General features: G+C 71.4%; 106 protein-coding genes and 1 pseudogene (2 of these 107 cut by a window edge). 64 read left to right on the plus strand and 43 right to left on the minus strand.

Features of this window, described 5'->3' with window-relative positions; all coding sequences use genetic code 11:
* The 7 genes from AB0C01_RS26605 to AB0C01_RS26635 form a co-directional block, all read left to right on the plus strand.
* Positions 1–435, plus strand: the 3' portion of a protein-coding gene (locus AB0C01_RS26605) for a hemerythrin domain-containing protein (RefSeq protein WP_357572426.1). Its footprint begins 72 nt before the window's first position; only the last 435 of its 507 coding nucleotides appear in the window; its start codon lies off the left edge, out of view; its stop codon occupies positions 433–435.
* A gap of 54 nt (positions 436–489) precedes the next feature.
* Positions 490–1,734, plus strand: a complete 1,245-nt coding sequence (locus AB0C01_RS26610) for a histidine kinase (protein ID WP_357572427.1) — start codon at positions 490–492, stop codon at positions 1,732–1,734.
* The gene (locus AB0C01_RS26615) at positions 1,731–2,381 is read left to right on the plus strand and encodes a response regulator transcription factor (protein ID WP_357242084.1); all 651 of its coding nucleotides are present in this window, start codon (positions 1,731–1,733) and stop codon (positions 2,379–2,381) included. The genes AB0C01_RS26610 and AB0C01_RS26615 overlap by 4 nt, the downstream gene beginning before the upstream one ends.
* Positions 2,382–2,457: 76 nt before the next feature.
* Positions 2,458–3,525, plus strand: a complete 1,068-nt coding sequence (locus AB0C01_RS26620; RefSeq protein ID WP_357242087.1) for a hypothetical protein — start codon at positions 2,458–2,460, stop codon at positions 3,523–3,525.
* 56 nt (positions 3,526–3,581) lie between these two features.
* A complete protein-coding gene (locus tag AB0C01_RS26625) occupies positions 3,582–5,042 on the plus strand; it encodes a sigma 54-interacting transcriptional regulator (RefSeq protein ID WP_357242090.1) in 1,461 nt (486 codons plus the stop codon).
* 2 nt (positions 5,043–5,044) lie between these two features.
* The gene (locus tag AB0C01_RS26630; protein WP_357242093.1) at positions 5,045–6,997 is read left to right on the plus strand and encodes a VWA domain-containing protein; all 1,953 of its coding nucleotides are present in this window, start codon (positions 5,045–5,047) and stop codon (positions 6,995–6,997) included.
* A gap of 28 nt (positions 6,998–7,025) precedes the next feature.
* Positions 7,026–7,490 carry a hypothetical protein gene (locus AB0C01_RS26635; protein ID WP_357242096.1) on the plus strand — a complete coding sequence of 155 codons (465 nt, stop codon included), beginning with the start codon at positions 7,026–7,028 and terminating at the stop codon, positions 7,488–7,490.
* A 248-nt stretch (positions 7,491–7,738) separates the two neighbouring features.
* On the opposite strand, the gene AB0C01_RS26640 is transcribed toward AB0C01_RS26635, so the two are convergent.
* Positions 7,739–8,746 carry a DJ-1/PfpI family protein gene (locus AB0C01_RS26640; protein WP_357242099.1) on the minus strand — a complete coding sequence of 336 codons (1,008 nt, stop codon included), beginning with the start codon at positions 8,744–8,746 and terminating at the stop codon, positions 7,739–7,741.
* Positions 8,747–8,798: 52 nt separating this feature from the next.
* Between AB0C01_RS26640 and AB0C01_RS26645 the strand changes: the two genes are divergently transcribed.
* Complete coding sequence (locus tag AB0C01_RS26645) at positions 8,799–10,103, plus strand: MFS transporter (protein WP_357572428.1); 1,305 nt, start codon at positions 8,799–8,801, stop codon at positions 10,101–10,103.
* 19 nt (positions 10,104–10,122) lie between these two features.
* Here the strand turns inward: AB0C01_RS26645 and AB0C01_RS26650 are convergent, their stop codons facing one another.
* Both AB0C01_RS26650 and AB0C01_RS26655 read right to left on the minus strand, forming a co-directional pair.
* Positions 10,123–10,803, minus strand: coding sequence for an RICIN domain-containing protein (locus tag AB0C01_RS26650; protein WP_357242106.1), 681 nt, complete (start codon positions 10,801–10,803; stop codon positions 10,123–10,125).
* Positions 10,804–10,876: 73 nt separating this feature from the next.
* Entirely contained in the window at positions 10,877–11,347 is a 471-nt protein-coding gene (locus AB0C01_RS26655; protein WP_357242109.1) for a YbaK/EbsC family protein, read from the minus strand.
* A 93-nt stretch (positions 11,348–11,440) separates the two neighbouring features.
* On the opposite strand from AB0C01_RS26655, the gene AB0C01_RS26660 reads away from it, so the two are divergent.
* From AB0C01_RS26660 to AB0C01_RS26700, 9 genes are all read left to right on the plus strand, one after another.
* On the plus strand, positions 11,441–12,838 hold the full coding sequence (locus tag AB0C01_RS26660) for an FAD-binding oxidoreductase (protein WP_357572429.1): 1,398 nt from the start codon (positions 11,441–11,443) through the stop codon (positions 12,836–12,838).
* Complete coding sequence (locus tag AB0C01_RS26665; protein ID WP_357242114.1) at positions 12,835–14,178, plus strand: class I SAM-dependent methyltransferase; 1,344 nt, start codon at positions 12,835–12,837, stop codon at positions 14,176–14,178. Before AB0C01_RS26660 ends, AB0C01_RS26665 begins: the two co-directional genes overlap by 4 nt.
* A 101-nt stretch (positions 14,179–14,279) precedes the next feature.
* Positions 14,280–14,837 carry a helix-turn-helix domain-containing protein gene (locus tag AB0C01_RS26670; RefSeq protein WP_030490876.1) on the plus strand — a complete coding sequence of 186 codons (558 nt, stop codon included), beginning with the start codon at positions 14,280–14,282 and terminating at the stop codon, positions 14,835–14,837.
* Complete coding sequence (locus AB0C01_RS26675) at positions 14,830–15,699, plus strand: SRPBCC family protein (protein ID WP_357572430.1); 870 nt, start codon at positions 14,830–14,832, stop codon at positions 15,697–15,699. The genes AB0C01_RS26670 and AB0C01_RS26675 overlap by 8 nt, the downstream gene beginning before the upstream one ends.
* 170 nt (positions 15,700–15,869) lie before the next feature.
* Positions 15,870–16,103, plus strand: coding sequence for a zinc-ribbon domain-containing protein (locus AB0C01_RS26680; protein ID WP_357242120.1), 234 nt, complete (start codon positions 15,870–15,872; stop codon positions 16,101–16,103).
* Between the two features lie 6 nt (positions 16,104–16,109).
* Positions 16,110–16,286: a hypothetical protein gene (locus tag AB0C01_RS26685; RefSeq protein WP_357376429.1), complete on the plus strand. Its 177-nt coding sequence runs from the start codon at positions 16,110–16,112 to the stop codon at positions 16,284–16,286.
* 247 nt (positions 16,287–16,533) lie between these two features.
* Complete coding sequence (locus AB0C01_RS26690) at positions 16,534–18,789, plus strand: EAL domain-containing protein (RefSeq protein WP_357242126.1); 2,256 nt, start codon at positions 16,534–16,536, stop codon at positions 18,787–18,789.
* Positions 18,790–18,839: 50 nt separating this feature from the next.
* Positions 18,840–19,598 carry a MerR family transcriptional regulator gene (locus AB0C01_RS26695; RefSeq protein ID WP_357242129.1) on the plus strand — a complete coding sequence of 253 codons (759 nt, stop codon included), beginning with the start codon at positions 18,840–18,842 and terminating at the stop codon, positions 19,596–19,598.
* A gap of 72 nt (positions 19,599–19,670) precedes the next feature.
* Positions 19,671–20,444, plus strand: a complete 774-nt coding sequence (locus tag AB0C01_RS26700; RefSeq protein ID WP_357572431.1) for a hypothetical protein — start codon at positions 19,671–19,673, stop codon at positions 20,442–20,444.
* Positions 20,445–20,451: 7 nt separating this feature from the next.
* Here the strand turns inward: AB0C01_RS26700 and AB0C01_RS26705 are convergent, their stop codons facing one another.
* Positions 20,452–21,804, minus strand: a complete 1,353-nt coding sequence (locus AB0C01_RS26705) for a serine hydrolase (RefSeq protein WP_357572432.1) — start codon at positions 21,802–21,804, stop codon at positions 20,452–20,454.
* A gap of 155 nt (positions 21,805–21,959) precedes the next feature.
* Here AB0C01_RS26705 and AB0C01_RS26710 point away from each other — a divergent pair, with 155 nt between their 5' ends.
* Positions 21,960–22,244 carry an antibiotic biosynthesis monooxygenase gene (locus AB0C01_RS26710; protein ID WP_357242137.1) on the plus strand — a complete coding sequence of 95 codons (285 nt, stop codon included), beginning with the start codon at positions 21,960–21,962 and terminating at the stop codon, positions 22,242–22,244.
* 24 nt (positions 22,245–22,268) lie between these two features.
* Here the strand turns inward: AB0C01_RS26710 and AB0C01_RS26715 are convergent, their stop codons facing one another.
* Positions 22,269–23,822, minus strand: a complete 1,554-nt coding sequence (locus tag AB0C01_RS26715) for a gluconokinase (protein WP_357242140.1) — start codon at positions 23,820–23,822, stop codon at positions 22,269–22,271.
* A 246-nt stretch (positions 23,823–24,068) separates the two neighbouring features.
* On the opposite strand from AB0C01_RS26715, the gene AB0C01_RS26720 reads away from it, so the two are divergent.
* The 8 genes from AB0C01_RS26720 (at position 24,069) to AB0C01_RS26755 (ending at position 32,281) form a co-directional block, all read left to right on the plus strand.
* A complete protein-coding gene (locus AB0C01_RS26720; RefSeq protein ID WP_357242143.1) occupies positions 24,069–25,208 on the plus strand; it encodes a hypothetical protein in 1,140 nt (379 codons plus the stop codon).
* Between the two features lie 45 nt (positions 25,209–25,253).
* Positions 25,254–25,793 (plus strand): hypothetical protein, encoded by a 540-nt coding sequence (locus AB0C01_RS26725; RefSeq protein WP_357242146.1) that lies wholly within the window; start codon positions 25,254–25,256, stop codon positions 25,791–25,793.
* Positions 25,794–25,851: 58 nt separating this feature from the next.
* Positions 25,852–27,126 carry an RNA polymerase sigma factor gene (locus AB0C01_RS26730; RefSeq protein WP_357242149.1) on the plus strand — a complete coding sequence of 425 codons (1,275 nt, stop codon included), beginning with the start codon at positions 25,852–25,854 and terminating at the stop codon, positions 27,124–27,126.
* A gap of 115 nt (positions 27,127–27,241) precedes the next feature.
* Positions 27,242–27,916, plus strand: a complete 675-nt coding sequence (locus tag AB0C01_RS26735; protein ID WP_357242152.1) for a DUF998 domain-containing protein — start codon at positions 27,242–27,244, stop codon at positions 27,914–27,916.
* A gap of 34 nt (positions 27,917–27,950) precedes the next feature.
* Complete coding sequence (locus AB0C01_RS26740) at positions 27,951–28,331, plus strand: YciI family protein (protein WP_357572433.1); 381 nt, start codon at positions 27,951–27,953, stop codon at positions 28,329–28,331.
* 204 nt (positions 28,332–28,535) lie between these two features.
* Positions 28,536–29,672 (plus strand): epoxide hydrolase family protein, encoded by a 1,137-nt coding sequence (locus tag AB0C01_RS26745; RefSeq protein ID WP_357242158.1) that lies wholly within the window; start codon positions 28,536–28,538, stop codon positions 29,670–29,672.
* A gap of 110 nt (positions 29,673–29,782) precedes the next feature.
* Complete coding sequence (locus AB0C01_RS26750) at positions 29,783–30,925, plus strand: VOC family protein (protein ID WP_357572434.1); 1,143 nt, start codon at positions 29,783–29,785, stop codon at positions 30,923–30,925.
* A gap of 90 nt (positions 30,926–31,015) precedes the next feature.
* A complete protein-coding gene (locus AB0C01_RS26755; protein WP_357572435.1) occupies positions 31,016–32,281 on the plus strand; it encodes a hypothetical protein in 1,266 nt (421 codons plus the stop codon).
* 21 nt (positions 32,282–32,302) lie between these two features.
* Here AB0C01_RS26755 and AB0C01_RS26760 read toward each other — a convergent pair whose 3' ends face one another.
* A complete protein-coding gene (locus AB0C01_RS26760) occupies positions 32,303–32,740 on the minus strand; it encodes a VOC family protein (RefSeq protein ID WP_357242170.1) in 438 nt (145 codons plus the stop codon).
* Between the two features lie 277 nt (positions 32,741–33,017).
* On the opposite strand from AB0C01_RS26760, the gene AB0C01_RS26765 reads away from it, so the two are divergent.
* The 4 genes from AB0C01_RS26765 (at position 33,018) to AB0C01_RS26780 (ending at position 39,471) form a co-directional block, all read left to right on the plus strand.
* Positions 33,018–34,130, plus strand: coding sequence for a ricin-type beta-trefoil lectin domain protein (locus AB0C01_RS26765; protein ID WP_357242172.1), 1,113 nt, complete (start codon positions 33,018–33,020; stop codon positions 34,128–34,130).
* On the plus strand, positions 34,127–35,380 hold the full coding sequence (locus tag AB0C01_RS26770; RefSeq protein WP_357242175.1) for a cellulose binding domain-containing protein: 1,254 nt from the start codon (positions 34,127–34,129) through the stop codon (positions 35,378–35,380). The genes AB0C01_RS26765 and AB0C01_RS26770 overlap by 4 nt, the downstream gene beginning before the upstream one ends.
* A gap of 243 nt (positions 35,381–35,623) precedes the next feature.
* Positions 35,624–36,979, plus strand: a complete 1,356-nt coding sequence (locus AB0C01_RS26775) for a hypothetical protein (protein ID WP_357572436.1) — start codon at positions 35,624–35,626, stop codon at positions 36,977–36,979.
* 392 nt (positions 36,980–37,371) lie between these two features.
* Positions 37,372–39,471, plus strand: coding sequence for an MMPL family transporter (locus AB0C01_RS26780; RefSeq protein WP_357242181.1), 2,100 nt, complete (start codon positions 37,372–37,374; stop codon positions 39,469–39,471).
* Between the two features lie 232 nt (positions 39,472–39,703).
* Here the strand turns inward: AB0C01_RS26780 and AB0C01_RS26785 are convergent, their stop codons facing one another.
* The 5 genes from AB0C01_RS26785 to AB0C01_RS26805 form a co-directional block, all read right to left on the minus strand.
* Positions 39,704–42,790 carry a DUF3427 domain-containing protein gene (locus tag AB0C01_RS26785; protein ID WP_357242184.1) on the minus strand — a complete coding sequence of 1,029 codons (3,087 nt, stop codon included), beginning with the start codon at positions 42,788–42,790 and terminating at the stop codon, positions 39,704–39,706.
* Positions 42,790–43,317, minus strand: coding sequence for a macro domain-containing protein (locus AB0C01_RS26790; protein WP_357242187.1), 528 nt, complete (start codon positions 43,315–43,317; stop codon positions 42,790–42,792). Before AB0C01_RS26790 ends, AB0C01_RS26785 begins: the two co-directional genes overlap by 1 nt.
* Before the next feature lie 153 nt (positions 43,318–43,470).
* On the minus strand, positions 43,471–44,031 hold the full coding sequence (locus tag AB0C01_RS26795; RefSeq protein ID WP_357242190.1) for a GNAT family N-acetyltransferase: 561 nt from the start codon (positions 44,029–44,031) through the stop codon (positions 43,471–43,473).
* Positions 44,028–45,437 (minus strand): hypothetical protein, encoded by a 1,410-nt coding sequence (locus AB0C01_RS26800; protein ID WP_357572437.1) that lies wholly within the window; start codon positions 45,435–45,437, stop codon positions 44,028–44,030. The genes AB0C01_RS26795 and AB0C01_RS26800 overlap by 4 nt, the downstream gene beginning before the upstream one ends.
* Before the next feature lie 223 nt (positions 45,438–45,660).
* Positions 45,661–46,179, minus strand: a complete 519-nt coding sequence (locus tag AB0C01_RS26805; RefSeq protein WP_357242196.1) for a flavoprotein — start codon at positions 46,177–46,179, stop codon at positions 45,661–45,663.
* A gap of 218 nt (positions 46,180–46,397) precedes the next feature.
* On the opposite strand from AB0C01_RS26805, the gene AB0C01_RS26810 reads away from it, so the two are divergent.
* The 4 genes from AB0C01_RS26810 (at position 46,398) to AB0C01_RS26825 (ending at position 49,368) form a co-directional block, all read left to right on the plus strand.
* On the plus strand, positions 46,398–47,501 hold the full coding sequence (locus tag AB0C01_RS26810) for an FAD-binding oxidoreductase (RefSeq protein WP_357572438.1): 1,104 nt from the start codon (positions 46,398–46,400) through the stop codon (positions 47,499–47,501).
* A gap of 144 nt (positions 47,502–47,645) precedes the next feature.
* Positions 47,646–47,921 (plus strand): hypothetical protein, encoded by a 276-nt coding sequence (locus AB0C01_RS26815; protein WP_357572439.1) that lies wholly within the window; start codon positions 47,646–47,648, stop codon positions 47,919–47,921.
* Positions 47,914–48,528 (plus strand): DUF6879 family protein, encoded by a 615-nt coding sequence (locus tag AB0C01_RS26820; protein WP_357572440.1) that lies wholly within the window; start codon positions 47,914–47,916, stop codon positions 48,526–48,528. Before AB0C01_RS26815 ends, AB0C01_RS26820 begins: the two co-directional genes overlap by 8 nt.
* 48 nt (positions 48,529–48,576) lie before the next feature.
* Positions 48,577–49,368 (plus strand): DUF6082 family protein, encoded by a 792-nt coding sequence (locus tag AB0C01_RS26825; protein WP_357572441.1) that lies wholly within the window; start codon positions 48,577–48,579, stop codon positions 49,366–49,368.
* A gap of 132 nt (positions 49,369–49,500) precedes the next feature.
* On the opposite strand, the gene AB0C01_RS26830 is transcribed toward AB0C01_RS26825, so the two are convergent.
* Complete coding sequence (locus AB0C01_RS26830) at positions 49,501–50,385, minus strand: cellulose binding domain-containing protein (RefSeq protein ID WP_357572442.1); 885 nt, start codon at positions 50,383–50,385, stop codon at positions 49,501–49,503.
* A 173-nt stretch (positions 50,386–50,558) separates the two neighbouring features.
* On the opposite strand from AB0C01_RS26830, the gene AB0C01_RS26835 reads away from it, so the two are divergent.
* Entirely contained in the window at positions 50,559–51,056 is a 498-nt protein-coding gene (locus AB0C01_RS26835) for a peptidase inhibitor family I36 protein (protein ID WP_357572443.1), read from the plus strand.
* Positions 51,057–51,058: 2 nt separating this feature from the next.
* Here AB0C01_RS26835 and AB0C01_RS26840 read toward each other — a convergent pair whose 3' ends face one another.
* Positions 51,059–53,539 carry a hypothetical protein gene (locus AB0C01_RS26840; protein WP_357572444.1) on the minus strand — a complete coding sequence of 827 codons (2,481 nt, stop codon included), beginning with the start codon at positions 53,537–53,539 and terminating at the stop codon, positions 51,059–51,061.
* A 363-nt stretch (positions 53,540–53,902) separates the two neighbouring features.
* Between AB0C01_RS26840 and AB0C01_RS26845 the strand changes: the two genes are divergently transcribed.
* Positions 53,903–54,793 carry a hypothetical protein gene (locus tag AB0C01_RS26845; protein ID WP_357242214.1) on the plus strand — a complete coding sequence of 297 codons (891 nt, stop codon included), beginning with the start codon at positions 53,903–53,905 and terminating at the stop codon, positions 54,791–54,793.
* Between the two features lie 359 nt (positions 54,794–55,152).
* Here AB0C01_RS26845 and AB0C01_RS26850 read toward each other — a convergent pair whose 3' ends face one another.
* Positions 55,153–55,989 carry a hypothetical protein gene (locus AB0C01_RS26850; protein WP_357242216.1) on the minus strand — a complete coding sequence of 279 codons (837 nt, stop codon included), beginning with the start codon at positions 55,987–55,989 and terminating at the stop codon, positions 55,153–55,155.
* A 185-nt stretch (positions 55,990–56,174) separates the two neighbouring features.
* On the opposite strand from AB0C01_RS26850, the gene AB0C01_RS26855 reads away from it, so the two are divergent.
* Positions 56,175–56,804, plus strand: coding sequence for a hypothetical protein (locus AB0C01_RS26855; protein ID WP_357572445.1), 630 nt, complete (start codon positions 56,175–56,177; stop codon positions 56,802–56,804).
* 5 nt (positions 56,805–56,809) lie between these two features.
* On the opposite strand, the gene AB0C01_RS26860 is transcribed toward AB0C01_RS26855, so the two are convergent.
* Positions 56,810–57,178 carry a DUF4180 domain-containing protein gene (locus AB0C01_RS26860; RefSeq protein ID WP_357572446.1) on the minus strand — a complete coding sequence of 123 codons (369 nt, stop codon included), beginning with the start codon at positions 57,176–57,178 and terminating at the stop codon, positions 56,810–56,812.
* The gene (locus AB0C01_RS26865) at positions 57,171–57,617 is read right to left on the minus strand and encodes a helix-turn-helix domain-containing protein (protein ID WP_357572447.1); all 447 of its coding nucleotides are present in this window, start codon (positions 57,615–57,617) and stop codon (positions 57,171–57,173) included. Before AB0C01_RS26865 ends, AB0C01_RS26860 begins: the two co-directional genes overlap by 8 nt.
* 166 nt (positions 57,618–57,783) lie before the next feature.
* Here AB0C01_RS26865 and AB0C01_RS26870 point away from each other — a divergent pair, with 166 nt between their 5' ends.
* On the plus strand, positions 57,784–61,167 hold the full coding sequence (locus AB0C01_RS26870; protein WP_357572448.1) for an AAA family ATPase: 3,384 nt from the start codon (positions 57,784–57,786) through the stop codon (positions 61,165–61,167).
* 48 nt (positions 61,168–61,215) lie between these two features.
* Here the strand turns inward: AB0C01_RS26870 and AB0C01_RS26875 are convergent, their stop codons facing one another.
* Positions 61,216–62,073: an ABC transporter permease gene (locus AB0C01_RS26875; RefSeq protein WP_357572449.1), complete on the minus strand. Its 858-nt coding sequence runs from the start codon at positions 62,071–62,073 to the stop codon at positions 61,216–61,218.
* On the minus strand, positions 62,070–63,083 hold the full coding sequence (locus AB0C01_RS26880; protein WP_357242234.1) for an ATP-binding cassette domain-containing protein: 1,014 nt from the start codon (positions 63,081–63,083) through the stop codon (positions 62,070–62,072). The genes AB0C01_RS26875 and AB0C01_RS26880 overlap by 4 nt, the downstream gene beginning before the upstream one ends.
* A 154-nt stretch (positions 63,084–63,237) precedes the next feature.
* Between AB0C01_RS26880 and AB0C01_RS26885 the strand changes: the two genes are divergently transcribed.
* The gene (locus tag AB0C01_RS26885) at positions 63,238–63,753 is read left to right on the plus strand and encodes a GNAT family N-acetyltransferase (RefSeq protein ID WP_357572450.1); all 516 of its coding nucleotides are present in this window, start codon (positions 63,238–63,240) and stop codon (positions 63,751–63,753) included.
* Positions 63,754–63,778: 25 nt separating this feature from the next.
* Here the strand turns inward: AB0C01_RS26885 and AB0C01_RS26890 are convergent, their stop codons facing one another.
* Positions 63,779–64,765 carry an aldo/keto reductase gene (locus AB0C01_RS26890; protein ID WP_357572451.1) on the minus strand — a complete coding sequence of 329 codons (987 nt, stop codon included), beginning with the start codon at positions 64,763–64,765 and terminating at the stop codon, positions 63,779–63,781.
* 83 nt (positions 64,766–64,848) lie between these two features.
* Positions 64,849–65,601, minus strand: a complete 753-nt coding sequence (locus AB0C01_RS26895; protein ID WP_357572452.1) for an SDR family oxidoreductase — start codon at positions 65,599–65,601, stop codon at positions 64,849–64,851.
* A gap of 102 nt (positions 65,602–65,703) precedes the next feature.
* Between AB0C01_RS26895 and AB0C01_RS26900 the strand changes: the two genes are divergently transcribed.
* Positions 65,704–66,546 carry a helix-turn-helix transcriptional regulator gene (locus tag AB0C01_RS26900; protein WP_357242245.1) on the plus strand — a complete coding sequence of 281 codons (843 nt, stop codon included), beginning with the start codon at positions 65,704–65,706 and terminating at the stop codon, positions 66,544–66,546.
* Positions 66,547–66,615: 69 nt separating this feature from the next.
* On the opposite strand, the gene AB0C01_RS26905 is transcribed toward AB0C01_RS26900, so the two are convergent.
* Positions 66,616–67,467, minus strand: coding sequence for an aldo/keto reductase (locus AB0C01_RS26905; RefSeq protein WP_357242248.1), 852 nt, complete (start codon positions 67,465–67,467; stop codon positions 66,616–66,618).
* Between the two features lie 99 nt (positions 67,468–67,566).
* The gene (locus AB0C01_RS26910) at positions 67,567–68,526 is read right to left on the minus strand and encodes a LysR family transcriptional regulator (protein ID WP_357242251.1); all 960 of its coding nucleotides are present in this window, start codon (positions 68,524–68,526) and stop codon (positions 67,567–67,569) included.
* Between the two features lie 51 nt (positions 68,527–68,577).
* Here AB0C01_RS26910 and AB0C01_RS26915 point away from each other — a divergent pair, with 51 nt between their 5' ends.
* Both AB0C01_RS26915 and AB0C01_RS26920 read left to right on the plus strand, forming a co-directional pair.
* Positions 68,578–69,516, plus strand: coding sequence for a serine hydrolase (locus AB0C01_RS26915; RefSeq protein ID WP_357242254.1), 939 nt, complete (start codon positions 68,578–68,580; stop codon positions 69,514–69,516).
* A gap of 154 nt (positions 69,517–69,670) precedes the next feature.
* Positions 69,671–70,648 (plus strand): MBL fold metallo-hydrolase, encoded by a 978-nt coding sequence (locus AB0C01_RS26920; protein WP_357572453.1) that lies wholly within the window; start codon positions 69,671–69,673, stop codon positions 70,646–70,648.
* Positions 70,649–70,680: 32 nt separating this feature from the next.
* On the opposite strand, the gene AB0C01_RS26925 is transcribed toward AB0C01_RS26920, so the two are convergent.
* From AB0C01_RS26925 to AB0C01_RS26935, 3 genes are read right to left on the minus strand one after another with little or no spacing between them, the layout of a single operon-like run.
* A complete protein-coding gene (locus AB0C01_RS26925) occupies positions 70,681–71,220 on the minus strand; it encodes a DUF1697 domain-containing protein (protein WP_357242260.1) in 540 nt (179 codons plus the stop codon).
* 31 nt (positions 71,221–71,251) lie between these two features.
* Complete coding sequence (locus tag AB0C01_RS26930) at positions 71,252–71,920, minus strand: response regulator transcription factor (RefSeq protein WP_357242263.1); 669 nt, start codon at positions 71,918–71,920, stop codon at positions 71,252–71,254.
* The gene (locus tag AB0C01_RS26935; RefSeq protein WP_357242266.1) at positions 71,917–73,074 is read right to left on the minus strand and encodes a sensor histidine kinase; all 1,158 of its coding nucleotides are present in this window, start codon (positions 73,072–73,074) and stop codon (positions 71,917–71,919) included. The genes AB0C01_RS26930 and AB0C01_RS26935 overlap by 4 nt, the downstream gene beginning before the upstream one ends.
* 169 nt (positions 73,075–73,243) lie before the next feature.
* Between AB0C01_RS26935 and AB0C01_RS26940 the strand changes: the two genes are divergently transcribed.
* From AB0C01_RS26940 to AB0C01_RS26950, 3 genes are read left to right on the plus strand one after another with little or no spacing between them, the layout of a single operon-like run.
* Positions 73,244–74,005, plus strand: coding sequence for an ABC transporter ATP-binding protein (locus AB0C01_RS26940; RefSeq protein ID WP_357242269.1), 762 nt, complete (start codon positions 73,244–73,246; stop codon positions 74,003–74,005).
* A complete protein-coding gene (locus AB0C01_RS26945; RefSeq protein WP_357572454.1) occupies positions 73,999–76,428 on the plus strand; it encodes an ABC transporter permease in 2,430 nt (809 codons plus the stop codon). The genes AB0C01_RS26940 and AB0C01_RS26945 overlap by 7 nt, the downstream gene beginning before the upstream one ends.
* Before the next feature lie 48 nt (positions 76,429–76,476).
* A complete protein-coding gene (locus AB0C01_RS26950; RefSeq protein ID WP_357572455.1) occupies positions 76,477–77,454 on the plus strand; it encodes a hypothetical protein in 978 nt (325 codons plus the stop codon).
* A 41-nt stretch (positions 77,455–77,495) separates the two neighbouring features.
* Here AB0C01_RS26950 and AB0C01_RS26955 read toward each other — a convergent pair whose 3' ends face one another.
* The 4 genes from AB0C01_RS26955 to AB0C01_RS26970 are packed head-to-tail and all read right to left on the minus strand — an operon-like array spanning position 77,496 to position 80,534.
* Positions 77,496–78,059: a heme-binding protein gene (locus AB0C01_RS26955; RefSeq protein WP_357242278.1), complete on the minus strand. Its 564-nt coding sequence runs from the start codon at positions 78,057–78,059 to the stop codon at positions 77,496–77,498.
* Positions 78,060–78,091: 32 nt separating this feature from the next.
* Entirely contained in the window at positions 78,092–78,841 is a 750-nt protein-coding gene (locus AB0C01_RS26960; protein WP_357572456.1) for a hypothetical protein, read from the minus strand.
* A 2-nt stretch (positions 78,842–78,843) separates the two neighbouring features.
* Complete coding sequence (locus tag AB0C01_RS26965; RefSeq protein ID WP_357242283.1) at positions 78,844–79,641, minus strand: ABC transporter permease; 798 nt, start codon at positions 79,639–79,641, stop codon at positions 78,844–78,846.
* Positions 79,638–80,534 carry an ATP-binding cassette domain-containing protein gene (locus AB0C01_RS26970; RefSeq protein ID WP_357572457.1) on the minus strand — a complete coding sequence of 299 codons (897 nt, stop codon included), beginning with the start codon at positions 80,532–80,534 and terminating at the stop codon, positions 79,638–79,640. Before AB0C01_RS26970 ends, AB0C01_RS26965 begins: the two co-directional genes overlap by 4 nt.
* Before the next feature lie 132 nt (positions 80,535–80,666).
* Here AB0C01_RS26970 and AB0C01_RS26975 point away from each other — a divergent pair, with 132 nt between their 5' ends.
* From AB0C01_RS26975 to AB0C01_RS26990, 4 genes are all read left to right on the plus strand, one after another.
* Positions 80,667–81,920: a histidine kinase gene (locus AB0C01_RS26975; RefSeq protein ID WP_357572458.1), complete on the plus strand. Its 1,254-nt coding sequence runs from the start codon at positions 80,667–80,669 to the stop codon at positions 81,918–81,920.
* A complete protein-coding gene (locus AB0C01_RS26980; RefSeq protein ID WP_357572479.1) occupies positions 81,899–82,681 on the plus strand; it encodes a response regulator transcription factor in 783 nt (260 codons plus the stop codon). The genes AB0C01_RS26975 and AB0C01_RS26980 overlap by 22 nt, the downstream gene beginning before the upstream one ends.
* A gap of 105 nt (positions 82,682–82,786) precedes the next feature.
* Positions 82,787–84,211 (plus strand): DUF234 domain-containing protein, encoded by a 1,425-nt coding sequence (locus tag AB0C01_RS26985; protein WP_357242291.1) that lies wholly within the window; start codon positions 82,787–82,789, stop codon positions 84,209–84,211.
* 145 nt (positions 84,212–84,356) lie between these two features.
* Positions 84,357–84,710: a hypothetical protein gene (locus AB0C01_RS26990; protein WP_357242294.1), complete on the plus strand. Its 354-nt coding sequence runs from the start codon at positions 84,357–84,359 to the stop codon at positions 84,708–84,710.
* 86 nt (positions 84,711–84,796) lie between these two features.
* Here the strand turns inward: AB0C01_RS26990 and AB0C01_RS26995 are convergent, their stop codons facing one another.
* The gene (locus AB0C01_RS26995) at positions 84,797–85,576 is read right to left on the minus strand and encodes a D-Ala-D-Ala carboxypeptidase family metallohydrolase (RefSeq protein WP_357242297.1); all 780 of its coding nucleotides are present in this window, start codon (positions 85,574–85,576) and stop codon (positions 84,797–84,799) included.
* A gap of 313 nt (positions 85,577–85,889) precedes the next feature.
* Here AB0C01_RS26995 and AB0C01_RS27000 point away from each other — a divergent pair, with 313 nt between their 5' ends.
* Positions 85,890–86,522 carry a hypothetical protein gene (locus AB0C01_RS27000; protein ID WP_357242300.1) on the plus strand — a complete coding sequence of 211 codons (633 nt, stop codon included), beginning with the start codon at positions 85,890–85,892 and terminating at the stop codon, positions 86,520–86,522.
* 34 nt (positions 86,523–86,556) lie between these two features.
* Positions 86,557–87,021 carry a PPOX class F420-dependent oxidoreductase gene (locus AB0C01_RS27005; protein WP_357242303.1) on the plus strand — a complete coding sequence of 155 codons (465 nt, stop codon included), beginning with the start codon at positions 86,557–86,559 and terminating at the stop codon, positions 87,019–87,021.
* A gap of 19 nt (positions 87,022–87,040) precedes the next feature.
* On the opposite strand, the gene AB0C01_RS27010 is transcribed toward AB0C01_RS27005, so the two are convergent.
* Positions 87,041–88,273: a serine hydrolase domain-containing protein gene (locus tag AB0C01_RS27010; RefSeq protein WP_357572459.1), complete on the minus strand. Its 1,233-nt coding sequence runs from the start codon at positions 88,271–88,273 to the stop codon at positions 87,041–87,043.
* Positions 88,274–88,371: 98 nt separating this feature from the next.
* Here AB0C01_RS27010 and AB0C01_RS27015 point away from each other — a divergent pair, with 98 nt between their 5' ends.
* From AB0C01_RS27015 to AB0C01_RS27025, 3 genes are all read left to right on the plus strand, one after another.
* Positions 88,372–88,965, plus strand: a complete 594-nt coding sequence (locus tag AB0C01_RS27015; RefSeq protein ID WP_357572460.1) for a pentapeptide repeat-containing protein — start codon at positions 88,372–88,374, stop codon at positions 88,963–88,965.
* 199 nt (positions 88,966–89,164) lie between these two features.
* Positions 89,165–90,079 carry a hypothetical protein gene (locus tag AB0C01_RS27020; RefSeq protein ID WP_357242312.1) on the plus strand — a complete coding sequence of 305 codons (915 nt, stop codon included), beginning with the start codon at positions 89,165–89,167 and terminating at the stop codon, positions 90,077–90,079.
* Positions 90,080–90,181: 102 nt separating this feature from the next.
* The gene (locus AB0C01_RS27025) at positions 90,182–90,511 is read left to right on the plus strand and encodes a hypothetical protein (RefSeq protein WP_357242315.1); all 330 of its coding nucleotides are present in this window, start codon (positions 90,182–90,184) and stop codon (positions 90,509–90,511) included.
* 45 nt (positions 90,512–90,556) lie between these two features.
* Here the strand turns inward: AB0C01_RS27025 and dacB are convergent, their stop codons facing one another.
* A complete protein-coding gene (gene dacB / locus AB0C01_RS27030) occupies positions 90,557–92,143 on the minus strand; it encodes a D-alanyl-D-alanine carboxypeptidase/D-alanyl-D-alanine-endopeptidase (protein ID WP_357242318.1) in 1,587 nt (528 codons plus the stop codon).
* A gap of 67 nt (positions 92,144–92,210) precedes the next feature.
* Positions 92,211–92,927 (minus strand): aquaporin, encoded by a 717-nt coding sequence (locus AB0C01_RS27035; protein WP_357242321.1) that lies wholly within the window; start codon positions 92,925–92,927, stop codon positions 92,211–92,213.
* 314 nt (positions 92,928–93,241) lie between these two features.
* Here AB0C01_RS27035 and AB0C01_RS27040 point away from each other — a divergent pair, with 314 nt between their 5' ends.
* From AB0C01_RS27040 to AB0C01_RS27055, 4 genes are all read left to right on the plus strand, one after another.
* Positions 93,242–93,523: an adhesin gene (locus AB0C01_RS27040; RefSeq protein WP_355032899.1), complete on the plus strand. Its 282-nt coding sequence runs from the start codon at positions 93,242–93,244 to the stop codon at positions 93,521–93,523.
* 62 nt (positions 93,524–93,585) lie between these two features.
* Positions 93,586–94,473: a sulfotransferase domain-containing protein gene (locus tag AB0C01_RS27045; protein WP_357572461.1), complete on the plus strand. Its 888-nt coding sequence runs from the start codon at positions 93,586–93,588 to the stop codon at positions 94,471–94,473.
* Positions 94,474–94,750: 277 nt separating this feature from the next.
* Positions 94,751–95,143: a cupin domain-containing protein gene (locus tag AB0C01_RS27050; protein WP_357242327.1), complete on the plus strand. Its 393-nt coding sequence runs from the start codon at positions 94,751–94,753 to the stop codon at positions 95,141–95,143.
* Between the two features lie 48 nt (positions 95,144–95,191).
* The gene (locus tag AB0C01_RS27055; protein ID WP_357572462.1) at positions 95,192–96,991 is read left to right on the plus strand and encodes a glycoside hydrolase family 15 protein; all 1,800 of its coding nucleotides are present in this window, start codon (positions 95,192–95,194) and stop codon (positions 96,989–96,991) included.
* A gap of 1 nt (position 96,992) precedes the next feature.
* On the opposite strand, the gene AB0C01_RS27060 is transcribed toward AB0C01_RS27055, so the two are convergent.
* From AB0C01_RS27060 to AB0C01_RS27070, 3 genes and pseudogenes are all read right to left on the minus strand, one after another.
* Positions 96,993–98,183, minus strand: a complete 1,191-nt coding sequence (locus tag AB0C01_RS27060; protein ID WP_357572480.1) for a threonine synthase — start codon at positions 98,181–98,183, stop codon at positions 96,993–96,995.
* A 16-nt stretch (positions 98,184–98,199) separates the two neighbouring features.
* A complete protein-coding gene (locus AB0C01_RS27065; RefSeq protein ID WP_357572481.1) occupies positions 98,200–98,808 on the minus strand; it encodes a hypothetical protein in 609 nt (202 codons plus the stop codon).
* 84 nt (positions 98,809–98,892) lie between these two features.
* Positions 98,893–99,344: pseudogene (locus AB0C01_RS27070) on the minus strand (DNA polymerase ligase N-terminal domain-containing protein); the annotation flags it as partial.
* Here AB0C01_RS27070 and AB0C01_RS27075 point away from each other — a divergent pair.
* Positions 99,343–100,131 (plus strand): aldo/keto reductase, encoded by a 789-nt coding sequence (locus tag AB0C01_RS27075; RefSeq protein WP_357572463.1) that lies wholly within the window; start codon positions 99,343–99,345, stop codon positions 100,129–100,131. The pseudogene AB0C01_RS27070 and the gene AB0C01_RS27075 overlap by 2 nt on opposite strands.
* Positions 100,132–100,236: 105 nt before the next feature.
* Here AB0C01_RS27075 and AB0C01_RS27080 read toward each other — a convergent pair whose 3' ends face one another.
* Together AB0C01_RS27080 and AB0C01_RS27085 are read right to left on the minus strand one after the other, a co-directional pair.
* Positions 100,237–100,554: a helix-turn-helix transcriptional regulator gene (locus AB0C01_RS27080; protein ID WP_357256022.1), complete on the minus strand. Its 318-nt coding sequence runs from the start codon at positions 100,552–100,554 to the stop codon at positions 100,237–100,239.
* A complete protein-coding gene (locus AB0C01_RS27085) occupies positions 100,551–100,916 on the minus strand; it encodes a type II toxin-antitoxin system RelE/ParE family toxin (RefSeq protein WP_357256020.1) in 366 nt (121 codons plus the stop codon). Before AB0C01_RS27085 ends, AB0C01_RS27080 begins: the two co-directional genes overlap by 4 nt.
* Positions 100,917–101,151: 235 nt before the next feature.
* Here AB0C01_RS27085 and AB0C01_RS27090 point away from each other — a divergent pair, with 235 nt between their 5' ends.
* From AB0C01_RS27090 to AB0C01_RS27100, 3 genes are all read left to right on the plus strand, one after another.
* Positions 101,152–101,304, plus strand: coding sequence for a hypothetical protein (locus AB0C01_RS27090; protein WP_357572464.1), 153 nt, complete (start codon positions 101,152–101,154; stop codon positions 101,302–101,304).
* A complete protein-coding gene (locus AB0C01_RS27095) occupies positions 101,304–102,269 on the plus strand; it encodes an N-acetylmuramoyl-L-alanine amidase (RefSeq protein ID WP_357572465.1) in 966 nt (321 codons plus the stop codon). The genes AB0C01_RS27090 and AB0C01_RS27095 overlap by 1 nt, the downstream gene beginning before the upstream one ends.
* Before the next feature lie 179 nt (positions 102,270–102,448).
* Positions 102,449–103,039 (plus strand): hypothetical protein, encoded by a 591-nt coding sequence (locus AB0C01_RS27100; protein ID WP_357572466.1) that lies wholly within the window; start codon positions 102,449–102,451, stop codon positions 103,037–103,039.
* A 71-nt stretch (positions 103,040–103,110) separates the two neighbouring features.
* Here AB0C01_RS27100 and AB0C01_RS27105 read toward each other — a convergent pair whose 3' ends face one another.
* Positions 103,111–104,223, minus strand: coding sequence for a cellulose binding domain-containing protein (locus tag AB0C01_RS27105; protein ID WP_357256012.1), 1,113 nt, complete (start codon positions 104,221–104,223; stop codon positions 103,111–103,113).
* Positions 104,224–104,523: 300 nt separating this feature from the next.
* Here AB0C01_RS27105 and AB0C01_RS27110 point away from each other — a divergent pair, with 300 nt between their 5' ends.
* The gene (locus tag AB0C01_RS27110; RefSeq protein ID WP_357572467.1) at positions 104,524–105,630 is read left to right on the plus strand and encodes an FAD-dependent monooxygenase; all 1,107 of its coding nucleotides are present in this window, start codon (positions 104,524–104,526) and stop codon (positions 105,628–105,630) included.
* Between the two features lie 130 nt (positions 105,631–105,760).
* Positions 105,761–107,518 (plus strand): cytochrome c oxidase subunit I, encoded by a 1,758-nt coding sequence (gene ctaD, locus AB0C01_RS27115; RefSeq protein ID WP_357256008.1) that lies wholly within the window; start codon positions 105,761–105,763, stop codon positions 107,516–107,518.
* Positions 107,519–107,923: 405 nt separating this feature from the next.
* Here the strand turns inward: ctaD and AB0C01_RS27120 are convergent, their stop codons facing one another.
* The 4 genes in view from AB0C01_RS27120 to AB0C01_RS27135 are tightly spaced (at most 49 nt apart) and all read right to left on the minus strand, a layout consistent with a single transcriptional unit that may run on beyond the window.
* Positions 107,924–109,171 carry an MFS transporter gene (locus AB0C01_RS27120; RefSeq protein WP_357572468.1) on the minus strand — a complete coding sequence of 416 codons (1,248 nt, stop codon included), beginning with the start codon at positions 109,169–109,171 and terminating at the stop codon, positions 107,924–107,926.
* 40 nt (positions 109,172–109,211) lie between these two features.
* Positions 109,212–109,793 (minus strand): isochorismatase family protein, encoded by a 582-nt coding sequence (locus AB0C01_RS27125; protein WP_357256004.1) that lies wholly within the window; start codon positions 109,791–109,793, stop codon positions 109,212–109,214.
* 49 nt (positions 109,794–109,842) lie between these two features.
* Positions 109,843–111,129: a nicotinate phosphoribosyltransferase gene (locus AB0C01_RS27130; RefSeq protein ID WP_357256002.1), complete on the minus strand. Its 1,287-nt coding sequence runs from the start codon at positions 111,127–111,129 to the stop codon at positions 109,843–109,845.
* Positions 111,130–111,145: 16 nt separating this feature from the next.
* Positions 111,146–112,502: the 3' portion of a LuxR C-terminal-related transcriptional regulator gene (locus AB0C01_RS27135; RefSeq protein ID WP_357572469.1), read on the minus strand. Its footprint extends 1,322 nt past the window's final position; the window shows 1,357 of its 2,679 coding nt (coding positions 1,323–2,679); the start codon falls outside the window, past its right edge — the gene reads right to left on this strand; the stop codon is at positions 111,146–111,148.

Here is a 112,502-nt window from a genome sequence, read left to right on the forward strand (position 1 = left end):
CTCGACGACGCCCGCGACGAGCAGGAGATGCTCGCCATCTGGGAGGCTCTCGCCCTGCACCTGGACATCCACGCCGAGGCGGAGGAGGCGATCCTCTACCCGCATCTGGTCAAGCACGGCGACGACGGCGAGGACGAGACCGCCGACGCGATCGGCGACCACAACAAGATCCGCGACGCCGTCGCCGAGGCGAAACTGCACCCGGTCGGCTCGGACCAGTGGTGGGAGGCGGTCGGCACGGCCCGCCGGGAGAACAGCGAGCACCTCGCCGAGGAGGAGGACGAGGCGCTGCCCGACTTCCGCCGGCACGCCAGCACGGAACTCCGCGCCGAGCTGGGCCAACGCTGGCTGACCTTCTACGGCGAGCACAAGAACGGCCGCAATCTGCCGTTCCGCGACAAGGACCCCCAGCAGTACGTGGCCGACCACCGCTGAGATCTCCCCGGCGCGGGGGAGTCGCCGAGCCGGCCCCGGCAGCAGAATGACGGAGTGAATCCCCGAACGGCGCTGGCCCCGCTGGTCGCCGGCACCACCTGGCGACGCGGCGTGTTCCTGCTGCTCGGTGGCGTGCTGGCGCTGCCGTACGGGCTGCTCGTGGTGACCTTCGTCGAACTGTTCGCCGACTCGGCGGTCCCCCGCTCGCTGACGTACGCGCTGCTGGTGGTCGCGGTGCTGATCGCCGTGGTGCCGCTGCTGTTGGACGGCAGCCGGGCTCTGGAGATCGCCGCCGTGCGGAGTCTGCTCGGCGTCGACCTGCCCGAGCCGGCGCTGGGGCATCGCGGCGATCGGGAGACCAGGCTGCGCAGCGCGCTCTGGATCGCCACCCACCTCATCGTCGGCGCGCTGGTGATGACCGCGCTGTTCGGCGCCCTGCCGTTGGCGTTGGCCTTCATCGCCCAGCAGTTCGGCGTCGGCACCGAGTTGACCAGCGAGGGGCAGTTCGGGCCGCTGGACGGGCGGGACAGCGGCTGGCTGACCCTGAGCGGGGTGGCGCTGCTGGTCGGCCTCGGCTACGCCGTCGCCGGGCTCGGCGCGCTCGCCGGTCTGATGGCGCCGGTGCTGCTCGGCCCCGCCCAGGCGGAGCGGATCGCCGCCCTGGAGGCGCAGGCCACCCGGCTCGCCGAACGCAACCGACTGGCCCGGGAGCTGCACGACTCGATCGGCCACGCGCTGACCGTGGCCACCCTGCAGGCCGGAGCGGCCCGCGAGGTCCTCGACACCGACCGGGAGTTCGTCCGGCGGGCGCTCACCGCCATCGAGGAGACCGGACGGACCGCGATGGACGAGCTGGACCATGTGCTCGGGCTGCTCCGGGAGGCCGGCACCGGCCGGCCCGTGGTGGCGCCGCAGCGTACCCTCGCCGACCTGGACCGGTTGGTCACCGACGCCCGCGCAGCCGGGCTGGCGGTGCACGCACACCGCGTCGGCGACCCGGCGCGGGTGCCCGCGGCGGTCTCCCGGGAGGGCTACCGGATCGTCCAGGAAGGCCTGACCAACGCTGCCCGCTACGGCGCGGGGCCGGTGACGCTGCGGCTGGACCTGCACCCGGGGGTACTGGAGTTGGAGCTGGTCAACGAGGTGCGGCGCCCCGACCGGGCGCATCCGGGACGCGGCGGTCGGGGCCTGGACGGCATGCGGGAGCGGGTGCTGCTGCTCGGCGGCGGGATCACCGTGGGGCCGGACGGCGACCGTTGGCTGATCCGGGCCCGTCTGCCCTACGAGGAGGCGACATGACCACCGGGGTGCTGATCGTCGACGACGACGAGTTGATCCGGGTGGGGCTGCGCGCCATCATCGACGCCCAACCCGACCTGCGGGTGCTCGCCGAAGCCGCCGACGGCGCCGAGGTGCCGCCGCTGGTCGCCCGGCACCGGCCGGACGTGGTGCTGATGGATGTGCGGATGCCCAGCATCGACGGCATTCAGGCCACCCGGCACCTGCTGGCCACCTCCGCCAACCCGCCCCGGGTACTGGTGGTCACCACGTTCGCCAACGACGAGTACGTCTACGAGGCGCTGCGCGCGGGCGCGTCCGGCTTCCTGCTCAAACGGGCCCGGCCCGCCGAGGTGGTGGAGGCCGTCCGGGTCGTCGCGGCGGGGGAGTCGCTGCTCTTCCCGGCGGCGATCCGTCAGCTCGTCGGGGCGTACGGGCCGGCCGGCGGCGACCAGCTGCGCGCCGCCCGACTCACCGAGCGGGAGGCCGAGGTGCTGCGGTTGATGACCACCGGCCGGTCCAACCCGGAGATCGCCGCCCACCTGGTGGTCGGGGTGGAGACGGTCAAGACACACGTCGGCAACGTGCTGGCCAAGCTGGGCGCCCGCGACCGCACCCAGGCGGTCATCGCCGCCTACGAGTCCGGCTTCGTCACCCCGTCCGGCTGATCGGTCCCTCCAGCGGGGGAGCGGCTTCACCGCCGGCCGGGAGGGAACCGGCCGGACATCGGTCGAGGCTGTGCGTATGACGACGATCACCGCCTCCCCGCCCCGATCCGACTCCCGCTGGCCCGACCGGTTCGCCCCACTGGCCGCCGGTTGGCTGGGCCTGTGGGGCGTACTCGCCCTGATCAGCGTGCTCACCGGCGCCGGCTACCCGCTCGGCGCGAACGAACCGCGCGGCGGTGACGACAACCTGCTGCACCTGGTGCCGGTGGAGCTGGCCACCTCGCTCTTCGCCGGCGTACTCCTGACCGCGGCCGTGGTCGCGCTGGCCATGACCCGGTCGGCCGGCCGCCCACCCGGCCCGCTGCGGGCGCTGCTTCTCGGTTACGGCTGGGTCGTGGCGGTCCTCCTCGCCCTGGTCGTCCCGGACACGCGTGTGTTGACCATCCTCGGGTACCTGCCGATCCTGATCGTCGGTGCGCCGTTCGGGTGGCCGCCGGTGGACTACTCCGACGTCTTCACCTGGGCACTGTTCGTCCGGTTCGCCGCGATGGTCGGCGGGCTGCTGCTGGCCGGTGCGGTGCTCACCTGGCAGCGCCGCACCGCGGCCGCCTGCGTCGGCTGCGGTCGCGGTGACACCGGCCGGGGGTGGACCGCCCCGGCCGCCGCCGCGCGCTGGGGCCGGTGGGCCACCGGCATCGCCGTGGTCATCCCGCTGACGTACGCGGTGACCCGGTTCGCCTGGGCGGTCGGTATCCCGCTGGGCATCACCCGGGAGTTCCTGACCGACATGCAGGACACCGGGCTGGTCTGGGCCGGGCTCGGGCTGGGCGCGTTCGCCACCGTCGGCGCGATCCTCACCCTCGGGCTGGTGCAGCGCTGGGGCGAGCGGTTTCCGCGCTGGATGATCGGGCTCGCCGGCCGGCGGGTGCCGGTGAAGCTGGCCGTGGTGCCGGCCACCCTGGTCGCCATCGCGGTGACCGCGGCCAGCCTGGGGCTGCTCGGTCAACCCGAGTTCTGGCAGGAGATCGACGTGGCCGGAGGCCCGGCGCGGCTCTGGCCGCTGTGGGGCGTGGCGCTCGGCGCGGCCACCTACGCGTACCACCTGCGCCGGCGCGGAGCCTGCCGGCGCTGCGGCCGGGGCTGAAGGTGGGAGTGGGGGTGCCCCTGATGCCCGGGGCGCCCCTGCGAATGTGAGCTAGCGTGGGTCGGGTGACTGCGCCTAACCCGGTAATCCCGGTTCCACCGGCCGACCTGCCCGGCACGCTCGGCGCGCTGCGGGCGGCCGGTCACCAGTACCGCACCGTCAAGCAGGAACTCCGCGACAACCTCCTCGCCCGGATGCGCTCCGGCGAGGCCCGCTTTCCCGGCATCGTCGGCTACGACGACAGCGTGCTGCCCGAGGTCGAGCGGGCACTGCTCGCCGGGCACGACATGGTGTTGCTCGGTGAGCGCGGCCAGGGCAAGACCCGACTGATCCGCTCGCTCGGCGCGCTGCTCGACGAGTGGACCCCGGTCATCGTGGGCTCGGTGCTCAACGAGCACCCGATGCACCCGCTCACCCCCGCGTCCCGCGCCCAGGTCGCCGAGGCCGGCGACGACCTGCCGATCGGCTGGCTGCACCGCTCGATGCGGTACGGCGAGAAGTTGGCCACCCCGGACACCAGCGTCGGCGACCTGATCGGTGACGTCGACCCGATCCGAATCGCCCAGGGCCGCACTCTCGGCGACCCGGAGACCATCCACTTCGGGCTGGTGCCGCGCACCAACCGGGGCATCTTCGCCGTCAACGAGCTGCCCGACCTGGCCGAGCGCATCCAGGTGGCCCTGCTCAACGTCCTGGAGGAACGGGACATCCAGGTCCGTGGCTACCAGCTGCGACTGCCGCTGGACCTGCTCCTGGTGGCCAGCGCCAACCCGGACGACTACACCAACCGGGGCCGGATCATCACTCCGCTGAAGGACCGGTTCGGCGCGGAGATCCGTACCCACTACCCGGTCGACCTGGAGTTGGAGCTGGCGCTGATCCGGCAGGAGGCCGACCTGGTCGCCGCCGTTCCGGAACACGTCCTGGAGGTGCTGGCCCGCTTCGCCCGCGCGGTACGGGAGTCACCGTCGGTGGACCCGCGCTCGGGTGTCTCCGCCCGGTTCGCCATCGCCGCCGCCGAGACGGTCGCCGGTGCCGCGCTGCGCCGCGCCGGCCTGCTCGCCGCCACCGGCACCCCGGAGGGCCGCCCCGAGGCGGCGGTGGCCCGGGTCGGCGACGCCGTCTCGGTGACCAGCACGCTGCGCGGCAAGGTGGAGTTCGAGTCCGGCGAGGAGGGGCGGGAGATCGAGGTCCTCGCCCACCTGCTGCGGACCGCGACCGCCGAGACGTTCCGGGCGCACCTGGCCGGGCTGGACCTGTCCGGGTTCACGGCACTTGTCGAGGACGGCGCGGCGATCGAGACCGGCGAGCTGGTCAGCGCGACGGAGCTGCTGCGCCAGGTCGGCACCGTACCCGGGCTGGCGAAGGTTCTCGACCGGCTCGGCCTGGGCGACGCGCCCACCCCGGAGGAGGCCGCCGCCGCCGTCGAGTTCGTGCTCGAAGGGCTGCATCTGACCCGCCGGCTGGGCAAGGACGTCACCGACTCGGGGCGCACCGTCTACGGCGGTCGGGGCTGACCATGGCCGGCAACCGGTTCCGGTACGGGCAGTGGACCGGCGGGCCCGACCCGCTGGCCCCCCCGTACGACGTACGCGAAGCTGTCGACGAGGTCGGCGCCGAGGTGCTGGCCGGCGGCAGCCTGCGGGAGGCGCTGCGGGACCTGCTGCGCCGTGGCCCGCAGGGGCGGGGCGGGCTGGACGACCTGGCCGCCCGCGCCCGGCGGCTCCGCCGGGAGGCGCTCCGCCGAGGCGACCTGGACGGCGCGGTGACCAGGGCACAGGCACTGCTCGACCAGGCCCTCGCCGCCGAGCGGGACGAGCTGCGCGGCCGCGACGACGACGGCGCGCGGTTCGCCGAGTCGGTGCTGGACAATCTGCCCCGCTCGACCGCGCGGGCGGTGGAGGAGCTGTCCGGCTACCAGTGGGCCAGCGAGGACGCCCGCCGGTCGTACCAGCAGATCCTCGACCAGCTCCGGGACGACGTGCTCGGTCAGCGCTTCGCCGGGTTGCGCGACGCGGTGCGGGCGTCCGCTGACCCGGCCGCCCAGCAGCGGCTGGCCGAGATGATGGGCGACCTGAACGACCTGCTGGAACGGCACGGCCGCGCGGAGGACACCACCGACGCGTTCGCCGAGTTCATGCGCCGACACGGCGACTTCTTCCCGGAGCAGCCGGAGACGGTCGACGAGCTGATCGACGTGCTGGCCCGCCGCTCGGCGGCCGGTCAGCGGCTGATGAACTCGCTCTCCGACCGGCAGCGCGCCGAGCTGGCCGGCCTGATGCAGCAGTCGCTCGGCGACCGCCTCGCGGGGGAGTTGTCCGCGCTGGACGCCAACCTGCGGGCGCTGCGCCCGGATCTGCGCTGGGGGCGCGGTGAGCGGGTCCGGGGCGATCAGCCGCTGGACTACGCCGACGCGGCGGGTGCGCTGGGTGAGATCGGCGAGTTGGACGACCTGCTGGACCAGCTCGACCAGGACCACCCGGGCGCCACGCTTGACGACGTGGACGTCGACGCGGTCGCCCGCACGCTGGGCCGGGAGGCGGCCGACGACGTGCGCCGGCTGCGGGATCTGGAGCGGGAGCTTCGTCGGCAGGGTTGGGTGAGCCGGGACGCGGAGGGGCTCACGCTGAGCCCGAAGGCGCTGCGCCGGCTCGGCGGGACGGCGCTGCGACGGGTCTTCGCCGACCTGACGGCCGGGCCGCGCGGGCAGCACGACCTGCGTTCGGCGGGGGCCGCCGGCGAGGTCAGCGGTGGGTCCAGACCCTGGGAGTACGGCGACGAGCAACCCCTGGACGTGGTCCGGACGCTGACCCGGGCGGTCCGCCGGGCCGGGCCGACGGTTCCGGTGCAGCTCGCGGTGGACGACTTCGAGGTGGTGGAGACCGAGAGGCGGGCCTCGGCGGCGGTGGTGCTCTGCGTCGACCTGTCGTACTCGATGATCTCGCAGGGTCGTTGGGGGCCGATGAAGCAGACGGCGCTGGCGCTGGCGCACCTCATGGAGACGCGTTTCCCGCAGGACGCCCTGCAGATCGTGGGCTTCGGCCGGGAGGCGATGGCGCTGACGCAGCAGGAGTTGGCCGCCGTCGAGCCGGACGGGGAGCAGGGCACCAACCTCCAGCACGCGCTGCGGCTGGCCGGTCGGCACCTGCGCCGGCACCCGGACGCCGAGCCGGTGGTCCTGGTGGTCACCGACGGCGAGCCGACCGCCCACCTGGACCCGGACGACGGGGAGGCGCTGTTCCACTGGCCGCCGCTGCCGGAGACGATCGAGGCGACGGTCCGTGAGGTGGACCGGCTGAGCCGCTACGGCGCCACGCTCAACCTGTTCATGCTCGGCGACGACCCGGGCCTGCGGCGCTTCGTCGACGCGGTGGCCCGCCGCAGCCGTGGCCGCATGTTCACCCCCGACACCGATGACCTCGGCGAGTACGTGGTCAGCGACTACCTCCGCTCCCGCCAATCCCGCCGCTAACGTCCCTCCGGGCAGGTTGACTGGGGGGATGGAGAGTGGAGGGCTGCGGCGGGCCTATGACGGGGTGTTCGTCGAGCTTGACGCGGGGGAGTTCGGTCCGGCTCCGGAGGGGCAGCTCAGCGCCGAGCAGATCGTCGCGCACCTGGTCGCCAACGACGAGCTGATGATCCAGGCCACCGAGGCGTTGCTGGCCGGGTCGCCGTTCGCCTACTACGAGCTGGAGGACGACATCCACCGTCCGCAGCTCGACGCGTTGGCCGCCGAGCAGGGCGGTCTGCGGGGGCTGACCGCTCTGCTGCACGGCACCAGCGACCGGCTGTGCGGGCTCGTCGACCGGCTCGGCCTGGCGGCGGAGACCCCGGTCGAGACCCACCTGCGCGAGGGCTTCGACCTCATCGTGGACGAGTCACTGCCCTGGTCGCGCACCCTCGACCTGCACACAAGGGTCCACCTGCCCAAACACCAGGCCCAACTGCACCTGCTCCGCTCCTGAGCGACGCCGGATCGGCCGGTCAGGGTGGCAGCTCCTTGCCCCATTGAGGGTGATGCCTGTGAGTCATCACGATGACTCACAGGCATCACCCTCGCACCAGTGCTGCCCACCCCGCCCCGAGCTCTGCGCCGATCTTGCACTTTCTGTCCCGACAAAAGTGGCGCAAAGTGGCAATTCGGCGACAGAAAGTGCAAGATCGCGGGGCGCGGGGCGCGGGCGCGCGGGGCGCGGGCGCGCGGGGCGCGGGGTCAGGGTTGGGTTAGGGCTGGGCGGGGGTGGAAGGTGCGGCGGTAGGTGGAGGGCGCCACGCCGATGCGCTGGTGGAGTTGCTGGCGCAGGGCGGCGGTGGTGCCGAAACCCGTGCGGTGCGCGATCTGGTCGACGGTGAGATCGGTCGTCTCCAGCAGCAGTCGCGCGTGGTCGGTGCGCTGTTGCAGCAGCCACTGCGCCGGGCTCAGGCCGGTCTCGGAGCGGAAGCGCCGGGTGAAGGTACGCACGCTCATCCGCGCCTGCTCGGCCAGGTCCCGCAGGGCGATCGGCTCGTGCAGCCGCTGCCGCGCCCACTCCCGGGCGCCCGCGGTGCTTGAGTCGGTGACCTTCGGCACCGGCCGCTCGATGTACTGCGCCTGGCCGCCGTCCCGCCACGGTGGCATCACGCAGCGGCGGGCCGCCCGGTTGGCCACCTCGCTGCCGTGGTCGAGGCGGATCACGTGCAGGCAGAGGTCGATGCCGGCGGCGACTCCGGCCGAGGTGAGCACCCGGTCGTCGACGATGAAGAGCACACCCGGGTCGAGGTCCACCTCGCCGTGCAGGCGACGGAACTGCTCCGTGTACGCCCAGTGGGTGGTCGCCCGACGACCGTCGAGCAGCCCGGCGGCGGCCAGCACGAACGCCCCGGTGCAGATCGACATGATCCGGGCGCCCCGCTGGTACGCCGCCCGGAGCGCCTCGGCCGCCGCCGGCTCGACGGTGCCCGCGGTCAACGCGGTGCCGGCGTGGATGCCGGGGACGATCACGGTGTCGGCGGTGTCGAGCAACTCCAGACCGTGGTCGGGGAGCACCTGGAAACCGGCCGTGCTGCGGACCGGCCGCCCGCCCGGGGTGCACACCCGTACGTCGTACAGGTGCGTGTCCTCGGCGGTCCGGGCGGTGCTGAAGACCTGCGACGGGGTGCCGAGGTCCAGGCCGACCACCTGGTCCAGGGCGAGTACGGCGATCCGGTGCGGGCGAGGCGTCATGGCCCGATTATTGCGCATGATGGCTTTCCGGCCACTCGTCGCGGTGCGCGGCCCCGCCCAGACTGGTCGCGTGACCAAGAACCGCCGTCTGCATCCCGCCTGGCTGGTCGCCGCCGTCGCCTTCGTGGCGCTGGTCGGCGCGGCCGGCTTCCGCGCCACCCCGTCGGTGCTGCTGCACCCGCTGCACGAGGAGTTCGGCTGGCCACTGGCCACCATCTCCGCCGCCGTGTCGGTGAACCTGCTGCTCTACGGGCTCACCGCGCCGTTCGCCGCCGCCCTGATGGACCGCTTCGGCATCCGCCGGGTGGTCTCGGTGGCCCTGCTGCTGGTCGCCGCGGGCAGTGGGTTGACGGTCTTCATGAGCGCCAGCTGGCAGTTGCTGCTCTGCTGGGGTGTGCTGGTCGGGCTGGGCACCGGGTCGATGGCGCTGGCGTTCGTGGCCACCATCACCGGGCGCTGGTTCGTGCACCGACGAGGTCTCGTCACCGGAGTGCTGACCGCCGGTGGGGCGGCCGGACAGTTGGTGTTCCTGCCACTGATCGCCATCCTGGTCCGCGACCACGGCTGGCGTACCGCCGCTCTCGTCGTGGCCGGAGCCGCGCTGGCGGTCGTACCCCTGGTGGTGTGGTTGCTGCGTGAGCACCCGGCGGATCTCGGGCTGCCCGCCTACGGGGCGACCGAGGTCGTCGCGGCGCCGCCGGTGACCGGCGGCGCGGCGTCCCGGGCGCTGGGCGCGCTCGCGACGGCGGCCCGGACCCGCCCGTTCTGGCTGCTGGCCGGCGGGTTCGCGATCTGCGGCGCGACCACCAACGGCCTCGTCGGTACGCACTTCGTGCCCGCCGCGCACGACCACGGCATGCCCCAGACCACCGCGGCCGGGCTGCTCGCCCTGGTCGGGCTCTTCGACATCGTCGGCACCATCGCCTCCGGCTGGCTCACCGACCGGGTGGACAGCCGGTTGCTGCTCGGCATGTACTACGCGCTGCGCGGGGCGTCCCTGCTGATCCTGCCGAGCCTGTTCGCCGGCACCGCCGAACCGAGCATGCTGGTGTTCATCATCTTCTACGGCCTGGACTGGGTGGCGACCGTGCCGCCGACCGTGGCGCTGTGCCGGGAGTACTTCGGCGGCGCCGGTGCGGTGGTGTTCGGCTGGGTGTTCGCCGCCCACCAGTTCGGCGCGGCGGTCGCCGCGACCGGTGCGGGGTTGGTGCGGGACCAACTCGGTGACTACGCGATGGCCTGGTACGTGGCGGGTGCCCTGTCGATCGGCGCCGCCGGGCTGTCGTTGCTGCTGCGCCGCAGGCCGGGCCGGCCGGTGCCGGCGGCCGTGCTGGCCGCCGCGACCGCACCGAAGGCGTGGAGTTTCCGGGGCTGAGCTGCCGTGGGCCGGCCGGTCAGCCCAGGGTCCACTGCTGGGGTGGCCCGTCGTCGCAGGGCCGCTGCCGGATGTCGTCGCCGGCCTGGGTGCCCCCGTCGTCGGCCTGGGCGCACTTGCCGCTGTGCACGGCGACCAGCAGCACCGGGCCGCCGCCGATGGGGGGCAGCCGCCACTGCTGGTTGGCCCCACCGTGGCAGGGAAACTGCATCAGCGGCGTGCCGTCGTCCTTGCTGCCACCCTCGACGTCGAGACACTGCCCGGACGCGGCGTTGGCCACCGTGAACGCCTCCGGACCGACCGGGGTCATCACCCAATCCTGCTCCGGGTCGCCGGTGCAGGCAGCCAGGTGCGCCTTCGCCTGCGTGCCTTCGCCGTAGAGGCCCAGGCACAGGCCCGAGGCGGCCTTGAAGACCCGGGACCCGGTCAGCGGATCGGCGGCTGTGCTCGAGTTCGGCTCGGCCGCCGCGTCGGTGGGCTGCGCGTCGGTGGTCGGCGCGCCGACCGGCGCCGGCACGGTCGGCTCGTCGTCACCGTCGAGCAGCCCGGTGGCGAAGACCACCCCGAGGAGTGCGCCGACCAGCCCGACCGCCAGCGCCACCCGCAGCAGCGGATCTGCCAGCGGGCCGGACCGTGCTGCTCGTCGGCTACCGCCGTAGACGGTGCCGGTGTTGTCGGGGCGTTCCTCGGGCGCGGGCATAGCCGCCATCCTCACCCACCGCCGTCGGCGACTGCCAGTCGGTGGGTCGGCTGGCGATCCGGATGGCCGGCGCTCAGCGGGTGGGTTGCGGGTCGGTGACGTCGGCGACGGTGGCGTCGAGGGCCGTGATCGCGGCGTCGGCGTCGATCGCGATGGCGAGGCCACGCTCGCCGGCGCCCAGACTGATCTCGCGGCCGCGCAGTCGCTCGTCGGCGATCACCGGCCAGGCCGTGCTCGCGCCGAACGGGGTGATGGTCCCGCGCTCGTAGCCGGTCGCGGCCAGGGCGCCGGCGGCGTCCGGCATGGAGAGTCGGTGCACCCCGAGCAGGGCGCGCAGCTTCGGCCAGGAGATGACCCGGTCGCCGGGGGTGAGCACGAACAGGTGATCGTCCGCACTCCGGCGGACCACGATCGTCTTGACGACGTCGGGGACGGCCACGCCCCGGGCCGCGGCGGCCTCCGCGAGGCTGCCGACCGCACCGTGGCTGACCAGCCGATATGTCAGTCCGGCGGCGTCCAGGGCGGTGATCGCGGGCGATGGCATGCCCGCCACGGTAACCGCCCGGCCCGCCACCGGACGGGAAACTGCCAGCGCCGACATCCCACCGTTTCCAAACGGCGAGCGTAAGGTGATCACATGCGCGCTGAGCGTGTGGATCACCCCATTGACCATGATCAAGCGGTGGACACGCTGCGGCGGTCGTACGCCGCGGTGCCCACGGGCGAGCCTGTCCGGCTGGCCAAACGCACCTCCAACCTGTTCCGCCCGCGGTCCGCACCCCGGACTCCGGGGCTCGACGTGAGCGGCCTGAACGGCGTGTTGTCGGTCGACCCGACCGGGCGCACCGCCGACGTACAGGGCATGTGCACGTACGAGGACCTGGTCGACGCGACGCTGCCGCACGGGCTGATGCCGCTGGTGGTGCCGCAGTTGCGCACCATCACGCTGGGCGGCGCGGTGACCGGCCTCGGGATCGAGTCCACCTCGTTCCGCAAAGGTCTGCCGCACGAGTCGGTCCGGGAGTTGGACGTGCTCACCGGCTCCGGCGAGATCGTCACCGCCCGACCCGACGGGGAGCACGCCGACCTGTTCGCCGCGTTCCCCAACTCGCTGGGCAGCCTCGGTTACGCGACCCGGCTGCGCATCGAGCTGCAACCGGTCGGCCGGTACGTGGCGTTGCGCAACGTGCGGTTCACCGACCTGGAGGCGCTCACCGACGCGATCGCGGAGGTGACCGCGACCCGGTCGTGGGCCGGGCAGCCGGTCGACGCGATGGACGGGGTGATGTTCAGCCCCGGCGAGGCGTACCTGGTGTTCGCCACGTTCACCGACGCCGGCGACCCGCCCAGCGACTACACCGGTCAGGCGATCTACTACCGGTCACTGCGCCGGCGCACCCGGGACGTGCTCACCGCGTACGACTATCTGTGGCGCTGGGACACCGACTGGTTCTGGTGCTCGTCGGCGTTCGGCGCGCAGCACCCGGTCGTGCGCAGGCTCTGGCCGGCGCGTTACCGGCGCAGCGACTTCTACCACCGGCTGGTCCGTCTCGAGCACCGCCACCAGGTGGCGGCCCGGATCGACCGGCTGCGCGGGCAGCCGGCCCGGGAGCGGGTCGTGCAGGACGTGGAGATCCCGCTGGACCGTACGGCCGACTTCCTGCGCTGGTTCGCCGGCGCGGTGGGGATGAACCCGGTGTGGCTGTGTCCGTTGCGGTTGCGGGAGCCGGCGGGTGCGGGTTCGGCGCGCTCGTGGCCGCTGTATCCACTCCGGCCAGGGCAGGACTACGTCAACATTGGGTTCTGGGGGAGCGTGCCGATCGCGCCGGGCGCCGCCGACGGCGACGTCAACCGCACGATCGAACGCAGGGTGTCGGAGTCGGGCGGCCACAAGTCGCTCTACTCCGACGCGTACTACGACCGGGACGCCTTCGATCGCCTGTACGGCGGCGACACGTGGCGGGCGGTGAAAGACCGCTACGACCCGGACCACCGGCTGACGGGACTGTACGAAAAGGCGGTAGCACGAGCATGAGCCTGACCGACAGAGATCAAGGGGCGGCGAGCGTCCCCGCCACCCCGCCGGCGGGGGGCCGGCACACGGGTCCGACCGTGGCGGATGTCATCCGCGCGGTCACCACGGGGCCGTTGCCGGTGCGGATCACCGGGTACGACGGCAGTTCAGTCGGACCGTCCGACGCGGGCATCACCCTGGCGATCCAATCCGAGCGGGGCTTGTCCTACCTGCTCACCGCGCCCGGTGACCTGGGCATGGCCCGGGCCTACGTCAGTGGTGACCTGGCGTTGCAGGGGGTGCACCCGGGTGACCCGTACGAGGCGTTGCGGGTGCTCAAGGACGAGCTGCGGTTGCGCCCGCCGTCGCTCGCCGAGGGGCTGGCGCTGGTCCGAGGGTTGGGCTGGGAGCGGCTGCTACCACCGCCGGCTCCACCGCAGGAGGCGCAACCGCGGTGGAAGCGGGTGGTGAACGGGCTGCGGCACTCGCGGGTACGCGACAGCACGGCGATCTCGCACCACTACGACGTCTCCAACGCCTTCTACGAGAAGGTGCTCGGCCCGTCGATGACGTACACCTGTGCGGTCTACCGGTCTCCGGGCGACACGCTGGAGCAGGCCCAGGCGGCGAAGTACGACCTGGTCGCCGGCAAGCTGGCGTTGCAGAAGGGGATGCGGCTGCTGGATGTGGGCTGCGGCTGGGGCGGCATGGTGCGCCACGCCGCCCGCGAGTACGGCGTGAAGGCGCTCGGGGTGACCCTGTCGAAGGCGCAGGCGCAGTGGGCGCAGGCCGCGATCGAGCGGGAGGGGTTGAGTGAGCTGGCGGAGGTGCGATACCTGGACTACCGGGACGCGCCGGCCGAGCAGTTCGACGCCATCTCCTCGATCGGGCTGACCGAGCACATCGGGGTGCGTAACTACCCGGCCTACTTCGGCGCGCTGCGCAGCCGGCTGCGACAGGGTGGGCGTCTGCTCAACCACTGCATCACCCGCGCGGACAACCGGGCGCCGCACCGCTCGGGCGCGTTCATCGACAGGTACGTCTTCCCGGACGGCGAGTTGGCCGGCCCGGGTCGGTTGATCAGCGAGGTGCACGACGCCGGGTTCGAGGTGCACCACGAGGAGAATCTGCGCCAGCACTACGCGCTGACGCTTGCCGCCTGGTGCCGCAACCTGGTGGAGCACTGGGACTTCTGCGTCTCCGAGGTGGGTGCGGGCACCGCCAGGGTGTGGGGGCTCTACATGGCCGGGTCGCGGATGGCGTTCGAGCGCAACGGCATCCAGTTGCACCAGGTGCTGGCCACGCACAACGGCCCGGACGGTGTGAACGGCTACCCGTTGCGACCGGACTGGTTGCCCTGATCACCTGCTGACCGCTGCCTGAAGCCGCGTCGGAAAAAGTCGGCGCGGCTTCTCGCGAACCGATTGACAAACAAGTTTTGTACATACAAACTGATTTTGCCATGAGAGACGTCCTGTACCTGGAGCAGATCGAGCAGGCCGAAGTCCTGCTCAAGCCGCAGCGCGTTGAGGTGCTGCGGCAACTCGCCGAACCGCGCACCTGCACCGAGGTCGCGGCCCGACTCGACCAGACGCCACAGCGCGTCTACTACCACGTCAAGCAGCTCGTCGCGGCTGGCCTCGTCGAGCTGGTCAACGAACGCAAGGTCCGCGGCATCACCGAGGGGATCTACCAGGCGGCCGCCCGGTCGTACTGGCTGTCCCCCCGGCTCGTCGGCCGGATCGGCCTCCGCCGCGCCCGGGACGAGCTGAGCCTGGGCTACCTGCTCGACCTGATGGAGGAGGTCCAGGCCGACATCGCCGGTCTGGACCGGGCGGCGCCCGAGCTGCCCTCGATCGGGGTCTCCGGCGAGATCCGGGTGCCCGCCGAGCAGCGCCAGCAGTTCCTGCACGACCTGCAAACCGCACTCCAAGACCTGTTCACCCGCTACGGCGGCAGCGAGGGCGATGCCTTCAAGCTGGCCGTCGCCTGCTATCCGAAAGGCAACGACAATGAGTGACCCGTTGAAGGTCCAGGCCCGTCTCTCCGCACCGGTCGGGCGCGTCCGCGCGGCCCTGACCGACCCGGCCGAGCTGCGTCTCTGGCTGGCCGAGCACGCCGAGGTCGAGCTGCCCCAGCGGTACGAGTTCTGGGGCCGCTACACGCCCGAGGGCGATGCCCCGCACCAGCGGCTGCTGCACGCCGACGACGACACGCTGCGCTTCGGCTGGCTGCTCGACGGGGTGGAGACCACCACCGAGCTTCAGCTCACCGCCGAGGGCACCGACAGCACCGTGCTGACGCTGACCCAGAGCCACTTCGACTTCGCCGAGGCGATGAGCGGCTCCAGCATCCGGGGCGTGCTCCAGACGTACTGGGCGCTGTCCATCGCCAACCTGGCCGCGCACGTGGAGGGCAAGCCACTGCTGCCCCGCACCGACTTCACCTCCGCCGACCTGCGGGGCGAGCTGGTCATCGCCGCCCCCGCCGACAAGGTGTGGGAGTCGCTCACCGACTCCGAGCAGGCCAGCGCCTGGTTCGGCTACCCGATCGGCATCGAGCCCTGGGTCGGCGGCCGGTACGCCATGGGCGGCTTCGAGACCGGTTACGCGGCCAAGGTCATCGACCTGGAGCCCGGCCGACGGATGTCCATCGACTGGGGGCCGACCGGTGTGACGAGCTGGGAGCTGGCCGAGTCCGGTGGCCGCACCACGCTGACGTTCGTGCAGAGCGGCTTCGACGAGGCCAACCCCCCGTACGGGGCCTGGAGTGGGTCGGTTGCCGGGCTGTTCGAGCTGCGCCGCTTCCACGAGGTGCCGAACTGGCAGCCGATCTGGCTCGCCGAGGAGGTCCCCGGCCTGGAGCCCGCACCGGCCAGCTGACCGTCGCGCCATGCCCCTTGATCGCGCTCGATCACGGATGCAGTGGTCTCGTTCGCCCTGGAGGCCACTACATCCTGGATCGAGCGCGATCTTGTAGGTGCGGGGTGGGTCCGGGGGATCCGTCGGCGGAACCTGGTGACTTTTCGCGGCTGAGTGGGTACTGGCGGGCGATGTTCTTCATCTTTGGTCTGCGTACCAAGGTCGCCAGGTCCGGTGTCGTGCAGCAGGTCTGCCGGCACTGCGGCAACCAGGCCGCACAGGTGATCACCCGTCGTTCGACGAAATTCACCCTGTTCTTCATTCCCCTCATTCCGATCCGTACCCGATACGCGCAGCAGTGCACGTTCTGCGGTGCGGAGTACGAGATCTCCAGGTCCGAGGCCGAGCGCCTCCCGGTCGGCTGATCGTCGATGGAACGTTTCCTCTGCTGGCTGATCGGCCGACCGACGCCACCTGTGGACGTGGCGGTGCACACCGTGGCCCGCCCGCCCTGCACCCCCGGCCGCCGCAGACGTCGCCGCGCCCGCCGCCCACTGGCCGGCACCGCGCTTCCCCGCTCTCCCTGGAACCGCTCCGCCGGGCGGTGACCGGGTACGCGGGCATGCATGGAGAGTCGGAATGTGGGCACTGTGGCGCGGGGCACCCCCGCCCCCATTCGGGGCAGGTCTACAGCGGCATCCACCAGGGGTGCCTGTCGAGGTTGGACAGTCGTTCCGGCTGACCCGGCGGGCACGGTCGGCCCTGGCGGCGTACCTGGGGGCTGGTTAGGCTTTCGGGGTTTGCCGTGGACCGGTCTTCCGAGGGTGCACGCACGATCGAAGAGCCGGAGCGACCGTGTCCCGACAGGACGGAAACCAGGCTGTGGGGCGGCTCAGCCCCGCTGGTGCTGTCGCCGCGGCCGCGGTCATCCTGGTGGAGGCATGCTGGCTGGTCGCCGCGTTGCCCGGAGCCGCGCTGGTCAGTGACATCGGCGCGCTGCTGGTGGCCGGTTGGGCGACGGTCGCGTGTGTCGGTGTGGCCCGTCGACATCCGGCCCCGCTGCGCAGATTCTGGATGCTGCTCGCCGTCACCATGGCGCTCGCCGCGCTGGGCCGGGCCATCTGGACTGCGCAACGTCTCGTCGGCGGCGACCTGCCGCACACACCGGTGGTCGGCGTGGTCTTCACCGCCGGCATCCTCACCGGTACGGCCGCGCTGCTCAGCTCACCGTCCGCGCCACGGACCGCGGTGGGGCGGGCCCGCACGTTGCTGGACGGGGTGATCGTCGCCCTGGCCCTGGTGCCGATCGCCTGGGTGCTGGTGTTTCGGGGGGTCGCCGCCGCCGAGTTGGCCGACCCGGCGCGCACGCTGGGCCTGCTCTACCCGATGTTCGACCTGATGCAGCTCACCATCCTGGTCGCGGTGGCCGGGCCGGCCCGGCCGATGTGGCGGCCGATGAGTCTGCTCGCGGCGAGCCTCACGCTGCGGGTCGTCGCCGACGTCGTCTACGTCTCGCTCGTCGCGCGTGCCGACTACGCCGCCGGTCACCCGATCGACCTGTGCTGGCCGGTGAGCTACCTGCTGATCGGCCTGGCCTCCCGCAACCCTCCGCCGCCGGACTGCGACGGCACCGACGACACCGCCGAGTCACCGCTGCCGCCCTGGTGGCGGGTGGCGTTGCCGTACCTGCCGGTGGGTGGGGCGATCGTCGCGGTGGTGCTGGCCCGCCGACCCACCGGGCAGACCCCGCACCTGATCTTCGTGACCATGATGGTCCTGCTCGCGGCCCTCGCCGTGCGGCAGGGGTTGGCCGCCAACGAGAACCTGCGGCTGGTGGTCCGGCTGCGCCGTCTCGCGTACGGGGACCAGCTCACCGGGCTGCCCAACCGGTTGCTGTTCAACCGGAGGCTGCGGCTGGCCCTGCGCGACGGCCGGCCCGCGGCCGTGCTGCTGCTCGACCTGGACGGGTTCAAGCAGGTCAACGACCGTTTCGGGCATGCCACCGGCGACACCCTGCTGACCGGACTGGCGGCCCGGATGCGGGCTGTCGTGGCCGACGACGGCATCATCGCCCGGCTCGGCGGGGACGAGTTCGCGGTGCTTGTCGACGGCGACCGGCAGGTCTCACCCGAGCGGCTCGCCGAGCGGCTGCTGGACGCGCTGCGACCCTCCGACGGTGAGGATGACGTCGGCGTGCACCCGTCGGCGAGCATCGGCATCGCCGAACTCGGCCCGCAGCACGCCTCGCACACCGACCTGCTGCGCGACGCCGACATCGCCATGTACGCGGCCAAGGCGGCGGGGAAGTCCGCGTACCGGACGTGCACCTCGGCGCTGCGTGAGTCGGCCGTGTCGCGGGCCGAGCTGATCGCCGATCTGCGCCGCGCGGTCGACGAGGATCAGCTGTGTCTGGAGTTCCAACCCATCGTCGACCTGGCCACCGGCGCGGTGCGCAGCGCCGAGGCGCTGGTGCGGTGGCGGCACCCCCGGTTGGGGATGCTGCCGCCGTCGAGGTTCCTGCCGCTGGCCGAGGAGACCGGGCTGATCCTGCCGATCGACAGGTGGGTGATCCACGAGGCGTGCCGGGCGGCGGCGACCTGGCGGGACCGGGCGCCGGACGCGACGGTGGCGGTGAACATCGCCGCGGCGCACCTGCGCCGTCCGGACCTGATCGCCACGGTCACCGCTGCCACCAGCGCCGCGGGGCTGGCGCCGCGGGCGTTGACCCTGGAGTTGACCGAGTCGGCGCTGATCGAGGGCACCGAGGCGGTGTTGGAGCGACTGCACCAGCTCCGGGAGCTGGGCATCAAGATCGCCATCGACGACTTTGGTACGGGTTACTCGTCGCTGAGCTATCTGCACCGCATCCCGGCGACCGAGTTGAAGATCGACAGATCGTTCGTGACCCGGCTGGGGTCGGACGACCGCGCGTACGCCACCGTGGAGATGGTGACCCGGTTGGCCGGCGCGTTCGACCTGACGGTCGTCGCCGAGGGGGTGGAGACCGAGCGTCAGCACGAGGCGGTCGCCGCGATCGGCTGCCCGCGCGGTCAGGGCTATCTGTACGGGCGGCCGGACGCGCCCGCCATGGTGGGCCAGAATCGGGCTTGACCCTGACGTAGCGGCAGGCGGGAGCCTGGTTTCCGGAAGGGAGGGGAACCATGGCGTACACGGTGGGTCAGGTGGCGAAGGTCGCTCGCGTGACGGTGCGGACTCTGCACCACTACGACGAGATCGGCCTGCTCTCGCCCAGCGGGCGGACCCCGGCGGGTTACCGCCGCTACGACGACGCGGACCTGGAACGGCTGCAACTCGTCCTGTACTACCGGGAGCTGGGTTTCCCGCTTGAGGAGATCACCGCGATCATCGACGACCCGGCGGCCGACCCGGCCGCGCACCTGCGCCGCCAGCACGAGCTGCTGACGGGCCGGCTGAAGCGGTTGCAGGCGATGGTCGAGGCGATCGAGTTCGCGATGGAGGCGAGCAACATGAACATCCAACTCACCCCGGAGGAGCGGTTCGAGGTCTTCGGTGACGCCGACCCGGAGCAGTACGAGGCCGAGGTGAAGCAGCGTTGGGGTGACACCGACGCGTACCGGGAGTCGAACCGGCGGGTCTCCCGCTACACCAAGGAAGACTGGCTGCGGAACAAGACGGAGAACGAGGACTGGGGGCGGCGGATCGTCGCGCTGATGGCCTCGGGCGCGCCGGCGGACAGCCCGGAGGCGATGGACCTGGCCGAGGAGCACCGGCAGCTCATCAACCGCTGGTTCTACGAGTGTTCGTACGAGATGCAGACCGCGTTGGCCGACATGTACCTGGCCGACGAGCGGTTCACCGCGTACTACGAGAAGATCGCGCCGGGGTTGGCCGTGTACCTGAACGAGGCCATCCACGCCAACGCGATCAGCCGCGCCTGATCGGCCCGGAACGGCGGCGGGGTGCGGTCCGGCTACTCTGGCCGGACCGCCACCGCCCCCGGGGAGACGACCGTGCAGAAGCCGAAGCTGATCGCCGCCGGTGCCATCCTCGCGGTGGCGGTCGCCGCTGGGGTGTGGGCACTCGTGGCCACCGGCGACGAACCCGACGCGGGTCGCGCGCCGGCGTCAGCGGCACCGACCGACCCGGTGGGTGTGCTGACGGCCGCCGCCGCGAAGGTCGACGAGCGGACCTACAAGCTGACGTTGGGCACCGGCGGGACAGCGGGCGGCGACGGCACGGTGGTGCTCTGGGACCCGACGACGAAGCGTGGCCTGGAGACCACCTCGCTCAAGGTGCCCACCGGTGAGGTGAAGATCGAACGGCTCACCACCGGGCCGGACGTCTACGTGCGGATCAGCGCCCCGGACCGCCGCGTCCCGGTGTGGGACGGCAAGACCTGGTGGCACGTCGGGTCGCCGGGTTCGCCGCCCGCCCAACAGGGCTTGGACAACACCAAGCTCGCCGGCACGCTCAGCACGGCGGCGGCCGTCCGGCAGACCGGGGTACGGGAGTACGCCGGCACGCTGGACCTGCGGGAGAGCAGCGCGGTGCTCGGCACCGGGGTCGGCGGAAGGCTCGGCGACCGGGCCGGTTCGGTGCCGTTCACGGCGGCCGTCGACGAGCAGGGCCGGTTGGTCCGCTACCGCATCGAGTTGGCCAGGGAGCAGTCGGAGACCGCCCAGCTCGAACTGACGTACTCGGACTTCGGGTTGTCGGTGTCGGCGGATCCGCCGGCGGCCGACCTGGTCGGCGAGAATCCGCCGGCGAACATCCCGGGCGCCTGACCGTCGGTCACTCCTCGACCGCGCCGGCGCTGGGGGTGACCAGGAAGTCGTAGACGGTGCGGGCCATCCGGCGGACCGTCTCGTCGCCGCTGGCCATCGGGCCGGCGGTGAGGAACGCGACGGCGGTCTCGGTGCCGGGGATCAGGTAGTAGCCGACGTCGTGGGAGGCGTCCGGCAGGTCACCGGTCTTGTGGGCCACCGGCACCCCGGGTGGCAGCGCCGCCGGGATCTTGGTGTTCAGGGTCTGTTCCCGCATGAACCCGACCATGAGGTCACGGGAGGCGGGGGTGAGGATCTCGCCGTCCCAGACCGCCCCGAGCAGGGACACCACGTCGTCGGGGCTCGTGTAGTTCTCCTCGCCGCGTTGCGCCGCCGCGCTGTCGAGCATCCGGCGGGCCAGGATGGTCGATCGTTGGTTCATCGAGTCGATCAGCGCGTTGACCGGGGCGAACCCGCCGAGGTAGGTGATCAGCACGTTCGCGGCGACGTTGTCGCTGTACTTGATCAGATACTGGGCGAGCCGATGCAGGGTGACCACCTGCGGGAACGTCTCGAACTGGAGCTGACCGGTGCCACCGACCACGTCCTGCGGGGTGACCAGTACGCCGTCGTCGAGTGAAACCTGTCCACAGTCGACCCGGCGAAGCAGCTCGACGAGGATCCACAGCTTGATCACGCTGGCGGCCTTGGGGCGCAGCGCGCCGTTGACGGCGATCTGCTGGTCGCCGTACCGGCCGGACAGGTCGCGGACGGTGACTCCGGCCGGGTTGAGACTCGCGTCGGCGACCACCCGGGCGAGCTGTCCGCTGAGCGGGAACAGCCGGGCTCCCGCGACCGGGTCGGTGGGCGGCTGCGGGCTGGTGACCACCACGCCGGTCAGCTCGACCGGCGGGCGGTGCTGGGGGATCACCTCGAGCGTGCCCTCGCTGCGGCCGGTCAACGGCACCCGGTAGCGGTAGGCCGTGCCCCCGACGACGACCGCGCCGCTGGCCACCCCGGCGGCGACGAGCATGCCCGGGTCGGCGACCCGTCCGGTGTCACCGTCACAGGCCCGGTAGCGCACGGTGTGCCCGAGCGAGTCCACCGCGAACACCCCACCGGGAAACGACAGCCAGGACACCTCGCTTGTCGGCGCCCGCTCCGGCGTCGGCTCGACACCGGGCTCGTGGCCCTGCCCGCCGCTCGGGTATCCCGGCTCGGCCGGCCGCGCCGGGTCCGCGCCGGGGCCGGGGCCGTCGGCGGTGGCCGGCCCGGTCGTGGCCAGCACGGCGAGCGCGACCGCCGCCGCCAGCCCCTTCCGAGGTACGCGGACAAGGGCTGGCGGCGGTGAAGATGAGGACCTCTTGTCGCTTTTTCTCACGTCTGTACGATATGAAGCGCTGCGGAGCGGTGCGACAAGCGAGGTCGGCGTCACCCGTCCGGGCGGCGATGTCCCCATGAGCGTGATGACTCACAGGTATAAAGATGACTCACCGGCATCAACCTCATCAGAGGCACCGACCCCCGGAGGTCCCCATGTTGATCATCGCAGGCAGCCTGCGGGTTGAACCCTCCGCACGCGAGGCGTACCTGTCCGACTGCGAAAAGGTCATCGCGCAGGCGCGCGCCAGCGCCGGCTGCCTCGATTTCCTCCTCGCGGCCGACCCGTTGGAGCCGGGACGGATCCACGTCTACGAACGCTGGGAGTCCGCGGAGCAGCTGGCCGCGTTCCGTGGCTCGGGGCCGAGTGACACGCAGGAAGCGGAGATCCTCGACGCCGATGTGCAGCGCTACCTGATCTCCGGCGTCGAGGCACCCTGACCCGGGTCACCCACGGCCGGAGGTTCACATCGGCGGTCCCGATGCGGGCTCGGGTTCCGCGGGCAGGCCGGGCGCCAGCCGGCGGATCGAGGCGAAAGCGGGCGTCAGCGCTTCGTACAGCTCGGCGAACAGTGGCAGCAGCGCCGCGTACGTGGCGGCGGCGGCCGGGTCGGGGCGGATCGTCTCCTCGATCCGGACGAGGTCGGCGGCGACGTCGATGCTGGGGATCAGCCCGAGCGCCTGCATGCCGAGCAGTGCCGCGCCGAAGCTGGACCCCTCGTGTGCGGCCGGAAAACTCACCGGCACGCCGAGCACGTCGGCGAGCATCTGCCGCCACAGGCCGCTGCGGGCGAAGCCGCCACCGGCACGGATCTCGCGGACCTCGTTGCCGGCCGCCCGTACCGAGCTGAGCACCAGGGCGAGTTGCTGGCAGACCCCCTCCAACGCGGCACGGATCAGGTGCTCGCGGCGGTGGCTGTGGGTCAACCCCACGTACGCCCCGCGCGGCAGGGCGCTCCAGTGTGGTGCCCGTTCGCTGTGCAGGTACGGCAGCATGATGAGCCCGCCCGAGCCGGCCGGCGCGCGGGCCGCCAGGGCGACCAGGTCCTCTTCGGAGTGCTCACCCAGATCCGGCGCGAGCGCCTCGCCGGCCCACTTGAGGACGATGCCGCCGTTGTTGATCGCACCGCCGACCGCCCAGCGGTGCTCGGTCAGCGCGTAGCAGAACACGCCGCCGAGTGGGTCCACCCCGGGCCGCTCGACCATCACCCGCATCGCGCCGCTGGTGCCGATCGAGCAGGCCACCATGCCGGGATGCACCGCGCCCAGGCCCAGGTTCGCGAGCGGGCCGTCGCCCGCACCGACCACCACCGGGGTGCGCTCCGGCAGGCCGGTGGTGGCCGCGGCCCGCGGGGTGAGGCCGGGCAGCACGGCGGTGGTGGCGACCAGTTGGGGCAGTTGCTCCTCGGTGATGCCGGCGATGGTCAGCGCCTCGCTGTCCCATTCCAGCCGGTGGATGTCCAGCAGGCCGCTGGCCGAGGCGATCGAGTGGTCGGTGACCAGCGCGTCGCAGAGCCGCAGTAGCACCCAGTCCTTGATGCCCACCCAGTGCGCGACGCGCTCGAAGAGTTTCGGCTCCTGCTCGGCGAACCAGACCAGCTTGGGCAGCGGCGACATCGGATGCATCGGCGTGCCGGTACGCCGGTGCAGGGCCAGCCCGGACGGCACCGCCCGGAGCCGCTCGGCCTGCCGGATCGCGCGTGAGTCGGCCCAGGTCACCGACGGCGTGAGCGGGTTGCCGTCCGGGTCCAGCCCGATCAGGCTGTGCATGGCGGAGCAGAACGCCAACCCGGCCACCGGCTGGACCAGCTCGGCCACGACCACGCTCACCGACTTGAGCACCGCGTCGAGGATGAGGTGCGGGTCCTGCTCGGCGTAGCCGGGTTGCGGGTCGTTCAGCGGGTAGCCGACCGAGTGGCTGCCGAGCTGTCGCCCGTCGGTGTCGTACGCGACGGCCTTGGTGCTGGTGGTGCCGATGTCGACGCCGACGACCACTCCGGGCCGGGTGTCCTGTGGCACGCGCTCACCCCCTTCGCACGGCGGTGCGGCGGCGACGCCACCCGGCTGCGGTTGACGTTACCGAGACGGCGACGGCCCCCGCAGGACACGCGCACAGGACATCCGTCGACGCGACAGTATCGGCCTATCGTGTGGCTTTATCCGCCGATCGGGTATTTTGCCCCTTCCGGCGTGTCCGGGTGCCACGCCGCGTCTGTTGAACGGGGAGACACCCAGATTGGTGGCCTACGCGGCGAAGGAGTCGGCGTGGCAAAGACTGATTCAACGGGTTCCACCTGGCGGTACCGGTGGGCGCACCGGCAGAACGTGCGGCGGGTCAGCACGTTCCGGGGCGCCGAGACGGCCTGGCGGCGACGTGCCGACGAGCTGCGGCGACTGCGCGCTCTCGCCGCCGACTTCCAGGGCTCCGCCGCGGCCGGCGACGGCCTGCCCCTGGAGTTGACCGCCGACGAGGCGGTGCTGTGGGTGCTGCCCGCCGCGCAACTGGTCGAGGTACGGCACACCCCGGTGCTGCCCGCCCCGGACCTCACGGTCGCCCCGCCGACCGGACCACTACGCCCGCGCCGCCCGGACGGCGTACGCGTCACCGACACCGGCATGGCCGTGATCACCAGCCGTCGCCTGGTGCTGCTCGGCGGACGCGGCCGGCGCGACTGGGCGTACGGCCGGATGACCGGCCTGGCCCACGACCCCGCGTCGCCGGTCACGTTGATCCAGGTGCTGGACCGGCGGACGACCGCCGGGTTGCTGCTGCCCATCGACGCGGCGCCGGACTTCCGGTTCAAGCTGACCCTGGCCTTCGCCGACGCGATCGAACAGCGCGCCGCGGTGCTCGACCAACTCGACGAGATGATCGCCGAGCACGCCCAGCTCAAGCCGTTCCGGCCGGCCGTGGCCACCCCGGCGCAGGCCCGGCTCACGTCGTTCGTACCCGGTGGTCGCCGGACCATCGCGGTGGCGGCCGCGCTGGCGTTGCTGGTGCCGGCGGCGCTCATCGAGTCGAATCCGTCCGACCCGACCGGCGGCCCGGAGGTCGCCGCCGCCGCAACCCCCAGCGCGGAGCCCCTGCTGATCCGCCCGGCAGCCCCGGCGCTCACCCGCGTCACCCCACCGCCGAAGCCGACGACGTCGCCACGCTCGGCGCCCCGCACGACCGCCGACCCGCGTTGCGGGGCGCCGGAGAACCCCCTGGGGTACGGCTTCTGCGGCGGTACCCGGATCCGTCGGCCCGCCCCGGAGGTGTGCGACTGGTTCGACTGCGTGCCGCAGTTCTGGGCCGGGCGGGGTTACCTCGTGCAGTGTCGCGACGGTTCGGTCAGCCTGGCCGGTGGCGGAGCGAAAGCGTGCGGCGAGCACCGTGGGGTGCGGCGAACCATCACGAAGTGACCGATTTGGGAGTTAAAGTCTGCTTCGGTCGGTCACAATTGCCGAGTGGAGATCAGGTCTGACGATGGCGCGCGGGTGCGGATACGCCCCGTCGGCTACCAGCCTGGCATCGACCCGCCCGACGACCCCGACCGGGCCGCGCCCGGCTGGCACGACTGGCTGCTCATCGAGGTGGACGCCCGTACCGCCGACGGCCAGACCTGGTCGCACCACTACCCGAGCCTGATGGTCGAGGAAGCCCGCGCGTTCGGCGGCTGGCTGCGCGGGCAGGCCACCTCGGCGCTCGAATCGAACGCGCCACCGGCGATGGTCAGTTTCACCGAACCCAACCTGGCCCTCCGCTCCCGGGTGCTCCGCCGCCGCCGGCTGGAGCTGATCGTGGAGTTCTCCGCCGAGTCGCTACCGCCGTGGATGCGCCGCCCGTCCGGCGCGATCTACCCGTTGCTGCTCACCGTCTCGGCGGACGCCCTCGCGGCGGCCGCCGAGCAGTGGGCCGAGCACTGCGCGGCGTACCCGCCGCGGATCCGGTCGAGGTTCCCCACCGAGAACCCCGGGTCGGTGCACCATCCGCGCCGCGCGGGCTGAACGGCTCACCACGCGTTGTCCTTGTGGAGCCGGTAACGCCCTGCTCTGATGTGCGGTCATGGGTGCTGAGCAGGTCCACCGCACGGTGGAAGCGGTGTGGCGAATCGAATCCGGACGGGTCGTCGCCGCCCTGGCCGGGCTGGTCCGCGACATTGGCTGGGCCGAGGAGTTGGCCCAGGACGCCCTGGTCGCCGCGCTGGAGCAGTGGCCGCGCGACGGCGTACCGGCCAACCCGGGCGCGTGGCTGACCACCGTCGGCAAACGGCGGGCGATCGACGCGCTGCGCCGGCGGAGCCTGCTGGAACGTCGGGTGGCCGACCTCGGGCGCGACCTCGACGACGAGCGGTTCACCCCCGACTTCGACGCCGCGTTCGAGGAACGCATCGACGACGACCTCCTGCGGCTGGTGTTCACGGCCTGCCACCCGCTGCTGTCACCACAGGCGCGCGCGGCACTGACCCTGCGGGTGTTGGGCGGGCTGAAGACCGAGGAGATCGCCCGAGCATTCCTGGTGGCGGAGACGACCGTCGCGCAGCGCATCACCCGGGCCAAGAAGACGCTCGCCGAGGCGAAGGTGCCGTTCGAGGTGCCCGGCGTGGCCGAGCGCGGCGAACGGCTCGCCTCCGTGCTGGAGGTCATCTACCTGATCTTCAACGAGGGCTACTCCGCGACGGCCGGCGACGACTGGATGCGCCCGGCGCTCTGCGCGGACGCGCTGCGGCTGGCCCGCCTCGTGCAGGAGCTGATGCCCGAGGAGCCGGAGGTGCACGGGCTGGCCGCGCTGCTGGAGATCCAGGCGTCGCGGACCGCCGCCCGGGTCGACGCCGACGGCGAGCCGATCCTGCTGCTGGAGCAGGACCGGGGACGCTGGGACCGGCTGCTGATCCGTCGTGGCCTCACCGCGCTCGGCCGGGCCAGAGCGGCGAACGGCCCGCCCGGCCCGTACACCCTCCAGGCGGAGATCGCGGCCTGCCACGCGCGCGCGGCTACCCCGCAGGAGACCGACTGGGCGCGCATCGCCGCCGGCTACGCGGAGCTGGCCCGGGTCGTACCGTCCCCGGTCGTGGAGCTGAACCGGGCCGTCGCGGTCTCCTTCGCCGACGGCCCGGCCGCCGGTCTGGAACTGGCCCGGGCGCTGGCCGACGAGCCGGCGCTGGCCGGCTACCACCTGCTGCCCAGCGTGCTCGGTGACCTGCTGGCCAAGCTGGGCCGCCACGACGAGGCGCGCGCCGAGTTCGAACGGGCCGCCGAACTGACCGGCAACGAACGCGAACGCGCGCTGCTGCGCGCCCGTGCGGCCGACTGCGCCCGCGGGGTCACGCCAACCCGGTGAAGAATTCTTCGACAGTCATGTCGTATCCCGCCCCGACCGCTCGACGCGTCAGCGAAAGCCGGCTCGCACCGGCAAGGGGGACCGGCGACCGGCCGGCACGGACAAGGAGAGCGACATGACGACGACAGCGAAGGCGACGAGCGCGGGGTCCGCGGTGGCGGGCGACGACTCCCGGCGTACGACGACCAGGGCGCTGTTGGCCGGCGGAGCCGCCGCCGGCCCGCTGTTCGTGGTGGTGGCCGCCGCCCAGGTGCTCACCCGCGACGGGTTCGACCTGAGCCGGCAGCCGCTCAGCCTGCTGGCCCTGGGTGACCTGGGTTGGATCCAGATCGCCAACTTCGTGTTGACCGGGCTGCTGGCCCTGGCCGGCGCGGTGGGGCTGCGCCGGACGCTGCGGGGTGAGCCGGGCGGGACGTGGGGTCCGGCGTTGATCGCCGTGCACGGCCTCGGCCTGGTCATCGGCGGGGTGCTGGTCTCGGACCCGAGCATGGGCTGGCCGGCCGGCGCGCCGGAGGGCACGCCCGACACGGTGAGCTGGCACGCCATCGGTCACGGTGTCGGGGCGGGGCTGGCCTTCGGTTCGCTGCCCATCGCCTGCCTGGTCTTCGCCCGCACCTGGTGGCGGGCCGGGCAGCGTGGTTGGGCCGCCTACTCGCTGGGCAGCGCGACGGCCATTGTCGCGATCCTGGCCTGGCCCGACCAGGACACCCTCAGCATCCGGATGGCGCTCGCCTGTCTCGTCACCTTCGGCTGGCTCACCGCGCTCTGCGCTCGACCGTTCACCCGCTGACCCGTCATTCATCGATCAGGAGAGGAGCGCACCGATGCGCTACATGATGATGCACAAGCTCGACGAGAACCTGCCCGGAGCGTTCAACCCGGGCCCGGAGTTCATGGCCCGGATGGAAGGTTTCATGAAGGAGGTCGCGCAGGCCGGGATCCTGGTCGCCGCCGAGGGGCTCTGCCCGACCGTCACCGACGCCACCCGGATCACCGTGAGCGGCGGCACGACCACCGTCACCGACGGGCCGTTCACCGAGACCAAGGAACTGATCGCCGGGTTCGCGCTCGTGGACGTGCGTTCCCACGAGGAGGCCGTGCAGTGGGGACGGCGGTTCGTCGACGTCTTCGCCGAGACGTTCGGTGAGGTGGAGGTGGACATCCGCCGGGTCTACGAGGCTCCCGAGGCCGGCCAGCACGGCTGACCTCGTCGCGCCGCCGCCCGGGTCACCCGGGCGGCGGTCCGACGTTCAGGCCCGGCCGGGGGTATGGGTAGGGTGATCGTCGTCAGCCACGAGAAGGAGGTGAGCCCGGTGACCACCCGACGTCAATCCTGGGCGCTCTTCTCGGCCGTCCCCCTCAGCTGACCACTCGCGTCGGGGAGTGCGCCCTCCTTTCTCGGAGGACACATGTCCATCTCCCCGTTCCGCATCGACGTACCCGATGCGGTCCTCGACGACCTGCGGACCCGACTGGCCCGTACCCGCTTCACCGACCGCAGCGGCCACCGGCCGTGGCAGGGCGGCGTCGACCCCGACTACCTGCGGGACCTGGTGTCCTACTGGCACGACGGGTTCGACTGGCGAGCGCGTGAAGCCGAGCTGAACGCGTACCCCCACCACCTGGCAGTCGTCGGCGGCCGGAAGCTGCACTACCTGCACGTCCGGGCGGCGCGCCCGGCCGGTGCGCCCACGCCGTTGCCGTTGCTGCTGAGCCACGGCTGGCCCAGCAGCTTCGTCGAGATGCTGCCGCTTGTCGACCGCCTGACCGACCCCGATCGGTCCGGCGGCGCGTTCGACGTGGTGGTGCCCTCGCTGCCGGGCTTCGGCTTCTCGGAGGTCCCGGACGAGCCGGTGACCCGGGCGCTCCTCGCCCGGACCCTGCACGAGCTGATGACCGAGGTGCTCGGCTACGAGCGGTACGGTGCTTTCGGCGGCGACGTCGGGGGTGTGGTGACCGGCTGGCTCGGCGCCCTGTACCCGGAGCAGGTCGTCGGCATCCACCTGATCCACCCACCGTTCCCGGCCAGCTTCGACGCCCGTCCACTGTCAACGGCCGAGCAGGCGTACCTGGACGCCGAGGCCGCGTACGACGAGACCGACGGCGGCTACAGCGCCATCATGGGCACCCGCCCGGACACCCTCGCGGCGGCGCTCGCCGACTCACCGGCCGGGCTGGCCGCCTGGCTCGTGGACAAGTACCGGGACTGGACCGACAACCACGGCGACCTGGCGAACAGCGTCGACCGGGACACCCTGCTCACCATCATCACCCTCTACTGGGTGACCGGCTCGATCGGCTCGTCGTTCCGGCAGTACGCCGACTTCGACCACAACACCCCACGACCCATGATCGAAGTGCCGGCGGCGTTCACGGTGAGCACCGAGCCCTCGCAGGCCAACTTCCCGCGCGAGATCGCGGAGCGGGCCTGCACCGACATCCGGCACTGGAGCGAGCCGGGCCGGGGCGGGCACTTCCTGCCGTTGGAGGAGCCGGACCTGTTGGCCGACGAGCTGAGGCGTTTCTTCACCTCGCTGCACGGGTGATGTCCGACGGCGGAGCCGCGCTCAAGACGGCCGGCTCCGCCGCCTGGCCTCGGTCGTGCCCGCCAAGGGGCCTATTACATCAAATCAGTTTGATGTAATGTGCGGCTGTGATGTCAGAGACAGCCGGCACCAGCGCACCGCCCGGGTTCGTGACCGCCGTCGGGCACCCGGTGCGGTGGCGTTTGATCAGCGAGCTGGCCCACAGTGACCTTGCTGTGCACGAGCTGACGGCGCTGCTCGGCCAACCGCAGAACCTCGTCTCCTATCACCTCGGCAAACTGCGCAGGGCCGAGTTGGTGACCGCGCGGCGTAGCAGCGCCGACGGCCGCGACACCTACTATTCGCTCGCCCTGGCCCACTGCGGCGACCTGCTGTCCGGCACCGGCGCTGCCCTGCACCCCGGGCTGCGGCTCACTCCGCCCACGCCGGCCACCGCGGTGACCGGACGAGTGCTGTTCCTGTGCACGGGCAACAGTTCACGGTCGCAGATGGCCGAGGCGCTGCTGCGGGAACGCACCTCCGGCACCGTGGCGGCCTACAGCGCCGGAAGCCAACCCAAGCCGGTCCATCCGCACGCGACAAGCGCCATGGCGGCACGCGGCATCGACCTGACCAAGGCGCTGCCCAAACACGTGGACGAGTTCGCCGGTCAGCGATTTGACGTCGTGATCACCCTGTGCGACCGGGTCAAGGAGGTCTGCCCCGAGTTCCTCGGACAGTCACGGCTCCTGCACTGGAGCATCCCGGACCCGGCCGCCGATCCCGACGGGTTGCCCGCTTTCCAGCGGGTCGCCGACGACCTCGCCCAACGCGTCAGTTTCCTGCTGCACGCACTGCCGCCCACGAGAGAAGGCATCATGACCAGCCCCATCAATGACAACACCGTGAGCGTGCGCTACCTCGTCGATGACGTCGCCGCCGCGATCGACTTCTACACCACCCACCTCGGCTTCACGTCGGCCCACGCATTCCTGCCCGCTTTCGCCGACGTACGACGCGGCAACCTGCGGCTACTGCTGTCCGGCCCGGACAGTTCCGCAGGGCGGTCCATGCCGGACGGACGCCGTCCGCACCCTGGCGGCTGGAACCGCATCCACCTGATCGTCGCCGACATCGACGCGGAGGTTGCCCGGCTGCGCGCCGCCGGAGTTACCTTCCGCAGCGACGTCATCGCAGGTCCGGGTGGCCGACAGATCGTCCTGGACGACCCGGCCGGCAACCCCGTCGAACTCTTCGCGCCGGCACCTGCCTGACCTGTCCGTCAATTCTCTCCTTTCGGGCGCAACGGGATGCATCGATCGTGGTTGCGTTCCCTGTCACGTACATGAGCGGTTGTACCGCGCGTGACCGTGACCTCTGTGGCCTGCGCCCCCTGGCGGATCGCCTGGGCCGAGCGCGAGAACGAGCGCCGGCAGCGCGCGTACCGCGACGCCACCGACGCCTGGCTGCGCCGCGACGACCACCTGACCCGGCTCCGCATCGAGGCCGCCGGCTTCCTCGGGTGTACGCAGCCCCGCACCGGCCTACCGGTGGACCTCGACCACGACGAACTCGTCTTCCGCGTCCTTCCCGTCGCCACGCTCGTCGAGGCCGAGGCGCGGCACGTCCCCGGCCTGCCCAGCCCGGGTCCCTGCGACTTCGCCGACACCGTGCACGCGGCGCTGCCAGCGGGCCTGCGGGTGCTCGACACCGGGATGGCCGTCGTGACCAGCCGCCGCGTGGCCTTCGCTGGCCGCGAGCATCGGCGCGAGTGGCGGTACGCGGACCTGCTCGGCCCCGCCCACCACCCCGACGTGCCGGTCACCCTGCTGCCCGTTGACGGTCGCGGATCTGCCGAGTCGGCGCGACCCCGGCACCGACTCTCCGGGCTGCTGGTTCCGGCCAGCGCCGTGGTGAACTTCCGCTTCTATCTCACCCTCGCGGCCACCGCCGATCGCGCCGCCGTCAGCGCGCAGGTCGACGCCCTGCTGACCGCCCACCGACACGCCCGGCCCGCGCCTCCGGTGTCGGCGGCACCCGACGACGCGCCCTCGACAGCGGTCCGCCTGGACCGCCGGACCCTCGCCGTCGCCGCCGTCGCGACCGTGGTGTTCGCGACGCTGGCCCCCGGCACCGTGGGACCACAGCAGGCCGGCACTCTGCGACGAGCGGAAGCGGCGACCATCGCGACGGGTGAGCCGATCGTGCGGAACACCGCGACGCGTACACCTTCCGTCCTGGGGGCGGCGAGCCCGAGCACGCCGGTGCGTCCGGTACGGCCTCTGGCGGCCGGTCCGCAGCAGCCCGCCGCACCGGTCCCGTCCGCCGCTGTGCTGGCTGCGCCGGTCCCCACCACCGTTCCGGTGCCGCTCACCGAGCCGGTGCCAACCACCGTTCCGGTGCCGTTCACCGAGCCGGCACCGACCATCGCGCCCACTCCGTCCAGTGCTCCCGCCCCGTCGGCCAGCGCGACGCCGACGCCAGCTCCGACGCCGACCGACCCGCCCACCGCGGCCTGGCCGGGCTCACCGTCGCCGACCGCGACGCCCGACCCCGCGCTGGTGATGGCGTGCCTGGAATCTCTGCTGCCGCTTGTGGACCGGCTGCTCTGCCCGCCGACCGGGCCGTGATGCAGGGCCGATGCGGTCGGGTCAGCTCGTGGCGCCGAAGTCGGGGAGGGTGAGGGAGCCGTCCGGGCCGAGGGTGAAGCCGGGGTTCCAGGCGATCTCCCAGACGTGACCGTCCGGGTCGGCGAAGTAGCCGGCGTAGCCGCCGTAGAACGTCTCCCGCGCCGGCTGGGTCACCTCGGCGCCGGCCTTGCCCGCGGTCGCCATCACCTCGTCGACCTCCGCCCGGGAGCGGACGTTCTGGGCCAGGGTCATGCCGCCGAAGCCGCCGGTGTCCGGGTTGGGGACGCCCGCGTCGGCGGCCAGCTTGTCTCGGCTCCACAGCACCAGGGCCAGGCCGCCCGCCTGGAGGAAGACCGTCTCCTCGACCTCCTGGCCCTGCCAGCCGAGGTGTTCGTAGAAGGCTTTGGCGCGCGCCAGGTCCGAGACGCCGAGGGTGATCAGACTGATCCGCTGCTCCATCCTCGTAACCTAACGCGCCAGCGCCCGGGGGCGCGGCAAGGTAGACCAGAGCAATCCGAGGAATCTACACTCTTCTCTGTTAACGCTCACACTCGTCCCAGTGCTGAGGCAGTGACGCCATGCCGATCTGACGATCGGTGCCCGCCGGGTGAACACCCGGCAGCCGGCGGCTGCTCGGTCCGGCCGGCCCCGCCCCAGACGGTTGCCGGCTGCCCGTGGCGGCCCCACCGGCCGGCCCATGCCCTCGGCCAGCTCGACCAATCCAGGGGAGACAGCTATGCGAACGAGGGCACGATGGCTCGCGACGCTCGCCGCGCTCGGTGTGGTCATCGCCGGCGTGGTGGCACCCACCGGTCCGGCCAGCGCGGAATCCAACGGCGGGGTACGGGTGATGCCGCTCGGCGACTCCATCACCGAGGGCACCCAGGTGCCGGGCGGGTACCGCATCGGGCTCTGGCAGCGTCTCGCCACCAACAGGTACACGGTGGACTTCGTCGGATCGCAGTTCAACGGGCCGGCCAGCCTGGGTGACCACGACCACCAGGGGCATCCCGGCTGGCGCATCGACCAGATCGACGCGAACATCGTCGGCTGGCTGAACACCCAACGACCGCAGACCGTCCTGCTGCACATCGGCACCAACGACATCCTGCAGAACTACAACGTGAGCACCGCGCCGAACCGGCTCTCCAACCTGATCGACAAGATCACCAACACCGCGCCCACCGCCGAGGTGTTCGTGGCGCAGCTCATCCCGCTCTCCAACAGCGGCCAGGAGGCGGCCAACCGCACCTTCAACGCGGCGATCCCCGGCATCGTCCAGAGCAAGGTCAACGCCGGCAAGCGGGTGCACCTGGTCGACATGCACAGCGCCCTCACCACCGCCGACCTGATCGACGGCGTCCACCCCACCGCCGGCGGCTACGACAAGATGGCCGCCCGCTGGTACAGCGCCTTGCAGTCGGTGCCCGGCAGCATCGGCAACCCGGGCAGCGGCGGCGGACAGACCACCACGATCGTGGGCACCCGGTCCGGCAGGTGCGTCGACGTCCCCGGCTACTCCACCACCAACAGCACCCAGCTGAACCTGTGGGACTGCCACGGCGGCACGAACCAGCAGTGGACCTACACGTCCAGCAAGGCGCTCACCGTCTACGGCAACAAGTGCCTCGACGCCGCCGGCAACAGCACCGCCCCGGGCACCCAGGTCACCATCTACGACTGCCACGGCGGCACGAACCAGCAGTGGAACGTCAACGCGAACGGCACGATCACCGGCGTGCAGTCCGGCCTCTGCCTGGACCCGTACAACCAGGGCACCGCCAACGGCACGAAGCTCGTCCTCTGGACCTGCACCGGCCAGGCCAACCAGCAGTTCAGTCGCCGATGAAACAGCCAACACGGTGGCTGACGACCGCGCTCGCGGCGGTCCTCGGCCTGGCGCTGGCGACAACCACCCGGGACGCGGCCGCCGCCGACAGCCCCTACCAACGGGGTCCGGATCCGACCGCGGCCAGCGTCACCGCCACCCGCGGCCCGTTCGCCACCACGCAGGCGACCGTGCCCGCGGGCCACGGCTTCAACGGCGGGTACGTCTACTACCCGACCGACACCAGCCAGGGCACCTGGGGTGCGGTCGCGATCGTGCCCGGCTACTCCGCCCTGTTCGCCAACGAGGAAGCCTGGATGGGTCCCTGGCTGGCGTCCTTCGGGTTCGTGGTGATCGGCATCGAGACCAACAGCCGCACCGACGGCGCCGACGCCCGTGCCACCCAGTTGCTCGCCGCACTGGACTACCTCACCCGCACCAGCCCGATCCGCGACCGGGTCGACGCCAACCGGCTCGGCGTCATGGGCCACTCGGCGGGCGGCGCCGGCACCCTCCTCGCCGCCCTCCGGCGGCCGACCCTGAAGGCGGCGGTCGGCCTCGCGCCAGGTACGCCCGGCAACAACCTGAACATGTCCACCACCCAGGTCCCCACCATGCTCCTGTCGGGACAGAACGACGGCACTGTCACGCCGTCGTACGTGCAGGGCATCTACAACACGCTGCCCGCCGGCGTGGAACACGCCTGGGCGGAGCTGGCCGGCAACGACCACCTCTCGTTCACCAGGCCGAACCCCACCGAGATGCGACTCCTGATCCCCTGGCTCAAGACGTTCCTGGACAACGACACCCGCTACACCCAGTTCCTCTGCCCACTGGCGAACAGCAGCGGCGTTTCGCGGTACAACGCCACCTGCCCCCTGGTGCCGCCGGACGGCCCGCCGGCACCGCCCACGTCCGCGCCGCCCACGTCCACCCCGCCCACCACGGGTACGCCGACCACGCCGCCACCCTCCGGCGCCCCCTGTACCGCGACCTACCGCACAGTCAACTCGTGGTCCGGCGGCTTCCAGGGCGAAGTCACCGTGACCGCAGGCACCGCCCACATCAACGGCTGGACCGTCAGGTGGGAACTGAACAACGGCCAGAGCATCAGCCAGGTCTGGAGCGGCACCCTGAGCACCAGCGGCTCCACCGCAACGGTCCGCAACGTCTCCTACAACGGCTCGCTCGACTCCGGTGCCACGACGAGCTTCGGCTTCCTCGCCTCGGGTACGCCAGCCACCACCTCACCGACCTGCACCAGCCCCTGACCAACCGCAGGACGTAACCGCGAGTCGTGCGGCTCCGATCGGAGCCCACCTGTCGATCGCCGCGCCCCCGGCCAGCGTCATGCGACGCCAGCGTCGAGGGCGCGGCGGCTCGTGCGCCCTTCCGCCCACCGTGGACGGCTGCGGTAGGGCGGGCCGAGCGGTGCGGGACAGCGCCAGCAGGGAGCCCGGTACTAAAATCTCGCCTTGCCGTCAGCATGCGGCTGGCCGACACGGGGAGGTGTCATGCGGCGTCGCCAACTGCTGGCGTCCGGGGTGTTCGCGGCGATGGGGCTCAGTGCTGGGGAGCTGTTGAGAGCTGCCCCGGCCGCCGCCGAACCGGCCTTGCTGAAGAGCGTCGGCGTCCAGCTGCCGGTGGACGACCTGCGGGCGATCGAGCTCGACGAAGCGCGCGGCCGCCTATACATCGCACAGGGGGTTGGTGGCGCACTGCCGCTGGTGGTGACGGATCTCGACGGCCGCCTGCTGTCCCGGGTCACCGCGGTCGCTGACATTTCCGACCTCGTCCTCAGTGCCGACGGACGCTTCCTGTACGCGGCCCAGGGCTTCAACCGGATCATCGCGTTGGATGCCGCCACGCTCACCGTCATCGCCAGCTATCCCGCACCCGTCGGCGCCCACCTGTACACGGTCGAACCGACTGGCGAGAAGGTCGTCGGCGGGTTCATCGACGCCGGTATCGGCTCCGGCGGTCTGCTGGTCTGGTCCGCGCCCGGAACCTCGCCGGTGGTCTACACCGCGGGTCCCAACTACCATCCGATCATCGACGCCAGCCCCGGCGCGCCCGGTCTCCTCGTCGCCGGCGACACCGGGTACTCGCCCGTCACCACGTACGTCATCGATGTCTCCGGTGACAGCCCGACGATCGTCGCACAGCGGGACTACACCGGCAGCAACCTCATCGGCTACGCCGTGAGCCCGGACGGCACCGAAGTGGTGGAGACGGTGGGCAGCCCGTACGAGCACCACTCGTACCGGCTGCCGGATCTCGCCGACGCCAACGTCTATCCGAGCGGCGTCTATCCGCAGGACGCCGCCTGGTCCGGGGACGGCTCGACCGTCGCCATCGGCCGCGCCTCGACCGCCTCCGGTGCCGCCGATGTCTACCTCTACGCCAAGGGCAGCACGGTCCCGACGTACGCCGTCGACTTCCGCAGCGGCGACAGCCTCTGGGAGGGAACGCTGCTGGTTAACCGGGACGGCACCCGGGCCTGGGCGGTCACCTCGACCGATCCCTACCAGGAAACTCAGCTGCTGCACTCCTTCGGGCCGGCGCGCCCGCCGACGCCGCCGGTCACCGACCTGGCCGTCACCGCCCAGTTCGGGGGCGGCAAGGACAAGCAGACCGCGCAGCTCACCGTGACGTGGAGTTCGCCCATCGGTGACGACAACTACTGGTGGATCACCGCGTCGACCAACGGCGGGGCCGAGCGGGAGTTCTGGCGCGGCAAGCTGGACGCCACCGGCAGATACACCCTCACCTACTCGCTGCCGCGCGGCACCACCGTCTTCACGGTCCGGTACCGCGACTACTACCAGTTCTACCCGGACGGCTACGCGACCGCGACGCTGCAACGATGAGCGCGCCGGCGACAGCGCGGGCCAGCTCGGCCGCCGGCCCTGGCCAGTAGGGCAACTCCGGCCCCGGAATTCCCTCGCGGCTACGCCCTGCTGTCGCAGACCTGCACTCTTCAGGCCGGCCAGCAGGGGTACGTGTCGCGGAGCAAGTTCATCGCGGGTGCCCGCGGTGCTCGCGCACCCCGACACCTGAAACTCCCGCCACCCTCGACGGCCAAGCATCCGAAAAGGCTTGGCGGGCGACTGTAGTCTGCACAACGGGTAGCGAAGGCCACCCGGAAGAGTGATGGGGTGCGCGCCCTGGGCGCTCCAGGCCAGACGACTGTGGTGTCGAACGCACGGGGGGAACCATGTTCGAGCGGCTGGGCAAATTCGTTGTGCGCAGAGCGTGGTGGGTGATTGCCGGGTGGGTGGTGGCGGCGGCAGCCATCATCCTCACCACACCATCGCTCAGCGACATCACCTCGGCGGATCAGGAAAGCTTCCTGCCCCGCTCGTACGAGTCCGTGCAGGCTACCGAACTCGGGCAGAAGGCGTTTCCACAGCAGGCCACCGCGACCGCGGTCATCGTGGTCAAGCGCGCCGACGGGCAGAAGCTGACGCCGGCGGACGAGTCGACGGTGGGCAAGCTCGCCCAGGCGCTCAAGGCCAAGAACATCCCGCACACGTCCGGCTACCAAACCGGCCCGCCAGCAGTGGCACCGGACAGGTCGGTGCAGATCGTCAACGTCGGGCTCGACGCCCCCACCCCCGACGACCCGACGCTGCTCGACGCCGTCCGCGATCTGCGAGCGGACATCGGCCCGGAGTTGGCGAACAGTGGACTGACCGCGGGCGTGGCCGGCGACGTGGCGAGCTTCGTCGACAACGAGGACACCTTCAACAACGCCTTCGCCGTGGTCGGCATCGCGACGATCATCCTGATCATCGGACTGATCCTGATCATCTTCCGCAGCCCCATCGCCGCGCTGCTGCCCGTGGTGGTCGTCGGCGTCGTCCTGAGCATCACGACGGGTCTCGTCGCCGCCGCCGGCAAGGCATTCGACCTCAGTGTCAGTCAGGACCTCCAGACGATCCTGCTGATCGTGCTGTTCGGCATCGGCACCGACTACATCCTGTTCCTGCTCTTTCGCTACCGGGAACGGCTGCGCGCAGGCGACGACAAGCGCACCGCGATGATCGTCACCGTCCAGCGGGTCGGCGAGGTCATCACCTCGGCCGCCGGAGCGGTAATCGTCGCGTTCCTCGTGCTGCTCCTCGCCTCCCTGGGCTTCTTCGGCTCGCTCGGCCCGGCGCTCGCGATCGCGGTCGGCGTCATGCTCGTCACCTCGCTCACCCTCGTCCCGGCGGTCGTCTCGCTGCTCGGCCGGTACGTCTTCTGGCCGTCGAAGGCCTGGCAGCGTACGCCCAAGGCCACCATCTCGCACCGGCTCGGCAGCATCGTCGGGCGCCGGCCGGCACTCGTCGCGGCGCTCTCCGGCATCATCCTGGTCGCGCTCGCCGCAGGCGTGCTGAGCTACAAGGCCGACTACGACTTCAGCGCCGGCTTCCCGCAGGACACCGAGTCGGCGAAGGCCGCGCAGGACCTCCAGCGCGGGTTCGCCGCCGGTGCGCTCGCCCCCACCGAGGTCTACCTGACCACCAGTAACGGGTCACAACTGACCGAGCAGCAGGTCAACGAGTTCGCCGCGGCCATAGCGAAAGCCCCGGGTGTGGGCCAGGCACAGCCCCCGGAGCGCAGCACCGACCCGAGTGTGGCCCGGGTCAACCTGCTGCTGAACGAGAACCCGGTCTCCAACGAGGCGATCACCCTCGTCCGCGAGGACCTGCGCGATGCCGTGCACGCGTCGGCGCCGCCCGGCACCCGGGCGCTGGTGGGCGGGACCACCGCGATCTTCGCGGACATCAACTCGGCGAACAACCGCGACCTGTCGGTGATCCTGCCGGTCGCAGCCGGCCTGATCGCGCTCATCCTCGCGCTGCTGCTGCGCAGCCTGGTCGCGCCGATCTATCTGGTGATCGTGGTGCTGCTCAACTTCGCCGCCACACTGGGCGCGACCGTCTACCTCTTCCAAGGACTTCAGGGCGAGCCCGGTGTCACCTTCCAGTTGCCGATCATCCTCTACCTCTTCGTGGTGGCGATCGGGACCGACTACAACATCCTGATGATCGCCCGACTACGCGAGGAAGCGCGGGAGGGCAACGCACCACACGAGGCCGCCGCCATCGGTGTGCAACACGCCGGCCCAACCGTCGCGGCAGCCGGACTGATCCTGGCCGGCACGTTCGCGGTGCTGCTGCTCGCGCCGATCTCCTTCCTTCAGCAGATGGGCTTCGCGGTGGCGATCGGCATCGTGCTGTCGGCGTTCGTCATGTCGATGTTCTTCGTCCCGGCGCTGACCGCGCTGATCGGGCACAAGGCGTGGTGGCCGGGCCACGGGGACGAGCGGCCGGCCGGCGGGCGACACGCCCGCGCCGTCGACCAACCGAGCTAAGGCCTGTTTCATAAGGGCGGTCGAGCCGAGGCGGTGTCCGGGCGGCGATCCGGCAAGGCGCGGTTTCGTTGGGATACCGGTGTTGTATCCGGGCGGAACCGCAACGCCGCCGGTCGTCGTCTGGGCCCGCCGCAGGCCGGCCAGTTCTTATGAAACAGGCCTTAGTCGCACTGGGCCAGCAGGAGGCGAGTCAATTCGACACCACTGCCCCTGACCCACTCCAGGAGCAGCACTAGGCGGCGATCGTGCGGGCGGTGGCGTAGACGTCGGCGGGTAGGGCGTGGTGAAGCCGCCAGAGAACCCGCATCGGCCGGTCGCCAGTGTGCGACTCGTACGTCATGGTGCCGGCGTAGAGATACGGCGGCGCGCCCAGATCGCGGTCGGCGATCCGGGTCTCCCGAACGAAGAGGTGCACCGTCGAGCCACTCGAGACGTAGCGCTGCCCGGTTGCCGATGCTGCCGAGGTGGTGCTCTGCGACTCCCACTGAAACAGGGTGTCGGTGATGGCCCGGTCGGCGTACATGGTGGTGGGGGAGTAGTGCGCCTCCGACTTGACCAGCGTGACGAAGAACAGGTCAGCGCCGGCGTCGGGCAGCCACTTCACTCCCTCACGCAGCGATCCCGGGTTGGTCATCCCGAAGGCGGCGCAGGCCTCGTTGCGGCTGTAGCGGGCGTGCACCCGCAACGGCACCCCACCCGGAGCGACAGTCGGCGTGACCCGATGGATGCGGTCCCGTAGCACCTCGGCTACCTGCCGCAACTCGGTGCAGCGCGCCGGGTCCTTCCACAGTCCGGTCAACCGCTCGTCGCGCCCGGTCAGGGGCGCGTTCGGCCCCCAGAGGCTGAAGTGCAGCATGTCCAACAGTCGGCCGTTCCCGTCGTACACCTGCTGGCCTGGCGCGGGCGGTCCGGCCGCGACCCGGGTCAGCAGCTCCAGCCGGTCGACGTCGTCGGTGTGCAGCATGCGGCCGATGGCGCGGCCCAGCTCGCGGTCGTCCGGGCCGGGCGCGGACGTCTCGATGCCGGCGAGTCGCCGCAGCCCGGTCCAGCCGCCGATGCTGGCCGAGCGGTACACGTCCTCGATCTCCAGGCCGGTCTCGCGAAGGAACGTCGTCAGGCTGACGTCGCCGAGTTGCCGCAGCTCAGACACCAGACCGGCCTTCGAGGTGGGCAGCGCGTTCTTCAGATTGGCGAGCACCACCTCCTTGGCCACCCGGTCCAGCTCGACGTGGCAGCCGCTCGGCAGGCTGGGGAAGTCGTCGCGGACCGCCTCGGTGATCGCCCGTCGGCTCACCCCGGTCAGGGCACGCCACCGCCTGTCGAAGCGGAAGTTCGCGTGCTGCCCACCGATGAAGTCGAGCACCGTGAGGCAGGGCTTGTCGTCGTCGAGGCGCAGGCCACGGCCGAGCTGTTGCAGGAAGATCGTGGCGCTCTCGGTGGGCCGCAGCATCAGGATCGTGTCGACCATCGGCAGGTCGACGCCCTCGTTGAACAGGTCCACGGTGAAGAGCACCCGCAGCTTGCCGGCCTTGAAGTCCCGCAGTAGCCCCTTCTGCGTCGCGCGGTCCACTCCCGACGTCACCGCCGCCGCCTCGACGCCGTGTTGCCGGAACCAGTCGGCCATGAATTCCGCGTGCCCGATGCTCACGCAGAACCCGAGCGCCCGCATCCGCCCGACGTCCACCTTGTCGCCGACCGCACGCAGCACCGACCGTGCCCGAGCGTGGTTGCCGGTGTAGAGGACGTTGAGTTCCGCCAGGTCGTAACCCTGCCCGCGCTTCCAGGTGACCTGCGACAGGTCAACGTCGTCGTGCAACCCGAAATACTGGAACGGCGCCAACAACTGCCGCTCCAACGCCTCCCACAGGTGCAGCTCAACGGCCGCGCGCCCGTCGAACCACCGGCGCACGTCGCCGCCGTCGGCCCGGTCGGGCGTCGCCGTCAACCCGAGGAGTACGCGGGGACGTAGCCGCTCCAACAGCCGCGCGTACGTCGGCGCCTCCGCGTGGTGGAACTCGTCCACGATCACCATGTCGTACGCCTCGGGGTCGACCTCCCGGCGGTGCAGTGACTGGATGGAGGCGAAGACGTGCTTCCAGCCGTTCGGCCTCTCGCCCGCGACGAGCGTTTCACCGAAGCTGCCGTCCCCCATGACCTGCCGGAACGTCGACAGGCTCTGCCGCAGGATCTGCTCCTGGTGAGCGACGAAGAGCAGCGAGTCCACCCTGTTGTTGCGGTACAGCCGGCGGTAGTCGAGGGCGGCGACCACGGTCTTGCCGGTGCCGGTCGCCATCACGACCAGGTTGCGCCAGCGCCCGTGCACCAGCCGCTCGGCGTCCAGGTCGGCCAGGATCTCGGCCTGATACGGGTACGGGCGCACGTCCAGGTTCGAGATCTCGGTGGGTGCCTGGTCGCGCCGCTCCCCGCTCAACGCGTGCCGCATCCGCTCGGCGTCCCTGGTCGCGTCGTACGTCTCGAACGCCGGGTCGTTCCAGTAGTCCTCGAACGTCGCCGTGAACGTGTCGATGACGTGCGGCTGCTCGATGTTCGAGATGCGGACGTTCCACTCCACGCCGTCCACGAGCGCGGTCTTCGACAGGTTCGACGAGCCGACGTACGCGGTGGTGGTGCCGTTGTTGCGGCGGAACAGCCACGCCTTGGCGTGTAGGCGGGTGGTCCGCGTCTCGAACGACACCTTGACCTCGGCGCCGAGTTCGGTGAGCCGATCCAGCGCTCGTTGGTCGGTGGCACCGAGGTAGGTGGTGGTGATGACGCGGACTCGACCGCCCCTGGCGATCAGCTCGCGGATGGCTGGCTCGACGATGCGCAGGCCGTACCACTTGATGAACGCGCAGAGCAGGTCGACGCTCTCGGCCGACGCCATCTCGTGGTTGACCTCGTGGCCGATGCGGGGCTGGTGGCGGCCGTTGACCAGCAGCGCGCCGGTGGAGAGGGGAGTGGTGGGGCGCTGCGGGAAGGCTGGCAGGGCCGGTGGGGTTGGTGGGGCGGCGATGGCGTGGAGCAGGTGCTTGGCGTCCGTCACCTGGTCCTGGTGTGTTGCCGCCTTTGGGCTGAGGGCGGCGATGGCCTCGGCGATCTGGTTCGCCATCGCGACCTGGTGGTGGAGCTTGTCGTCGCCGCTCGGGACGGCTTGCAGGGCGCGGGCGGCCAGGGTCGCTATGTGGCGGGCGAGAGTGTGGTGCGCGTCGGCGGGGTCGAGCTTGTGGTGTTGGACCAGAGCGGGATCGACATGCTGGAGGCGGTCGGCCAGCTCACGGGTGATCAGGTGCTCGTAGACGCCCCGCTCAAGATCCGTCATTACGGCACGGTATCTCTCTGTGGCTGCGCTGCCGTTCGCCGCGCCGGGGAATTTGACGCCGGGCTGTCGCTTGCACTCTCCGGTGGGAACATCAGGACCCGAACGTCCGGCAGGGCAGCGAAGGCCCGTTCAATCAACGGATTGATCTCGTTCCAGTCGAGACCGCCGTTACCGCAGCCCAGCGCCGGCACTGCTATCGAGGAGATCCCGTGCTCGCGAACAACGCGGACGAGGTCACACAGTCCGTTCTGGACATCTGTCACCTTCGAGCTGGTACGCCAGTGGCCCTTTGTCGGAAAGTTGATCACGTAGCGGCCTGGTCCTGGGCGAGCCGAATCGAAAAAATGCACCTGGCCTAGTTTGATCACTTGGGCCGCACACGCTGCCCGGTAGGCGGCGTAGTTGGCCGGGTAGGCACGCTTGAACTGCAGGGCGATCCCTTTGCCCATCACACCCACGGTGTTGACCGCGTTGACTAAAGCCTCGACATCAGCGGTCAGCAGGTCTCCGTGCGCGGTTATGATCATGGGCGTGCCTCCCTCGTGGTAACTCTTAGTACCAGCTGGGACCGACATCGACGTACGCGGCGATGCCGCCACGACAGTCCGACGGATAGAGCCGCCGCTGAGGAAGCTCCCCGAGTCTTCCCTCAAGCCGTAGAAGAATTTGTGGAATTGCAGCTAGCGGTCCAGACGCGGGCGGAACTCGTCGCTGCGAACCAACACGTCAAAGGTTGGCGCCCTGCCCCAGCTTGGCCGCAGTTTTGTTACTTTTATCCACCCCCAGGATTTGTACGCGATCTGAGCAGCGGCATTATCAGGGCGAACCAGGAGCGTGGTCCGCAGCTCAGTCCGCCGTGCGACCAGTTCATCGTGTAGCGCCCTAGCAATGCCCCGACGGCGCCAGGCAGGACGTATCAGCAGTTCACTGAGGGCAAAGGTTCGCCTACCGTCTTCCTCGGTAAACCCGGGCGGCACTGGCTCGTGGATTCCTTCCCACCACCGGGTATCCGGAGGTAGCGGAAAACCGTAGATGTAGCCGAGGAGGACCCCGTTGACTGTTGCGCTGATCAACTCCCACCCAACTCGCTGCATGTGGAGGTCAAGCTGCCGCCGGTAGCGGTCCTCGCTGTAGAACTCGCCGCCATCCGCGTAGACCTCTAGGTAGAGCTTCACAAGCTGATCTAGGATTTCCTTAGCTTCGAAGGCACTGTAATGGCGCAGTTGCAAACCCTCGATCACGCACTCACCGCCTGATCGTAGGCGTCAACGAACTGGCGGGTTGTCGTGGTTGCTTGCCGTGGTGCCGCCAAATGCCCACGCACCTGTGCGAGATGCTGACTCACTCGCTTCGAGTTGATCTGGCGTACGGCGGGCAGCACGTCCAGAGCGATACGCGCCGCTTCGTTGACGTCGCCCTGCTGGTACGCCGCCTCCGAGAGCCGCACCGCGTAGTAGACCTGGTTCCGTCGATGACTAGGCGAGGGGTTGGCAGTGATCGCGCGCAACGACTGCACAGCGCGCTCGGGCCTGTCGAGGGCGAGGTAGGAGAGCCCTTCGATCCCGTTCAGCTCTTGCTCGTTCACGAAGTGAACGAAGCTCTGGTCATCTTCATGGGCGCCGCGGTCCAGCTCTCGGCGGGCCTTGGTCATTTCGCGGCTGAATCCACTGGCGTCCCTGAACACTGCGTAGGCATGGGCCCTCCGTAGGTGCAGCAACGTGCTGAGTCGAGGCGTGGTCCACCCGGCAGAGATCCGTAGGGCTGCCTCTGCGCAGTGCAGCGACTCGCCAGGCTGATCTTCGCGGATCAACAGCGACAGGTGTGTGAGCGCACGGACTTCCACCTGTGGGTCATCCGCGATTCGGGAACGAGTGATCGCCTCATGCAGGTACGGCCTTGCCTCGGGTCGGCGATCTGCGTCGATGGCGAGCCAGGCGGCCTCGATGGACAGATCAGCCAGGGCGCTCTGGAGCGCGTCACCGACCTCTCGGCTGTAGCTCGCCCGCGCTGCCCAGGCCGACAGCCTGGTGTGCGCTTGCATGGCGACGTCGCAAAGCAGGTCGGCCCCGACGGCCGCGTCGGCCCGCCGGAGATCGTCAACCAGGGAGCTGGCGAGCCGTACCTGTTCCATGCCGATGTTTCCCGGCACCTCAGCAGGCGGCCCGGGGAGCAGGTACGTGTGACCGCCTGCGGCGAGTCCCGCGAGTGCGGCCAGTACGTTGAAGCGTCGACGGTCCGTAGCGCCACCCCCTTGGCTTGGTGCCTGCTCCACGTTAACCGCCTTGGCTGCCCGTTCGCCTCGCTCGACCACCTGATCGTCGCAATGGGCGCTATTTGTCTTGACGCCCACGGACCTCGGCACCGTCCAGCAATGCTCATCGGGAAGGCGGAACCAGAGACTTCCCGGCGGCACCCGAAGAAGCTGTGCCCAATGCGCCAGCCGATCCAGGTGCACCAGCGGCGGCCCGTTTTCCACCCGGCTGAGTTGCGCCTGTGTGATCCCCAGCCACCCGGACACCACGCTCTGCGGCAACGCGACCCGCCCGTGGTACGGATGGCAGCGGTACGCCCGGATCACCCGCCCCAGATGCCGCTCGGCGAGGGCCTGTCGCACCGGCTCGTGTTCCCAGAAGCTCGCCGGCACCACCGGTGGCCTGCTCAACCGGTCCCGTTCGGCGGCCTGGCACGGCGTACACCGGCCGCTGTCGTTGTCCCGGGCCAGCCGTCCGCCGCACCGAGGGCAGTTCGCGTGGGTCACCGGCGGCTCCGTCCGTCTCGCCTGATCGAGCCTATCCATTGAACACGCTGCGTGCAGCGCTGGTATACGCGCGACGCATATCTCAAGGACCGCCCAACAAGGGAGCAGATGCTCAGGCCGGACGAAGCAACCGCAGCGCCTCGACCACCATCGCCCAACGATCCTTCTCGCCCACCGGGTTGAGCACCTTCCCCTTGGCGACGACTACACCGGCCCCGCGCAGCACCGCCACGTGACCCGCATACGCCGGATGGGCAGCCAACTCCGCCTTCACGTGTGGAAACGCAAGGATCGGCAGCCCCGCCCCCAACGACTCGTTGAGGACGCCGAGCGCCAGCGTGTCGTTGATGCCCAACGCCCACTTCGTCACCGTGTTGAACGTGACCGGCGCGGCCACCACCACATCAGCCGGCGGGTGCGGCTCGGGGTCGCCGGGCATCCGCCACTCCACGCGTACGAGATAGCCGGTCTTGTTCTGCAACGCCTCCCGGTCGAGCCACCGCGCGGCGGTCGGGCTGACGATCATGCACACCCGCCAGCCGTCGGCGATCAGCAGATCGACCAGCTCGTCGACGTGTTCCGCCGGACCCGCGGCGCAGACGACCAGATACAGCACCGGACGTTCCGTCATGCCCGCAGTCTGCCCGACCAGGATGACGCGTAGTCGACCGCATACGGGTCGCGCATGCTGCCGATGATCACCGTGGCATGCTGTTTCGCCTGGTCAGACGCGAGAGTCGACGCATGGCCCGGGGCGGGTGCTGGCTTCGGGTTGCGCCGGCCCTCAACGGCGCAGCTCCATCCCGCCCGCCCCGGTGCCGCTCGATCCGCCAACCTCTCGGAGCCGGCATGCCCACCCTGATCGACGACGACCATCCGTCTCACGCGAGCCTGGCCGCAGCCTGGGCGTCGGTCGATGTGCGGGCAGCCGGCGACTTCTGGTGCACCCTCGAAGACCGCCGGTCCGGCCTACTCCCACACCGCGACGCGCCGCTGTTCTTCACCGCGCTGGGCCGCCTCATGGTCGGCGACGACCCTGCGGGCCGGTCCGCGCTGCTCCTGGTGCTCGGCCGCGCGTACCGTCACTTTGCCCTGCTCCCGCACTCCACCACCATCGGCGACGCGCTGCTCGCCACCGTGGCCCGGCACGCGCGCCCACTGTGGACACCACGACTCGCGCTCGCCGCGGAGCGCGCCCTGTGCCGCGCCACGCACGCCATCCGCCAGGCCGCCGCTCGCGTCGGCGACGGCCGGGCCTGGTGGCACGTCCAGGTGATCGGCCACGAGCGGCCGTCGCCCGACATCGCCATCCTGACGGTACGTCCCTGGCGGCGACTGCCCTTCCAGCCAGGCCAGGTGGTCCCGGTGTGCACGCCGCGCCTGCCGGGCCGCTGGCGCTGGCTTTCGCCGGCCAATGCCCCGCGCGCCGACGGCACCGTCGAGCTGCACGTCCGCGCCGTACCCGCCGGCATCGTCTCCCACCGCCTGGTCCACGAGGTACGCCCCGGCGAGCAACTTTGGCTCGGTCCACCCGGCGGCACCGGGCTGACCCTCGACCGGTCGCGCACGAACGATCTGCTGCTCGTCGCCGGTGGCACCGGTCTGGCGCCGCTGCGCGCCCTGGTCGAGCAGGTCGCCGCCGCACCGGATGGCCGGCGGGTGACGCTCGTCGTCGGCGCGCGCAGCTTTACCGACCTGTACGACGCGATCACCCTCGACAAGCTGCAATGCGCCCACGACTGGCTCACCGTCGTGCCGGCGTTCTCGGCCGATCCCTGCGCCGAGCCGGCCGAGCAGGGCGACGCCCTGACCATCGCCCTCGACCACCACCAGCCCGGCCAGGACATCTACCTGTGCGGTCCGCCTGCGATGATGGCCGGCGCCCGATCCCGGCTCCTGGCCCTCGGCATCCCCGCCACCCACATCCACACCCCCGCAACCTTCACCCGCTGACAGCCGGATGCCGCAGTCGACACAACCTGCCGGGTCCCTGCGAGGTAGATAGATTCACTTTCTCCTATCCGAAAACACGAACAATTCAGGCGATGCCTTGACCCTCGTCTTGTTAGCCTGACCGCCAATCCACAATCGTGGGAGATGAACATGACGGGACATTGGGAAGCAGACCGCACTGCGAGCTTCTCGCGCAGACTCGGCAAGTCGGCCGCGGAGCTGGGCGAGAGTGGGGGAACGACGACGTGTCCCGACGTCTGGGAGCTGTCGAACGGCGATGTCGCGGTCATCGGGCGTGATCTGACCGACGTCCTTACCACCCGGCTACCCCACGGTGTGAGCGTCGGTGCGGACGAACGGGTCGTCGTCATCCCGCGAAGCATGCTCGTTGCCGCCAAGCCGGACATCCCGGATGCGTGATCTGTTGGATGCGGTCGGCCGGCAGCGGCTGAGCCTCGCCGAGTACGACGCCGACTTCTACGCGACAGTCGAGTCGACCGACGGCCCGATCCTCAAGACCGAGCGGATGCAGACCTTCCGTGAGCCGGGCAGCCCCAGTTGGGAGGCGTACGCCGATGGCCGATGGGAGGATGCTCTTCGGATCGCGGCGGAGCCGAACCCGGAGTTGGTGGCGTTCTTCGCGCACCTTGACCAGCTCGGTTCCGGCCTTCGGCGCCTGCGGATCGTCGAACTTCCGTTGACGCCGTACCTGGTCTGGGAGCTGCATTTCCTTCGCTACCGGGCGGAAGCCGGGGAGCAGATTCGCGTGTTGGACGCGGGCTCGGTGAGCGACTGGGAGGCCGCGGCCGGCTTGGTTCCGGAGCTGATGGTGGTCGGCCGTCAAGCCGTCTACGAGGTCATCTACGACGATTCCGGCACCCCTGTCGGTGCGGAGAAGACAGTTGAACCGGCCGTGGTGGCGGGCTGCCGAAGTCGCGTGCTGTCGCTGCTTGAGCAGGCCGAGCCCTTCGAATCCTTCTTCCGTCGAGAGGTTGACGGGACGAGGCCGAGACAGCCGCAGCTGTAGTAGCCTGCCTCCACCAGCGAGCGTGGAGGCAGCGTGCCCCGACTCCGGATGGTCTCCGATCTGGCCCGTCGATCCGCCACGCCAACGATTCTGCTCCTTGCCGTCCTGGCCATGCTGGCGGCCGTTCTCCTTTCGCCCGCTGTTCTGCTCTGGATCGGCAAGCGGCCCGGGTACGACTGGCCGCTGTTGGGCAACGTCGGTCAGACGTACGGTGCCGCGTCGGCGATCCTCGCGGCCCTGGCGCTCATCGGTGTTGCGTCGTCGCTGGTGCTGCAGTCCCGGGAGGCGAAGGCGGCCCGGGAACAGGCAGTACGCGCCCTGCACACCGACCTGCTCAAGATGGCGATCGACGATCCGGCCCTTCTCGAATGCTGGGGGCCGATCGAGGACGCCACCGACCTCGAATGGTTCCGCAAGCACGTCTATGCGAACCTGATCGTGACCCACTGGCAGTCGATGTGGGAGGTGGACGTTCTCAGCGCGCCGCACCTGGAGGTACTCGCCGATCAGTTCTTCAAGGGTCAGGTGGGGCGGCGATTCTGGGCGGAGGCGCGTGGGCCGCGACGGAAGGCTGAGACGTCCCGGCGCGCGCGGCGGTTCACAGCGATCGTTGATCGCCGGTATCTCTTGGCAGTCGCGGCAGGACCGGCGGTGAACGAGCCTGCTACGGCTGTGCCGAACGCAGGCCCCGAGTCGAAGTCTCGGCGAGAGGCCGGAAAGGGTCGTGCCGCGGTGCTCGCGGTCGGAGTTGTGTTGGGAGCTGCGGCCTTCATCGCCGGCCGCCGTCGCCGTCAGGGCCGCGATGCCCACCGGCAACGTCTTTCACCGCCTGGCCCATGAGGTACGCGGGTTGCGGCACGTGTCGCCAGGAGGGCTGATGCCTGTGAGTCATCTTGATGACTCACAGGCATCACGCTCACCAGGGCAAGGCCGGCCGGACACGCCTCATGCCACTCGGCTGCGGGCACGAGGTCAGGAGGAGACGTCGCCGAATTCGCGTACGCCGTCGACGTCCAGCGTGATCCGGGCGTTCTCGGTCCACTGGCCGGTGGCGGCGAGCCAGCTCGGGTCGTCGCGCTCGTCGATGTCACTCCAACTGTGCCGGTGGTGCCGTAGCTGGATCGGCCCGGTCGACTCGCCCGGCTCCAGCATGCCGTCGGTGAAGGTCAGCTCGACCCAGCCGAAGATCGGCGTACCCGGGATCGGGTAGCCCGGTGGCGTGGGTGTGCTCGACGCGGGCGGAGCCGGCGGTGGGATGAAGAACTGCACGGTCTGCCGGATCCGGTCGCAGCCCAGCGCGGCCCAGTCGCAGTTGGGCGCCAGCGAGGTGTTGGCGCCCTCGAAGCGCAGGTAGTAGCGCACCCGCACGGCGCTCAGGTCGAGTGGCCCGGAGCCGGTGTTGGTGACCTTCAGGGCGTGCTGGATCTGGTTGTTGGTCGGAGACCAGTCGAGATTGAGGTAGCTGACCGTCGCGCGACCGTTGGCGGTCCGCACGGTGGTGACGGGCGAGGTGTCGGAGAAGCCGCCGAGCGCGCGGGCGGCAACCGCGATCCGGTACGTCGTGCCGGGCGCGAGGTCGGTCAGCGTGATCGTGCTGTCGATCGACGTGCCGAGCCAGCGGTACGTGTGCGGACCCAGCGGCACCTGCACCTCGTAGTTGATCGGCTGCTCGGCGGCCGGATCGCCGATCCAGGTGGATGGCGCCCAACTGAGGGTGAGCTGGTGTGGTTGGTTGACCACCACCGTGGGACTGCCGGGGGTGCTGATCGCCGGGCCGTCGGCACGGGCGGCGTCGACGGCGAGCAGGCTCGCCAGCGCGGCGAGGGCGACGGCGGCGGTCACGCGACGGGCAGGCATGACCGAATGGTAGCGGCAATAAACATCGATCAATGTGATGTCTCACCTGTTGGCGGGGGTGCGGGGCGGTGCCCCAATAGCGCATTGTCAGGATTCTGCACGTATTCGAGCTGGCGATCAATCAAGTGTCCTCAATACGCTGATCGGGCGGCCCATCCATCGCGAGGTGTCGAATGGTCATTCCCCGTCCCGTTGTCGCCGTGCTCGCGGCCGTACTCAGCTGGTTTTTGATCGTTTTTCCGACGCCTGGTCCGGCCGGCGCCGCTCCGGCCGGCAGTCCGGAAACGGCCGATTATCTGGCTGCCCACCCGGGCGGTAAGGCGATCAACGACAACGAGATCAGTTACGACGGTGGGGATTTCGTCGTGACCCTGCGGCGGCCGATCGGGACGCTCGCCGCGGCCGACTGCCCCTCGGGCTGGTACTGCTTCTACGAGTGGCCCAACTACGGCTATCCCCGGGGTCGGCTGTCCGACTGCGGACGGCAGAGCCTCGCCACCTGGTACTGGCAGTTCCGCGTCGAGTCGGCGCACTACAACCTCACGAGCGGATCCGTCGCGTTCTACTACTACGACACCCGGCTCTTCGACGTCGGTGCCGGAAACCGGGTCCGCAGCGACGCGTCCCCCTACCGCAACTGGCCGAACTACGTGCAGCGTCGCTGCGGGTGACGTCAGTCGCAGCCGGGCGCGGTGGTCCGGTTGGTCCGTTCCTTGTGCAGGAACAGCACATAGTCGAGGGTCTGGTTGTCGGTAACCGTGGTGGTCTCGTGACTGAGCAGCTCGCCGGTGTTCGGGTCGAACTGCACGGTCTCCCGCCGGTCCTCGATGTCGGCGCTGAAGGCCAACCCGGGTCGGTCGTCCCAGTCCGGGTACGCGCCCCGCTCCTGGATGCCCGGCGTGGCCGCCAACTCGAACAGCAGCGCCGAGATCTGCCCCGGGCTCAGCAGGTGGTAGCGGAAGAGCCGACTGACCACGTTGACCATCCCGGCGGCGGTGCGCAGTTCCGGCGGTAACTCGCTGAGTTGGGCGGCGAGCTGACGGCGCAGCTCCGACGGGTCCACGGAGGGCACCGGCGGCACCTCGGACAGGTCGCCCTGGCCGTACCGGAACGACGCGGGCGCGCCGGGGCCCCGACCCCTGGTGGTCGTCGTGACGACCCGGCGACCGGACAGCGCGGTACTCCACCACAGGCGCTCGTCCCGGTAGCTGCCCCGGTCGACCCCCGGCGCCAGGTCCGCCGGAGCCCAGACCCGCAGGCAGGACAGGGTGTACGTCCCGTCGGTGGGGCGCGGGGCGATCCCGGCGACGGCCAGCGCGAGGTCGGCGAGGCGCTGCGCTCTGCCGGCGTACCCCGGGGTTTCCGGCGGCGGTACGGCGCCCGGCGGTGCCTCGGTCGTCGGCGTGACCGGGGCCTCCCCGCGCCCCCTGATGTTGGAGGCACCGACCGCCACCAGTGACGTCAGCGTCACCCCGCCGCCGAGCAGGATCACCAGGACGGCCCGCAGTTTGGGTGGCAGCCCGCTGGTCCGGCCGGAGGCCGTCGGCGGCACCGGAGGCTTCGCGGCCGAGGGGCGGCGGGGCCGCGGGATGGCGTTCGTCCGGGTGGCGACGACGTGCCGGGGTGCCGACCGGTTGGCGCGTCGGTTTCCGTCCCGGTTCAGGGGCCGCCCCGGCGCGCTGGCGCTGGTCGCCGTCTCGGTCGCCGATCCCGGCCGGCCGCCGACGGCCGCGTTCCCGTGCCAGCCGCCGGGCACCTGGCGTGGCGGAATCGCCACCGTTCCCCACCGCCACCTTGGTGCCTCCGGGATCGACGGACGTCGCGGCTGGTCGAGGTGCTCCCGGTCCAGTGGGGCACCCCGGTTCTGCTGGCTCGGCTGCGCGCCCACCGCGTCGAACCGGGCCGGCCGGTCGTTGCCCGGGAACGCGGGCTGCGGGTCTGCGCCGACGAGCGGCACGGTGGGCAGGCCGGCCGCGGCAGGTGGGACGACATCGGGGCGGAACTCCCGCTGGTAGGCGAGCGCCGCGTGGGCGGCCAACCGGAAGTACCAGGCCCGACCGGCGCGGCCGGCGTCCTCGTAGGTGCAGCAGATCAGTGCCTGGCTCAGCAGGGAGAGCAGGTACTGCGCCCGCCAGTTCACACCCCAGTTGCCGTCCTTGGCGACCGCCAACCCGACCGCGTAGCTGGCCTTGATCACCTTGGCGGGCAGCGCGGGCAGCCGGTCCGACGGGCGTTCACGCGGGTCGATCAGCAGGGTACGCAGGGCGTCGGCCTGCACGCTGCGGGTGCCGGCCGTCAACTCGGCGAGGACGGCGTCCAACAGCAGGCTGACCAGGTCCCGGGTGAGCGGGGCGTCGACCGCGAACCGGTCGGTGTCCACCAGGCAGAACTTCTTCACATGCACCGACCACGTACCGGAGGACGGGAAGAGAGCGTTGCCCCTGTGCAGATCCCCGTGGGACACCCCGCAGAGCTGGTCGAGCGGATCGCCGTCAAAGAGCGAGTTGCCGTCGCCGAACCGGAGGGGGTTGGGGACCACGGTGTTGGTGGCGGGGTCGAGCAGCCAGTCGACGTCCAGGTCGTGCAGACCGAGCGCGTCCGCCGCCGTGTACACCTCGGAGATGGCTCCGGCGTCGGTCAGCTCCCGGCGCGCGAACTCCACGACGCTGGTCCGGCTGCTCCGCCGGCCCGCGCGGTGCCACCCGTTCCACACCGCGTCGAGCAGCGTGCGGTAGGCGTCCTTGAGTTGGTTGTCGCTGACCCCGGCGAGCGGGACGACCAGCTCCGCGCCGTGCGCGATGTCCTGGAACATCAGGTACCGGCCGTCACCGACCGGGTATCGCGGGTACGGCTGGCGGACCAGGTGGCGCTCGGCGAAGCCGGCGTCGACGGCGACGGCCGCCGCGTGCCGGGCCGCTTCCTCGATCGCCTGCCCGGCCGGAAGCACCTTGACGTACAGCTGCTCGGCGTCCCGGCCGTCCCGTCGCTGCACGATGATCGGGATCAGCTCCGCACCGCTGCGCCCACGACGTCGGGTGGCATGGCACGGAGGGCGGACGGTGGCATCACGCCCGGCCGCCCACTCCCGCAACGCGACCGAAACCGTCGCATCCTGTATGTACCGTTCGAACTCGTCAACGGGACCGTCGCCCATGTCCGCCGTTGGACCTTCCACGAAGTGGTGAAAGTGGACGCGGACGGCAGGGGTGGCACGTCCGAGTGAGGGATGCGCGGTAGACGCGGAAGTCAAGCTACCGCAACTTTCGGGCGAACGCGGTATTTATTCGCAGCTTCCCCCCGCACCTACCTAAAAGTAATAAATGGTCACCTTACGCTTTAGTCACATAGCGATCGGTGACATCCATGGCTGCGGATATCTGGGCGTGGTCCGTTACGCGACGTAGTCGGTTTGCAGATAACGCCTGGCCAGATGGTTACCTACCGTGAATTCGTCATCACGAACGGCTTGGCGTCGGCGTCGTCACGCCGCCGTCCGGCCTCAGACGGGAGAAACACCATGCGTACCACCACACAAGCCCGAGCGTTCGTACTCGTGCTCGGTCTCGCCGCGGCCGGGGCGGTGCTCGTTCCGGCGAGCCCCGCGGCCGCCGCGGTCCCCGGCCTGGTCCGGATCGCCGCGACAAGCGTCAGCAGCTCGGCCGACTTCCACTCCGCCACGGCCACCTGCCCGGGCACCAAGGTGCTCACCGGCACCGGATACGAGCTGAACGGTGTCACCGGTGAGGGCGTCGTCGACGACCTGCGCCCCAACGGCGGCGTCGCCACCGCGCCGACGTCCGTCACCGTGGGCGCCTACGAGACGGAGGCGTTCGCCGGCAACTGGTCGGTGACGGCGTACGCGATCTGCGCCAACCCGCTGCCCGGCCTGGTGCGGGTCTCCGCGGTCAGCGTCAGCGACTCGGCCGACTTCCACTCCGCCACGGCCGCCTGCCCGGGCACCAAGGTGCTCACCGGTACGGGATACGAGCTGAACGGTGTCACCGGTGAGGGCGTCGTCGACGACTTCCGCCCCAACGGCGGCGTCGCCACCGCGCCGACGTCCGTCACCGCCGGCGCGTACGAAGCTGACGCCACCGCACTGAACTGGTCGGTTACCGCGTACGCGATCTGCGCCAACCCGCTGCCCGGTCTGGTCCGCGCGTCGGCCGTGGGCGCCAACAACTCACTCGACTTCCGCAGTGTCGTCGCGGGCTGCCCGGCCGGCAAGGTGATGACCGGCGCCGGCTACGAGCTGAACGGTGTCACCGGTGAGGGCATCGTGGACGACTTCCGGCCCAACGGCGGCGTCGCCACCGCGCCGACGACAGTCGACTCGGGTGCGTACGAGGAGGACGCCTTCGCCGGCAACTGGTCCGAGACGTCGTACGCCATCTGCGCCACGGCGTAACCAACCATCCGGTGTTGCCTCCCCGCGAACACGGGGCGGCAACACCCGGTCAGCTCACGCGCCGCCCTGGCGTTGGATCCGCCCATCGCCCGAGACCTTGGCTCGACCCAGGTCGCGCTCGGTGCCAGCGGAGCCGGTCGCGGTACGGCGGTGACGTTGGTCAGGCGAGTGCTCCACCGTCGAACCCTGGCGGCCCGGAGCGCCGCTGCCCGGATGCCGCCGACCTCGCGCCGACTCGCCACCGTTGTCGTGTTTGTTCTGCTTGTGGCTACCCATGGATCGCGCGTACCCGGTCACCGTGCGGCTAGTCCTGAGCTGGCGGCGATCGGCCCGGTCGACGCTCGCTGGAGCGACCGGCCTCACGGATTCCAGTAGACGAGGACGCTGGCCTGGTCGAAGCGTCGCTCCTTCAGGTCGGCACGCCGTATCACCCAGTAGATGGTCGCGCCGCCCTGTCTGCCGCCGTGAAACTCGGCCAGCAGAACCCAGTCACCATGGTCGGGTGGCCCGTCCTCGCCGGAGTTGCCCGAGCGGTGGGCGCCCAACCAGGCGGGGTTGAAACCGTTGCAGTCAGTGCCGTAGCCACCCAGCAGCAGCGGCGTCGTATGGCCCTCGTAGGAGAAGGCGCCGTCGGGCACGTCGCCCAGGACGTCCTGCCACACCTTGGTCAGCTCCTCGAACGGAGGATCGCCCGGCAACGGCGGAGACCACGGCGGCCCGGGAATCGTCTTGACGTAGGGCAGGGAGATGTCGACCGTGAGGTGCAGGTCGCCCTCCGGGATCTCCGCGTAGACCTCGGCGCACTCCTCGTCTTCCGGAGAGAAGCCCGGCGGATACTGCTCTCGCTCCTCGACGGGCACGCCCGCCGGCACGTACATCACCTGGCCGTAGCCGTCCTCCTCGGGCCAACCGAACAGCAGCAGGTGGCCGTCGGCCGGTAGCGGAAGGTCGGTCACGTCTGCCGGAAGGGCGGCACAGTCGATGGTGGCGATCAGGGGGAACGTGGGGTCCTTGGCGTCGGCGGGAAGCAGCACCGGCCCACGGATGGCGCCCACGACCGGCCCGTCACCCTGCTGTTTCAGGAGCGCGGACGGGCGGGCGAGCCCCAGCCAGCGCTCCACCTCGGCGGCGGGGATGTCGCGGCGCAGCGCCTCGGCGCGGACCTGGTCGAGAATCTTCTCGTTTCGGGGAAGCACGCGAACACCGTAGATCAACCGTGCGACACCCACCGTCCCCGCCGATGAGCGCTGTCGCGGGTCAGAAGGCAGGCGCCCCGGCAATCGATACCGCGACTTTCCGTCGGCGGGCGGCGGATGGGAGCGCCCGTCCATAGCGTCCGAACCACGAACTTCCGCGAGCGCGCGATCTGAGGGAGGCCGCCATGGCCGACGTGTTGGTGTTACCGGGTGAGCGGGCACCAGTCACTGTGGACATAAGCCGCTGGCGGGCCGGGCTGCCGCCGGACGCGTGGCCCGACGTGCTGCCGGCGACCGGCGAGGTCTGGCGACGGGACGTCTTCGCGGTGGCCGACGCGTACCGGGCCGGCTCCTCGAGCGCACGCCACCTGTTGACCGCCGTGCTGGTCTGGGCCTACGGACCCATCGGGTACGGCCCGTGGCGCGCCACCAGGTCGCTCGACGCCGACCCGAACGGCGAACGCCTGGCGTACGCGCTGGAAGAGATGTCCGTGCCGGCACCCGACGAGGCCGCGTTGCGCACGGCGTACCGCCGCTTCGGCAGCCCCGACCACGCTCGCCTGCCCTGGCTGGGGCCGGGCCTGTTCACGAAGGTCCTCTACTTCGTCGGCTACCGGCGCGGGGAGGGCGGCGTGCAGCCCCTGATCCTCGACCGTGTCGTGGCCAGCCTCCTCCCCGCCGAGGCGGGCGTCGGTCGGCGCAACGGCTGGTCGTCCGAGGAGTGGCTGGCCTACCTGCGGTGGGCGGCCGAGCAGGCCCGGGTGTGGGCGATCGAGGCGGACGAGGTCGAGATGGCGGTTGTCGGCGGCGGGTGAGGCGACTATCGCGCCGCGCGCAGGCGGGCGTCGAGCGCGTCGAGGTCGGCGACGAACCAGATGTGCCCGCCCTGGTTCGACTCGTGCACCAGGGCGCGCAGCGCGGCACTTTCCGCGAGCTGCGCCGAGATGTCGCCGACGATGGCCAACCGCAGCCGGTAGTTGACGAACTTCTGCATCACGTCGCCCGCGAAGCGGGTGCCCAACGAGAAGAAGCGTTCGTCGAGTCGGTCGGCCGGCACGGCGACCACCTGGGCGCCGAGGAAGGCCGCGCCGATCAGGTCCAGCGCATCCTGCTCGGTGGTGACGGTCGGGCCGGCCGGGTCGCACACCATCACCTGCACTCCGGCGCGTTCCTGGATCTCGTCAGGCATCGTGGACCTCCCGGTCGAGTAGGCCGTTGTCGGCGTTGAGGACGGCGTCGAGCAGGTGCAGCAGTTCGGCGGTGTCGGCCGGGGCGCCCAAGATGATGACCTTCATCCGGTGGCGTCGTTCGTCGTACACCGTCTGCACCCGCAGCGGGTTGGCCTGGTCGTGGGCGGTGTTGGCGCTGGTGAGCACGAGCGTGCCGAGCCGGTCGGCGGCGGCCCGGTCGACACCGTCGATCTGCACGATGCTCGACACCTCCGCCGGCCCGGTCACGACGGCCGGTGCCTGCCCGGTGAGGGCGTCGAGATCGCTGGCGGCGATCCGATACTGCTTGCCGATCCGCACCGCGTGCAGCCGGCCCGAGCGGATGTAGCCGCGCACCGTTCGTACGTGCAGCCCGAGTCGGTCGGCGACCTGCTCCACCGAAAATATTTCTTCCTTCATTGTTCCCTAACCTAGCCGCATAGGGAAGTTTGCGGAAGCATGCGGCCTGATTCGCTCATGACATCAGCTCCACCGGGCCGCGGCTCCCCACTGTCATCGGCCGGCGGCCGGCCGTTGTCAGATCTCGACGTCCATCGTCGGAGGGGTCCAGTACCGTCTGGGAACCATGGACGTGCGGCGCGGCGACGCCATCATCGGGCGGGATCACCCCGCGGCTCTGCTGCGCGCCGAGTTGGACCGGGCCGCCACCAGCCACGGCGGCCTCGCCCTGGTCACCGGCGAGCCGGGCATCGGCAAGACGACACTCGTCACGTCGGTGGCCTGGGAGGCCCGGCAGCGCGGCGCGCTGGTCCTCGGTGCCGCCTGCTGGGATTCCGACAGTGCCCCCGGCTACTGGCCGTGGGTGCAGGTGCTGCGCGGTCTGCGGCGCTCCGCCGACGACTGGGCGGTGGCACGGCAGGCCGCCGAGCCTGCCCTCGCGGCCCTGCTCGGTGAGTCCGGCACCAGCAAGGAGCCGGCCGACCGCCTGACCAGTTGGGCCGGCGTCGACAGCGTCCCGGACGTCGGTGACCAGGAGGCGTTCGCCCTGTACGACGGGGTGACCGCCGCACTCGTCGCGGTCTCCCAGCACCGGCCGGTCGTGGTCATCCTCGACGACCTGCACTGGGCCGACCCGGCCTCCCTGCGGCTGCTGAGCTTCGCCGCCCAGCACACCTGGTTCGAGCGCCTGCTGCTGATCGGCACCTACCGCGACGCCGAGGTCGAGTCGGGTGAGCACCCGCTTCGCCCGCTGCTGATGCCGCTCGTCGCGAAGGCCACCACCATCACCCTCACCGGCCTCTCCCGGGACGAGGTGGCCGCGTTGATGACCCGCACCGCCGGGCGGAAACCGGCCGCCGGCCTCGTCGACGAGGTGCACCGGCGGACCGGCGGCAACCCTTTCTTCATCGAGCAGACGGCTCGACTGTGGCATGCCGACGAGGCGGCGGACACGATCGCGCCCGGCGTACGGGAGGCGGTGCGGCGTCGCCTGGCCCAACTGCCCCCGGCCGTGGTCGAGGCGCTCACCGTCGCCGCCGTGCTGGGCCGCGAGTTCCACCGCCAGGTCCTCGCGGCGTGCGTGACCGCCCCCGTGGCGCAGGTCGACAGGCTGCTCGACCGTGCGCTGACGGCCCGGTTGGCGGTCTCCCGGGGCGGCGGCCGGTTCGCCTTCGCCCACGACCTGGTCCGCGAGACGCTCTACGACGGTCTGACCGACGACGATCGGCAGGCCCGCCACGGCACGGTGGTCCGGGCGGTCGACGACCTGCGGGAGCTCACCGACCTGCTGATCCCGGCCGACCTCGCCCGGCACGCCTACCTCGCCGGCCCGGCGCTCGACCGCGCCCGGGTGGCCACGCTGCTGGTCGCCGCCGGCCGGGACGCGTTCGCCCGGCTCGCCACCGACGAGGCAGCGGTGCACTACCGCCGAGCGCTGGAGATCGTCGAGGACCGTAGCCAACGGGTGCGGATCCTCGTCGAGTTCGGTGAGGCGCAATATCACCACGCCGACCGGGAAGAGGCCGAGCGCCTGCTCTCCGAGGCCGGGACACTGGCCCGCACCCTCGACGACCCGGCCCTGCTGGCCCGGGTCGCGCTCATCGTCAACCGCGCCCGCCAGGTGGTGACCGCCGACTCCGTCGAGGCGGCGGAGTTGGTCCGCGAGGCGTACCGGCGGCTGATCGGCGAACCGGATCCGGACGCGCCGGTCGGCGCGCTGATCGCCGACCTGATCACCGCCACCGAGTCGATCGCCCGTCGAGGGCGCGACGACGAGGCCCTCACCTTCAGCCTCTGGGCCCGCCACGACTCCACCTGGGGGCTGGGCACCGCGGCGGCCCGTGCCGTGCTGACCGCCGAGATCCGCGACGTGGCCCGCCGGACGGGAGACCGCGAGACCGAGCTGTGGGCCACCTCGCTGCGCTGGGTGGCGCTGCTGGAGTTGGGCGACCCCCGCTTCAACGACGAGTTCACCACCTTCATCAGCGCCGACCGGCGGGGCGACCTCGCTCGGCACGACATGGCGGCAACCGTCGACAGCGCGATCATCGCGGCTTTCCGAGGAGACTTCGCCGAGGCCGACAAGAGCTTCGCCGACATCACCGACCTGAGCCACGCCGAGTTCGGCTTCATGGGCCATCACCTGCGCTGGTCCCGGCTGTTGTTGCAGGGCCGGCACGCCGAGGCCGACACCCTGCTGGACGGCTTGGCCCCGCTCGACTACCCCTACCGCGAGTTGCTGCGGGCGATCACCGCGGCGGAGCGTGGCGACGACGAGACGACGGTCCGGCTGACCGCCGGCATCGAGGCCACCACCATCCGGTACCCGCGCCCCGTGTCGCCGCTCTGGCTGCGGTTGCAGGCGCAGGCCGCCGCGGCGTCCGGCGACCCGCGGCGCTGCGAGGCCGCGCGGGCCGCGCTCGCCCCGCACCGCGGCGAGTGGACCGTGGGGCTGTTCGGCTGCGACATCAGCGGCCCCGTCGACCACTGGCTGGCGCTCGTCGACGCCGCCCAACAGCGCTGGGACGACGCCATCGCCGGCTTCACGGCCGCGTGTGACTCCGCCGACCGGTTGGGCTCCCGCCCCTGGTCGCTCATCGCCCGCGCCGGCCTCGTGAACGCCCTCGCCGCGCGGGGACACCCGGCCGACGCCGCGACACTTGCCGCACTACGGGCCACCACCGCCCGGGAGGCAACCGCTCTCGGCATGACGCAGGTGCTCGACCGGCTCGGCGCGACCGTCGATCCGGCCGCACCCACCACCGCCACCGCACGCCAGGCCGTCACGCCGGGACCGGCTGTCGGCCCGACCATGGCCGCCGGGCCAGGTCAGCTCTCCGGGCCAGGCCAACTCAACGGGCTCGGCCAACTTGCCGCGCCGGGTCAGAGCGGCGGGCCGGCCAATGCCGGGCCAGGCCAGGCTTCCGCGTCCGGTCAGGCCGCGGCGGACGAGCCAGCCGGCGGGGGGTACGAGTTTCGGCGCGACGGTCCGGTCTGGCAACTCGGGTACGCCGGGTCGGTGGTGCACCTGCCCGACGCCAAGGGCCTGCGCGACCTGCACCTGCTGCTGAGCCGGCCGGGCACCGACGTGCCGGCGGTGGAGTTGCTCGACCCGGCCGCCGGTCCGGAGTTGATCGCCGCCCGCCGGATGGGTGCCGATCCCGTCCTCGACGACGAGGCGAAGGCCCGTTACCGGCAACACCTGGCACGTCTCGACGAGGAGATCGACCGGGCCGCCGCACGCGACGACGACCGCAAGGTGGCCGCGCTGGACAACGAACGGGGTGCGTTGCTCGACGAGCTGCGGGTGGCAGCGGGGCTGGCCGGCCGGAGCCGCCGGCTGGGCGACGAGGCCGAGCGGGCTCGCAAGACGGTGACCGCGCGGATCCGGGACACGCTGCGCAAGCTCGACGACCGCCACCCGGCGCTCGCCAGTCACCTGCGCGAATCCGTCTCCACCGGCAACGCGTGCCGCTACCTGCCCCCCGAGCCACTGCCCTGGCGGCTCTGAGATGTCCCCGCCCCACCCCAGGACGGCAAGGGTGGGGTGGGGACAGGGTCAGCGGCGGTTGTACCGGTACATGGTCAGGGTGCCGAAGACGACCAGGAAGCCGGCGCTCCAGGCCAGCAGCCACATGGTGGCCGACGGGTCCGACTCGCCGCTCATCGCCCCGCGGATCGCGGCCACCAGTTGCGTCACCGGGTTGACCTTCACGAACGCCTGGAGCCAGCCGGGCATGGTGCTCGGATCGACGAAGACGTTGCTCAGGAACGTCAGCGGGAACAGCACCATCATGCTGACCCCCATCACCGACTTCTCGCTGCGCAGGATCAGCCCGAAGAACGTCCACACCCAGGAGAACGCGAACGAGAACACCACCAGCAGCCCGATGCCGACGGCCGCGCCGACCACCCCGCCGGCGGGCCGGAAGCCGAGCACCAGCCCCAGGCCCAGGATCACCAGGGCGGCGAGGATGTAGCGCAGCACGTCGCCGAAGATCATGCCGACCAGGGCGGCGGGACGCCAGACGGGCAGCGTCCGGAACCTGTCGAAGATGCCCTTCTCGATGTCGGTGTTGAGGCCGATCCCGGTGTACATGGTGATCATCACGACGCTTGTCACCATGATGCCGGGCAGGAAGAACTGCAGGTACTCGCGCGGGCTGCCGGCGAGGGCACCGCCGAACAGGTACGTGAACATCAGCACCATGATGATCGGGAACGCGGTCACGTCGAAGAGCTGCTCCGGCACGTGCTTGATCTTCAGCATGGCCCGCCAGCCGAAGGTGAGCGACGCGCCGAGCGCGCTCGGTCGAGGCGGTCGGGCACCGGGCGCGAGCACCGTCGCCAGCGCCTCGGCGGAGGGGACGTAGACCGTCGGCGCCCGTTCGGTCGTGGTGGTCGTGGTGTCGCTCATCGGGCTGCCTCCAGCTCGTTGTCGGGCTCGTCGGCCGGCACGGCGGGGTGATCGGTCAGGGCCAGGAAGACCTCGTCCAGGCTCGGCTGGCCGAGGGAGAAGTTGTCCACGACGATGCCGGCACGGGCCAGCTCGCCGAGCGCTCGCGAGGCCTGGGCGCTGGCGTCGAGGTCGGTGCCGGCCTCACCGACGCGGGCGGTCAACGCCACCGGGTCGGCGGCGAGCTGCACCGGCACGCCGAGCGCCTCCCGGAGCACCCTCTCCGCCTCGGGCCGCTGGCCGGGATCGCGCAGTCGCAGGTGGACGGTGCCGGAGCCGACCGACGACTTCAGCTCACCCGGTGTGCCCTCGGCGATCACCCGGCCGTGGTCGACGACCGCGATCCGCCCGGCGAGCTGGTCGGCCTCGTCGAGGTACTGGGTGGTCAGCAGCACCGTCGTGCCGTGCGACACCACCGCCCGGACGATCTCCCACACCTGGTTGCGACTGCGCGGGTCGAGGCCCGTCGTCGGCTCGTCGAGGAACAGCAGATCGGGGGTGTTGAGGATGCTGGCGGCGATGTCGATGCGCCGCCGCATCCCACCCGAGTACTTCTTCACCTGGCGGTCACTCGCCTCGGTCAGACCGAACGCGGCGAGCAGTGCCGCCGCGCGCTCCCGGGCGGCCGGCTTGCGCAGGCCGAGCAGGCGGGCGAGGAGCACCAGGTTCTCCGTACCGGTCAGGTCCTCGTCGACGGAGGCGTACTGGCCGGTGAGGCTGACCCGGGACCGGACCTTGTCGGCCTCGGTGACCACGTCGTGCCCGAACACCCGGGCCGAGCCCCCGTCCGGGCGCAGCAACGTCGCGAGCACCCGGACTGCTGTGGTCTTGCCCGCCCCGTTCGGACCGAGCAGGCCGTAGACGGTGCCGGCGGGCACCTGAAGGTCCATGCCGGCCAGGGCCTTGGTGTCCCCGAACGAGCGGGTCAGTCCCTCGGCCTCGATGGCCAGGCCGGTGGTGCGTCTACTCATGATTCGTACCTTTCGAGGTGTACGGGTTGGCCTGCCACCCGTAAGGCGCGAGACGGAGGTCGGCCGCCCGCTAGATCAGATCTAGCGGGCGGCGTTTCGGGGTGGAATGTCGGCGCGGATCGGCTTGACTGGGGTCGACGGACAGGGGAATGGGATGGCTCAGGTACGCATCGACCCGTGGCGCGAGGAGGACCTCGACCTGCTGCGGCAGCTCAACACCCCGGAGACGCGCAAGCACACCGGCGGCCCGGAGACCGACGAGCAGGTGCTCGCCCGGCACGAGCGATACGTGCACTTCGCCGACGACGGCCAGGGTTGCATGTTCGTCATGGTCCTGCCAGACGGCGCGCGGGTGGGCAGCGTCGCCTACTGGTCCCGGCAGTGGCGGGAGCAGCAGGTCTACGAGATGGGCTGGGCGGTGCTGCCCGCGTACCGGGGGCAGGGGCTGGCCACCGCCGCGGTGCGCGCGGTGGTCGACGTGGCCCGCGCCCGGCGGACCCACCGCCACGCCCACGCCTACCCGTCGGTCGACAACGCGGCCTCGAACGCGGTCTGCCGCAAGGCCGGGTTCACGCTGCTCGGTGAGACCGGCTTCGAATACCCGCCGGGGCACCTGATGCGTGCCAACGACTGGCAGCTCGACCTGACCGCCCCACCGACCGGGAGTTGAGGTCGGCGGGGCGGTCGGTGGCAGGTCACCAGGTGGTGTCGAGGCGGTGTCGTTGCTCGGCGGTCAGCTCCAGGTCGACCGCCGCCAGGCTCTCCTCCAGTTGGGCCACCGAGGAGGCGCCCACCAGCGGGATGGACGGCAGGTCGCCGCCCAGCAACCAGGCGAGCACCACCTGGTTGACGGTCGCGCCGCTCTGCCCGGCCACGTCCCGCAGCGCGGCCAGCCGCCGGGGCGTACTCGGCAGGTCGTACGCCGAGCCGAGCGGCTTGTCGGCCCGGGTGAACGCCCCCTTGAGCAGCGGCGAGTATGCCACCAGGGTCAGCTCGGGCTCGGCACGCAGGTAGCTGAGCAGGTCACCGCCGACGCCGCCCGGCTCGCCGTCCGGGTCCAGTTCGCTGATCAGGTCGGTGCGGGTCGGCAGGTAGCTGCGGTGGTACTGGAGCACCTCGTACCCGGGCAGGCCGGCGGCGGCGGCCAACGCGCGGGCCCGCTCCACCCGCCAGGCCCGGTGGTTGCTGGCGCCCAGCAGACCCACCGTGCCCTCGGCGACCAGCTCGGCGAAGCCCTCCACAGTTTCCTGGAGCGGCACGGTCCGGTCCTCGATGTGCGCGTAGAGCAGGTCCAGCCGCTCCACCCCGAGCCGTTCCCGGCTGCGCTCCGCCGACTCGCGGATCACCTTCGCCGACAGGCCCTCGGCGTTGTCCAGATAGCTGGTCCCCGGGGCCAGCGGTCGGGCACCCAGCTTGGTGGCGATGACGATCTCGGCGCCGACGCCCCGGCTGCGCCGCCACCGGCCGAGCAGCGCCTCACTCTGCCCGCCCTGCCCGCCGTCCACCCAGAACGCGTAGTTGTCCGACGTGTCGATGAACGTGCCGCCGGCCTCGACGTACCGGTCGAGGATCGCGTACGAGGTGACCTCGTCGGTGGCGCTGCCGAACAGCATGGCCCCGAGGCTGAGCACGCTGACCTCGCGCCGGGTCGCCGGGTCGGTGCCGATCGTGCGGTACCGCATGGGGATCTCCTTCCGTGCGCCCTGCCGGTGGGCGCCTGCGGATCACCCTGACGGCTGGAGTGCGCTCCAGGTCAAGCGCTCGGTCACCAGGGCAGTACGCCGTAGCCACCGCCGGTGTCCATCTGGAAGCCCCAGAACAGCCCGCTCGGGCCGTCGGCCGGCAGCGTCGCCAGGTGCACGCTCACCTCGGCGCCCTGTTCGGCACTGCGGAAGCCGTTGTTGCCGTTCAGGTCGGTGGCGCAGTAGCCCGGGTTGGCCGCGTTCACCTTGATCGGGGTGTCCCGCAGCTCCTTGGCGTACATGGCGGTGAGCATGTTCAGCGCCGCCTTCGACGACGGGTACGGCAGGGAGGTCAACGCGAACAGCGCGCTCGCCGGGTCGGTCATCGCCGCGATCGAGCCGACATCGCTGGAGACGTTGACGATGCGGGCCGCGGTTGCCCGGCGCAGCAGTGGCAGCAGCGCATTGGTCACCGTCGCCACCCCGAACACGTTCGTCTCGTACACCCCGCGCAGCGTCGCCACCGTCGTCTCGGTGGGCAGCCCTCGCTCTCCGTCGACGAGGATGATGCCGGCGTTGTTGACGAGCACGTCCAGCCGGCCGTACTCCGTCTCCACCAGCTTCGCGGCTGCCGCCACCGACTCGGCGTCGGTGACGTCCAGCGGCACGAACCGCGCGTCCGCGCCGCCGTCGCGCAGCTTCCGTTCCGCTGTCCGGCCGCGCTCGGCGTCGCGGGCACCGACCAGCACGGTCATCCCGAGGGCGCCGAGCTGCCGGGCGGTGGCGAAGCCGATCCCCTTGTTGGCCCCGGTGATCAGGGCGATCATGTTCGTCATGCCGTCGAGCCTGTCTGCGCCGGCGGCCCCGGGGGAGAGACGGGCCGAGCCTGGGACCGGCGGTACCACCCTCGCGAGCCCGGCCCGGGGCATGCTGGAGGCATGACGAGCGGCGGTCTGCGGCGGGACGAACTGGCGGCGTTCCTGCGCACCCGCCGCGCCCGGCTGCGCCCCGCCGAGGTCGGCCTTCCCGACGGGGTACGGAGACGCACCCCCGGCCTGCGCCGACAGGAGGTGGCCCAGCTCGCCGGGATGTCGATCGACTACTACATCCGGCTGGAGCAGGGCCGGGGGCCGCACCCGTCCCGGCAGGTGCTCGCCGCGATGGCCCGGGCGCTGCTGCTGAGCCGGGACGAACGGGAGTACCTGTTCCGGATCGCCGGGGAAAATCCGCCACCGGTCGGCGGGCCGAGCCGGGAGGTTCCGCCCGGGATGCGGCACCTGCTCGACGCGATGACCGAAACCCCGGCGTACCTCGTCGACGCCGCGTACCACGTGCTGGTCTGGAACCGGCTTGCCACGTACTTCGTGGGGGATCTCGCGGCCGTGCCCGACGCGGACCGCAACATGATCCGGTGGACGTTCCGGCAGCCGGCGACCGGCGCGCACTGGGCCGATGCCGAGGTGCTCCGCTTCGTGCGCAGCACGGTGGCTGACCTGCGGGCCGCCTACGGGCGCTACCCGGCCGATCCGGCGATCCGCGAGCTGGTCACCGAGCTGCTCGGCACCTCGCCCCGATTCGCCCGGCTCTGGGCCGAGCACGACGTCGCGGAACGCCGCCCGGTCGTCAAGCGGGTGCCGCACCCCGACCTGGGGCCGTTGGAGTTCGAGTGCCGTGTCCTGCTGGTGCCGGAGACCGACCAGCGGATGATCGTCTATGTTGCCGAGCCCGGATCGCCGACCCACGCGGTGTTCCGCCGGATCGCCGAGCGCGTCGGCTCCTGAAACCCCACGGGCGAGCGTGATGCCGCTCGGTCATCTTGATGACTGAGCGGCATCACCATCATTCGAGCGTCAGTTGGGCAGGTAGGCGAAGGTGTCCGGGTTCGGGCCGGTCCGCCCGGCCTCGCCCTTGTCCAGGTTGGTGATCCGCTCCATCGTCGCGTCGTCCAGCTCGAAGTCGAAGATCCGGGTGTTCTCCTCGATCCGCTTCGGGGTGGTCGACTTCGGGAAGATGATGTCGCCGCGCTGCACGTGCCAGCGGAGCACCACCTGCGCCGGAGTGCGGCCGAGCTGCCCGGCGATGTCGACCACCGTCGGGTCGTCGAGCACCTTGCCCTGCGCGATCGGCGACCACGCCTCGGTGAGGATGTTGTGCTCGCGGCCGTAGGCGCGGACCTCGTCATTGGTGAAGTACGGGTGCGCCTCGATCTGGTTCACGGCCGGCACCACACTGGCCTCGGCGGCCAGTCGCTCCAGGTGCGCCACCTGGAAGTTCGACACGCCGATCGAACGGGCGCGGCCGTCGCGCTGGAACTCCTCCAGCACCTTCCAGGTCGAGACGTAGTCACCGTCGTACAGGGTCGGCAGCGGCCAGTGGATCAGGAACAGGTCGATGTAGTCCATCTTCAGCGCCGCGAGCGTCGAGTCGAACGCCCGACGGGCGTCGTCAGGGCGGTGGAAGGCGTTGTTCAGCTTGCTCGTCACGTAGACCGAACCCCGGTCGAGGCCGGACACGCGGACCGCCTCGCCGACCTCGGCCTCGTTGCCGTACATCTCGGCGGTGTCGATGTGCCGGTAGCCCGTCTCCAGGGCCGTCGTCACCGCCGCGACGGTGTCCTTCGGCTCGATCTGGAACACGCCGAAGCCGAGCTGCGGAATGGTGGTGCCGTCGTTCAGGCTGATGTCGGGAATGGTGTTGGCCATTGCGGCTCCTTCGCGTCGTCTTCGTTGCCTGTCATCCATACCCGAGCGAAAGATGATTCACCGGCCAATCCGGCGTGACGAGTGCAACGCACGATCTGTTCACCCGGTCGTGTCGAAGATCACCGGCCAGGGCCGGGCCGCCGGCACCGACGCCGGCGCGGGCGCGACGGGCTCGGCGTCGGCCAGCACCTCGGCGGCGAGCTGCCCGAACATCGGCGCCGCCGGGTGCGCCGACCGGTCCGGCCACGCCGCCGAGGTGCGCCGGACCAGCGACGCGCCGGTGATCGGCCGCCAGGCGATCCGGGGTTCCCGACGCGCCACCGTCGCCGGTTCCACGGCCACCGCGCCGCCGGCGAGCACCAGCCCGAAGAGGAACTCCGGGTTGCGGGCCGGCCGGACCCGGGCTGGTCGCCAACCGTGCTGCCGGCACACCGTCAACAGGTGGTCGTGCCACCCGGGCGCGGTCGCCCGGGGCGCGGTCACCAGATCCAGATCGGCCAGCGACGCCAGCGCCACCGCGCGGTCGCGGGCCAGCGGCGACGCGCGTGGCAGCAACACCCCGAGGGGTACGTCCACCGGAGTGCCGAAACGCAGCCCGTCCGCCGTCACCGGGTGGTGCACCAGGCCCACGTCCAGAGTCCGCTCGGTGAGCATCCGAGCCTGCTCGGCGGTGGTCAGCTCGTGCAGCTCCACGTCCAGGCCGGGCGCCCGGGTGGTGAGCCCGTCCAGCAGCGAGCGCAGCGTCACCGCGGGCGTCTCCGGCGGCACCCCGGCCCGGAGTACGCCCAGCTCACCCGCGCGGACCTGCCCCATCAGGCTGCGCAGCCGACCCGCACCCGCGAGCAACTCCTCCGCCTCGCCGAGGAGCAGCTCACCGGCCGTCGTGAGGCGTACCTGGCGGCGGGACCTGTCGAACAACTCGACGGTCAGCTCCCGTTCCAGGCGCTGGATCGACTGGCTGAGCGGCGGCTGGGCCATCCCGAGCAGCTCGGCGGCCCGCCCGAAGTGCAACTCGTGGGCCACCACCACGAAGTGCCGCAGGTGCCGGAGCAGATCCACGGCCGGACCCTACGCCAGCGCCGGCCCGCTGCCGCTGGATACCGTGCTGGCGTGGACGTCAGCGAGCGCATCGAGGCCATCTTCGCCGCCGTGGGGGTGACGGCCAGCCTGCACGCCGTCGACCTGGACGCCGCGGACCTGACCGTCGACGTCGACGGTGTCGGCCGTGGCGGCGTTGCCGTCGGTGGCGGTCCGGAGGTCGGGGTGCGGGCCGACGAGCAGGTGGTGATCGCCTCGATCTTCAAGATCCTGCTGGTCCTGGAGTTCGCCCGGCAGGTCGAGGCCGGTCAACTGGACCCCACCGAACGGGTCCTGGTCACCGCCGCCGACCGGCTCGGCGGGTGGGGCCTGGCCGGTTGCGCCGACGACGCCGAGGTGTCGCTGCGCGACCTCGCGTACTTCGCCATGTCGGTCACCGACAACACGGCCGCCGACCTGCTGCTGCGCCGGGTCGGCCCGGATCTGCTGCCGATGCTCGCCGCCGAGCTGGGGTTGACCCGCACCCGTGTCCTCGGCGGTCCCCGGGACCTGGTCGAGACGATGCTCACCGACGTGGGCGCGCGGACCGAGGCGGAGTTCGCCCGGATCTTCCCCACGTTGCCGGCGGACCGGGTCCGGGCCATGCGGGTCTTCGACCCCGCCCACACCACCTCCAGCACGGCCCGGGAGATCACCCGGTTGCTCACGTTGATCTGGCGCGACGAGGCCGGCCCGGCGGCGGCGTGCGCGATGGTCCGCGCCTGGATGGCCCGGCAGATCTTCTGGACCCGGCTGGCTGCCGGGTTTCCGCCCGGCGTCCGGGTCTCCGGCAAGACCGGCACCCTGCCCGGCCTGCACCTGGAGGCCGGCGTCGCCGAATACCCCGACGGCGGCCGGTACGCGATTGCCGTCTTCGCCCGCGCGGACCGGTTGGCCTCGCGCCGCATCGACGTGGACCTGGCGATGGGGGAGGCCGCCCGTGCGGCCGTCGAGGCGCTGCGCGGCGACTGATTTCGCACCCGCCGCAGCCTCGGTGGTCCGCCCCTGAGCTGGCCCGATATGCGGAGGCGTATGGGAGCCGACCGCCTTCGATCTTGGACCGGGACCCGGTGGCGCTGGTTGGCTCGTGGTCGACAAACAGCCCGACCACGGGGAGCAGATTCGCATGCCCAGTCTCGACCGCCGTCGCTTCCTGCGCGACGCCGCCGCCACCACCGCACTCGTCTCCGCCGGGGGCCTAGCCGCCGGCTCCGCCACCCCGGCGCAGGCCGCCACCCCGGTCGCCGCACCCACCCCGGCTGCCCGCCGCAAGGGCGCGGTCAGCTTCCGCTGGTGGGGTACGGCCGGCTGGCGCGTCGACATCGCCGACCGCACGGTCCTCGTCGACCCGTTCCTCAGCCGGATCGACACCGGGCTGTTCACCGGCGCGTTCCAGACGGCCACCCCGTTGACCGTGCGCGCCGACGTGATCGATCCGCGCGTCGACAGGGCCATGACGGTGCTTGTCACGCACACGCACTGGGACCACTTCATGGACGTGCCCCACATCGCCAAGCGCACCGGCGCACGGGTGTTCGGCACGCTCACCGCGTACCACCTGGGGTTGGCCTACGGGTTGCCGGCGACGCAGCTCAGCGCCGTGAAGGGTGGGGAGGTGCTGGACTTCGGGGACCACAGCGTCGAGGTGGTCGGCTCGCTGCACAGCCGCAACCCGTCGTACTCGGTGGCCTTTCCCGGGGTGCGGGTGACCCAGCCGCCGCAGCCGGCGACCATCGCGGACCTGCCGGAGGGCGACACGCTCGGCTACCTGCTGCGGGTCGACGGCGGCCCGTCGGTCTACTTCACCGGGGCCAGCGACGTCGCCGAGCGCAACCTCACCGGCCTGTCGCCCGACGTGGCGATGGTGGCCATGCAGAGCGCCACCACCACCGGCGACTACCTGCCCCGGCTGCTGGCCGGCCTCGACTACCCGAAGGTCATCGTGCCGGTGCACTACGACAACTTCGAGACGCCGTTGGAGAACCCGCCGACGGTCGCCGACACCGACCGCGCCCGGTTGACCGACATGATCGCGGCGGTGCGCCGGATCTCGCCGCGCAGCCGGGTGCTGGTGCCCGAGTACGAGACCGCGTACCACTTCTGACCGGGTCCGGGCGGGCGCCCGCGCCCGCCCGGTCAGCCGGCGGCCAGCTCCGCCAGGGCGCGCACCGACTTCCAGTTCCGGGTGGTGGCCACCACGCCGAGCTTCTTCTCCAGGTACGCGTTGGTGAACTTCGACCGCCCGTAACCGCCGTCGACGAAGTGCAGGAAGACCTCGCGGCCGGCCACCGTGAACGACACGTTCTCCCCACCGGGCACGACCAGAGCGTCCACCGTGGACGTCGCCGGGGCGGTCGCGAGGAAGGCCACCAGCAGCCGGGTCGGGTCGTCCTCCCGATCGGCGTACGGGTTGCCGGCGACCACCGCTGCCAACTCCCGGCCGCTGCGTACCAGCACCGGCACGGTCAACGCCAGCTCGTCGGTGAGCGCCCGCTCGATTCCGGCGGCCAGCTTCCCCGCGTCACGTACGGCGCTGCCGAAGGCCACATTGCCGCTCTGCAGGTACGTCTTGACGTCCTCGTGGCCGAGGTCGGTGACGATCCGGCGCAGGTCGGCCATCGCCAACCGGGTGGTGCCGACGTTGACCCCGCGCAACAGGGCGACGTACCGGGTCATGGCTCTCCTCCTCGGGTGCGGGTCGACTGGCTCAGCGTAGGCCGCTCGGCCCCACCAGACCCGTTTCGTAGGCCACGATGACCAGTTGCGCCCGGTCGCGCACCCCCAGCTTGGTCAACAACCGCCCGACGTGCGTCTTGACCGTGGCCGGGCTGAGGTTGAGCCGCGTGGCCAACTCCGCGTTGGACAGACCACGGGCGATCAACGTGAGCACCTCCCGTTCCCGCTCGGTCACCCCGTCCAGCTGGCGCGGCAACGGCCGGGTCGGCTCCGCCCGCCGGGCGAACTCGTCGATCAGCCGGCGGGTCACCGTCGGCGCGAGCAGCCCCTCACCGGCGGCGACCACCCGGATCCCGGCCAGCAGATCCGCCGGTGGGGTGTCCTTCAGCAGGAACCCGCTGGCGCCGGCGCGCAGCGCGCCGTAGACGTACTCGTCCAGGTCGAACGTGGTCAGGATGATGACCCGGGTGCCGGCCGTCGCCGGGTCGGCGCAGATCCGCCGCGTCGCCTCGATGCCGTCCATCTCCGGCATCCGGACATCCATCAGCACCACGTCCGGACGATGCTGGCCGGTCAGCGCGACCGCCTCCACGCCGGTGCCCGCCTCGCCCACCGTCGTGCAGTCCCCGGCGAGGTCGACGAGCAGCCGGAAACTGCCGCGCAGCAGCGCCTGGTCGTCGGCGATCAGCACCCGGATCACGCGGCCACCCGGTAGGGCAGGCTGGCCGTCACCGCGAAACCGCCCTCGGAGCGTGGACCGGCCCGGAACTCCCCACCGTGCAACGCCACCCGCTCCCGCATGCCGATCAATCCGTGACCCTCGCCGCCGAGCAGGACCGGCCGGCGGCCGTCGTCGGTCACCTCCACCCGTACCTCGTCGGGGGTGACGGTCACCAGTGCCCGACAGGCGGCAGGTGCCGCGTGCTTCACCACATTCGTCACCGCCTCCTGCACGATCCGGTACACCGCGAGGCCCACCGACTCGGGCACCGTACCGTCCGGTTCGTCGCGTCGGACGTCGAGCCGGACGTCGACGCCGCCGATCGCCGCCTGCCGGGCGAGCGCGGGCAGCTCGTCCAGGCCGAACGTCGGCGCGTACGGGGTGTCCTCACGCAGGAGACCGAGCACCCGGCGGACGTCGGTCAGCGCGTTGCGGCCGGTCTCCTCGATCACCCGCAGGGCGGCCCCCGCCTCCCGGGGGTCGGCCTCGGCAACGTGGTTGGCGACGGCCGCCTTCACCACGATGAGGCTCAGCGTGTGCGCGACAACGTCGTGCAGCTCGCGCGCCACCCGCAGTCGTTCCTCCGTTGCGGCCTGATGAACCCGCTGGTCACTCTGCCGGGCGGCGAGGGCGCGCCGCTCGCGAAGCAACCAGCCGATCAACCAGGCGGGCGTGATCATGACGGCCGCGTAGGCGACGCCCCCGGTCCGTGACCACAGGTCACCCGCGGTCAACACCAGGCCGACGCTGACCAGGGCGAGACAACCGGCCGCGCAGAGCACCGACCGACGCGTGGCCGTCGACACGGCCACCGTGTAGAAGGACAGGCCGATGGCGAACGCCGGTGCGGCGGCGGCGAAGTTCGGGATCACCCCGGTGACAAGCGACACGGTGGTGCCGGCGCTGATCACCACGGCGACGGTCATCGGCCACCGGCGTCGGGCGGCCAACGGTAGTCCGAGGGCGAGCCCGACGAGCACGGACACCCAGAGCGGCTCGCGCACGCCACCGTGCAACGGCGACGCCAACGCCGCGTACGGGCAGAGCAGACCACCGACGGACAGGGCGAGCACGGCGTCCACCAGGTACAGGTCCACCGGCCGCAGCCGCCGGGTCAGCAGAAGAGCGGTCACCTGCCAGACGGTATCGGCCGACCGGGTCGGCCGCGTCCACCCGTGGGTGGTCATCACCGAGGACGACCGGCCGGTGTTTCCGGGCCGCCACCTCCACCCGGGGGAGGGCAACAAAGTGCCCGCTGGGGCACGACGCGCGACACCCCGGGCAACCGGCACCGTGTTGGCCATGACCACACACACGGTGACCCTGACGGGGCTACGGGCGGTGTACGGCACCGCAACCCGGCGGGTGACGGCGCTCGACGGCGTGAGCACCAGCTTCGCGAGCGGCACGTTCACGGCGGTGATGGGCCCATCGGGCTCGGGAAAGTCCACTCTGCTGCACTGCGCGGCGGGACTGGACAGCCCGACCGAGGGGGTCGTCACGATTGACGGCACGCGCCTGAACGACCTCGGCGAGGACGAGCTGACCCGGTTGCGGCGCGACCGGATCGGCTTCGTGTTCCAGGCGTTCAACCTGGTGTCCACGCTGACCGCCGCGCAGAACGTCGAGTTGCCGCTGCGCCTGGCCGGTCGCCGCCCACCGGCGCGGGACGTGACCGCGGCGCTCGACGCCGTGGGCCTGGCCGACCGGGCCGGGCACCGGCCGAGTGAGTTGTCCGGCGGCGAACAGCAACGCGTCGCCGTGGCCCGCGCGGTGATCACCCGGCCGGCGGTGGTCTTCGCCGACGAGCCGACCGGCGCACTGGACAGTGCCGCGTCCCGTCAGGTGCTCCGGCTGCTACGCGCACTCGTCGACGACCACGGGCAGACCGTGGTGATGGTGACCCACGATCCGGCCGCCGCCGCGTACGCCGACCGGGTCCTGCTGCTCGCCGACGGCCGCGTCGTCGACGAGTTGAACGGCGGGATCACCGCCGCGGTCGTCGCCGCCCGGATCGCCGAGCGGGAGACGTTCGCGACGACGCCTGCGGAGCGGTCGTGCTGAGCATCCGGCGGTCGGCAAGCGCGTTCGTGGCCGTCGCCATCGGGGTCACGCTTGTCGCGGCGGCCACCCTGCTGCTCGCCTCCGGCCGTCCACAGGTGCCGGACCGGCTCGCGCGGGCCGCGGTCGTGGTGCACAGCCCCGAGGCGGGCGCGTCGGCCGAGTCGTTCCTGCCGACCCGGCCCTGGTCGGCCACCGCGACTGCGGGACTCGTCGACCGGTTGGCCGCCCTGCCCGGAGTCGTGGCGGCGGTGCCGGATCGGACCTTCTACGCCCAGCCGCTCGTCGACGGCCGACCCTCGGGCGCCGACACCGGACGGGAGGACGCCCACCAGGGGCACGGCTGGTCCAGCGCCCAACTGGGCGGACTGCGCCTGACGGCCGGCGAGCCGCCCCGCCGGCCCGGCGAAGTGGTCGTCGACCGCGCGCTCGGGCTGCGTACCGGTGCGCCGGTCACCCTGCTCACCGCGGCGGGACCGGAGCCGTACACCGTCACCGGTCTGGTCGACGCGCCCGGCGTCCAGGTCGCGGACGAGGTGGCCGCCGCGCTCGCGCCCGGCGTCCGGGCCATCGGGCTGGTGCTCGCGCCGGGGACCGATCCCGAGCGGGTCGCCGCGGCGGCACGCGGTGTCGTCGGCCCGGACGGACGGGTGCTCACCGGCGACGCGCGTGGCGCGTTGGAGCCGCGCAACGACGCCCGCACCCGCTGGATCGGCATGCAGGTGCTCACCGCCACGGCGGCCCTCGCCGGCTTCGTCACGATCTTCGTGGTCGCCTCCACCTTCGCGTTCACCATCGCGCAGCGCCGCCGTGAGCTGGGCCTGCTCCGCGCCGTCGGCGCCACCGGACGCCAGGTCCGCCGCATGGTGTACGTCGAGGCGCTCGTCGTCGGCGTCGCGGCGGGGCTCGTCGGCCTGTTGGTGGGTGCGGTGCTCGCCCCGATCCTGGGCCGGCTGCTCGTCGAGGTCGGCTTCGAACCATCGACCTTCCGGGTGCGCTACACCCCGTGGCCGATCGCGCTCTCGCTCGTCGCCGGGCCGGTGATCGCGCTGCTGGCCGTCTGGTCGGCGTCGCGCCGGGCCGCCCGGGTCCGACCGCTGGAGGCGTTGCGGGAGGCGGCGGTGGAGCAGCGACCGATCGGGCGGCTGCGGGTCGCCACCGGCGCGCTGCTCGTCGCCGCGGGGGTCGCGCTCAGCGTCGGGACGGCGACCGCCGACGAGGCCCGCGTCGGGGCGCAGTACGCCCTGTACGCGGTGATGGCGCTGGTGGCCGGTGCCACGGTGCTCTCCCCGGCGGTGGTCGGGCCGGCGGTGCGACTGCTGCGGTCTCCGGTCCGGCGGCGCGGTGGCGCGATCGGGATGCTGGTCCGGGGCGGGGCGTTGACCGCGACCCGGCGGACCGCGTCGACGGCCGCCCCGGTGCTGCTCACCGTCGCCTTCGCGGTGCTGGTGTCCGGGATGGTGCGGACCACCACCGCCGCCTACGCCGCGGGTCGGGCCGACAACGTGAACGCCGGCTGGATCGTGCTGCCCGACCGGGCACCCGGTCTGTCGGACCAGGCCGTCGCCGCGACCGGCGGCACCGCCCTCCTGCCGACCACGGTCTTCCGTACCGATCCCGCGACGCCGCCGGCGGACCGGCCACTGACCGCGCTCGGGGTGGACCCGGCCGGTTTCGCCGCCGCGAACCGGGCGCTCACCGTCGTCGCCGGCTCGCTCGACGACCTGCGTGGCGACGACACGGTGGTGGTGACCGCCGCGGCGAACCTGCGGCCGTCCGAGCCGTACGCGGTGGTCTTCGCGGACGGGGAACTGGTGTCGCTGCGGGTCGTCGCCGTGGTCACCGACGACTCGCTCCCCGGCGACCTGCTCGTGCCCCGGGCGGTGGTGCGTACGCACGACCCGTCGGCGCTGACGTCCACGGTGTTCGTCCGGGACCGGATCGAGCCTCCGGTCGGCGCGCGGGTCGTCGACGTCGCCACCTGGGCGGCCGAGGCGGACGCCGCGGAGGACCGCCTCGTCTGGCTCTTCACCCTGCTGCTGATCGGTGTGTCGGCCGGCTACGGGGCCATCGCGGTGGCGAACACGCTGCTGCTGGCCGCCGCCGGACGGGCCGCCGACCTGCGGCTGATCCGGATGGCCGGGGCGACCCGGCGGCAGGTGATCTGGTTGGTGACGGCCGAGTCCGCCCTGGTGGTGCTGATCGGCGCGCTGCTCGGCGGGGTGGTCGCGTTCGTCGGTCTGCTCAGCATCCGCGCCGGCCTCGCCGAGCAGGTCGGTGCCCCTGTCGACCTGGTGGTGCCGTGGTCGGTGATCGTCGGTGTGGTGGGGTTGTGCCTGCTGCTCGCGGCGCTGGCGAGCGTGCTGCCGACGTGGCGGATGCTGCGTTACCGCCCCGCGCGGTCACCGGTCGGGGTCGCCGGATGAGCGCGGCCCCGCCCCCCGGGGGAGCGGCCGGACGGCTACGGTCCACGGATGCGATTCGCGCGGCCGGTCGGGCTGCTGCTCTCCGCCGTCGCCGTCGTGCTCTGGGCGTTCGGCGTGACCGTGCTGCAACCGCTGACCGAGCCGATCGGCCCGTGGTCGGAGCGCCTGCCGGGCAACAACACCTACTGGGCGCGCGACCTTCGGTTCCTGGCGATCATGGCGGTGGCGGTCGGGCTGGTGCTGGCCGGCCGGGGTCTTCGGTCCTGGAGCCGAACGGCAGTGGTGCTCGGCGGTTGCTGGGTCGCCGCCGACCTCGCGATCGACCGGACCGATCCGATCGGTGTCCGGGCGACGGTGCTGCTTGCCGTCGGCGGTTGCGCGGTACTCGGCGTGCTGGCGGTGGCCCTGATGGGCTGGGAACGCGGGCTGCCTCCAGCCGCCGATCGGAAGGTCCTGACCGGTGCGGCGTGTGTGGCCGGCGTCTTGACGATCGTGGCGGCCGGTATCGAGTCACCGACGGACCGGGAGCCGGAACTGAACCAGGGCGCCCTGGCCACCGCGGCGCTGCTCGTCGTCCTGTCCGTCGCTGCCGCGCTGGCGGCGGCCCCGGCGCGGCCCCGGTCCCGCGTCGGGCTGGCGGCCGGCCTAGCCGTGGCATCGCTGCTCGGCGTCGGGCTGGTCCGTGCCGTTGCGCCCGGGACGCGACTCCTGCCGGAGATGGCCCTCGGGGCCGTGCTGCTCACCGGGGTCACTCTGCTGGCCTGGGACTGGCCGGGCGGTCGGCCGATCTGGCGGCACCACGCTCTGGCCGCCCTCGCCGCCTTCGTGGGACCGTTTGCCTTCCTGCTGGTCACGGCCATCCCCATGCTGATCCTGCTGCCGATCGGGCCGACGTTCACCGCGCTGGCCGGCAACAGCCCGATCAACGCGGCCGACTCCGACCTGCTGGTCTCGCTGTGCAGGCTGCTCGCCGGGCTCGGGATGTCCCTGCTGCTGGCCTGGCCGACCGCCGACAACCGCCGGTAGCTCGCCCGACGACCGCCGGTAGCCGGACGGCCGTCGGCGCATCACTCGACGACCGGCAGCACGACCTCGTTGCGGCGCAGGAACCACGGCTTCCACGGCAGGTCGAAGCGTACGTACCGGATCGCGCCTCTGGGTTGCAGCCCGGCCGCGGTGACCGAGCGGCCGAGCATGGTGGCGCGTTGGCTGAACGCTTGCTCCGTCCACCGGCCGGAAAACCGCATCGCCGCCGCCAGTTGCCCCGGCACCTCGCGGGTCCGCACCCTCGGGTCGACCGGTTCGGGCAGGGTGGCGGCGGTGAAGACGACAGGCATCACGAACTGGATCAGGTACGCGCCCGGCCGCTCACCCTCCACCTGGACCACCGGGACGGTCATCGCGATCTTCTCCGAACCGCTGGCGGCGGGCCTCGCAGGCGCGGCCGTCCCGATCGGTTGCCGGGTCCGGTTGGCGCCGCCGAGGTACGCGGCCAACGGCCGGAACGCCTCGATGGGCGCCCGGGTGAACGACGCCTGGATCTGCATCTCGGCCACCAGGTGGGCCGGGTACCGACGCAGTTCGAAGCCGGGGTGGCGGGACACCACCCGGTACGGCTGCTGTTCGGTCATCGCGCGGCTCCCAGGATCTCCTGGGACAGACGCTACCGCTCGTCCGGCTTCCGCTCGGCCGAAGTCGGCTGCTCCGACCCCGGGGCGACGGCCCGGGTGGTCAACCGCCAGTACTGCCGCTTGCCCTCGTCGCGCAGCACCACCCCGAGCCGGCCCAGCTCCCGGCGCAACTCACGGGCGTCGTCGCGGCGGTCCCGCTCGATCGCCCGTTCACGGGCGCGTAGCAGCGCGTCCGCGCCCGCGGGCAGTCCGGGCAGGCCGGACACCCACAGCCGGTACGCCGACCGGTGCGGATCCTCGTCCGCCCAGCTCCAGCCGTGCGTGCGGAACGCCTCCGCCAGCTGGGCGGCCGGCAGGTCCGTCGACTCGCGGGCCAGTTCCGCGCCGTCGCCGTCGAGCAGCACCAGGTGCTTGTCGGCGAGGAAGACCATCCGGGTGTCGACCCGTGCGACGGCGCGGTCCTGGTCGGAGCGGCGCAGGCGGACCTGCGCCGCGTCGACGGTGACGATCAGCCGTTCGGCGGTGCCGATCCCGGCGACGACCAGGCCGGCCAGGACGCCCACCGCGACCGCGCCGAAGGTGGCCTGCGGCTCGGGCAGCCGGTCCAGCCACTCGACCAGGTCACCGAACGGCACCCAGGGCAACCGGGCGAGCCAACCGGTCGTCGCCACGAGGAGCCATCCGAGGCCCGCGCCGACAAGCGGGAAGCCGCCCCACATGACGGCCAGCTCTGTCGCGCCGCCGCTGACGACGGTGCGTGGTCGATTGCCGGCCAGGTCCATGGTCAGGACACCTCGCGGCGCAGCGTCCGGAAGAGACCGGCGGCCAGCGGAAGGACCATCCAGACCAGCAGGGACACCACTATCCGCCCCCACTGCCCGCCGGTGACGGCGTCGCTGCTGAACAACGGTTCCATGGTCTTGCTGGTGTCCAGCCACTCGGACGGGCCGCGCAGAGGCTTGACCATCTCGCCGAGCACCCCCCAGAGGGTGGGCAGCAGGAGATAGCCGACGATCGCCAGCGGCGGGTTGAGCAGCAGCAGGCCGAAGGCGGCGCCCATCAGAACGCTTGTGACCTGGATGACCACCGCGTTCAGGACCAGCGACCAGTCGAACTCCCAGGTGCCCGCCCCGCCGGTGGCGGACGCCACGAGCGTGCCGATGGCGGCGACGGCGAGACTGGTCAGCACCGAGGCGAGCGCGGTCAGCGACACGGCGATCAGTTTAGCGACGACCACCCGTTCCCGGCGGGGCACCAGGGCGTAGGTGGTGAGGGCTGTCCGCTGCGACCACTCGCTGGTGATCGACAGGATGCCGAGCACCGGCAGCAGCACCGACACCGGCAGCAGCGAGGGGACGAAGAAATTGGGGAAGGTCTGTTCGGCGTCCTTCGCGTAGATCAGTTGCAGGGTGACGATCGCGGCGGTGACCAGAGCAATGGTGATCAGCAGCCAACGGCCGGCCCGGGTGTCGACGAGCTTGCGCACCTCCACTGCCGAGAGCCGGAGCAGCGACGGGCGGCGTACCGGAGTGTGGTGCCGGGGCGCGACGGCGCCGGCGGCGGGCGCGGTGGCGGTGGTCATCGGACGGCCTCCTTGGTGGATTCGCCGGCGGTCAGGGTGAGGAAGAGCTGTTCGAGGCCACCGCCGCTGGCGGGCCGCAGCTCGGCCAGCGCGACGCCGGCATCGGCGGCGGCCTGGCCGACCGCCTCGGCGTCGGCCTGCACGAGCAGCCCCTCGGAGCTGTCGGCGGCGCTCAATCCGGCCGTCTCCAGCGCGCGGCGCAGTGCCGCGTCGTCGCGGGCCCGGACCACGGTGCCGCCACCGGCCAGCAGCTCGTTCTTGTTGCCCTGGGCCACGATCCGGCCACCCCCGATCACCACCAGCCGGTCCGCGACCGCCTCCACCTCGCGCAGCAGGTGGGAGGAGAGCAGCACGGTGCCGCCCCGGTCGGCGAAGTGGCGCAGCAGGCCGCGCATCCAGAAGATCCCCTCCGGGTCCAGGCCGTTGGCCGGTTCGTCGAGGATCAGCACCCGAGGGTCGCCGAGCAGCGCCTGCGCCAGGCCGAGCCGCTGCCGCATGCCCAACGAGTACGCCCGTACCCGACGTTTCGCCGCCACCGCGTTCAACCCGACCAGGTCGAGCTTCGCGGCGACCTCGCGCCGGCTCAAACCCATGGTGTACGCGGACAGCGTCAACGCCTCGCGGCCGGTGCGCCCGGCGTGCTGGGCGGAGGCGTCCAGCAGCACGCCGACCTCCCGCCCCGGGTTGGGCAGCTCCCGGTACGGGTGCCCGGCGACGGTGGCGCGGCCGGCGCTCGGCGCGGTGAGCCCGCAGATCATCCGCATGGTGGTGGACTTGCCGGCGCCGTTGGGGCCGAGGAAGCCGGTGACGGTGCCCGGTTCGCACTGGAACGACACGTCGTCCACGGCCGGGTGTGGCCCGTATCGCTTGGTGAGGTTCTCGACCGTGATCATGCGAAAGAGCCTGCCCGCGTCGCCCAGCCATCCGCTGCGGCCACCGGTCGGTGCCGTGTCGCCCTTGGTCGACGTTCGGGTCTCGACTTTGGTAGCTGGTCGTGGTGCCCGTCGGCTGCCTAGCATGGGGCGGTGACCAGCCTCGCCGTCCCGGAGCATCCCTGGCTGCTGCCAGGGGAGCTGGTGGTGCCGGCCGAGCGTGGGCGGACGCGTCCGCGCCGCACCACCCGTGACTGGATCGTGGACAGCGTGGCGTTCCTGGTCTCGCTGCTCTGGGTGCTGTTCGTCACCGCGGACGCCCTGTCGCCGGATCCGGCGATGGCGATCCCGCTGCCGCACGACTGGATGACAGTCGGGGACGCGCTCATCGGCCTGGTCTGCGCGGGGCTGCTCTGGCTGCGCCGGCGGTGGCCGCTCGGGCTGTTGCTGGCCACCACACCGCTGACCATGTTCTCGATGGCCGCCGCCATCCCACTGGCGATCCTGTTCTTCACCGTCGTGGTGCATCGCCGGACCGCCATCGCGGTGGCGGTGACCGGCGCGGGTCTGATCACCAACCTGGTCTTCAGTTGGCTGCGTCCGGATCCGAACATGTCGTACTGGGCCAGCGCGTCGTGGGGTGTGGTGCTCACCTTCGCCGTGCTGGCCTGGGGGATGTTCGTCCGGGCTCGCCGGCAGTTGATCGTGTCGCTGCGCGAGCGCGCCGAGCGGGCCGAGGCCGAGCAGCAGCTCCGCGTCAGCCAGGCCCGCCACCTCGAACGCACCCGCATCGCCCGGGAGATGCACGACGTGCTGGCGCATCGGATCTCGCTGCTCAGCCTGCACGCGGGCGCGCTGGAGTTCCGCCCGGACGCGCCGCCGGACGAGGTGGCCCGCGCCGCCGGGGTGATCCGGGGCAGCGCGCACGCCGCCCTCCAGGACCTGCGAGAGGTGATCGGAGTGCTGCGGGCCGAGGGCAGCACCGACCGCGACGCCCCCGAGCCGCCGCAGCCCACTCTCGCCGACCTGCCCGCCCTGATCGCCGAGTCGCGGTCCGCCGGGGTACGGGTCAACGTCAGCGACACCGTAAACCGGGTGGGGGAGGTGCCGGCGGCGCTGGGCCGGGCCGCGTACCGGATCGTGCAGGAGGGGCTGACCAACGCCCGCAAGCACGCGGCCGGCGCGGCCGTCACCGTGGACGTGGCCGGCGGGCCGGGCGCTGGTCTGACCGTGGCGATCGGCAACCGGTGGCCGGTCGGCGCACCGCCCGGCGGCACGCTGCCCGGTGCCGGCACCGGCCTGGTGGGCATCACCGAGCGCGTCACGCTGGCCGGCGGCCGGCTGGCCTACGGCCGGGACGACGCGGGCGACTTCCGGCTGGCCGCCTGGCTGCCGTGGCCGGCATGACCGTGCCCGCCGATGCGCCGGGGCCTGCCGGTGCGCCGGGGTCCGCTGGTGCCGCCGGGCCGTCGGGCTCGGTCGGGCCGGAGTCGGCCGTGCCGTCGGTGCGCGTGTTGATCGTGGATGACGACGCCCTGGTCCGGGCCGGCCTCTCGATGATCCTCGGCGGCCTGCCGGACCTGACCGTGGTCGGTGAGGCGGCCGACGGCGGCGAGGTCCCGGCCGCCGTCGCCGCGTACGCCCCGGACGTGGTGCTGATGGACATCCGGATGCCCCGCGTGGACGGGTTGACCGCCACCGAGGCGCTGCGCGCCCAGCCGCACCCGCCGGAGGTGCTGGTGTTGACCACCTTCGACGCCGACGAGCAGGTGCTGCGGGCGCTGCGCGCCGGGGCGGCCGGATTCCTGCTCAAGGACACCGCGCCGGCGGAGATCGTGCACGCCGTACGACGGGTGGCAGCCGGCGAGGCGACGCTCTCCCCGACGGTGACCCGGAAGCTGATCGCCCACGTGACAGCCGGCACGCCCGTCCCGCCCGGTCCGGACCCGCGCCGGGAGCGGGCGCTGCGGTTGCTCAGCGGGCTCAGTGAACGGGAGCGGCAGGTGGCGGTCGCCCTCGGGCGAGGCCAGACCAACGCGGAGATCGCGGGAGAGCTGTTCATGAGTGTGGCGACGGTCAAGGCGTACGTCTCGCGGCTGCTGACCCGGCTCAACCTCAACAACCGGGTCCAGGTGGCCCTGCTCGTGCACGACGCCGGCCTGGCCTGAGCCACGCGGCCGGGATGCCCCGACACCATCTGTCGATCGCGACAACACGGATGAGGTTACACTCATTCTTGGTTGTTTCATTTTTGGTTGTGTCAGGGGTGGGTCATGGACGGCTTCGTCGGACGGGACCGTGAGCTTCAGCTCCTGAGCGGCATGCTCGCTCGGGTGCAACGGGGCGGCAGAGCTGGCCGACCAGGTCGCGCACTCCTCATGCGCGGTCGCCGACGGGTAGGCAAGTCCCGACTGGTCGAGGAGTTCGTGGAGCGGGCCGAGGTGCCGTACCTGTTCTTCACCGCCTCCGCGCAGCCCAGCGTCGCCGCCGACCTCGCTCTCTTCGTGGAGGAGGCGGCAGCCTCGACGCTGCCGGACGCACAGCTACTTCGCGAGCAGCAACCACAGACGTGGGATGCCGCCCTGAGCCTGCTCGCCGCCGCGCTGCCGGCCGACCGGCCGAGCGTCGTGGTCCTCGACGAGATGCCGTACCTCATCGCGGGTGACCCGGGCTTCGAGGGGACACTGCAGAAGATCTTCGATCGTGAGCTTTCCCGACGGCCGGTCCTGCTGATCTGTGTCGGATCGGACCTGGCGATGATGGAGGCCCTGAACGACTACGGCCGGCCGTTCCACCAGCGGGCAACCGAGATGGTCATCCCGCCGTTGAGCCCGGCCGACGTTCGCGACATGTTGGACCTGTCCGCCGCCGACGCGTTCGACGCCTACCTGGTGTCCGGTGGTTTGCCGCTGATCCTCGACGAGTGGCCGACCGGCGTGTCGGTGCATGACTATCTGGCCGACGCCGTACGGGATCCGACCTCGGCCCTGTTGGTCAGCGGCGAACGGGCGCTGGCTGCGGAGTTCCCGCCCCAGTCCCAGGCGGGCCTGGTGCTGCGGGCCATCGGCTCCGGTGAGCGGACCTTCTCGCTGATCTCCCGCGCGGCGGGGGATCTTCCGCAGGCGTCCCTCAACCGCGCCCTGCGCCTGCTGACGCAGAAGCGGGTCGTGGAGGTCGCCGTTCCGCTGTCCACCAGGCCGTCGCGGGAAACCCGGTACACGGTGGCTGATCCGTACCTGCGCTTCTGGCTGTCGTTCCTGGGGCCGCACCTCTCCGAGATCGAGCGGGGGCGGGGTGATCTGACCCTGGCCCGGATCCTTCGGTCCTGGACGTCCTGGCGGGGGCGGGCCATCGAACCTGTCGTTCGCGAGGCGCTGCGCCGTCTACCCAGCGAGCACCTGCCGGCGGAGGCAGCGACGGTCGGTGGCTATTGGACCCGGACAAACGATCCGGAAATAGACATAGTCGGTGCTGACCGGGAGCCCGTCGCGCGGCGCATCACCTTCGTCGGGTCGATCAAATGGCAGGAGAACCGGCCGTTCGACGCGCACGACCTCGGCCGGCTGCTCCTGCACCGGTCCCAGCTGCCCGGTGCCGACGAGTCGGTACCCACCCTTGCCGTGGCGCGCAGCGGCACCGCCGTCGACGGGCTACACGTTCTGTCGCCGGAGGATCTGCTTCGCGCGTATCGGGATTGAACTTTCGTCGGGTGCCGGCCGTACCCATTGCCGAGGATGTCGGTGCGGTGAGTCCGCCGTACCGCTGCCGAGCTGCGGGAGGCCTGCCGTGCGAGTTGGTGAGCAGTCGACGGATCCCATCGATCAGGTACTGGGGGAGGTGCCAATGCCGGCACCTCTGACCCCGGAGGACGTTCGGCTCGCGGTCCGGGCGGTGGTCGTGCACACCGCCGAGGAGTGGCCCACCGGGCCGCTGTGCCGCAACGACGGCGCCTCCTACCCGTGCCGCCTGCACCGCTGGGGACGACGGGTGTTGGAGACACACGGGCTCAATGAGCGGCAGATCGAGGCGGTGATCCGGCACGGCAACCCGTTCGTGCACGTGCCCTTCCCCTTCACGGCGACCGGGCCGTCGCGGCAGCAGACCGCGCGGGTCGTGCCGCCGGGGGCACGGTCCACCGTCGCTGGCCGGCCGGTGGCACCCCCCGTCACCGCGCCGCGCTGGCCCCGGGCGAGCTGAGCGCCCGCCCGACCCGGGACGACAGGACGCCGGCCCGACGCGGAGATCCCCTCCGCGTCGGGCCGACGTCACGCTGGGCGGACGGCTCAGTTGCCGACCCCGCAGTCCGGCGCCGACCAACTCGTCGTGTTCGAGCTGGAGTCGCTGTTGTTCTCTCGCCGCGAGTCGACGTGCACGTGGTCGTCGTGGTCGGGATAGCCCGGCCCGTAGATCCCACTGAAGCCGTTGTTGCGGGCACTGCGGGCGACCTGGCACAGCGAGGACGACCGCGCGGTGACGTCGGCCGCGTTGCCGTACAGGTGCTGGCTGTCGGACGCGCCGCCGACCTGGTTGTTGCAGGCCCGGCTGCGGAAGCCGCTGGACACGTCGAGTGGTTTGTCGCCGAGACTCTTGCGCATCGCCTCCAGCTTCCACATGGTGCGGAGCGCGTTCTGCCGGGTCTGGGCCGCCGAGAGCGGTCCACCGCTGTAACCGGACCCGCCGCACCCGTCGTCCATCTCGGTGAAGCTGAAGTGCGCGGGCGTGCAGTCGTTGTCCTGTAGCTGGTACAGCTTGGTGTAGGTCTGCGGGCCGGCGACGCCGTCGGCACGCAGCCCGTACGCCTGCTGGAACCGCTTGACCGCGGCGGCGGTCTTCGGTCCGTACTGGCCGTCGTTCTCCACGATGTCCCGGTAGCCGGCCCAGCCGGCGATCCGGATCTGCAACTGGCGGACATCGTCGCCCGAGCGTCCCTGGTACAGGTTGCGGTTCCAGGTGTAACAGCCGTCCGCGTGTGCCGCCGGCGCGGCGACCACCGTGGCGATTGCTGCCCCGGGCAGCGCCAGGGCGAATGCGACGGCGACTCGCTTCAAGGTGTTTACGCGCACAGAAGTCCTCCCGATAGGAGAGCGAATGGGGTGGCTCCAGGACATCGACCGAGAAGTCCCGCGATTTCCACCCTGACACTCATCGGGCCGGTTGGCGGTCGTTAACGAGAATCGTCCTCACAAACCGCCATCCCTGGGTATTGCCTGGGAATTGTGCTGATTTACGAAACAGCCATTCGTCACCGATCACCCCTGCTCCAACCAATCACGACAAGCACACCGAACGTCGCAATCAATCACACCGAGGGTGATGTTCCGCTGTCGGTGGCTGGCGGTAACGTCAGCCCGGGCGGGCGGACTGGCGGAGGTGCACGTGGCACGCGGTGGCGTCTTCTGTGTCGAGGGTCAGTGGCACCGGGACCTCAACGAGCGGGGTTCCGTGTTGCCCACCCTTGAGCTGCTGGAGCGACTGGGCAAGATCCGCTTCATCCACAAGGACGCGGCCACGCGCGACGAACTGTTCTACTTCCTGGACCGCTGGCTGCTCAAGCAGTACGCCGACCACCGGGTGGGCTTCTTCGCCATGCACGGCGAGCCGAGCCGCCTCTGCCTCACCGACTGGCAGTCCGTGGAGCTGAACGAGGTCGCCGACCTGATGGCCGGCCGCGCCGAGGGGCGGCGACTCTATTTCGGCAGCTGCTCGGTGCTGCGCGCCTCGGACGCGGTGTTGCGCGAGTTCCTGGAGGTCACCGGTGCCGCGCTGATCTGCGGTTTCAGCCGAGAAGTCGACTGGGTCGAATCGGCGGCGTTCGAAACCGTCCTGCTCGACGTGCTCGCCAACGGTCAGCGGCACAATGCCGCCGAGCTGCGGATGGGCTCCGCCCACTGGGCGCCGCTCGCCTCGTACCTCGGCTTCCGGGTGATCTACGCCAACGGTCGGGCCTGGCGCCCCTCCAGCCGCCCCCGGGTGCCCACCCAGGCGGCGCACCGCTCCGCGCCCCGCTGACCCGCCGTCGCCGCCGCCCTGGTAGGAACGGGGAATGGCGCGCAGCATCGCACAGAACACCCGGGTCGACCGGGACGGCCTGCTCGACTTCCTCCGGCCGCGACACCGCGTCGTGCTGATGACCACCCGGGCCGACGGCCGACCGCAGTCCTCCCCGGTCTCCGCGGGGATCGACGGACAGGGGCGGCTCGTGGTCTCCACCTACCCCGAGCGGGCCAAGGTGACGAACATCCGCCGCGACCCCCGGGTGTCGGCGTGCGTGCTCAGCGACGACTGGGACGGCCCCTGGGTGCAGATCGACGGCACCGCCGAGGTGCTCGACCTGCCCGAGGCGGTGGAGCCGCTCGTCGAGTACTTCCGCAGCATCTCCGGCGAGCACCCGGACTGGGACGACTACCGGGCGGCGATGGTGCGCCAGGGCAAGTCACTGATCCGCGTCACGATCGACGCCTGGGGCCCGATCGCCACCGGGGGCTTCCCCGCCCGCCTCGCCGACTGACCGCGCCCCGCCGCCCAGGTCAGTCGACCAGGGCGGAGTAGACGAGTTGGCGCAACTGGGAGCGCAGCGGGTAGGTGCTCGACGGCATCAGCTGGGCGAACAGCAGTGCGGTGACCTCCTCGGCCGGGTCCACCCAGAATGCGGTGCTGGCCACCCCACCCCAGTAGAACTCGCCGACGCTGCTCGGCACCCGGCTGGGGATCGGGTCCTCGACCACCGCGAAGCCGAGGCCGAAGCCGATCCCGTCCAGGGTCGTCTCGGCGAAGCCGCCGGTGGACAGCGTGCCCAGGTCCTGGCCACCCGGCAGGTGGTTGCGGGTCATGAACCGCACCGTGCGCGGCCCGAGCAGCCGAACCCCGTCCAGTTCCCCACCGCGCAGTAGCAGTTGGGTGAAGCGGTGGTAGTCGGCGGCGCTGGAGATCAGACCACCACCGCCGGAGAGCAGGGCCGGCTTGCGGTACGCGTGCGCCCCGAGGCTGTCGTGCCGAACGGCCCGGCCGCTGCGCGGGTCCGGTACGTAGAGCGCGGCCAGCCGCCCGGCGTCGTCGCCGTCCATCCACCAGCGGGTGTCGGTCATGCCCAGCGGGCCGAAGATCCGGTCGGCGAAGAACGCGTCGAGGCTCTGCCCGGAGATCACCTCGACGAGCCGGCCGAGCACGTCGGTGGCGACCGAGTAGCCCCAGGCGGTGCCGGGCTGGAACAGCAGCGGCAGCTCGCCGAAGGCCGCGCAGGCGCTGGCGAGATCGACGTCCTCCGGTGGGTGCAGGTCGAACCCGGCGGCCCGGTAGAGCCCGTCGACCACCGACGTCTGCAGGAAGCCGTACGTCAGACCGGCGGTGTGGGTGAGCAGGTGCCAGACCCGGATCGGCTCGATCGCCGGCACGGTGAACGGCTTGAGCGCCGACCCCTTCGAGTAGACCCGCAGGTCGGCGAACTCCGGCAACCAGCGGCTGATCTCGTCGGTCAGCTCGAACCGGCCCTCCTCCCACAGCATCATCGCCGCGACCGAGGTGACCGGCTTGGTCATCGAGTAGATCCGCCAGAGCGTGTCGGCCTCGACCGGTGCGCCCGACTCCCGGTCGGCCAGCCCGTACGTCGAGGAGTGCGCCACCTCGCCCCGACGGGTGACCACCACCTGCCAGCCGGCCAGCCGGCCGTCGTCGACGTACCTGGCGAAGTGCTCGTCGATCCGCGCCAACCGCGTCGGGTCGAAACCGATCTGATCCGGGTCCGTGCTCTGAGCCACACTCACGTCGCCGAACCTACTAGCCGGTACGCCGGCACCGGAAGGGGGCCGCCACCAGCGACGCCGGCCCGTCGGCTGTCGGTGGTGGCCACTAGCCTGGCCGGATGCCGGAGCTGACCGAGAACGCGACCTTCCGCAACGAGGACTGGTACGGCGACGAGCTCGTCGACAGGCACTTCGCGGGTTGCGAGTTCTTCGACGTGGACCTGACGGAGGCGGTGAGCCGCGGCGCGGTCTTCACCGGCTGCACGTTCGGCAACGTGCAGTTCAACGCGTCCCGGCACGTCGACTCGGCCTTCACCCGCTGCGTCTTCCGGCGGTGCAACTTCTTCGAGGCCGAGTTCACCGGCTGCAAGCTGATCGGCAGCACCTTCGTCGAGTGCGACCTGCGTCCGATGACGGTGGACGGCGGTGACTGGTCCTTCGTCGCGCTGCCCGGTGCCGACCTGCGCGGCGTCCGGCTGACCGGGGTGCGGATGCGCGAGGCCGACCTGACCAGGGCCAATCTCACCGGCGCCACCGTCACCGGCGTCGATCTTTCCGGCGCGCTGCTGCTCAACGTCCGGCTCGGCGGCGCCGACCTGCGCGGCAGCGACCTCACCGCGCTCGACCCGACGGTCGTCGAGCGGGACGGCGCCATCGTCGACGCCGAGCAGGCCATCGTCATCGCGCAGGTGCTCGGGTTCCGGATCGGCTGACGCGAGGGGCACCGACGGTCCAGCCGGTACGCCGTGCGCGCAAGGCGGGGCGTCCGGCAGCGTCCGGCTGCGGGGCTGGACACGTCCGCCGGTCCGGATCTAGCGTGTCGTCCACACCGGTGCAAACGTGAAACGACCCACAGTGGACGGCGCGGCGCGCGACGGTCGATGGCAGCCGGGCGGTGGAGGTGGAGGGTCGGTGACGGACGACGACCACACGAGGACGCAGACCCGCACCGGGCTGCGCCGGGTCGCCCGTGCCCGGCAGCGGCGGCGTTGGGCGGTGGAGGGGGTCGCCGTACTCGTCTGCCTGGTGCTGTTGGTCTCGTACCTCGCCAGCCGGTCCGACCCGGAGTCCGGCGACGACCAGGCGGGCCGCGCGGGAGAGGTGCCTGCCGGCGCCGCCCGTTCCGCCGCTCACCCGGCCACCGACGGGCGCACCGGCGAAGCGGGGCCGGCGATGCCGGGCCTGCGTCCGCGTCAGCGCCCACCCTCGCCCGATCCGACACCCGCCACGAGCGCGCCCGTCGCACCTCCCGCATCTCCCGCGCCTCCCGCGTCACCCGGGTCCCCGGTGCTGTCGATGACCCAGGGGGAGATGCCTGCCGAGGTCGACCTCACCGCCGTGGGCACCCGGGACTGGATGCACTGGGGGCCGCGCGGGGGCAACTCGACGGTCCGCAAGAACTCCGGCTCCGGGGAGATCATCGACGCGGGTGGTGTCGGCACGCGGGTCGGCTGGGACGGCAACCAGGAGTACGTCCGCTGGTCCGACGGCTCGTCGCAGCGGTCGACGAACGGCACCTCCAACGGCGTCTACACCTGCGGTGCCGGCAACGGGTTCACCCTCGCCGTCGCCGGCAGCGGTGAACCGCGCACGGTGCAGGTCTACGGCGGCACCTGGATGGCTCGGGGTCGGCTGGAAGCACGCCTGTCCACCGGTGGGACCGCCCGCACCGCCGTGCTGGAGGACCCGTACACCAGTCGGAGCGCCCAGTTCACCGTCCGGTTCGCCGCGCCGAAGAACGCCCGACTGCTGCTGACCTGGACCGTTGACAAGGTCTTCACCCCGCACTGCGGCAACGTCGGCCTCCAGGCCGTGGCGGTGCGCTGACCGGTCGATCGCACCTCGGGACAGTTTGTCCGTCGCGCACCGTCGAGGAGGCCGTAACTTTCTGCTGTCCCCATCCAACTATCCAGTGTGGAGGCAGCGGAGATGAGCAGCAGCACCGCCCACCGCGTCCGTCGCGCCGTTACGTCCGGTGCCGATGAAGCGCCCGGGGAGGTGCTCCGCGACATTCCCCTGCCGCCGTACGTGACCGGCGAGGACACCCAGTTCGCGGTGCGGGCGGTGGTGGTGCACGCCCCGCAGCGGTGGTCCGGAGGAGTGGTCTGCCGCAACGACGCCAGCCCGCACCCGTGCCGCCTGCACCGTTGGGGCACCCGGGTGCTCGCCCTGCGCGGGCTGCGGGCCGCCGACATCGACGCGCTGATCGAGCGCGGCGACCCGGCGGCGGTGGTCCCTCCACCGGACCGCCCGGCCTGACCGTGCGACGGGCCGGGAGGCGTGGATGCGCCTCCCGGCGCCCGCTCAGCAGGTGATCGGCTTGACCCAGGAGCACTCGACGCCCTCCGGGTTCCCGGGCGTCTCCGGCACCGCAGGCGGTGCCATCCGCGCCGTGGTGGCCGCCACGTCCTCGCGGTATCCCGCCAACGCCACGGCGATCTGGTCCTCCAACGGCTTGACCGACGCCGTCAGGTAGTTGTTCAGCAGGATGGAGAACGCCAACAGTCGGCCGTCGGCGCTCGTGACGTAGCCGGAAAGGCCCGAGACACCTGTCAGACTCCCGGTCTTGGCATGCACGTTGCCCGCCGCGGGCGTGTTTGCCATCCGGCTGCGCAGGGTGCCGCCGACGAACCGATCGGGTTGCCCGGCGATCGGCAGTGCCGAATACCAGGTGGCGAACCACGGTTCGGTGCGGACGGCGCTCAGCAGGTCGACGAACTCCGTCGCGGGGACCAGGTTGCGCCGGGACAGCCCGGACCCGTCGCGCTGGCGCAGTTTCCCGGTGTCCACACCGGAGTCGGCCACGTACTCGCTGATCGCGGTCAGTCCGGCCGTCCAGGTGCCCGACCCGGACCGGACCCGTCCGATCTCCTTGGTCAACACCTCGGCGTGGCCGTTGTTGGAGAGTTTGAGGAACGGCGTCATCAGCTCACCCAGACTCATCGACTCGTGCCGCGCCACCGGGTCGGCCGTCTCCGGGGTGGACTGGCCGAGCACGGTCCGGCCGAGCACCCGGACGCCGTGCCGGTGCAGCGCCGCCCGGAACACGTCGGCCGCGTACCCGGCGGGCTCCTCGACGGTCACCCAGTCGCTGGCGGGACTGCCCCCGACGGCGATCTGGCCGGTCACCACGACTGTGTTGTCGCCGTGCTCGCGCTCGATCGAGATCGAGGTCGTGCCCTCGGCGACCGTGCGGGCCCGGTTGTCGATGCGCAGGTACGCGGTGGGCGGGGTGGTGCTGATCTCCGGTGCGGCGCCGGCTCGGGCTGCCGGGGCGGCGTGCACGATCACGGTGCCCGCGTCGTAGTCGGTGCTCGGCGCGACGGTCAGCGCGGACACCTGGGCGGCGTAGTAGTAGGGCTCGTCGTCCCAGGTCCAGTCGGGGCCGAGCCGGGTGCGGTCGTAGCGGGTGTCGTCGGCGACCAGGTTGCCGGCGACCACCCGCACGCCGTCGGCGGCGACCTGCGCGGCGAGCGCGTCGTAGTCCGTGGCGAGCATCGTCGGATCACCTCCGCCGCGAAGGTAGAGGTTGCCGGAGAGCAGGCCCGCGCGGCGCTTGCCGGTGGCGCGTACGTCGGTGCTGAAGCGGTGTCCCGGGCCGAGCAGCTCGAGGGCCGCCGTCGAGGTCAGCAGCTTGGTGTTCGAGGCCGGGATCAGTCGACGGTCACCGTTGCGGTCGTAGAGCGTCTGGCCGGTGCTGGTGTCGACCACGACCACCGATGTCTGCGCCCCGGCAAGCCGGGCGTCGGCGAGGATCGTGTCGATTGTGGCGTTCAGTCGGGTCGTCGCGGGCGTGGGCGACTCGGCCGTGGCGCCGGGCGCTCCGGCGGTGGCCGCGACGGCGACGAGCGTGAGCAGCGCGAGAGCCCGAGGAAAGTGACGGCGATGCATGCGCCGATGCTGTCATGAGGTGTATTCGCCGGAGAAGGGCCTCGGGGCGGGTCCTCGCCGACCCGAACTACGTCGGTCGGCCGACCGACTTGTCGTGACCACCCCAGTAGTGCCGCTGCGCACCCATCACCAACGGTGCGACAAGCGCGGCGAGCGCCCCGCCGAGCAGCGGGAAGACGATGAACACCCAGAGCTGCCGCAACGCCACACCACCCTCGAAGACCGCCGGGCCGAACGCGCGAGCCGGGTTGACCGCGGCGCCGGTCAGCGTCACGCCCACCAGTTGGGTCGCGGCGAGAGCCAACCCGATGGCCAGACCCGCGGTGCCCGGATTCTCGCTACGACTGGTCACCACCAGGACGACAAGCACGAAAAGGAAGGTCAGGATGACCTCCAGCACGGCTGCGCCTCCCCGGTTGATGTGCGCGCCGTAACCGTTCGTGCCCAACGCCCCGGTCTGGTCCGCGACGTCGCCCCAGCGGGTCAACGCCCAGAGCACGAAGGCCGCCACTGTCGCGCCGACGAACTGCGCGATCCAGTACGCCACGGCACCGATCGCCGAGATCTTCCCGGAGAGCAGCACACCGAGCGTCACCGCCGGATTGACGTGGCTCCCGGACAGGGGGCCGATCGTGTAGACGAGGGCGACCATCACGAAGCCGAAGGCCAGAGCGACCACCACCACGCCACCCTGGACCCGCGCGGCGACGGCACTGCCGACCCCGAAGAAGACCAGCAGCAGGGTCCCGAGGAACTCGGCCGCGTACCGACGAAAGTCGCTCATGAACTCAGCGTAAGCGCAGGCCAGATGGCTGTTACCGGAATGGCCGGCCCCGCTGGTCCGGCGTGCGCCGGCCGTCGGTGTGATCGTCACCGAGGTGGCCCCCGGCCCCCGCTCTCGACTGACCTGGCTCTATTTGACGGATGCTCCGCCAGCGGGCACGGTGGTGGTGAAGGGGCCGTCAGCTGCCCCGATTCCATGCGACGGCGACGACCGTTCGCCCTCCTGTCGCCTCCCACGTGCGCTCGTACGCGAGCCGACCGTCCGGTCTGCGCATCATTGCGACCGCGAGCCGAGAATCCACGAGGAGTTCCGAAATGCTCACCATGACCGACAACGCCGTGCTCGTCATCCGTGACCTCGCCAACCAGCAGGACGTCGCCCAGGACGGCGGCGTACGCATCGCCGCCGACACCGAGGCGGGCTCCCTGACCGTCGAGTTGGTGCCCGAGCCGGTGCAGGGCGATCGTGTGGTCGACAACCAGGGCGCCCGGATCTTCCTGGACGAGGACGCCGCCGAGTTGCTCGGTGACGCCTCGGTGGACGCCACCGTCGACGACGAGGGCGTCATCCAGTTCGGCTTCACCGAGCGGCAGTAGGCGCGGCCCGGCGGGTCGGAATTCGGCTGCTCGGGCGTCGGCCCGGCGACTACGCTGCCGCGGTGCCCCCGCCAGCCCACCGGTACCGGTCCACCGACGAGGACAGCGCCCGCTGGACGGGATTCCCGTTCCGCGACGGCGACATCGTGATCAGCACCCGGTCCAAGAGCGGTACGACCTGGATGCAGATGATCTGCGCGCTCCTGGTGCTGGGCACTCCGGAGCTGCCGGCGCCGCTGACCGTGCTGTCACCGTGGCTGGACTGGTTGGTCGAACCACGCGACGACGTGTTCGACCGGCTGGCCGCGCAACCGCACCGACGGTTCATCAAGACGCACACCCCGCTGGACGGCGTGCCGCTCGATCCTCGGGTGCACTACGTGGTGGTGGCCCGGCACCCCCTGGACCTGGCGGTGTCCCTCTATCACCAGGCGGGCAACCTGGACCCGGTGCGCCTCGCCGAGCTGACCGGCGCGCCCGCCCCGACCGGGCCGCCCCGGACAGCGCTGCCGTTGGAGCAGTGGCTGCCGAGCTGGGTCGACCGGGAGGTGGATCCGCGCGCCGACCTGGACTCGCTGCCCGGGGTGATGCTGCACCTGAGCGACGCCTGGGCCCGCCGGCACGAGCCGAACATCGAGCTGGTGCACTACGACGACCTGCTTGCCGACCTGGGCGGTGAGATGCGTCGGCTCGCCCAACGGTGGGGCATCGCGGTCCCACCGGAACGCTGGTCCGAGCTGGTCGAGGCGGCCACCTTCGGGCGGATGCGGGCGCGGGCGGACCGGCTCGCCCCGGACACGCTCGGCGTGCTGCGCGACCGGCAGCAGTTCTTCCGCCAGGGCACCTCGGGCCAGGGCCGCAACCTGCTGGACTCGGCCGGGCAGGCTCGATATCAGGAGCGGGCGGCGGCGCTGGCCCCGCCCGACCTGCTGCGCTGGCTGCACCGCTAGGCGCACACGAGCGCGCGGCGCCGTCCTCGACAGGGTCGGAACGTCGCCGCGCTCTGGCCGTCTCCCACCACCGCAGCCGTTCGGCGGTACGCCGGCGGGGACCTGGCTCGACCGGCTGTTCGTGCCGGTCCGGTGTCTCGATCCCCGGTCCGGTGGGATCCAAACCCTCCGACCGTGGGGAATTCCACAATTCGCCAGTCCCGGCAGCGTGCAGGGCCAGTTGCCGCCCCGCAACTCCCCTGCGTGGCGCGCCGATGAACGGGGTATGAGCGTGGGCATGGAACATTTCACTATCGCGACCGTTGCCGAGAAGAGTCCGGATTTCCGGCGGGTGCTGTGGACCGGCGAGCACAGCCAGTTGGTCATCATGACCATCCCCGAGGGCGGGGAGATCGGCGAAGAGGTGCACGAGGACGTCGACCAGATCCTGACCTTCGTCAGTGGCGTCGGTGAGGCCCGGGTCGCCGGCTCGAAGCGGAAGGTCGTCTCCGGCGACCTGGTGGTCGTGCCGGCCGGCACCAAGCACAACTTCGTCAACACCGGCCCCAACCCGCTGGTGCTGTACACGGTCTACGGCCCCGCCGAGCACGCCGACAAGGCAGTCCACCGGACCAAGGAGGAGGCCGACGCGGCCGAGGAGGCCGGCAAGGACGAGCCGCCGACCGACTGAGCGGTTGGGCAACGGTCTGATCCGGGCCGATGCGGGTACCCGCGGCGGGTGGAGCAGCAGCCGGCGATCTCCGACTACGGATTCCTCTCGGACTCCCGTTCGGGTGCCCTGGTCGGCAAGGACGGCTCGGTCGACTGGTGGTGTCCGCACCGGTTCGACGGGGCCTCCGTGTTCGGGCGGCTGCTCGACCCGACCGCCGGGCACTTCCGGCTCGCACCGGTTGGCGCCGGTGGCCCGGGGCACCGGGTGGAGCGCGCGTACCGGCCGGGCACGTTGGTGCTGCGCACGGTGCACCACACGCCGCACGGCAGCGTGGCGGTCACCGACGCGCTCGCCGCCGAGATCGGCGCCCGCGCCCACGAGCTGGGGATGAACTCGCCCGCCGTGCTGCTCCGGGTGGTCGAGGGGCTGTCCGGGCGAGTCCGGATGGAGCTGGATTTCGCGCCCCGACCGGAGTACGGCCTGCTCACGCCGTACCTGCACGAGCAGCCGGACGGCGGGGTGCTGGCCGGCGCCGGCCCGGTGGTGCTGGTGCTGCGCGCGCCGGGCCTGCGCCTGCGGGCGGGCCGCGACCGGGTGACGCACGAGTTCGAGGTGTCCACCGGTCAGGTGGTCGGGGTGGACGTGGCGTTCGGTGCCGCGTACGGCGACCCTCCGGCCCGGCTGGATCCGGTAACCGCGCTCGCCGAGACGACGCAGGCCTGGGACGCGTACCGGGACGTGCACGAGTACTCCGGCCGGTACCCCGATCTCGTCCGGCACAGCGCGACGGTCCTGACCGGCCTCACGTACGCCCGCAGCGGTGCGGTCGCCGCGGCGCTGACCACGTCGTTGCCGGAGCGGATCGGCGGCGACCGCAACTACGACTACCGCTACTCCTGGCTGCGGGACTTCTCGTTGACCATGCGCGCGCTCTGGGTGGCGGCCTGCCCGGACGAGGCGTCCCGGCTGTTCGCCTGGGCGTCGCGCTCGATCGGCCGGATCGGCGACGAACCGGTGCCGGTGCTCTTCGGGCTGGAGGGCGAGCGTGACCTCTCCGAGCACCCCTGTCAGCACCTGCGCGGATACCGCGGCAGCGGGCCGGTCCGGATCGGCAACGACGCCTGGCGGCAGCGGCAACTCGACGTGCCGGGTGAGGTGATCTCGGCCGTGTGGCGGCTGCGCGACTATCTCGGTGCGCCGTTCGAGGGCGAGTTGCGGGAGATGGTGCTCGGATTGACCGAGCAGGTGGCGGCGACGTGGCACCTGCCGGACCGGGGCATGTGGGAGACCCGCGACGAGGAGCGCCACTACCTGTCGTCCAAGGTGATCTGCTGGCTGACCCTGGACCGGGCGGTGGGACTCGCCGACCGGCTCGGCGAGGGGGCGGACCCGCAGCGCTGGGCGCGGGTGCGCGACGAGATCCGCGAGACCGTGCTGCGCGAGGGGTGGAACGACCGGATCGGGGCGTTCACCGGTGCCTTCGGGTCGGCGGAGCTGGACGCCTCCGCGCTGACCCTGCCCGTGGCGCACTTCCTGCCCGCGACCGACCCGCGGATGCGCTCGACGATGGAGATGGTGGAGCGGGAACTGGGCACGGACGGCGGGCTGGTCCGACGATGGTCGACCGACCCGGGCGGGTTTCTGCTGTGTTCGTTCTGGCTGGTGGAGTGCCTGGTCATGGCGGGCGAGCCGGAGCGGGCCGAGGCGCTGTTCGAGCGGGTGGTGGGGTACGCCAACGACGTGGGGTTGTTCAGCGAGCAGATCGACCTGACCAGTGGGGAGCAGCTCGGCAACACCCCGCAGGCGCTCTCCCACGTCGGGCTGATCAACGCGGCCTGGCGGTTGACCGCGCCGGACAGCTACTGAGTCAGACCAGCACCGGTACGCCGGACACGTCGACCGTGTCCGGATACTTCAGCCCGGCGCCGGTGTTGAGCACCACCACCCGCTCACCGGCCCGGATCCACCCGCCGGCGCGCAGTTGCCGCGCCGCGGTCAGGCAGGCCGCCCCCTCCGGGCAGAGCAGCAACCCCTCCCGGCCGGCGAAGTCCCGAAGGTCGGCCAGGATGTCCGCGTCGTCGACCGCGACAGCGGTGCCGGAGGACTCCCGCAGCGCCGCCAGGATCAGCTCGTCGCCCAGCGGGGCGGGCACGGTGATGCCGAACGCCACCGTGTGCGCGTCCACCCAGGGCCGCGCCCGGTCCTCACCGGCGGCGAACGCCCGCACGATGGGTGCGCAGCCGGTCGACTGCACCGCCACCAGCCGGGGCAGCTTGTCGCCGATCCAGCCCAGCTCGCGCAGCTCGTGCAGCGCCTTGTGGATGCCGATCAACCCGACCCCACCGCCGGTCGGGTAGATGATCACGTCGGGCGCCTGCCAACCGAGCTGCTCGACGATCTCGTACCCCATCGTCTTCTTGCCCTCCAGCCGGTAGGGCTCGCGCAGTGTGCCGGCGTCGAAGATCGCCCCGTTCGACTCCGCGATCAGCTCGGCGACCCGCCGGCCGGCGTCGCTGATCAGCCCGTCGATCAGGCGCAGGTCGGCCCCCGCGGCGACGCACTCGCGCCGGCAGATGCTCGGGGCCTCCAGCGGCATGACGATTGTCGCGCCCATCCCGGCGCGCGCGGCGTACGTCGCCCAGGCCGACCCGGCGTTGCCGTTGGTGGGCATCGCGATCCGCTCGACCCCCAGCTCACGGGCCCGGCTCACGCCGACCGCCGCGCCGCGCGCCTTGAACGAGCCGGTCGGGATCAACCCCTCGTCCTTGACCATCAGCTCCGCGATGCCGATCTCGGCGCCGTACGCCGGGGTGCGCAGCAGCGGCGTCCAACCCTCGCCGAGCGTCGTGACGTGCCGTGGGTCGCCGACCGGCAGCACCTCCCGGTAGCGCCACAGGTCGGCCGGGCGCAACCCGAACCGTTCCGGGGTGACCGCCTTCGCCACCGCCGGCAGGTCGTAGCGGGCCAGCAGCGGGGAGCCGCACGCGCAGAGGTTGCGCAGCTCGTCGGCGGAGTGCTCCCTGCCGCAGCGCGGGCAGTCCAGGTGGGTCAGGTACACATCGCTCCTCACCGTTTCAGACCGCGTCGATGCTCAACCAGCGCCGGCTGCGCCGCCCCGGCTCGTACACCGAGTCGAGCCGCTTGGCGACCACACCCGGTAGGCCCTGCTCCCGCCCGGTGCGCAGGGCCTCGTCGCCCGCGCCCGGGAACCATGGCGGAGTCTGCCAGTGCACACCGGCCAAGGCCAGCCCTTCGAGCAGCTCCCGGCGTTGCGCGTACGGCACGTCGACGCTGCTCACACCCTCCAGCCAGAGCAGGTCGACGATCAGGTACTGGGCGCCGGCGGGCACCCGACTGCCGCTGGCCGGGCGGACCGGGCGGACCCGACCGGCGCCGTCGATGCGCACCAGCACACCGTCGAGCACCGCCTCGGTGGGTGCGAGCGCCTCGGCCATCGCCCGCAACCACGGGTGACCGCCGGTGATCTCCTCGTCGGTCTCGGAGAGCAACCGCAGCCGCCCACCGGAGACGTACGCCATCGCGCGGACACCGTCCCAGCGCAGCTCGTACCCCCAGGCGGCACGGTCGCGGGGGAGCCCGGCGGCGGCCGTGGTGTGCATCGGGCGGACCAGGTCGGGCATCGGCGTCCAACCCGGCGGCGCGGGGTCGGTCCGTCGGACCATCCAGTCCCGTCCTGAAGTGGCGAAGAGGACGTACCGGCCGGCGGTCCGGTCACCGGAGAGGGTCACGATCACCTCGTCGTCGCGCCACTTCTCACACCGGTAGGTGCCCCGGTCGTGGATCAGCATCCGGCCGCCGCCGTACTCACCCGCGGGAATCTCGCCGGCGAAGTCGAGGTATTCCATCGGTGATCCTCGGTGTGCACGGCGAGGTGGTTGCGACCCGGATCGCGGGGCAGGCCGCGCGGCACCGCCCAGGACGCCAGCACCCCCTGGTGCTCCAGGCGCAGGTCCCAGTGCAGGCTCCGGGCGTGGTGCTGCTGGATGACGAAGCGCGCGGTGTCGCCGTCGGCCCCGGGTGTCGCGGGGGTCCGCGCCGGCACCGGCTCCGGCGTACGGGCCGCGTCCCGTCGTCGCCGGTACTCCTCCAGCCGGTCGGTCACACAGGCATTCTGCGGCACACCGGATCGGTGCGCTGGATGCCGGAGTGTCCGGTTCGCTCGGCGGGCGGGCGCTCGGCGGGGTAGAACGGACCTCATGGACCTCACCGACCAGCCCACCGTCCTGCTCCCGGGCGACGTCCGGATGCCCCTGCTCGGCTTCGGCACCTGGCAGGCCACCGGCCAGGCCGGTTACGAGGCGGTGCTGGCCGCGCTCGACACCGGCTACCGGCACGTCGACACCGCCACCGTGTACGGCAACGAGCGCGAGGTCGGCCGGGCCGTGCAGGAGAGCGGGCTGCGCCGGGAGGACGTCTTCATCACCACCAAGCTGCCGCCGAACCGGGTGGGCCAGGAGCGGGCGACGTTGGAGGCCAGCCTGGAGGCGCTCGGCGTCGACCAGGTGGACCTCTGGTTGATCCACTGGCCGCCGTCGTCACCGTCGGACAGCATCCCGCTCTGGCGTGAGCTGCTGGCGGCCCGGGACGAGAACCTCGTCCGGGCGGTGGGTGTCAGCAACTACAGCACCGGGCAGATCGACGAACTGATCCAGTCGACCGAGGAGAACCCGGCGGTCAACCAGATCGAGTGGAGTCCGGCGCTGTACGACCGGCAGCGGCACGCCGAGCACCGGGACCGGGGCGTGGTGCTGGAGGGTTACAGCCCGTTCAAGACCAGCGACCTCAGCGACCCGGTGCTGACCAGGATCGCTGCCGCGCACGGGGTCTCGCCGGCGCAGGTGGTGCTGCGGTGGCACATCGACCACGAGATCGTGGCGATCCCGAAGTCGGTGACCCCGGAGCGGATCACCGCCAACTTCGACGTCTTCCACTTCTCGCTCACGGCGGAGGAGATGCGCGACATCGACGCGCTCGGCGAGGTCTGAAGCGGCTTCGTTCACATCAGGCCGGTGCCGTGCCCGAGCAGGGGCTGCTCGGGCACGGCACCGTTCGCGATTTAGTCGATGGCTGGTTTTGGCCAGGTGGGGTGGTTATGCGATGGCGGCGATGTCGCCGTCGTCGAAGTAGATGGCTTGGTGGAGGCGTCCGCCGAGGGCGGCGGCGTAGCGGGCGACGATGTCTTGGCCGGAGATCTTGCCCTGTTCGATTTGGGAGACGCGGCCTTTCGTGACGCTCATGCGGTCGGCGACCTGCTGTTGGGTTAGGCCACGGGCACGGCGTACCTCGGCAAGGCGGTGTCCGACCACGCTGGCGAGTAGTTCCTGCTTGCCCGTCTCGACGGCCTGTTCGCCGCCGGCGCGCTCGACGTGAGCGGCGCGGATGTCGCTCCAGCGTGGGTAGCTGCTCATGGCTGTCGGCCCTCCTCCTCGGCGCGTTCCTTCAGGTAGATCTCGTAGCGTTGCTCGGCCAGGGGGATCGCTTCCGCGTACCACTGCTGCCATCGTCCAGCCTTGTCTCCGGCGACGAGCAGGATGCTGGAACGCCACGGGTCGAAGGCGAAGAGTATGCGTACGGTGCCGGGGCGCAGCTCTTTGAGGTTGGCGACCGATGAGCCGTGGATCGTGTCGACCAGCGGCCGGCCGAGCCCTGGACCAGCTTCGGCGAGCAGGTCGATGGCTTGCACGACGCGGGCGTGGGTGAGTGGATCGAGGCTGTCGATCCACTCCTGCACTTCGCTGACGAGGTAGATCTCCCACTCGTCCGTAGCCATCCGTGAAGTATAGCGTCTGCTATACCGCGGGGTGTGCGGCTGCACAGGTAGCCGCGCAGCGTGACGGCGGAGGAGATGCGCGACATCGACGCGCTCGGCGAGGTCTGAAGCGGCGATTTCCTTCAGTCAGCAACATGAAGATGAAGGGTGTCGACATCGACGTTCGTGACGGTATAGCGTGCCCGTCATCACGTTCGTCGATCCGTTCGAAACCCGCCGTCGCTGGAGGATCGCCATGTTCCGACCCCCGTCCATCCCCCTGCGCCGCCGCGGGCTGCTCGGCATCCCGGCCCTGGTGGCCGCCGCGCTGACCGTCGTCGCCCGGCCCACTCCGGCGAGCGCCGCGCCGAAGGCCGAGTGCCTCGCCGACCTGCTCCAGGACGCCTGATGGCGACGATCCCCTGGCTGGTGGACGTCCTACGCGCCGCCGGGGTCCAGGTCGTCGTCGAGGGGGACTGGCTCAACCGGATGCGGCCCGGCTCCTTCGACCCGATCGGGGTGCTCTGGCACCACACCGCCTCGACCTCCAGCGCCAGCAATCCGCACCCGGCCCTCGGCATCTGCATCAACGGCCGGTCCGACCTGCCCGGCCCGCTCTGCCAGGCGCTCGTCGACTACAACGGTGTCTTCCACGTCATCTCGGCCGGCCGCTGCAACCACGCCGGAGTCAGCGGCGGCAGCGGGCCGATCCCGGCGGGCGACGGCAACACCCTCATGATCGGGTGGGAGATCGACTACAACGGCGTCAGTCAGGAGATGACCGCCGCGCAGTACAGCGCGTCGCTCGCCGCCACCGCTGCCGTGCTCACCCGCCTGGGCCGGGACAGCAGCTATGCCCGGGGGCACCGGGAGACCAGCACCACCGGCAAGATCGACCCGTCGTTCATCGACCTGAACGTGATGCGGGCCGACGTGGCGGCGAGAATGGCCGGCGGCGGCACGACCTGGTCGTCCACGGTGGACAACACCACCAGCGGCCGGTTCACCGCCAGCGCCAACTGGGGCGTGTCGTCGTACTCCGGGCAGCGCTACGGCGCCGACTACCGGTACGCGGACCCGGTCGCGGCCAGCGACGTCGCGTGGTACCGGTTCAACGTGCCGGCCACCGCCAGCTACCGGGTCGAGGCCTGGTGGCCGGCGAACTCCGGCTACAACAGCGCCACCCCGTACATCGTCGCCACCAGCACCGGCAACCAGACGGTGCGGGTCGACCAACGGGCCACCGGCGGGCAGTGGCGCGTCCTCGGCACGTTCGCACTCCCGGCGGGCGACGCCAACCGGGTGGGCGTGAGCCGGTGGAGCAACACCAGCGGCCTGGTCATCGCCGACGCGGTACGTCTCACCCGCGTCTGACAGCGGCCTTCCGGCGCTTGATCTCGGCCGTCCGCGCTTGACCGACTCGACTTTCTGAAAGTCGGGGCGTCCCAGGCGCGATGATGCCCCGATTTCAGGTAACCCGGGTGGATCAAACGGGGTGCCGGATGTCGGTGGATTGATTTAAGGTCATCGCTCCACCTCAGCAAGGGAGCACAGTGATCCGCTTTTCCACAGTCCTGGCCGCCGGCATCACTGCCGCCGCCACGATCACGCTGGTCGCCGGCCCGGCGCAGGCCGACACCGTCAACCGGTCCGCGCACGCCCAATTCGACGGCGATGGCAGCATGTCCGTCGACGTGACCCGGCCGGCGGTCGGCGACACAGTTGTCGACGTCGAGTGGCAGAAGAGCGTGTGTGTCGTCACCGACGGAGTGCGCGGCTGCGACAGCGTCTCCCGCCGCGCGTACGACGTGCCGGTCACCCGTTTCTCGTTCTCGTTGACGGGTGCGAACCTCACCGCGAGGGTGCCGTATCAGGAGTCTCAGCAGCACTGCGACTTCGTCGACGGGGACGAGATCTGCGGCGAGTGGCGGGAGAGCACGGGCACCACCACTCTCAAGGTCACCTGGGTGGCTCTCGACGAGCCGCTGCGGCGCGAGCGGTGGACGGGTGCGGACGGCAGCGTGCACATCAGCACGTCCGCGTGGACGACCGTCTCGGGCAGCGGTTTCGGCACCACGTACGACGAGTCGCCGACCAGCTTCGGCCAGCTGACCCGGACGCGGACCATCCCGCCGGCCGCCTGAGCGTCCGGCACCGACAGACGCTGCGGGGGCGTGACCTGAACGGTCACGCCCCCGCAGCCTGTTGCGAGCACTCAGCTCCGGGAGCAGGTTGCCCCGTTGAGCGAGAAGCTGGTCGGGGACGAGTACGACCCGCTCAGCGTGCCCTGGTAGCCGAAGCTGGCCGTGCCACCGGGTGCGACCGACCCGTTGTGGCCGACGTTGCGGGCGGTCACCGTCGACCCGCTCTGGCTCACCGTGGCGTTCCAGGCGTTGGTGACCCGCTGCCCGCCGGGCAGGTTGTAGGTGAGCGTCCAACCGTTGATCGCGCTGGACCCGGTGTTGCTGATCTGCACGTCGGCCGTGAAGCCGTTGTTCCACGAGTTCGCCGTGTACTTCACCGCGCAGCTCGCGCCACCGCCCGGCGGCGGGGTCGTCGGCGGCTGGCCGCCACCGTTGACGTTTGCCGAGAACGAGGTCACCGCGAGGCCGACGCCACCCTGCCAGGGCTCGAAGCCGGCCTGGATGCTGGTCAGGTACCAGGAGTTGGTGATCGCGCCCCGGTTGCGGGTGTCGTTGATGAAGTCCAGCACGCTGAAGTTCAGGCTGGAGATCGCCGACGACGCGACGTAGGAGATGACGTTGTTGGAGCCGTTGCTGCCCCGCCAGACCTCCCAGGTGCGGCCGGCCAGGTTCGTCGTGCCGACGACCGAGCCGATGGGCTGGATCGGGCCCTGCCGGTTGAGCCAGATCATGATCTCCATCTGGTTCACCCCGTCCCGCTTGGGCGACGGGTCCAGCCAGATGTCGTACGACGCGTTGTAGGTCGCCCCGCTGACGTAGCGGTAGGAGATGCTGCTGGTGGCGCTGCTGATCTGGCTCACCTGGATCGGCAGGTTCGTGCCGGGGGAGCAGTTGGTGTAGTGACAACCGAAGAAGATCGAGGGGTACGCCGTGGGCGCCCCGTTGGTGGGGCTGCTGCCGTTCAGGGTGGTGATCTCGAAGCCGTTGTTGGTGGCGTTGATGCACTGCTGGGCGGTGGTGCCCCAGCGGTTGTTCTGCACCACGTAGCGGCCCTGGATGACCGTCGAGCCGTACTGTTCGCAGATCTGGGTGTCGGCGGAGGCGGTGCCGCCGAAGGCCACCGCTACCAGCGAGCCGGCGAGCAGCACGCTGGCGGCGGCCAGGGCCCGAAGTTGACGTTTCATGACGCTCCTTGACTCGGCGCATGCCGGGCGCCGCGTGTGGTGGGGTGGTGCGGGAGCGCTCCCACGCTCAACGACACATTTACATGCCTGAAACTACTGCGCAACCGTACGCGGCAAACTGATGAATCGGGCGGATTGCCGTGCCCCCACCGGACGGCTGTCGAAGGGCGACCAGCCAAGCGGCACGGGCACACCGACGAGTGGAACCGGACGGCCGATCGGGCCTGGCGTGCGCCGATCGCTCCGAGTAGCGTGTTGCCTCCAACGCGTTCCGCTCCCCCTCCGGAGGCGTACACCACCATGGGTGGCTCCCCCCTGCGCATCCTCGTCGTCGGCGCGGGCATCGCCGGCCTGGCCGCGGCTCGGGCACTGCGCCTCGCGGGCTTCCGGCCCGACGTCACCGACAAACTGCCACCGGGGGAGTCCACCGAAGCCGGCCTCTACCTGCCCGGCAACGCCGCCCGCGCGCTGCACCGGCTCGATCTGCACCACCCGGTCCGCCCGCTCGGGCAGGTGATCCACCGGCAGCGGTTCTTCGACGCCACCGGCGCGCGACTCTGCGAGGTCGACCTCGACACCCTCTGGGCCGGCGTCGGCGAATGCCGGGCGCTGCCCCGGGCCGACCTGCACCGGGTGCTGCTCAGCGGCGCCGGCGGCGCCGTCCGGCACGGTGCCGAGGTCCGCACCCTGGAGCTGCTGCCCGGTGCGGTCGGGGTCACCTTCACCGACGGCACCACCACCGAGTACGACCTGGTCATCGGCGCCGACGGGCCACGCTCCTCGGTCCGCGCGCTGGCCGCGCTCGGTGGGCCGCCCCGCCCGGTCGGTCAGGTGGTCTACCGCGCCGTGCTGCGCGACGGCCCACCCGTCACCGAGTGGACCGCCCTGCTCGGCCAGCGCTCCGGGTTCCTGATGGTGCCGATGGGCGCCGGGCGGCTGCACCTCTACGCCGACGAGGCCGGCACGGAGGCGCCCGCCGACCCGCTGGGCCGGCTGCGCGAGCTCTTCGCCGACTACCGCGGCCCGGTGCCGGAGGTGCTGGCGGCACTCGACAAGGTGCACGTCGGGATCACCGACGAGGTGGAGTTGGGTCGCTGGTACCGGGGACGGGTGCTCCTGGTCGGCGACGCCGCGCACGCCACCGCGCCCACGCTCTCCCAGGGCGCGGCGATGGCACTCGAGGACGCGGTGGTGCTCGCGGAATCGTTGCGCGCCGCCGGCAGCGTGGAAGCGGCCCTGGTGGCGTACGAGAGTCGTCGTCGTCCGCGTACCCGGTGGGTGCGGGACCGGACCCGGGACCGCAACCGGACCAGGGACGTGCCGCCGGCGCTGCGCGACCCGCTGCTGCGCGGGCGCGGCGGCCGGATCTTCGGGGAGCACTACCGGCTGCTGCTCGGCCCGCTGTAGGCCCGTAGTAGATCGTGTCACGCCACCCCACGCGGCGCTGCGACCTGCCGGGGACTATCCTCCTTGCGGATGACGGCCCGCCGATAAACAGCGTGTGCCGAGCGGGACAACCGAGAACCGGAGGCCACTCGTGACCACCGTCGCACCCAAGCCGGTCGTGACCCGGCCCTGGCCGGTCCGGGAGCCGGTCAAGGGGTCGGCCATCGCGCGGCTGCTGCGAACCACGGACGCGAAGCAAATCGGGATCATGTACATGGTCACCGCGTTCGCGTTCTTCATGATCGGTGGCCTGATGGCCCTGATCATGCGTGCTGAGCTGGCCCGACCCGGGCTGCAGTTCCTGTCGCCGGAGCAGTACAACCAGCTCTTCACGATGCACGGCACGATCATGTTGCTGTTCTTCGCGACGCCGATCGTGTTCGCCTTCGCGAACTACATCGTGCCGATCCAGATCGGCGCGCCCGACGTCTCCTTCCCCCGCCTGAACAGCTTCGCCTACTGGCTGTACCTGTTCGGCGGCACGATGGCGACCGCCGGTTTCCTCACCCCGGGTGGCGCCGCCGACTTCGGCTGGTTCGCGTACGCGCCGCTGAGCAGCGTCGAGCACTCGCCCGGCGTCGGCGCCAACATGTGGATCATGGGTCTGGCCATCTCCGGTCTGGGCACCATCCTCGGCGCGGTGAACATGATCACCACGGTGCTCACCCTGCGTGCGCCCGGCATGACCATGTTCCGGATGCCGATCTTCACGTGGAACATCCTGGTCACCAGCCTCCTGGTGATCCTGGTCTTCCCGCTGCTGGCCGCCGCGCTCTTCGCGCTCGCCGCGGACCGCATCCTCGGCGCCCACGTGTACGACCCCGCAACCGGTGGGCCGATGCTCTGGCAGCACCTGTTCTGGTTCTTCGGGCACCCCGAGGTCTACATCGTCGCGCTGCCGTTCTTCGGCATCATCAGCGAGGTCATCCCGGTCTTCTCCCGCAAGCCGATCTTCGGTTACAAGGGTCTGGTCGCCGCGACCGTCGCGATCGCCGCGCTCTCCATGAGCGTCTGGGCGCACCACATGTTCGCCACCGGCCAGGTGCTGCTGCCGTTCTTCAGCTTCCTGAGCTACCTGATCGCCGTGCCGACCGGTATGAAGTTCTTCAACTGGATCGGCACCATGTGGCGGGGTCAGGTCAGCTTCGAGACGCCCATGCTCTGGGCGATCGGCTTCCTGGTCACGTTCCTCTTCGGTGGTCTCACCGGCGTGCTGCTGGCCAGCCCGCCGATCGACTTCCACGTGTCGGACTCGTACTTCGTGGTGGCGCACTTCCACTACGTACTCTTCGGCACCATCGTGTTCGCGGTCTTCGCCGGCATCTACTTCTGGTTCCCGAAGATGTTCGGCCGGATGCTCGACGAGCGCCTGGGCAAGGTGCACTTCTGGCTCACCATGATCGGTTTCCACACCACGTTCCTGGTGCAGCACTGGCTCGGCAACGAGGGCATGCCCCGTCGGTACGCCGACTACCTGCCCAGTGACGGCTTTACCACGCTGAACACGATCTCCACGATCGGCGCGTTCGTCACCGGTATCTCCACGCTGCCGTTCATCTACAACTGCTGGAAGTCGTACAAGACCGGCCCGGTGGTCGAGGTCAACGACCCCTGGGGCCACGGCAACTCGCTGGAGTGGGCGACCAGCAGCCCGCCGCCGCTGCGCAACTTCGACCGGATGCCCCGCATCCGCTCCGAGCGGCCGGCGTTCGACGCGAAGTTCCCGGAGCTGGCCGCCGGTCAGACCCTGGCCGGCCCGCCGGAGGGCGGCTCGAAGCCGCTCACGAGCGAGTCGGACGGCGGCGCCAGCTACCGCGAAGACACCGCGAGCGACATCGACCGGCACTGACGCTCAAGCCCAGCAGTACGACGGGCGCCGCCCCCGGACCACCGGGAGCGGCGCCCGTCGCCATGTGCGCCCCCCGGCGCCCCGCGCCCGCGTCCAGATCCGAACAACTTCCCGGACAACTGCTTACCCGGCCGGGCCCTACAAGCCCCGTTGGTCACCAGCGGGTCGACCCGTCGGCCACAGCGCCAACGCAACGGCGTTGGGGCTGGGTGCCTGAAGCGCCTGATGCCTGTGAGTCATCAAGATGACTCACAGGCATCACGCTCTGCACCACGCATGCGCGCCGGGTGCCCGGCGGACGCCGGACTGGTCGACGCCGCGCGGCACGCCCGGGACTGACCGGCCGAAGTCGCTGCGCCTCCGACCTTCACCGCGTCGGCGGGAGAGCGGTCGGGGCGGCAGTCGTCAGTGGGCGGCGGGGGTGAGGTCGGCTTCGACCGGCGGCGGGGTGGCCCCGTCGGCGGTGCGGCGGCGGCGGAGCTCGATCGTGAGTACCACCAGGGTGACCAGTGCGCCGAGGGCGCCGGTGACCGCGAAGCCCCAGGGCGGCGAGGTGGCGTCGATCACCGCGCCGGCGAGTGGCGCGCCGATCGCGATGCCGACGGTGACCGCGGAGCCGTGCAGGCCCATCGCCTCACCGCGTACCTCGGCTGGAACCAGGCGGCTGACCGCGTCGGAGCCGGCCGCGATGGTCGGCGCGCAGAGCGCGCCGGCCGGAATCAGTGCCAGGCAGAGCAGCCACCAGTGCGCTCCGCCCAGCCCGACCGGGATGGTGCACAGGGCGAGGGCGGCGGTCAGGATCAGCGGGGAGAACGAGCGGTGGACGGCTCCGTAGGCGAAGCCACCGATCAGCGAGGCGACCGCCCAGATGGCCAGCACCGCGCCGGTCCAGCCGACCTCGCTGCTGGCCCGCAGGACGGCGACCACCGCCACGTCGGTGCCACCGAGCACCAGGGTCGCGGCGCCGCTGAGCGCCAGCACGGCGAGCAGTCGAGGTGTCAGCCACTCCCGGCGAGGCGTCCGGCGCTGCGGAGCGGTGGCCTCGGCGGCGTCGCGCATCGGTGGGTTGACCAGCCACAGGGCGATCCCGGCGGCGACGATGCCGCCGCCGACCAGGTACATGGTGGTCTGTGCGGAGATCGCGGTGCACAGGGCCACCGCCAACGCCGGGCCGATCATGAAGGACAGTTCCACCGACATCGAGTCCAGTGCGTACGCGGGGCGTCGTCGGTCCTCCGGAACCAGCGCCGCGATCGACTGACGGACCACCGAGAAGATGGGCAGGGCCAGGGAGCCGGCCACGAAGGCGGCCGGCAGCAGCAGGGGGTACGGCAGTCCGGGCGCGGTGGACCAGAAGATCGCCTCCGTGATGCCGGTGAGCACGAGGACCGGGCGCAGTCCACGCCGGTCCACCAGTCGGCCGAGAAGCGGTCCGCCGATCGCCGCACCCACGGTGACGGCCGCGCCCACCAGGCCAGCGGCCCCGTAGCCCCGATCGAGGTCGAGCACCACGTGGAAGGTCAGCGTCACCCCGGTCGCGGTGAGCGGTATGCGGGCAAGGACGGCGACCACCAGGAGCGACCGCAGGCCGGGCAGGGCGAGCGCCTGCCGGTAAGGCTTCATGTTCACGTGGGTCCGTACCTCCGGCGACATCGTCGACCGGCGGCGCCCCGATGGCCAGCCAATTAGGGTCTTATGCGGCCCTGATCACAGGCTGGCCCTGCAGGGTGACCCCGGCGCCGTCCATGGCGCGCAGTGCCACGTCGGTGGTCGCCGGAGCGACGGCGGCGGTCAGTTCGAGCAACACGGTGGTGGCGAACCCCTCCCGGGCGGCGTCCAACGCGGTCGCCCGGACGCAGTGGTCGGTGGCGATGCCGACCACATCCACCCGATCCACGTCGTGCCGGCGCAGCCAGTCGGCCAGGCACTCGCCGTCGTCGGCGTGCCCCTCGAACCCGGAGTACGCCGCCGCGTGCTCGCCCTTGTGGAAGATCGCCTCGACTCGATCGGTGTTCAGCTCGGGGTGGAACTCCGAGCCGCTGGTGCCGACCACGCAGTGCCTCGGCCAGGACTCCACGAAATCCGGCGGATCGCCGAAGTGTGCACCCGGGTCGACGTGGTAGTCCTTGGTGGCGACCACGTGCGACCAGCGGTCCGGCTCGGCGGCGAGCAGCCGGGAGATGCCGGCGGCCACCCCCGCGCCGCCCTCGACGGCCAGCGAGCCACCCTCGCAGAAGTCGTTCTGCACGTCCACGATGATCAGAGCGTTGGCCATTGGAGTTCCTCTCCTCACGGGCTGTCTGCGGCGGCGGTGCGCGATGAGCTCAGTCGGCGGGTACGACGGAGACCGGGACCGCCGGGTCGCCGGCCGAGAGCTTCAGCCCCTCCCACGGGATGGAGATCAGGCATTCGCGCAGGTGCTCCCGCGACTCGTCGAGGGTGGGCAGCCACACCGGCTCACCGGCGACCACGTACGAGTGCTGGAGCATGCGGTCGTTGGGCTGCCGGTCCGGTACGCCCTGCGGCACGATGATCTCCTCGGTGGCGGTGCCGGTCGGCTTGTGCCGGCGGACCGCAACCTTCCGGCCACCGATGGTCGCCTTGTGCTCGGAGCGCTTCACCACCGGGCGTCCCTCGACCTCGACGAGCTTGTAGACCAGCCCGGCGGTCGGCGCCCCGGAGCCGGTGACCACGGCCGTGCCGGCGCCGTACATGTCCACTGGTTCGGCGGCGAGCGCGGCGATCGAGTACTCGTCGAGGTCACCGGAAACGATGATCTTAGTTTCGGTGGCGCCCAGCGAGTCGAGCAGCTCCCGGGACTGCTGGGCGATGACCGCCAGGTCGCCCGAGTCGATCCGTACCGCCCGCAGTTCCGGCCCGGCCACCGCTATCGCGTTGCGGATGCCCTGGCTGATGTCGTACGTGTCGACCAGCAGCGTCGTGTCCTTGCCCAGCGTGGCGACCTGCGAGGCGAACGCCGCCCGCTCGTCGTCGTGCAAGAGGGTGAACGCGTGCGCCGCCGTGCCCGCCGTCGGGATGCCGTAGCGCGCACCGGCGGCGAGGTTGGAGGTGAACCGGAACCCGGCCAGGTACGAGGCCCGCGCCGCGGCCACCGCCGCCTCCTCGTGGGCCCGACGCGACCCCATCTCGATAAGCGCTCGACCCCGCGCCGCGGTCACCATCCGCGCCGCCGCCGCGGCCACCGCGCTGTCGTGGTTGAGCACGGAGAGTGCCAGCGTCTCCAGCACCACGCACTCGGCGAAACCGCCGGAGACGGTGAGGATCGGCGAACCGGGAAAGAACAGCTCACCCTCGGCGTACCCGTCGATGTCACCGGTGAAGCGGTAGTCGGTGAGCCAGGCCGCGGCCGCGTCGTCGACCACGCCGGTCCGTCGCAGGAAGTCGACCTCGGTGGGGTCGAACCTGAAGTCGCGGATCAGTTCGATCAGGCGGGCCGTGCCGGCGACCACGCCGTAGCGGCGGCCGCTGGGCAGCCGGCGGCTGAACACCTCGAAGACGCACCGGCGGTCGGCGGTGCCGTCCTTCAGTGCCGCGCTGACCATGGTCAGCTCGTAGTGGTCGGTCAGCAGCGCGGGACGGTTGATGCTCACCGCCCCAGCCTAAGGTTCAGTCCGCGTCGCCGTCGTCGTGGCCCGGGATCGACCGTAGCGCGGCCCACAGCTCGGCCCGTCCGGTCACGCCGAGCTTGCTGTAGATCCGCTGGAGGTGGTTTTCGACGGTGCGCGCCGAGAGGTAGAGCCGTTCCGCGATGGCCCTGCTGGACGCTCCGTGCGCGGCGAGGCGGGCGACCTGCCACTCCCGCTCGGTCAACACCGGCGCCCCCGCGTGCAGCGCTGGCGTGCGGATCAGGTCACAGCGCCCGAGCAACCCGGCCAGACGTTCCCGGGCGCCGTTGGCCGCCGTCGAGTGCTGCCGGCGCAGCCGCTGCACGGCCTGGGAGGCGGCCTCGGCGGCGTACACGGTCAGCTCCAGCGCGGCGTAGTCGTCGGCGACCGCGAGCAGATCGTCGGCGGAGTCGGTGACCGCCGCGCGGGCGTGCCGGGCCAGTAACGGCGGCAGCACCCCGTCGACCCGCTCGGAGAGCTCGGCCAGGCGCTGCGCCACCGTGCGTCGACCACCATCGGAGCAGGTGGGCCCGACCGCCATGCCGGCCTGGTCCAGCCGGACGAGATTGTGCAGGACGTGCACCTCGTGGCCGGCGAACCCGTCCGAGCGCAGCCGATCCACCAGGTCGGCGAGGTGCTTGACCGCACCCGGCAGGTCACCCGACGCGGCGAGCGTCGCACCCCGGGCCTGCTCCAGCCACGGGTAGAGCACCGCCATGCCCGGCGCGTGGGTGCGGTCTGCCTCGGCCATCGCCGCGGCTGCCTGGACGGCGTCACCGCGCAGCGCGGCCGACTGGGCTCGCTCGGCCTGGGCCAGACCGGCGTAGACCCGGCTGGTGGCCAACACCGCGCAGGCACCCAGCGAGGCGCGGGTGGCGGCGTCGCTCTGTCCACGCAAGCGGGCCGCGTACGCCTGGAGGATGGCCAGGTAGCCGGTGCCGAGCCGGAAGTCGCCGGCATCGGCGAGGTCGGCGAACTCGTCGGCCACTATCGCGTCGATCCCGGCCAGGTCACCGGTCAGCATGAGTCGGGTGCCCCGGGCCAACTCCAGAGCCAGTTGCAGGTACGGCATGTCGGTGCGCCAGTTGGCGACGGCCGAGTGCACCTGGGCGATCGCCGTACCGCTGCGGGTCAGCTGGCCCTGCGCGGCCTGGACGTACGCGATGGTGCAGCGGGCCAACTCGCGGGCGGCGACGCCTGCCGCCGGCCGGTCCAGCACCTGTTGGCTGAGCCGCACCGCGATGCTCGTGTCCATCCGGTGCAGGCGCATGATCGCCTCGAAGGCGTGCACCCGGGACCGGTCCGCCGAGTCGCTGAGCTGCTCGACGCGGCTCGCGATCTCCTCCACCGTGGACTGC

It is taken from the genome of Micromonospora sp. NPDC048905 (genome assembly GCF_040649655.1).
In the GTDB taxonomy this organism is placed as follows: domain Bacteria; phylum Actinomycetota; class Actinomycetes; order Mycobacteriales; family Micromonosporaceae; genus Micromonospora.

What these genes read in the sequence shown, in the direction of transcription:
- AB0C01_RS26615 (WP_357242084.1), top strand. Translation starts at nt 1,731, where the DNA reads ATGACCACCGGGGTGCTGATCGTCGACGACGACGAGTTGATCCGGGTG.
- AB0C01_RS26620 (WP_357242087.1), top strand. Translation starts at nt 2,458, where the DNA reads ATGACGACGATCACCGCCTCCCCGCCCCGATCCGACTCCCGCTGGCCC.
- AB0C01_RS26630 (WP_357242093.1), top strand. Translation starts at nt 5,045, where the DNA reads ATGGCCGGCAACCGGTTCCGGTACGGGCAGTGGACCGGCGGGCCCGAC.
- AB0C01_RS26635 (WP_357242096.1), top strand. Translation starts at nt 7,026, where the DNA reads ATGGAGAGTGGAGGGCTGCGGCGGGCCTATGACGGGGTGTTCGTCGAG.
- AB0C01_RS26640 (WP_357242099.1), bottom strand. Translation starts at nt 8,746, where the DNA reads ATGCGCAATAATCGGGCCATGACGCCTCGCCCGCACCGGATCGCCGTA.
- AB0C01_RS26650 (WP_357242106.1), bottom strand. Translation starts at nt 10,803, where the DNA reads ATGCCCGCGCCCGAGGAACGCCCCGACAACACCGGCACCGTCTACGGC.
- AB0C01_RS26655 (WP_357242109.1), bottom strand. Translation starts at nt 11,347, where the DNA reads ATGCCATCGCCCGCGATCACCGCCCTGGACGCCGCCGGACTGACATAT.
- AB0C01_RS26660 (WP_357572429.1), top strand. Translation starts at nt 11,441, where the DNA reads ATGCGCGCTGAGCGTGTGGATCACCCCATTGACCATGATCAAGCGGTG.
- AB0C01_RS26665 (WP_357242114.1), top strand. Translation starts at nt 12,835, where the DNA reads ATGAGCCTGACCGACAGAGATCAAGGGGCGGCGAGCGTCCCCGCCACC.
- AB0C01_RS26670 (WP_030490876.1), top strand. Translation starts at nt 14,280, where the DNA reads ATGAGAGACGTCCTGTACCTGGAGCAGATCGAGCAGGCCGAAGTCCTG.
- AB0C01_RS26675 (WP_357572430.1), top strand. Translation starts at nt 14,830, where the DNA reads ATGAGTGACCCGTTGAAGGTCCAGGCCCGTCTCTCCGCACCGGTCGGG.
- AB0C01_RS26680 (WP_357242120.1), top strand. Translation starts at nt 15,870, where the DNA reads ATGTTCTTCATCTTTGGTCTGCGTACCAAGGTCGCCAGGTCCGGTGTC.
- AB0C01_RS26685 (WP_357376429.1), top strand. Translation starts at nt 16,110, where the DNA reads ATGGAACGTTTCCTCTGCTGGCTGATCGGCCGACCGACGCCACCTGTG.
- AB0C01_RS26695 (WP_357242129.1), top strand. Translation starts at nt 18,840, where the DNA reads ATGGCGTACACGGTGGGTCAGGTGGCGAAGGTCGCTCGCGTGACGGTG.
- AB0C01_RS26710 (WP_357242137.1), top strand. Translation starts at nt 21,960, where the DNA reads ATGTTGATCATCGCAGGCAGCCTGCGGGTTGAACCCTCCGCACGCGAG.
- AB0C01_RS26730 (WP_357242149.1), top strand. Translation starts at nt 25,852, where the DNA reads ATGGGTGCTGAGCAGGTCCACCGCACGGTGGAAGCGGTGTGGCGAATC.
- AB0C01_RS26735 (WP_357242152.1), top strand. Translation starts at nt 27,242, where the DNA reads ATGACGACGACAGCGAAGGCGACGAGCGCGGGGTCCGCGGTGGCGGGC.
- AB0C01_RS26740 (WP_357572433.1), top strand. Translation starts at nt 27,951, where the DNA reads ATGCGCTACATGATGATGCACAAGCTCGACGAGAACCTGCCCGGAGCG.
- AB0C01_RS26745 (WP_357242158.1), top strand. Translation starts at nt 28,536, where the DNA reads ATGTCCATCTCCCCGTTCCGCATCGACGTACCCGATGCGGTCCTCGAC.
- AB0C01_RS26750 (WP_357572434.1), top strand. Translation starts at nt 29,783, where the DNA reads ATGTCAGAGACAGCCGGCACCAGCGCACCGCCCGGGTTCGTGACCGCC.
- AB0C01_RS26760 (WP_357242170.1), bottom strand. Translation starts at nt 32,740, where the DNA reads ATGGAGCAGCGGATCAGTCTGATCACCCTCGGCGTCTCGGACCTGGCG.
- AB0C01_RS26765 (WP_357242172.1), top strand. Translation starts at nt 33,018, where the DNA reads ATGCGAACGAGGGCACGATGGCTCGCGACGCTCGCCGCGCTCGGTGTG.
- AB0C01_RS26770 (WP_357242175.1), top strand. Translation starts at nt 34,127, where the DNA reads ATGAAACAGCCAACACGGTGGCTGACGACCGCGCTCGCGGCGGTCCTC.
- AB0C01_RS26775 (WP_357572436.1), top strand. Translation starts at nt 35,624, where the DNA reads ATGCGGCGTCGCCAACTGCTGGCGTCCGGGGTGTTCGCGGCGATGGGG.
- AB0C01_RS26785 (WP_357242184.1), bottom strand. Translation starts at nt 42,790, where the DNA reads ATGACGGATCTTGAGCGGGGCGTCTACGAGCACCTGATCACCCGTGAG.
- AB0C01_RS26790 (WP_357242187.1), bottom strand. Translation starts at nt 43,317, where the DNA reads ATGATCATAACCGCGCACGGAGACCTGCTGACCGCTGATGTCGAGGCT.
- AB0C01_RS26805 (WP_357242196.1), bottom strand. Translation starts at nt 46,179, where the DNA reads ATGACGGAACGTCCGGTGCTGTATCTGGTCGTCTGCGCCGCGGGTCCG.
- AB0C01_RS26810 (WP_357572438.1), top strand. Translation starts at nt 46,398, where the DNA reads ATGCCCACCCTGATCGACGACGACCATCCGTCTCACGCGAGCCTGGCC.
- AB0C01_RS26815 (WP_357572439.1), top strand. Translation starts at nt 47,646, where the DNA reads ATGAACATGACGGGACATTGGGAAGCAGACCGCACTGCGAGCTTCTCG.
- AB0C01_RS26820 (WP_357572440.1), top strand. Translation starts at nt 47,914, where the DNA reads ATGCGTGATCTGTTGGATGCGGTCGGCCGGCAGCGGCTGAGCCTCGCC.
- AB0C01_RS26825 (WP_357572441.1), top strand. Translation starts at nt 48,577, where the DNA reads ATGGTCTCCGATCTGGCCCGTCGATCCGCCACGCCAACGATTCTGCTC.
- AB0C01_RS26830 (WP_357572442.1), bottom strand. Translation starts at nt 50,385, where the DNA reads ATGCCTGCCCGTCGCGTGACCGCCGCCGTCGCCCTCGCCGCGCTGGCG.
- AB0C01_RS26835 (WP_357572443.1), top strand. Translation starts at nt 50,559, where the DNA reads ATGGTCATTCCCCGTCCCGTTGTCGCCGTGCTCGCGGCCGTACTCAGC.
- AB0C01_RS26840 (WP_357572444.1), bottom strand. Translation starts at nt 53,539, where the DNA reads ATGGGCGACGGTCCCGTTGACGAGTTCGAACGGTACATACAGGATGCG.
- AB0C01_RS26845 (WP_357242214.1), top strand. Translation starts at nt 53,903, where the DNA reads ATGCGTACCACCACACAAGCCCGAGCGTTCGTACTCGTGCTCGGTCTC.
- AB0C01_RS26855 (WP_357572445.1), top strand. Translation starts at nt 56,175, where the DNA reads ATGGCCGACGTGTTGGTGTTACCGGGTGAGCGGGCACCAGTCACTGTG.
- AB0C01_RS26860 (WP_357572446.1), bottom strand. Translation starts at nt 57,178, where the DNA reads ATGCCTGACGAGATCCAGGAACGCGCCGGAGTGCAGGTGATGGTGTGC.
- AB0C01_RS26865 (WP_357572447.1), bottom strand. Translation starts at nt 57,617, where the DNA reads ATGAAGGAAGAAATATTTTCGGTGGAGCAGGTCGCCGACCGACTCGGG.
- AB0C01_RS26870 (WP_357572448.1), top strand. Translation starts at nt 57,784, where the DNA reads ATGGACGTGCGGCGCGGCGACGCCATCATCGGGCGGGATCACCCCGCG.
- AB0C01_RS26875 (WP_357572449.1), bottom strand. Translation starts at nt 62,073, where the DNA reads ATGAGCGACACCACGACCACCACGACCGAACGGGCGCCGACGGTCTAC.
- AB0C01_RS26880 (WP_357242234.1), bottom strand. Translation starts at nt 63,083, where the DNA reads ATGAGTAGACGCACCACCGGCCTGGCCATCGAGGCCGAGGGACTGACC.
- AB0C01_RS26885 (WP_357572450.1), top strand. Translation starts at nt 63,238, where the DNA reads ATGGCTCAGGTACGCATCGACCCGTGGCGCGAGGAGGACCTCGACCTG.
- AB0C01_RS26890 (WP_357572451.1), bottom strand. Translation starts at nt 64,765, where the DNA reads ATGCGGTACCGCACGATCGGCACCGACCCGGCGACCCGGCGCGAGGTC.
- AB0C01_RS26895 (WP_357572452.1), bottom strand. Translation starts at nt 65,601, where the DNA reads ATGACGAACATGATCGCCCTGATCACCGGGGCCAACAAGGGGATCGGC.
- AB0C01_RS26900 (WP_357242245.1), top strand. Translation starts at nt 65,704, where the DNA reads ATGACGAGCGGCGGTCTGCGGCGGGACGAACTGGCGGCGTTCCTGCGC.
- AB0C01_RS26905 (WP_357242248.1), bottom strand. Translation starts at nt 67,467, where the DNA reads ATGGCCAACACCATTCCCGACATCAGCCTGAACGACGGCACCACCATT.
- AB0C01_RS26920 (WP_357572453.1), top strand. Translation starts at nt 69,671, where the DNA reads ATGCCCAGTCTCGACCGCCGTCGCTTCCTGCGCGACGCCGCCGCCACC.
- AB0C01_RS26925 (WP_357242260.1), bottom strand. Translation starts at nt 71,220, where the DNA reads ATGACCCGGTACGTCGCCCTGTTGCGCGGGGTCAACGTCGGCACCACC.
- AB0C01_RS26940 (WP_357242269.1), top strand. Translation starts at nt 73,244, where the DNA reads ATGACCACACACACGGTGACCCTGACGGGGCTACGGGCGGTGTACGGC.
- AB0C01_RS26950 (WP_357572455.1), top strand. Translation starts at nt 76,477, where the DNA reads ATGCGATTCGCGCGGCCGGTCGGGCTGCTGCTCTCCGCCGTCGCCGTC.
- AB0C01_RS26955 (WP_357242278.1), bottom strand. Translation starts at nt 78,059, where the DNA reads ATGACCGAACAGCAGCCGTACCGGGTGGTGTCCCGCCACCCCGGCTTC.
- AB0C01_RS26960 (WP_357572456.1), bottom strand. Translation starts at nt 78,841, where the DNA reads ATGGACCTGGCCGGCAATCGACCACGCACCGTCGTCAGCGGCGGCGCG.
- AB0C01_RS26965 (WP_357242283.1), bottom strand. Translation starts at nt 79,641, where the DNA reads ATGACCACCGCCACCGCGCCCGCCGCCGGCGCCGTCGCGCCCCGGCAC.
- AB0C01_RS26970 (WP_357572457.1), bottom strand. Translation starts at nt 80,534, where the DNA reads ATGATCACGGTCGAGAACCTCACCAAGCGATACGGGCCACACCCGGCC.
- AB0C01_RS26985 (WP_357242291.1), top strand. Translation starts at nt 82,787, where the DNA reads ATGGACGGCTTCGTCGGACGGGACCGTGAGCTTCAGCTCCTGAGCGGC.
- AB0C01_RS26990 (WP_357242294.1), top strand. Translation starts at nt 84,357, where the DNA reads ATGCCGGCACCTCTGACCCCGGAGGACGTTCGGCTCGCGGTCCGGGCG.
- AB0C01_RS27005 (WP_357242303.1), top strand. Translation starts at nt 86,557, where the DNA reads ATGGCGCGCAGCATCGCACAGAACACCCGGGTCGACCGGGACGGCCTG.
- AB0C01_RS27015 (WP_357572460.1), top strand. Translation starts at nt 88,372, where the DNA reads ATGCCGGAGCTGACCGAGAACGCGACCTTCCGCAACGAGGACTGGTAC.
- AB0C01_RS27025 (WP_357242315.1), top strand. Translation starts at nt 90,182, where the DNA reads ATGAGCAGCAGCACCGCCCACCGCGTCCGTCGCGCCGTTACGTCCGGT.
- dacB (WP_357242318.1), bottom strand. Translation starts at nt 92,143, where the DNA reads ATGCATCGCCGTCACTTTCCTCGGGCTCTCGCGCTGCTCACGCTCGTC.
- AB0C01_RS27035 (WP_357242321.1), bottom strand. Translation starts at nt 92,927, where the DNA reads ATGAGCGACTTTCGTCGGTACGCGGCCGAGTTCCTCGGGACCCTGCTG.
- AB0C01_RS27040 (WP_355032899.1), top strand. Translation starts at nt 93,242, where the DNA reads ATGCTCACCATGACCGACAACGCCGTGCTCGTCATCCGTGACCTCGCC.
- AB0C01_RS27050 (WP_357242327.1), top strand. Translation starts at nt 94,751, where the DNA reads ATGGAACATTTCACTATCGCGACCGTTGCCGAGAAGAGTCCGGATTTC.
- AB0C01_RS27065 (WP_357572481.1), bottom strand. Translation starts at nt 98,808, where the DNA reads ATGGTCCGACGGACCGACCCCGCGCCGCCGGGTTGGACGCCGATGCCC.
- AB0C01_RS27075 (WP_357572463.1), top strand. Translation starts at nt 99,343, where the DNA reads ATGGACCTCACCGACCAGCCCACCGTCCTGCTCCCGGGCGACGTCCGG.
- AB0C01_RS27080 (WP_357256022.1), bottom strand. Translation starts at nt 100,554, where the DNA reads ATGAGCAGCTACCCACGCTGGAGCGACATCCGCGCCGCTCACGTCGAG.
- AB0C01_RS27085 (WP_357256020.1), bottom strand. Translation starts at nt 100,916, where the DNA reads ATGGCTACGGACGAGTGGGAGATCTACCTCGTCAGCGAAGTGCAGGAG.
- AB0C01_RS27090 (WP_357572464.1), top strand. Translation starts at nt 101,152, where the DNA reads ATGTTCCGACCCCCGTCCATCCCCCTGCGCCGCCGCGGGCTGCTCGGC.
- AB0C01_RS27095 (WP_357572465.1), top strand. Translation starts at nt 101,304, where the DNA reads ATGGCGACGATCCCCTGGCTGGTGGACGTCCTACGCGCCGCCGGGGTC.
- AB0C01_RS27105 (WP_357256012.1), bottom strand. Translation starts at nt 104,223, where the DNA reads ATGAAACGTCAACTTCGGGCCCTGGCCGCCGCCAGCGTGCTGCTCGCC.
- AB0C01_RS27110 (WP_357572467.1), top strand. Translation starts at nt 104,524, where the DNA reads ATGGGTGGCTCCCCCCTGCGCATCCTCGTCGTCGGCGCGGGCATCGCC.
- AB0C01_RS27120 (WP_357572468.1), bottom strand. Translation starts at nt 109,171, where the DNA reads ATGTCGCCGGAGGTACGGACCCACGTGAACATGAAGCCTTACCGGCAG.
- AB0C01_RS27125 (WP_357256004.1), bottom strand. Translation starts at nt 109,793, where the DNA reads ATGGCCAACGCTCTGATCATCGTGGACGTGCAGAACGACTTCTGCGAG.